The 114,970-nt window shown below is 70.5% G+C and carries 91 protein-coding genes and 2 pseudogenes (2 of these 93 only partly in view); 38 read left to right on the top strand and 55 right to left on the bottom strand.

Features of this window, described 5'->3' with window-relative positions:
* From ACFWV8_RS03110 to ACFWV8_RS03100, 3 genes are all read right to left on the bottom strand, one after another.
* Window positions 1–51 carry the beginning of a phage resistance protein gene (locus tag ACFWV8_RS03110; RefSeq protein ID WP_384197456.1) on the bottom strand. Its footprint begins 3,933 nt before the window's first position, so the window shows 51 of its 3,984 coding nt (coding positions 1–51); its start codon is at window positions 49–51; its stop codon lies beyond the left edge, outside the window.
* 296 nt (window positions 52–347) lie between these two features.
* A complete protein-coding gene (locus ACFWV8_RS03105) occupies window positions 348–551 on the bottom strand; it encodes a DUF397 domain-containing protein (protein WP_384197455.1) in 204 nt (67 codons plus the stop codon).
* Window positions 548–1,432: a helix-turn-helix domain-containing protein gene (locus tag ACFWV8_RS03100; RefSeq protein WP_384197453.1), complete on the bottom strand. Its 885-nt coding sequence runs from the start codon at window positions 1,430–1,432 to the stop codon at window positions 548–550. Before ACFWV8_RS03100 ends, ACFWV8_RS03105 begins: the two co-directional genes overlap by 4 nt.
* 190 nt (window positions 1,433–1,622) lie before the next feature.
* Between ACFWV8_RS03100 and ACFWV8_RS03095 the strand changes: the two genes are divergently transcribed.
* Window positions 1,623–2,078, top strand: a complete 456-nt coding sequence (locus ACFWV8_RS03095; protein WP_384197451.1) for an ATP-binding protein — start codon at window positions 1,623–1,625, stop codon at window positions 2,076–2,078.
* 246 nt (window positions 2,079–2,324) lie between these two features.
* On the opposite strand, the gene pglX (ACFWV8_RS03090) is transcribed toward ACFWV8_RS03095, so the two are convergent.
* Window positions 2,325–5,990 (bottom strand): BREX-2 system adenine-specific DNA-methyltransferase PglX, encoded by a 3,666-nt coding sequence (gene pglX / locus ACFWV8_RS03090; protein WP_384197450.1) that lies wholly within the window; start codon window positions 5,988–5,990, stop codon window positions 2,325–2,327.
* A gap of 120 nt (window positions 5,991–6,110) precedes the next feature.
* On the bottom strand, window positions 6,111–10,814 hold the full coding sequence (pglW, locus tag ACFWV8_RS03085; RefSeq protein WP_384197448.1) for a BREX system serine/threonine kinase PglW: 4,704 nt from the start codon (window positions 10,812–10,814) through the stop codon (window positions 6,111–6,113).
* A 265-nt stretch (window positions 10,815–11,079) separates the two neighbouring features.
* On the opposite strand from pglW, the gene ACFWV8_RS03080 reads away from it, so the two are divergent.
* Window positions 11,080–12,138: a hypothetical protein gene (locus ACFWV8_RS03080; protein WP_384197447.1), complete on the top strand. Its 1,059-nt coding sequence runs from the start codon at window positions 11,080–11,082 to the stop codon at window positions 12,136–12,138.
* 12 nt (window positions 12,139–12,150) lie between these two features.
* On the opposite strand, the gene ACFWV8_RS03075 is transcribed toward ACFWV8_RS03080, so the two are convergent.
* A complete protein-coding gene (locus tag ACFWV8_RS03075; RefSeq protein ID WP_384197445.1) occupies window positions 12,151–12,786 on the bottom strand; it encodes a hypothetical protein in 636 nt (211 codons plus the stop codon).
* Window positions 12,783–14,198, bottom strand: a complete 1,416-nt coding sequence (locus tag ACFWV8_RS03070; RefSeq protein ID WP_384197443.1) for an AAA family ATPase — start codon at window positions 14,196–14,198, stop codon at window positions 12,783–12,785. The genes ACFWV8_RS03075 and ACFWV8_RS03070 overlap by 4 nt, the downstream gene beginning before the upstream one ends.
* A 295-nt stretch (window positions 14,199–14,493) precedes the next feature.
* Here ACFWV8_RS03070 and pglX (ACFWV8_RS03065) point away from each other — a divergent pair, with 295 nt between their 5' ends.
* Complete coding sequence (gene pglX, locus ACFWV8_RS03065; protein ID WP_384197442.1) at window positions 14,494–18,048, top strand: BREX-2 system adenine-specific DNA-methyltransferase PglX; 3,555 nt, start codon at window positions 14,494–14,496, stop codon at window positions 18,046–18,048.
* Between the two features lie 173 nt (window positions 18,049–18,221).
* On the opposite strand, the gene ACFWV8_RS03060 is transcribed toward pglX (ACFWV8_RS03065), so the two are convergent.
* The 7 genes from ACFWV8_RS03060 to ACFWV8_RS03030 all read right to left on the bottom strand — a co-directional run bounded on the left by ACFWV8_RS03060 (window position 18,222) and on the right by ACFWV8_RS03030 (window position 23,995).
* Window positions 18,222–20,162, bottom strand: coding sequence for a DNA/RNA helicase domain-containing protein (locus ACFWV8_RS03060; protein WP_384197440.1), 1,941 nt, complete (start codon window positions 20,160–20,162; stop codon window positions 18,222–18,224).
* A 466-nt stretch (window positions 20,163–20,628) separates the two neighbouring features.
* Window positions 20,629–21,000, bottom strand: coding sequence for a Fic/DOC family protein (locus ACFWV8_RS03055; RefSeq protein ID WP_384197438.1), 372 nt, complete (start codon window positions 20,998–21,000; stop codon window positions 20,629–20,631).
* On the bottom strand, window positions 20,997–21,137 hold the full coding sequence (locus ACFWV8_RS03050) for a hypothetical protein (protein WP_384197509.1): 141 nt from the start codon (window positions 21,135–21,137) through the stop codon (window positions 20,997–20,999). The genes ACFWV8_RS03055 and ACFWV8_RS03050 overlap by 4 nt, the downstream gene beginning before the upstream one ends.
* Before the next feature lie 250 nt (window positions 21,138–21,387).
* The gene (locus ACFWV8_RS03045; protein ID WP_384197436.1) at window positions 21,388–21,585 is read right to left on the bottom strand and encodes a hypothetical protein; all 198 of its coding nucleotides are present in this window, start codon (window positions 21,583–21,585) and stop codon (window positions 21,388–21,390) included.
* A 91-nt stretch (window positions 21,586–21,676) separates the two neighbouring features.
* On the bottom strand, window positions 21,677–22,027 hold the full coding sequence (locus ACFWV8_RS03040; protein ID WP_329388450.1) for a hypothetical protein: 351 nt from the start codon (window positions 22,025–22,027) through the stop codon (window positions 21,677–21,679).
* A 220-nt stretch (window positions 22,028–22,247) separates the two neighbouring features.
* The gene (locus tag ACFWV8_RS03035) at window positions 22,248–23,147 is read right to left on the bottom strand and encodes a PhzF family phenazine biosynthesis protein (RefSeq protein ID WP_384197434.1); all 900 of its coding nucleotides are present in this window, start codon (window positions 23,145–23,147) and stop codon (window positions 22,248–22,250) included.
* Window positions 23,148–23,224: 77 nt separating this feature from the next.
* The gene (locus ACFWV8_RS03030; RefSeq protein WP_384197432.1) at window positions 23,225–23,995 is read right to left on the bottom strand and encodes an SDR family oxidoreductase; all 771 of its coding nucleotides are present in this window, start codon (window positions 23,993–23,995) and stop codon (window positions 23,225–23,227) included.
* A 202-nt stretch (window positions 23,996–24,197) separates the two neighbouring features.
* On the opposite strand from ACFWV8_RS03030, the gene ACFWV8_RS03025 reads away from it, so the two are divergent.
* Window positions 24,198–25,859 carry an alkaline phosphatase D family protein gene (locus ACFWV8_RS03025; protein ID WP_384197430.1) on the top strand — a complete coding sequence of 554 codons (1,662 nt, stop codon included), beginning with the start codon at window positions 24,198–24,200 and terminating at the stop codon, window positions 25,857–25,859.
* A 57-nt stretch (window positions 25,860–25,916) separates the two neighbouring features.
* Here ACFWV8_RS03025 and ACFWV8_RS03020 read toward each other — a convergent pair whose 3' ends face one another.
* Both ACFWV8_RS03020 and ACFWV8_RS03015 read right to left on the bottom strand, forming a co-directional pair.
* On the bottom strand, window positions 25,917–28,061 hold the full coding sequence (locus tag ACFWV8_RS03020; protein WP_384197428.1) for a SpoIIE family protein phosphatase: 2,145 nt from the start codon (window positions 28,059–28,061) through the stop codon (window positions 25,917–25,919).
* A gap of 244 nt (window positions 28,062–28,305) precedes the next feature.
* Window positions 28,306–29,337 carry a Gfo/Idh/MocA family protein gene (locus tag ACFWV8_RS03015; RefSeq protein ID WP_384197426.1) on the bottom strand — a complete coding sequence of 344 codons (1,032 nt, stop codon included), beginning with the start codon at window positions 29,335–29,337 and terminating at the stop codon, window positions 28,306–28,308.
* A gap of 83 nt (window positions 29,338–29,420) precedes the next feature.
* Here ACFWV8_RS03015 and ACFWV8_RS03010 point away from each other — a divergent pair, with 83 nt between their 5' ends.
* Entirely contained in the window at window positions 29,421–30,719 is a 1,299-nt protein-coding gene (locus tag ACFWV8_RS03010) for a multidrug effflux MFS transporter (protein ID WP_384197424.1), read from the top strand.
* Here ACFWV8_RS03010 and ACFWV8_RS03005 read toward each other — a convergent pair.
* On the bottom strand, window positions 30,695–32,011 hold the full coding sequence (locus ACFWV8_RS03005) for a hypothetical protein (RefSeq protein ID WP_384197422.1): 1,317 nt from the start codon (window positions 32,009–32,011) through the stop codon (window positions 30,695–30,697). The two genes, ACFWV8_RS03010 and ACFWV8_RS03005, sit on opposite strands and share 25 nt — an antisense overlap.
* 214 nt (window positions 32,012–32,225) lie before the next feature.
* Here ACFWV8_RS03005 and ACFWV8_RS03000 point away from each other — a divergent pair, with 214 nt between their 5' ends.
* Complete coding sequence (locus ACFWV8_RS03000) at window positions 32,226–33,302, top strand: small ribosomal subunit Rsm22 family protein (RefSeq protein WP_384197421.1); 1,077 nt, start codon at window positions 32,226–32,228, stop codon at window positions 33,300–33,302.
* Window positions 33,303–33,519: 217 nt separating this feature from the next.
* On the opposite strand, the gene ddaH is transcribed toward ACFWV8_RS03000, so the two are convergent.
* On the bottom strand, window positions 33,520–34,350 hold the full coding sequence (gene ddaH, locus ACFWV8_RS02995) for a dimethylargininase (RefSeq protein ID WP_384197419.1): 831 nt from the start codon (window positions 34,348–34,350) through the stop codon (window positions 33,520–33,522).
* Window positions 34,351–34,493: 143 nt separating this feature from the next.
* Here ddaH and ACFWV8_RS02990 point away from each other — a divergent pair, with 143 nt between their 5' ends.
* Together ACFWV8_RS02990 and ACFWV8_RS02985 are read left to right on the top strand one after the other, a co-directional pair.
* Complete coding sequence (locus tag ACFWV8_RS02990; RefSeq protein WP_384197417.1) at window positions 34,494–35,126, top strand: TetR/AcrR family transcriptional regulator; 633 nt, start codon at window positions 34,494–34,496, stop codon at window positions 35,124–35,126.
* A 326-nt stretch (window positions 35,127–35,452) separates the two neighbouring features.
* Complete coding sequence (locus tag ACFWV8_RS02985; protein WP_384197415.1) at window positions 35,453–36,199, top strand: bifunctional DNA primase/polymerase; 747 nt, start codon at window positions 35,453–35,455, stop codon at window positions 36,197–36,199.
* Window positions 36,200–36,301: 102 nt separating this feature from the next.
* Here ACFWV8_RS02985 and ACFWV8_RS02980 read toward each other — a convergent pair whose 3' ends face one another.
* From ACFWV8_RS02980 to ACFWV8_RS02965, 4 genes are read right to left on the bottom strand one after another with little or no spacing between them, the layout of a single operon-like run.
* On the bottom strand, window positions 36,302–37,282 hold the full coding sequence (locus tag ACFWV8_RS02980) for a hypothetical protein (protein ID WP_384197413.1): 981 nt from the start codon (window positions 37,280–37,282) through the stop codon (window positions 36,302–36,304).
* A complete protein-coding gene (locus ACFWV8_RS02975; protein ID WP_384197412.1) occupies window positions 37,279–38,217 on the bottom strand; it encodes a heme ABC transporter ATP-binding protein in 939 nt (312 codons plus the stop codon). Before ACFWV8_RS02975 ends, ACFWV8_RS02980 begins: the two co-directional genes overlap by 4 nt.
* Window positions 38,214–39,320, bottom strand: a complete 1,107-nt coding sequence (locus ACFWV8_RS02970) for a FecCD family ABC transporter permease (RefSeq protein ID WP_384197411.1) — start codon at window positions 39,318–39,320, stop codon at window positions 38,214–38,216. The genes ACFWV8_RS02975 and ACFWV8_RS02970 overlap by 4 nt, the downstream gene beginning before the upstream one ends.
* A gap of 1 nt (window position 39,321) precedes the next feature.
* Window positions 39,322–40,335: a hemin ABC transporter substrate-binding protein gene (locus ACFWV8_RS02965; RefSeq protein WP_384197409.1), complete on the bottom strand. Its 1,014-nt coding sequence runs from the start codon at window positions 40,333–40,335 to the stop codon at window positions 39,322–39,324.
* Between the two features lie 180 nt (window positions 40,336–40,515).
* On the opposite strand from ACFWV8_RS02965, the gene ACFWV8_RS02960 reads away from it, so the two are divergent.
* The 3 genes from ACFWV8_RS02960 (at window position 40,516) to ACFWV8_RS02950 (ending at window position 44,527) form a co-directional block, all read left to right on the top strand.
* On the top strand, window positions 40,516–42,057 hold the full coding sequence (locus ACFWV8_RS02960; RefSeq protein ID WP_384197407.1) for an HtaA domain-containing protein: 1,542 nt from the start codon (window positions 40,516–40,518) through the stop codon (window positions 42,055–42,057).
* Between the two features lie 65 nt (window positions 42,058–42,122).
* A complete protein-coding gene (locus tag ACFWV8_RS02955) occupies window positions 42,123–43,712 on the top strand; it encodes an HtaA domain-containing protein (protein WP_384197406.1) in 1,590 nt (529 codons plus the stop codon).
* Between the two features lie 146 nt (window positions 43,713–43,858).
* Window positions 43,859–44,527 carry a PhzF family phenazine biosynthesis protein gene (locus tag ACFWV8_RS02950; protein ID WP_384197404.1) on the top strand — a complete coding sequence of 223 codons (669 nt, stop codon included), beginning with the start codon at window positions 43,859–43,861 and terminating at the stop codon, window positions 44,525–44,527.
* Window positions 44,528–44,551: 24 nt separating this feature from the next.
* Here the strand turns inward: ACFWV8_RS02950 and ACFWV8_RS02945 are convergent, their stop codons facing one another.
* Together ACFWV8_RS02945 and map are read right to left on the bottom strand one after the other, a co-directional pair.
* On the bottom strand, window positions 44,552–45,220 hold the full coding sequence (locus ACFWV8_RS02945; RefSeq protein ID WP_384197402.1) for a heme oxygenase (biliverdin-producing): 669 nt from the start codon (window positions 45,218–45,220) through the stop codon (window positions 44,552–44,554).
* Window positions 45,221–45,435: 215 nt separating this feature from the next.
* On the bottom strand, window positions 45,436–46,293 hold the full coding sequence (map, locus tag ACFWV8_RS02940; protein ID WP_384197400.1) for a type I methionyl aminopeptidase: 858 nt from the start codon (window positions 46,291–46,293) through the stop codon (window positions 45,436–45,438).
* Between the two features lie 80 nt (window positions 46,294–46,373).
* Here map and ACFWV8_RS02935 point away from each other — a divergent pair, with 80 nt between their 5' ends.
* Window positions 46,374–46,601, top strand: a complete 228-nt coding sequence (locus ACFWV8_RS02935) for a hypothetical protein (protein ID WP_329388495.1) — start codon at window positions 46,374–46,376, stop codon at window positions 46,599–46,601.
* A gap of 28 nt (window positions 46,602–46,629) precedes the next feature.
* Here ACFWV8_RS02935 and ACFWV8_RS02930 read toward each other — a convergent pair whose 3' ends face one another.
* Entirely contained in the window at window positions 46,630–47,946 is a 1,317-nt protein-coding gene (locus ACFWV8_RS02930; protein WP_384197399.1) for an MFS transporter, read from the bottom strand.
* A gap of 102 nt (window positions 47,947–48,048) precedes the next feature.
* Entirely contained in the window at window positions 48,049–48,678 is a 630-nt protein-coding gene (locus tag ACFWV8_RS02925; RefSeq protein ID WP_384197397.1) for a hypothetical protein, read from the bottom strand.
* A gap of 148 nt (window positions 48,679–48,826) precedes the next feature.
* Between ACFWV8_RS02925 and npdG the strand changes: the two genes are divergently transcribed.
* The 3 genes from npdG to ACFWV8_RS02910 all read left to right on the top strand — a co-directional run bounded on the left by npdG (window position 48,827) and on the right by ACFWV8_RS02910 (window position 53,304).
* Window positions 48,827–49,537 carry an NADPH-dependent F420 reductase gene (npdG, locus tag ACFWV8_RS02920; protein WP_384197395.1) on the top strand — a complete coding sequence of 237 codons (711 nt, stop codon included), beginning with the start codon at window positions 48,827–48,829 and terminating at the stop codon, window positions 49,535–49,537.
* A 73-nt stretch (window positions 49,538–49,610) separates the two neighbouring features.
* A complete protein-coding gene (locus tag ACFWV8_RS02915; RefSeq protein WP_384197393.1) occupies window positions 49,611–49,787 on the top strand; it encodes a hypothetical protein in 177 nt (58 codons plus the stop codon).
* A gap of 133 nt (window positions 49,788–49,920) precedes the next feature.
* Window positions 49,921–53,304 (top strand): BTAD domain-containing putative transcriptional regulator, encoded by a 3,384-nt coding sequence (locus ACFWV8_RS02910; RefSeq protein WP_384197507.1) that lies wholly within the window; start codon window positions 49,921–49,923, stop codon window positions 53,302–53,304.
* A 33-nt stretch (window positions 53,305–53,337) separates the two neighbouring features.
* On the opposite strand, the gene ACFWV8_RS02905 is transcribed toward ACFWV8_RS02910, so the two are convergent.
* The 3 genes from ACFWV8_RS02905 to panB all read right to left on the bottom strand — a co-directional run bounded on the left by ACFWV8_RS02905 (window position 53,338) and on the right by panB (window position 56,277).
* The gene (locus ACFWV8_RS02905; protein WP_384197391.1) at window positions 53,338–54,198 is read right to left on the bottom strand and encodes an ABC transporter permease; all 861 of its coding nucleotides are present in this window, start codon (window positions 54,196–54,198) and stop codon (window positions 53,338–53,340) included.
* A complete protein-coding gene (locus ACFWV8_RS02900) occupies window positions 54,195–55,217 on the bottom strand; it encodes an ATP-binding cassette domain-containing protein (protein ID WP_384197389.1) in 1,023 nt (340 codons plus the stop codon). Before ACFWV8_RS02900 ends, ACFWV8_RS02905 begins: the two co-directional genes overlap by 4 nt.
* A 199-nt stretch (window positions 55,218–55,416) precedes the next feature.
* Complete coding sequence (panB, locus tag ACFWV8_RS02895) at window positions 55,417–56,277, bottom strand: 3-methyl-2-oxobutanoate hydroxymethyltransferase (RefSeq protein ID WP_384197387.1); 861 nt, start codon at window positions 56,275–56,277, stop codon at window positions 55,417–55,419.
* Window positions 56,278–56,452: 175 nt separating this feature from the next.
* On the opposite strand from panB, the gene ACFWV8_RS02890 reads away from it, so the two are divergent.
* From ACFWV8_RS02890 to ACFWV8_RS02880, 3 genes are all read left to right on the top strand, one after another.
* The gene (locus ACFWV8_RS02890) at window positions 56,453–58,129 is read left to right on the top strand and encodes a DHA2 family efflux MFS transporter permease subunit (RefSeq protein WP_384197385.1); all 1,677 of its coding nucleotides are present in this window, start codon (window positions 56,453–56,455) and stop codon (window positions 58,127–58,129) included.
* Between the two features lie 117 nt (window positions 58,130–58,246).
* Window positions 58,247–58,894: a TetR/AcrR family transcriptional regulator gene (locus tag ACFWV8_RS02885; protein ID WP_384197383.1), complete on the top strand. Its 648-nt coding sequence runs from the start codon at window positions 58,247–58,249 to the stop codon at window positions 58,892–58,894.
* A 196-nt stretch (window positions 58,895–59,090) separates the two neighbouring features.
* Window positions 59,091–60,116 (top strand): endonuclease/exonuclease/phosphatase family protein, encoded by a 1,026-nt coding sequence (locus ACFWV8_RS02880; protein WP_384197381.1) that lies wholly within the window; start codon window positions 59,091–59,093, stop codon window positions 60,114–60,116.
* Between the two features lie 48 nt (window positions 60,117–60,164).
* Here ACFWV8_RS02880 and ACFWV8_RS02875 read toward each other — a convergent pair whose 3' ends face one another.
* From ACFWV8_RS02875 to ACFWV8_RS02855, 5 genes are all read right to left on the bottom strand, one after another.
* Entirely contained in the window at window positions 60,165–61,925 is a 1,761-nt protein-coding gene (locus ACFWV8_RS02875; protein ID WP_384197379.1) for an NAD+ synthase, read from the bottom strand.
* Between the two features lie 136 nt (window positions 61,926–62,061).
* Window positions 62,062–62,481, bottom strand: coding sequence for a CBS domain-containing protein (locus ACFWV8_RS02870; RefSeq protein ID WP_329388518.1), 420 nt, complete (start codon window positions 62,479–62,481; stop codon window positions 62,062–62,064).
* 213 nt (window positions 62,482–62,694) lie between these two features.
* On the bottom strand, window positions 62,695–63,378 hold the full coding sequence (locus ACFWV8_RS02865; protein ID WP_329388520.1) for a DUF305 domain-containing protein: 684 nt from the start codon (window positions 63,376–63,378) through the stop codon (window positions 62,695–62,697).
* Window positions 63,375–64,028, bottom strand: a complete 654-nt coding sequence (locus ACFWV8_RS02860; RefSeq protein WP_384197377.1) for a DUF3105 domain-containing protein — start codon at window positions 64,026–64,028, stop codon at window positions 63,375–63,377. The genes ACFWV8_RS02865 and ACFWV8_RS02860 overlap by 4 nt, the downstream gene beginning before the upstream one ends.
* Window positions 64,029–64,107: 79 nt before the next feature.
* Complete coding sequence (locus ACFWV8_RS02855; RefSeq protein WP_384197375.1) at window positions 64,108–64,563, bottom strand: hypothetical protein; 456 nt, start codon at window positions 64,561–64,563, stop codon at window positions 64,108–64,110.
* Window positions 64,564–64,699: 136 nt separating this feature from the next.
* Between ACFWV8_RS02855 and ACFWV8_RS02850 the strand changes: the two genes are divergently transcribed.
* Complete coding sequence (locus ACFWV8_RS02850) at window positions 64,700–65,227, top strand: MarR family winged helix-turn-helix transcriptional regulator (RefSeq protein WP_384197373.1); 528 nt, start codon at window positions 64,700–64,702, stop codon at window positions 65,225–65,227.
* Window positions 65,228–65,403: 176 nt separating this feature from the next.
* Window positions 65,404–66,765 carry a type I glutamate--ammonia ligase gene (glnA, locus tag ACFWV8_RS02845; protein ID WP_384197371.1) on the top strand — a complete coding sequence of 454 codons (1,362 nt, stop codon included), beginning with the start codon at window positions 65,404–65,406 and terminating at the stop codon, window positions 66,763–66,765.
* A gap of 7 nt (window positions 66,766–66,772) precedes the next feature.
* Here the strand turns inward: glnA and ACFWV8_RS02840 are convergent, their stop codons facing one another.
* Window positions 66,773–67,411 (bottom strand): NADPH-dependent F420 reductase, encoded by a 639-nt coding sequence (locus ACFWV8_RS02840; RefSeq protein ID WP_384197370.1) that lies wholly within the window; start codon window positions 67,409–67,411, stop codon window positions 66,773–66,775.
* Window positions 67,412–67,526: 115 nt separating this feature from the next.
* Here ACFWV8_RS02840 and ACFWV8_RS02835 point away from each other — a divergent pair, with 115 nt between their 5' ends.
* Entirely contained in the window at window positions 67,527–67,937 is a 411-nt protein-coding gene (locus tag ACFWV8_RS02835; RefSeq protein ID WP_384197369.1) for a winged helix-turn-helix transcriptional regulator, read from the top strand.
* Here ACFWV8_RS02835 and ACFWV8_RS02830 read toward each other — a convergent pair.
* Together ACFWV8_RS02830 and ACFWV8_RS02825 are read right to left on the bottom strand one after the other, a co-directional pair.
* Window positions 67,919–68,677 (bottom strand): sulfite exporter TauE/SafE family protein, encoded by a 759-nt coding sequence (locus ACFWV8_RS02830; protein ID WP_384197367.1) that lies wholly within the window; start codon window positions 68,675–68,677, stop codon window positions 67,919–67,921. The two genes, ACFWV8_RS02835 and ACFWV8_RS02830, sit on opposite strands and share 19 nt — an antisense overlap.
* A gap of 105 nt (window positions 68,678–68,782) precedes the next feature.
* Window positions 68,783–69,295 carry a pyridoxamine 5'-phosphate oxidase family protein gene (locus tag ACFWV8_RS02825; protein WP_384197505.1) on the bottom strand — a complete coding sequence of 171 codons (513 nt, stop codon included), beginning with the start codon at window positions 69,293–69,295 and terminating at the stop codon, window positions 68,783–68,785.
* Between the two features lie 180 nt (window positions 69,296–69,475).
* On the opposite strand from ACFWV8_RS02825, the gene ACFWV8_RS02820 reads away from it, so the two are divergent.
* Window positions 69,476–72,541, top strand: a complete 3,066-nt coding sequence (locus ACFWV8_RS02820) for a bifunctional [glutamine synthetase] adenylyltransferase/[glutamine synthetase]-adenylyl-L-tyrosine phosphorylase (protein ID WP_384197365.1) — start codon at window positions 69,476–69,478, stop codon at window positions 72,539–72,541.
* Here ACFWV8_RS02820 and ACFWV8_RS02815 read toward each other — a convergent pair.
* Together ACFWV8_RS02815 and ACFWV8_RS02810 are read right to left on the bottom strand one after the other, a co-directional pair.
* Window positions 72,526–73,629 (bottom strand): phosphatase PAP2 family protein, encoded by a 1,104-nt coding sequence (locus tag ACFWV8_RS02815; protein WP_384197363.1) that lies wholly within the window; start codon window positions 73,627–73,629, stop codon window positions 72,526–72,528. The genes ACFWV8_RS02820 and ACFWV8_RS02815 overlap by 16 nt on opposite strands.
* Window positions 73,630–73,751: 122 nt before the next feature.
* Complete coding sequence (locus tag ACFWV8_RS02810) at window positions 73,752–74,783, bottom strand: LacI family DNA-binding transcriptional regulator (RefSeq protein WP_329388537.1); 1,032 nt, start codon at window positions 74,781–74,783, stop codon at window positions 73,752–73,754.
* Window positions 74,784–75,167: 384 nt separating this feature from the next.
* Here ACFWV8_RS02810 and ACFWV8_RS02805 point away from each other — a divergent pair, with 384 nt between their 5' ends.
* From ACFWV8_RS02805 to ACFWV8_RS02770, 8 genes and pseudogenes are all read left to right on the top strand, one after another.
* Window positions 75,168–76,442 carry an extracellular solute-binding protein gene (locus tag ACFWV8_RS02805; RefSeq protein ID WP_384197361.1) on the top strand — a complete coding sequence of 425 codons (1,275 nt, stop codon included), beginning with the start codon at window positions 75,168–75,170 and terminating at the stop codon, window positions 76,440–76,442.
* A 33-nt stretch (window positions 76,443–76,475) separates the two neighbouring features.
* Window positions 76,476–77,489 (top strand): carbohydrate ABC transporter permease, encoded by a 1,014-nt coding sequence (locus ACFWV8_RS02800; RefSeq protein WP_384197358.1) that lies wholly within the window; start codon window positions 76,476–76,478, stop codon window positions 77,487–77,489.
* Window positions 77,486–78,382, top strand: coding sequence for a sugar ABC transporter permease (locus ACFWV8_RS02795; RefSeq protein ID WP_384197356.1), 897 nt, complete (start codon window positions 77,486–77,488; stop codon window positions 78,380–78,382). Before ACFWV8_RS02800 ends, ACFWV8_RS02795 begins: the two co-directional genes overlap by 4 nt.
* 46 nt (window positions 78,383–78,428) lie before the next feature.
* On the top strand, window positions 78,429–80,129 hold the full coding sequence (locus tag ACFWV8_RS02790; protein ID WP_384197355.1) for a glycoside hydrolase family 13 protein: 1,701 nt from the start codon (window positions 78,429–78,431) through the stop codon (window positions 80,127–80,129).
* On the top strand, window positions 80,114–81,175 hold the full coding sequence (locus ACFWV8_RS02785; protein ID WP_384197353.1) for a LacI family DNA-binding transcriptional regulator: 1,062 nt from the start codon (window positions 80,114–80,116) through the stop codon (window positions 81,173–81,175). Before ACFWV8_RS02790 ends, ACFWV8_RS02785 begins: the two co-directional genes overlap by 16 nt.
* Before the next feature lie 280 nt (window positions 81,176–81,455).
* Window positions 81,456–82,838: pseudogene (locus ACFWV8_RS02780) on the top strand (alpha-amylase family protein); the annotation flags it as partial.
* Window positions 82,839–83,164: 326 nt separating this feature from the next.
* A pseudogene (pulA, locus tag ACFWV8_RS02775) lies at window positions 83,165–85,744 on the top strand (pullulanase-type alpha-1,6-glucosidase); the annotation flags it as partial.
* Window positions 85,745–85,780: 36 nt separating this feature from the next.
* Window positions 85,781–86,488, top strand: coding sequence for a DUF4230 domain-containing protein (locus ACFWV8_RS02770; RefSeq protein WP_384197351.1), 708 nt, complete (start codon window positions 85,781–85,783; stop codon window positions 86,486–86,488).
* Window positions 86,489–86,494: 6 nt separating this feature from the next.
* On the opposite strand, the gene ACFWV8_RS02765 is transcribed toward ACFWV8_RS02770, so the two are convergent.
* A complete protein-coding gene (locus ACFWV8_RS02765) occupies window positions 86,495–87,256 on the bottom strand; it encodes a TetR/AcrR family transcriptional regulator (RefSeq protein ID WP_384197349.1) in 762 nt (253 codons plus the stop codon).
* A 52-nt stretch (window positions 87,257–87,308) separates the two neighbouring features.
* On the opposite strand from ACFWV8_RS02765, the gene ACFWV8_RS02760 reads away from it, so the two are divergent.
* Complete coding sequence (locus ACFWV8_RS02760) at window positions 87,309–87,764, top strand: hypothetical protein (RefSeq protein WP_384197348.1); 456 nt, start codon at window positions 87,309–87,311, stop codon at window positions 87,762–87,764.
* A 16-nt stretch (window positions 87,765–87,780) separates the two neighbouring features.
* Here the strand turns inward: ACFWV8_RS02760 and ACFWV8_RS02755 are convergent, their stop codons facing one another.
* Together ACFWV8_RS02755 and ACFWV8_RS02750 are read right to left on the bottom strand one after the other, a co-directional pair.
* Window positions 87,781–89,745 carry a hypothetical protein gene (locus tag ACFWV8_RS02755; RefSeq protein ID WP_384197346.1) on the bottom strand — a complete coding sequence of 655 codons (1,965 nt, stop codon included), beginning with the start codon at window positions 89,743–89,745 and terminating at the stop codon, window positions 87,781–87,783.
* A gap of 110 nt (window positions 89,746–89,855) precedes the next feature.
* Window positions 89,856–92,999: an alpha-N-acetylglucosaminidase TIM-barrel domain-containing protein gene (locus tag ACFWV8_RS02750; RefSeq protein WP_384197345.1), complete on the bottom strand. Its 3,144-nt coding sequence runs from the start codon at window positions 92,997–92,999 to the stop codon at window positions 89,856–89,858.
* A 168-nt stretch (window positions 93,000–93,167) separates the two neighbouring features.
* On the opposite strand from ACFWV8_RS02750, the gene ACFWV8_RS02745 reads away from it, so the two are divergent.
* The gene (locus ACFWV8_RS02745) at window positions 93,168–93,674 is read left to right on the top strand and encodes a hypothetical protein (RefSeq protein WP_384197343.1); all 507 of its coding nucleotides are present in this window, start codon (window positions 93,168–93,170) and stop codon (window positions 93,672–93,674) included.
* Window positions 93,675–93,742: 68 nt separating this feature from the next.
* On the opposite strand, the gene ACFWV8_RS02740 is transcribed toward ACFWV8_RS02745, so the two are convergent.
* From ACFWV8_RS02740 to ACFWV8_RS02725, 4 genes are all read right to left on the bottom strand, one after another.
* Window positions 93,743–95,260 carry a DUF1996 domain-containing protein gene (locus tag ACFWV8_RS02740; RefSeq protein WP_384197341.1) on the bottom strand — a complete coding sequence of 506 codons (1,518 nt, stop codon included), beginning with the start codon at window positions 95,258–95,260 and terminating at the stop codon, window positions 93,743–93,745.
* Between the two features lie 197 nt (window positions 95,261–95,457).
* On the bottom strand, window positions 95,458–96,111 hold the full coding sequence (locus ACFWV8_RS02735) for a response regulator transcription factor (protein WP_329388560.1): 654 nt from the start codon (window positions 96,109–96,111) through the stop codon (window positions 95,458–95,460).
* Entirely contained in the window at window positions 96,096–97,361 is a 1,266-nt protein-coding gene (locus ACFWV8_RS02730) for a sensor histidine kinase (protein ID WP_384197339.1), read from the bottom strand. The genes ACFWV8_RS02735 and ACFWV8_RS02730 overlap by 16 nt, the downstream gene beginning before the upstream one ends.
* 199 nt (window positions 97,362–97,560) lie before the next feature.
* Window positions 97,561–98,580 carry an SDR family oxidoreductase gene (locus ACFWV8_RS02725; RefSeq protein ID WP_384197338.1) on the bottom strand — a complete coding sequence of 340 codons (1,020 nt, stop codon included), beginning with the start codon at window positions 98,578–98,580 and terminating at the stop codon, window positions 97,561–97,563.
* Between the two features lie 119 nt (window positions 98,581–98,699).
* On the opposite strand from ACFWV8_RS02725, the gene ACFWV8_RS02720 reads away from it, so the two are divergent.
* Together ACFWV8_RS02720 and ACFWV8_RS02715 are read left to right on the top strand one after the other, a co-directional pair.
* Window positions 98,700–99,389, top strand: a complete 690-nt coding sequence (locus ACFWV8_RS02720) for a hypothetical protein (protein WP_384197337.1) — start codon at window positions 98,700–98,702, stop codon at window positions 99,387–99,389.
* Window positions 99,390–99,445: 56 nt separating this feature from the next.
* Window positions 99,446–100,978: a PepSY-associated TM helix domain-containing protein gene (locus ACFWV8_RS02715; RefSeq protein WP_384197335.1), complete on the top strand. Its 1,533-nt coding sequence runs from the start codon at window positions 99,446–99,448 to the stop codon at window positions 100,976–100,978.
* Between the two features lie 63 nt (window positions 100,979–101,041).
* Here the strand turns inward: ACFWV8_RS02715 and ACFWV8_RS02710 are convergent, their stop codons facing one another.
* The 5 genes from ACFWV8_RS02710 to ACFWV8_RS02690 all read right to left on the bottom strand — a co-directional run bounded on the left by ACFWV8_RS02710 (window position 101,042) and on the right by ACFWV8_RS02690 (window position 106,769).
* A complete protein-coding gene (locus ACFWV8_RS02710) occupies window positions 101,042–101,602 on the bottom strand; it encodes a winged helix-turn-helix domain-containing protein (RefSeq protein ID WP_384197334.1) in 561 nt (186 codons plus the stop codon).
* Between the two features lie 954 nt (window positions 101,603–102,556).
* A complete protein-coding gene (locus tag ACFWV8_RS02705; RefSeq protein ID WP_384197333.1) occupies window positions 102,557–103,468 on the bottom strand; it encodes a DUF6891 domain-containing protein in 912 nt (303 codons plus the stop codon).
* A gap of 46 nt (window positions 103,469–103,514) precedes the next feature.
* The gene (locus tag ACFWV8_RS02700) at window positions 103,515–104,075 is read right to left on the bottom strand and encodes an AAA family ATPase (protein WP_384197331.1); all 561 of its coding nucleotides are present in this window, start codon (window positions 104,073–104,075) and stop codon (window positions 103,515–103,517) included.
* Window positions 104,076–104,112: 37 nt separating this feature from the next.
* Entirely contained in the window at window positions 104,113–105,261 is a 1,149-nt protein-coding gene (locus tag ACFWV8_RS02695) for a hypothetical protein (RefSeq protein ID WP_384197329.1), read from the bottom strand.
* Window positions 105,258–106,769: a hypothetical protein gene (locus ACFWV8_RS02690; RefSeq protein ID WP_384197327.1), complete on the bottom strand. Its 1,512-nt coding sequence runs from the start codon at window positions 106,767–106,769 to the stop codon at window positions 105,258–105,260. The genes ACFWV8_RS02695 and ACFWV8_RS02690 overlap by 4 nt, the downstream gene beginning before the upstream one ends.
* A gap of 237 nt (window positions 106,770–107,006) precedes the next feature.
* Between ACFWV8_RS02690 and ACFWV8_RS02685 the strand changes: the two genes are divergently transcribed.
* Window positions 107,007–107,951 carry a Gfo/Idh/MocA family protein gene (locus tag ACFWV8_RS02685; protein WP_384197326.1) on the top strand — a complete coding sequence of 315 codons (945 nt, stop codon included), beginning with the start codon at window positions 107,007–107,009 and terminating at the stop codon, window positions 107,949–107,951.
* 27 nt (window positions 107,952–107,978) lie between these two features.
* On the opposite strand, the gene ACFWV8_RS02680 is transcribed toward ACFWV8_RS02685, so the two are convergent.
* Window positions 107,979–108,635: a hypothetical protein gene (locus ACFWV8_RS02680; protein ID WP_384197324.1), complete on the bottom strand. Its 657-nt coding sequence runs from the start codon at window positions 108,633–108,635 to the stop codon at window positions 107,979–107,981.
* Window positions 108,636–108,809: 174 nt separating this feature from the next.
* Window positions 108,810–109,964, bottom strand: a complete 1,155-nt coding sequence (locus tag ACFWV8_RS02675) for an epoxide hydrolase family protein (RefSeq protein WP_384197322.1) — start codon at window positions 109,962–109,964, stop codon at window positions 108,810–108,812.
* A 296-nt stretch (window positions 109,965–110,260) separates the two neighbouring features.
* On the opposite strand from ACFWV8_RS02675, the gene ACFWV8_RS02670 reads away from it, so the two are divergent.
* Window positions 110,261–110,548: a hypothetical protein gene (locus ACFWV8_RS02670; protein ID WP_384197321.1), complete on the top strand. Its 288-nt coding sequence runs from the start codon at window positions 110,261–110,263 to the stop codon at window positions 110,546–110,548.
* 354 nt (window positions 110,549–110,902) lie between these two features.
* Here the strand turns inward: ACFWV8_RS02670 and ACFWV8_RS02665 are convergent, their stop codons facing one another.
* Together ACFWV8_RS02665 and ACFWV8_RS02660 are read right to left on the bottom strand one after the other, a co-directional pair.
* The gene (locus tag ACFWV8_RS02665) at window positions 110,903–111,493 is read right to left on the bottom strand and encodes a GNAT family N-acetyltransferase (RefSeq protein ID WP_384197319.1); all 591 of its coding nucleotides are present in this window, start codon (window positions 111,491–111,493) and stop codon (window positions 110,903–110,905) included.
* Window positions 111,490–113,406: an SMI1/KNR4 family protein gene (locus ACFWV8_RS02660; protein ID WP_384197317.1), complete on the bottom strand. Its 1,917-nt coding sequence runs from the start codon at window positions 113,404–113,406 to the stop codon at window positions 111,490–111,492. Before ACFWV8_RS02660 ends, ACFWV8_RS02665 begins: the two co-directional genes overlap by 4 nt.
* Before the next feature lie 131 nt (window positions 113,407–113,537).
* On the opposite strand from ACFWV8_RS02660, the gene ACFWV8_RS02655 reads away from it, so the two are divergent.
* Together ACFWV8_RS02655 and ACFWV8_RS02650 are read left to right on the top strand one after the other, a co-directional pair.
* Complete coding sequence (locus ACFWV8_RS02655) at window positions 113,538–114,371, top strand: hypothetical protein (protein ID WP_384197315.1); 834 nt, start codon at window positions 113,538–113,540, stop codon at window positions 114,369–114,371.
* 304 nt (window positions 114,372–114,675) lie between these two features.
* On the top strand, window positions 114,676–114,970 hold the 5' end (the start) of the coding sequence (locus ACFWV8_RS02650) for a ThuA domain-containing protein (protein ID WP_384197313.1). Its footprint extends 1,475 nt past the window's final position; the window shows 295 of its 1,770 coding nt (coding positions 1–295); it begins with the start codon at window positions 114,676–114,678; its stop codon lies off the right edge, out of view.

Here is a 114,970-nt window from a genome sequence, read left to right as displayed (position 1 = left end):
GATGTCGATGACGTCACGGAGGAGGGGGGCGGTGGCGGCGGTCGGGGCCATGTCTGTCTCGCGTCTCCTGGGGCCGGTTTTGATGTGTTGTGGCACATCTGGGGTCGCTCTGGGGCGGGCGCCTTGGGGCGGGGGCGGGTTTGTTGCTGAGTCCCAGGTCCAAAGGGCCGTATCAGATCGTAACCGGCAGGTATGACAGGGCGGAGGTGCGTGGGGTGGGGAGGGGCGGTTTTCGGGTGGCTGGGTGGCTGGGTGGCGAAGGGGCGGGCTGGGGTACCTGGCCCTTCGCCGGGCAGTTCTTCCTGAGGCCCTGTGACCGACCGTGGCCGGTGGTCACGAGGGAGGGGTCAGCCGAGCTGGGTGACGAAGGTCTGCCAGGCGTCGTGACCGAACACTATGACGGGGCCGGCGGGGCGCTTACTGTCGCGGACGGGGAGAAGGTGGGGGATGTTGTCGGCGATCTCGACGCACTCCCCTTGGCCGCCGCTGTAACTGCTGACTCGCCAGGCCGCTATGGCAAGGTCCGACGGGGCGACGCGAATGCTCTTCATGGTCTGTGCTCCTTGGCGATGCGGCGGATCAGCCCGAGCGATTCCGTGGGCGGCAAGGCCGACACGCGAGCGTCGTCGAAGAGTCTCCGGTAGTGAGCGACTTCGGACGCCTGCTCCATCCAGATGTTGCCGGTTGGATTCTCTGTCAGCACGAGATCCAGTGCCGACACCCGAGGAAAGCTCAGCAGCAAGTATGGGCCGACCATACTGGAGTGCGCACCGCGTGCGAACGGCAGTACCTGGACAGTGACGTTGGGTAGCTCCGCGATGGTCGCCAGATGTTCCAACTGGTCGTGCATCACGGCAGAGCCGCCGACCTTTTGCCGTAGCACTCCCTCGGCCAATACTGCCCAGAGTTCCAGAGGGTTGTCGTCAGTGAGCCGCTCCTGGCGGGCAACACGCACCTGAACGAACTGCTCGATCTGTTCTGCCGATTCCCAAGAGCGTGAGGCGACGGTGACGGCGCGGCTGTACTCAGGTGTCTGGAGAAGCCCCGGGATCAACAGAGCTTGGAACGTCTTGACGCTGTCGCAGATGCTCTCCATCTCGATGTAGTCGCGGTACGTGTCTTCGAGCACTGACCTGTACTGAAGCCACCACCCTTCCCTGCGGCGCCGGTTGGCCTTGCGGGCCAGGGTTGTCAGCCGCTCGCGCAGGGCCGGCTCCTCCGTCCCGTATGCCTGCAACATCGCGGTGAGATCCGGGAGCCGAACCGCCACACGGCCGTTCTCGATCCGGCTGATCTTCCCCTTGGTGCAGTCGAGTGCGTCGGCGGCTTGAGTGGTGGTGAGGCTCGCCGCCTCCCGCAACTTACGGAGTTCGTCGCCGAGTTGGCGTCCCAGGACCGTTGATGGACTCGGCGGCACGTTGTTCGCAGGCATGCCACCACTTTGCAGCAGGTCAGACGTCGATGACGTGTCGTTAACTCGAAAGAGCGAAGATTGGCACCAATCGATTCGGCAACGTTGCAGATTCAGATGGTGGGCATCCAGTCTGGCGCATGGCGTGAGGCCGAACATCCCGGAGAGGGCACAGGGATCGGCCCATTGGCAGCGAGCGCAAGGGAGCGTCATGGCAGACCGCGACAGCTCGAACGAAGTGCACTTCCGGATCTCCCGCCACCCGCGGGGCGTGGGCCAGTCGCGGTCGATACTCCGGGACGCACTCGCGTGCTGGGGCATGGAGCAGGGCGTCACGGAGGCAGCGGAACTCGTGCTCTCCGAGTTGGTGACCAACGCGCTGCGGGTCCCGGTGCCGAGGGACCGGCAGGTTGGCGTGGGTTTCGTCTACGACGTCGAGGTCGGACTGCTGCACCTGGAGGTGAGCGACGCGGGGGCGGGGTCCCCGGAGTTGGGGTCGCCGGGGGAGGACGAGACGTGCGGGCGGGGCCTGCTGTTGGTGGACGCGCTGGCCGACTGGTGGGGTGTGCATGATCGGGAGGGTGGCATCGGAAAGACGGTGTGGGCGCAGTTCAAGGCGCCGCAGGCGGCGATTGCGCCGGTGGGTGGTGCAGTGCCAGCAGGGTGAGGGTGTGCCTGGGGCTTCGAAGTTGCTTGGTGGCGCGGGGAATTGGCGGCTGGGCCAGGGAGAACCTCGGTGGCGGTTGGTTACGAACGGTGGGTTCGGCCCAGATGCACCAGTCTCCATTGCGGCGGGCACCGGCGACCGCGCCACAGCGCCCGAGTGTGCTGCTCGGCCTCGGCCGTCTCAGGCGAACGCCCTGTCGAGGTCCAGCGGTTGATGCGCTGGTCCCCGACAGGGCATGGGCGGACTTCAGTTCTTTGCGGTGGTGCCACCAGCCCGGCCGCGCTTGGCGGGTGCGGGGCGCCAGGCGCGCAGGTCATCGTCGGTGAGACCGTGCTCGCCCTGGTGGACGGAACGGTGCCCGGCGAAGAAGGCGGCGGGGGAGCCGCTGTACATGGCGTCGAACTCGTTGTGCCACTGATCGAGCCAGGGCTGGAGTTCGAGCAGGCCGGCGAGGAGCGGGGTGATCTCCTCCGTGGTCAGCCCGTGCACGGTGAAGTACGTGGCGAGAGCTTGGGCCTGCTCCCGGTGGTCCCAGCCAGCCCACCCGAACAGCTCGGGGGTGCCGGAGACTGGCCCGGTCGCGTAGGAGATGAACCGCTCCTTGGGTACGTCCAGCTTGCCGCGCGCTCGCCAGTAGGACGGCTTGAGGAAGTCGGCGGAGGTGTACTTGGGCGGTACGGGAATGGAGTCCCGGATCTTCCGCTTCTCGGCCTCGCCCTCGGCAGAGTCCTCCTTGCGCTGAAGCTCCCAGACGTGCTCCCAATCCTGGCGCTTCTTCAGAGCGGCGGTCTTGTAGCGGAGGGCGGCGAGATAGGGGACGTGTTCGTCGGCGAGGAGCCCAAATACGACGGTGGCCAGCTCGGTGTGGGGCGCGTACAGCTCGGCGACGGATACGAAGTCCTCGTCGCGGGACAGGATGTCGGTGAGTTGGGACCGGGTGCGGATGGTGGGCTGCCCGTCCTCGTCGAACCAGTGCTCACGCTTCTCGATCCGGTCCAGCAGCCAGGACTGCAGGGCCTTCTTCTGAAGGGCATCCCACCCCTCGGTCGCCCAACGTCGCTTGTACTCGGGCCGCTCGATCATGCCGATGGCCCGGCTGGTCTCGATGACGTCGATGCGCTTCTGCACGACGGCCTTGTAGGCGTCGGACCACTGGGCGGGCAGCTCCGTGATGGGTGTGGAACCATGCCGCTTGAACCATTCCCCGGACGCCTCCCCCTTCTCCACCCGCCGAGCGAGCACAATCTCGAAGGCTCGCTCACCGAGGGCAAGTTCGGGAACCTCGGTTTCGGGGGCGCGCAGGTCTTCGACGTGAAGGCTGTAGAGGGAGTAGACCTGCCAGTCCAGCTCTTCCTGGAGGGCGATCATTTGGGCTCGGGCGGAGAGCCACTTGGCTTGGGCTGTGCGAAGAATAAGTGCGGTAGGGGTAGATGATTCTGCCGTAACTAGGGAATGTGGCGTTACGGCTGTGAGAGATTGCGCAAGAGAGTCCAATCCGCTACCGAGGGAGGTCGGATACCGGCTTGGGAGGGGGAGGCGCGCGAGATTGGCTCCTTTGTACTGGAAGCGGTTCTCCCAGGCCTCATCTTGAAATCCGCGCCCTAGCCCACTGCCGCCCTTGTTGTGACAGGACGCCTTCATCCAGTAACACACAGTGGAACTATTGAGAGCCCCGAGAAGTTCCAGGTGTCGCTCTTCGCTAGCATCCTTCTCGAGCTTGATAACTGGGGCGGTGTCCTTGAAAACTTTCTCACCGCGATCGAACGCGAAATGGTTGTGGGTCGCGATTTCGGGAACGCTGATAGAAAATGGGATCTCGTAGCGCGCCTTAAAAAACATGGAGTATTCAAACCATGCAAGGCCGCGCTCGAGCTGAGTTTTTCCGAAGGCTAGGCGGTTGCGGAGCAAGGACTTATAAGGCCAGAGTCCATGCTCGACTGGTTTGGCTGCCTTGGCTTTGAGGCTGCTGTTGGAATAAGGCCAAAATGAGATGGTTGGGTCTCCGGTCGAATAATCGCGGACTTCCATACCCTCCACGAGAGGTCTTTGTTGGTCTGATGGGACGTTCTTGCGGCGAAGATAACCGGCGCCGACCATGTAGGCGTCGTCCTCGCGTGTTACGGCGCCAGCCCCGATATCTGACGCCACTTTTCCCAACGTTGTTGGCGAAGCAGATGTGATTTCCTGCACAAGCTCAAGCGCGCCTGCTGTGAGGATCCATGGGTGCTTCTCGAAGTACCTGCTTCTTTCGAGGTCGTCAACTGATACCCACTGGCTGGCTGATCCGATTTTATCAATCTGGCTCTTGATTGCATTCCATACCAGTCCGTCCTCCCCGCGTGGCGGTTCGGATGGCTCGCCTTGGATGCTTCTTACTGTTCGGATCGTCTCTCCTCGCGCACCGCCAGCTCGCCTTCGCCCTACCAAGATCACCGTTGGTGTGCCGTGCCCCGGAATGTATGCGCCCGAAGTGTCGATTACTTCGGTAAGCTCCACTTTATGTGCGAAGTATTCTTGGATAAGGCTTTTCCCGAACTCTCGCTTCATGAACGAGTTCGCTGTAATCTGTCCGACCATCCCGTAGCCGCGACCGCCAGGTTCCCCTGTCTTTGCCAACTGAAAGAAGCGCTCTGCGAAAGGGACGGACAGTGCGTAGGCGCCGGAGCAGGACTTGTAAAGTTCTCGATATAGATCGTTGAGTTTCTTGTCCTGGACAGCAATATAAGGCGGATTCCCCACTACCACGTCATACCGCCCAACCTCAAGAATCCCCTTGAACTGCTCCTCGTGCACATCCTCGGTAGCGTAAGAAAACTCTGCCAGCTCGTCCTTCTGCTCCGCGCTGAACTCCAGCTCCCCCTGCCCCTCAACCCCCCGCACGCCGAATTCTAGCTGTCGAGCCTTGATCAGCGAGTCGCCCACCGCAAGGTGCACAGGCCAGTCATAACGCCCAGCCTCCGCCAGCGTCCGCACGTTCGCCGCCGCCATCGCGGCCATAAGCAACCGGAACCGCGCGATAGCCACCGCGAACGGATTCAGGTCGACCCCGTGAACAGAGTCAAGTGCGGCCCGCACCAGCTCATGCGGGTCCTTGCCCGGCACCTTGTCCGTCCACAGCTTCACCATCCGCTTGAACGCGCCCAGCACGAAGTGGCCGGACCCGCACGTCGGGTCGATCATCTTCAACTCGCCAAAACGGGAGCCCAGTTCACGCACCACCGGATTCATCGTTCGGTCCAGGATGAACTTCTCCACGAACTCCGGCGTCTGAAGCAGCGCATACGTCTTACGGGCCGCCCCCGACAGATCCTGGTACAGGTCACCCAGGAACCGCGTGTCCCACCCCTCCGTACCGTCAGCGTTCAGCGGGTCGGTGAAGTCGTGGATCAGCCGACCGTCCTCGTGCCTCTCCCTCCAGAACTCCACCAGTGAGCGAGCCCCAGAGTGCGACAGCGGAATCTGGTACAGCGGATTGTGGCGGCCGTCGAAGAGCAGCTTCCCGGCCTGCCCCGCGCCCAGTTCCGAGAACGCACGCTCCAGCCACCCCCGGAAGGTGGGGTCGGCGCCCTCGGAGTCGTCGGCCACGTACTGCGCGTACCGCGCCTCCGCCAGGTCCTGGCGCTCTTGCTCCGCACCCGCGAGATACGGCTCGGGAATCAGGCGGTTGTCCTCGCAGAACCGGACGAACACTGTGCCCAGCACCCACGCCACACCAACCTGGGTGACCCGCTCCTTGAGCCACTCGTTCCAGGTCGCCGCCGTACGCTCCAGCTCCCGCGCCCGGTCGTACTCGGCCCGCAGACGCGCGCCCACCTCGGGCACGGCCTTGACCTGCTCGGTGAGGTCCACCTCGACCGCCTTGACCCGCTTGATCAGGTCGGCCAACAACGCCTTCGACTTGCGGTCGATCACTTCGTCACGTCTCCACTCGTCGCTCGTACACCCGCCGACCGAGCCACGCCCACCGCGCCACCCGTTCCAGAAGCCATGCCAGTCACGGCACTCCCCCCACCGGTCACACCGGCCCCACCACTACTCCGCCACCTGCCCCGACGCCGCCCTATGCCGATTCCCCACCCACGAGTCCGGCAGCACGATCCACTCACCCAGCCCCGCCTGATACGGCACCGCGGTCGTCCCCAGCCGAGGCGGACGCGTCGGGTCGCTCTGCGGACACAGCAGCCACAGCCCCCGCCCGCCGCGCCGGGACCGCTCGGCCAGCCGGTCGAGGACGCCCATCGCGTCGTACCGGCCCAGCACTCCCGCGTCGGACAGCAGCAGCGGCCCGCCACCACTCACCGAGCCTCCCGCGCCCCCGCCCAGCAGCAGGTCACCCAACCGCGGCTCCACCACACCCCAGGCCGTCCGCGTGTACTCCGCGAACTTCATGGCTCCCCGAGACCCGGGCTCCGCCACGTCCGCGCGCACCAGCGTCTCCCAGGTCGGCTTGGGCCGCTGGTCGACCAGTTCATGCAGGGCCCCCAGGAACAGCTCGGTCACCGAGACGACTCCGGCCTCGAAGCGGTCGCCATCCAACTCCTCTACCGCCGCGCCCGCCAGAGCCGTACGTACCGTCAGCACCCGGAACCCGTCCCGCCGGGATGACGACGTCAGACGTTCCTCCGCCGCGACCGCCCCGGCCAGCTCCGTGTCGTCGGCGTACCGGTGTGCCGCGATGGTGCCGGTGGCCACGCGGCGGGCGCCGGAGGACAGGAAGCTCGACGCGTCCGCCAGTTTGCGCGGTAGGTAGCGCGATGTCCGGGTGCCGGAACGGGTCGACAGTTCCAGGTCGAAGCCCGCCTCCCGCAGAGCCGTCGTCAGACGGCCGCCCTTCGGGAGTTCGTGGCTTCCGCGATGGTCCAGCAGTTCCGGGAACCGTGCCCGTACGCGCTCGTGGACCTCGTCCACCGTCAGGCCGGGCTGACGGGCGCGTTCCAGGTCGGGGATGACGCGGACCAGGCCCGCCTGGGTGAGCCGCAGCGCCCGTACGAGGGGCAGGTCACGCGGGTAGATCTCCAGGCGCGGGGTCGCGGCGGCGTTGCGGGAGGCCGCCGCCGCCAACTCCGCCGTGCGGCGCTCGTCCCAGTCGACGACCGCGCTCGGCGGTGGGACGGCGCCCAGCTCGGACAGGACCGTCGCGGCGGTCGGCAGCGTCGGCTGCTTCGCCAGACGGTCGGCGACCCTGCCCAGGCGCTGGGCGTAGTCGAGAAGGCCGGGCGCCGACGGCGTCTCGGGTGCGTCGTCCTCGCCGACCTCCAGGGCCAGCAGGCCGGCGCCCATGGCCTCGTCGGACGCCTCGCGGTTGGGAGCGTGCCGGAACTCGCTCTCGTCCGGTTTGAGTTGCTCCACCTCGACCACGGCGCGTACCGCCGCCAGGGCCAGGGCCCGCCGCTGTTCCCGCTCTTCCAGCTGCGTGCCCCGGCGTACCACGAGTGCGTCGGCGATCTCGGCGGCCGAGGCGACCCGGCCCAGGTCACGCAGTAGTTCCAGGACTTCGGCGCGCAGGGCCTGAACCGCCGGGTCCTTCTTCCACCGTCCGCGCTGGGTCTTCAGCATCTGCGGGATACGGCCCGCCGAGAGGCCGAGGGCCGTCGCCACGTCCTTCTGCTTCGGCCACACCCCGATGTCGGGCAGCTCGCCGCGCTCGTCGGGCAGGCGCAGCAGCAGTCGTACCATCTCGCACTCGTTGCGGTTCACCTCGTCCTTCTTCAGCTCGGGGACGAAGACCGTGGCCAGCGCGTCCAGACTGACCGTGCGCAGGGCGGCTGCGGGAAGGGAGCCGGCGCCCCCGCTCGCCACCAGGGCGTGTGCGACATCGGCCTCGGCCTGCGTCAGCTCCTCCTTCGCGGCCTTCCGGCCCTCGGGAGTCAGCGGCGCGGTGGGGCGCTCCGCGAGCTGTCGGCGCCACTGCTTGATCCGGCCCAATACTTCCTTGCGGGTCTTGGCGCCCAAGCCGGGGGCGTTGACGAGCTGGCGCTGGCTGTAGTCGAGCAGCCCGCCGACCGTGTTCACGGGAAGGCCGTACACGAACGACTCGGCGGCCGGGCTCAGACCCGAGGCCGAGACCGGCGTGTCACGGTCCGCGTGACCGGCCAGCCGTTCGCGCTGCTGCTCGGCGGTCTCCTCCTCGGCGGCGTCGATCACCGGCTCCGCGCGCGCTGCCACACCGTCCGAAGCGGTGGCTTCCGTGGCCGCAGCCGCCCTGCCCGGGGTGGTGGGCACCGCACGCAGGCGCCGGGACGAGGGCTTCGCCTCGTCCATCGCCAGGAAGACCCGCTTCCAGGCGTCCCGCATCGGCTTGAGATCCCTGAATCGCCGCATCGCGTCGCGGTGCAGCGCCTGCTGGAAGAACGTCTCCAGCCCGTCGCGTACCGCCGGGTCGAAGGCGTCGACGGCGATCGCCGGATGCGGCTCCTTCTCCGGATCGGTCTGCCGGGCCGACACCCGGCCCCCGCCCCATAGCGGCAGCTCGCCCGAGGCCATCTCGTGCAGGGTGACGGCGACCGCGTACCGCTCGGCCTGGGCGTCGTACACGGAGCGGTCGGTGAGGTCCCCGATGAACGGGTCCAGATAGCCGTCCGTGCCCGCCCCCGTCTCCTTCACCGGGTAGCCGGCCAGCGAGAAGTCGATCAGCACCAGCTCACGGGTACGGTTCGGGCGGACCCGGATGGCGATGTTGTCCGGCTTGATGTCCCGGTGCCATACGCCCTCCCCCTCCAGGAAGTCGACGGCGCCGAAGAGATAGTCGCCGTACGCCTCCAGCTGGTCCACGGTCAGCCGGCCGGACTCGCGCAGCTGACGGGCGACGGTCTCCTCACGCCGCCTGGTGCGGGAGGCGCCGGGAGCGGACACGTCGGCCTCGCGCTCGTCACCGACGTACTCAAGGACGAGGACTGTGCGGTCCGCGATGCGCTGCGGCTCGGGCTTGATGAGGCGGATGATGCGGGAGTCGGGGCGTAGCCGCCCCATGACCTCGGCCTCGCGCTCCAGCACCTCACCGCAGCGGTCCGACACCGCGACCTTCAGGACCGCGAGGGACTTGGAGAGCCGTACCTCGGGTCCGGCCGTCAGGTCCCGCACCAGGAACGCGCGGCTCGTCGAGCCCGTCCCGAGCCGGCGTCTGACCTCCCAGCGGCCCGTCAGTACGTCGCCGGCGACCGCCTCAAGGGGGTCCTTCTCGGGTTCAGGTTCCGGCTCAGGCTCAGGTTCGGCCGGAACCGGAACCGGCGGTGCCGTCGGGCGGGCGGGCTCGGTCAGGGTCTCTTCGACGACCTCCAGCATGTCCAGGAAGTCGTCCACCGAGGTCAGCCGGTCGTTGAGGCTGTAGGCCGTGGCCAGCTGAACCAGCTCGTCGATGTCGTCCGACAGTCCGTCGACCACGGCACTGGGCCGCAGTCCCTCGCCCGCTTCGAAACGGGCCACCAGCTCGGCCTGGCTGGCCGCCGGAGCCCTGCCGGTGGCCAGCAGGTAGGCGAGGACGCCGAGGCCGTAGACGTCGAGCGTGACGGGGTCGGCCTTCGGCGCGGTCAGTTCCGGTGCGAGATACGGGTCCGCGCCGTCCGCGAGGTGCGCGCCCGCCCGGGAGAACGTGGTCGGCGCGAACCGCTCACCGCCGCCCGAACCGGCGTCGCGCTGCACAGCGACCTGCCAGTCCGAGATCTGTACGTAAGGGTTGAGCCAGCCCCCCTCCTCGCCGTCCGCTCCCGCGACGCGGCCACGGGGCCGGGGCATCACATGGATCGCTCGTGCGGCCAGCGTGCGGTGGTAGATCCGCCGGCCGTGCGCCGAACGCACCGTTTCCGCCAGCTGCCGTACCAGCGCCATCCTGGTCAGCACGTCGAGCTTGTCGCCGTACTGCGCGAGGTACTCGTCCAGCCGCAGGGTCCGTGGGTCGTAGTCGAAGATCAGCGCGGGGCCCGCCGGATGCCCGGACGGGTCGTACTGCTTCAGCTGTACGACACCCGGGTGCCGGAAACGCCGCAGCACCGCCGCCTCGCGCCGAGCCGCCCGCTCCACCGAGGCGCGCTGCTCGGTGTCCGAGCCCCGCTCGCGCAGATAGACCCGGACCCGGGCAGCCTCGGGCAGTTCGCTGTGCCGCGCCAGATAGTCCGCCCAGGTCGGTCCCGAGTCGAACGACTTCCGGTCGAGCTGGTAGGGCCCCACTCGGTACTCGGCGTCACTGGGCGCGATGCCGATCCGCCGCAGGGCGTTCGCGAGGGCGCGTGACTTCGGGGCGTCGATCCGGCGGCGTTCCTCGAGGGGCGGGCGCTCCAGCATCTCGGCGAGCTGCCGCACCGTGAACAGACCGTGCTGGTCATGCGCGGGCAGGCGGTTGCGCAGCGAGGAGTCGGTGAAGCACACGGCCTCCGACACCCACACCGACACACCCTCACGGCGCAGCAGGGAGGCCAGCTCCTTGGCCTTCCGGTTCGCCAGGTGCAGGGGATTGCCGTGGGAGACCTGCCGGCCGCTCGGCTGGGTCTGCAGCCAGGACCCGTTGCGGGACTCGACCGAACCGTGCCAGTCCTTCAGCTCGATCAGGTGCACCCCGCCCGGGGCGATGACAAGAAGGTCAACCTCACGGACGTGGCCGGTGCCTGCGGTGAAGGTGAAGTTGGACCAGGCATGCCAAGGGTCGTTGTTCCTGTCCCGGAGCTTCTCGCGGATGGCCGTCAGACCGCGCCGCTCATGCTCGAACTGGGATTCCGTGACCGTGACCCACCGGCCGTCCCGCATACGTGATCCCCGCTTACCTTGCCCAGCCGCCCCGACCTATGGTGCCCGGACGGCGAAAATCGCCCCTCGCATGCTACTGGGCGTGTACGGCCGGTGCGGCTGCCCTGCGCACATACGGCCCCTGGACAACGCCAGAAGCTGCCTGGTCCCAGGGGCCTTGGCCTGCGCATTCCGGCCCTGTGACCGGAATTGCGCCCTTTCGGTACGCATCACCCCAGCTCACCCTGGTCCCAGACTGCCGCGGGGCAATGTGGAGGGGGCCACCATGTCCGGACCGCTGTACGTTCCCGTCCTGCCCATACGTACGCACGCTGTGGCTGCGGTCAAGGATCTCTCCTCGCCGATCCGTGACCGGGCGGCGCCCCTGTGGACGTTGCCGGTCATGACCGCCGAGGACACCGACGAACTACGGCTGTCGGTGGACAAGGAACTCCGGCGGGTCGCGGCCGTACAGAAATACACCCCGGCTTGGCTGGACGCCCCGCACGCGGACCTCAGCGAGCCCGCATACGCGGATCTGCTCCCTTCGTACTGGTCCCACACAGCGCTCCGGCCGGTCACCGACCCGGACTTCCCCGCAGCCCACCAGGCGGCGGCCACGGCCAGTGCCCGCGACGGCGGCAACGGACTCGGCATACGCGTACGGCTGCCCGGCACCTGGAACGACGAACTCGCCGACCGCACCGCGGTCCTGCTCGCCCGGACGGGTCCCGAGGTACGGGTGGACCTCCTTCTCGACCTTCAGACGGTGCTCCCCAGCCGTCCCGACGCGGGAAAGGAAGCGCTGCGGGCACTCGACGCGCTGGTGCCCTTGGCCTCCTGGCGCACTGTTGCCACGCTCGCCGGTGGCTTCCCGGACGACGTCGATGGGCTGCTCGACCGAGAGCGGGGCGAGGCCGACCGCGCCGACTGGGACACGTGGCACGAGATACGCGCAAGTGGGCGGTTGTACGCGGAGTTCGTTCGGTACGGCGACTACGGCACGCAGCCCGCCCGCAACCTCGGCAGGGCGGCGGACGACAGCGACCGGTCGAGGTTCGGGCTGCTTCGGTACACGACGGAACGCTCTTTCCCGCTAGCCCGGTTCTGGGCCGAGAAACGGGGCGAAACCGGTGTCACCCGGGAGGCGGCCCGCTGGATCACCGAACTGGCGGACTTCCGAGGCGAGGGGGCGAGCAAAGGCGACCTCTGGTATCAGCAGTGCGCCCGGACAACTGGTTCCAAGGGCACGGGCAACGCCGGGACATGGAACCAGGTCGGCAACGTCCAGCACATGACGTACGTTGTCCGCTGCCTGGCAGCCGGGGACGCTGTTCGTCCTTGAGGGCGGCAGTGGTCAACAACTGCCCAGTGCCTTGCGCAGATCGTCCGTGAACGACCTCCAGGACGCGAGCTGCCTGACCGGCCCTTCGCGATCCAGCATCTGCAGGAGCCGCGCGCGGTTCGCCGAGAAGCGGGCCTGGAGCTTCTGCAGTCCGCGCCCCTTTTCCCCGCTCGCCGTGGCGATCGCCTGTTTGAGCAGGGCCTTGGGGTCCCTCGCCGATTCCGCCTTTGCCGGTTTCGGGAGGTCGAGTGCCATCCTGCCGTTGGGGTTGCCTGCCACTTCGCGGATCGCTGACTGGTCGAGCAGCAGCCATGCCTCCAGCATCCGAACGGGGATCGCCGGGACATGCGCCAGGCCGGGGCTCACCGCAGCCACCGCTTCCGCGATTTCGCTGCGGCGGTGGTCCGGGGGTTCGCGATCCGAGTCACGGTGGATGACGACGAGGTCGTATGCGTGCCCGCTGTCGCTGAGCTGCTGGGCGGCTCGCAGTTTGCCTTCGACACCGGGACCAGGTTTGTTCGGCAGGCGGTTCAGGTCGGGGACCGTCACCAGGATCTGCCTGCCCAGGTCCCCTGCGATCCCCTCGATGTGGAAGCGCAGGCCCGTGTCACTGGATCCCTCACACAGGTAGAGGGCACGAATGGTCACGACGCGCTCTCCTCCAGAGTCAGGCGGGCCTCGGGCGGCACTGTGAGATACGCGAGGATGTCGGCCTTGGTGCCGTAGCCCTTTCCTGTGCCACCGGCGCGCCAGGTATCGGCCAGGGGACGCAGCCGTAGACCGCGCGCGGCCTTGCCATCGACCCCCGGGACGGTGGTGGTGTCGGCGATCAGCAGGTCAGCCGGATCGACGAGCTGTACGACGCCCGGTGAGTGCGTGTTGATCAGAACCTGCCGGAAGGGGTTGTCCTGGTCCACAGGCAGGGAGGGATCCACGGCCAGATCGCGTACCAGGTCCACCATCGCGGAGAGGTTGGCCGGATGGATACCGTTCTCCGGCTCTTCCATGCAGAGCAGACCGTGCACCTGCGGGTCCTCCAGCAGGACGCACAGGGCGAGGAAACGCAGCGTCCCCTCCGACAGGCTGCGGGCCGGCAACACCATGCCGTCGATCTCGTGGAGCTTGATCGTCAGTAGCTCACGGGTGTCGTCGGCCTCCACGTGCAGTGTCCTGACGTGCAGTCCCGAGAGGTCCGACAGACGCCCCGCGACTCGCGAGTAGATCCGCGCGGGATCGTCCGGCGACTTCCTTCGCGCGATCCGGTCCAGGCTCCGTGGCAGATGCAGGCCGTCGGGCTGCATCTCGCTGGGGTCCGTATAGCGGTCAGAGGTGCGCAGTGCGGAGGGTTCGAGGGCAAGCCGTCGCCAGGACTGCATTTCCCGCCTGGCGGTCAAGATGGTCGGGTCGTCGTTGCGGTTGACCGTGGAGAGCATGGTCTGCGGCGCACGGCTCGCGGGTGCGGGACGGGGCTGGCCTCGGCGGCTGCCGTCGGCATGAATGCTGACGACGGCGTCGCCCGTTTCAAGGGACGTGGAGATGTAGGGGGAGTTCGAGCGGCGACCGCGGACCACGGCGTTGCGGAAGTCCGCGGCGCGGTGCGGGAAACGCAGATGTGACAGAGCCTCACTTGGTCTGATCCGGCTGAGATCCTCGTACCGCAGTGTCAGCCTGCCGCCACGCTCACCGCCCTGCGGTGGTTGGTATCCGAGGTGGACCTCATAACGGAGGAACGTGGACGTCGGCTCGGCCAGCCTGCCGAAGTCGTCCTCGGCTTCGCCTGGGACGATCATCTCCGCGGCGAACTTCATCAGGTACTCGCCGTCCGCATAGCCGTTCCAGAACAGGTCGCGCGCGTCACCGTGCAGCGTGCCATGGGTCCCGCGGACGGCTTGGGCGGCCTCGATCATGGAGTGGTCGGTGAGCAGGCTCAGGAACTGGATCGCGTCGAAGACATTCGACTTTCCCGTGCCGTTCTCTCCCGCAATACAGGTGAAGGGGCCGAACTCGACCCTGAGATCCAGAAGGTTCTTGAATCCACTGACTTCGAGACGTGTCAGCATGTGCCCCCCGTCGGTCCAACCCTGGCGCGCCCGTGCAATGCGTGGTAACCGGCTGCGTCCAGGGCCGCCGGTGCGCACAGGAATGATAGAGCGTCAGACCTAGACGGGCCGCGCGCGTCCGGCTGTGAACCGCGACGGAACCGGGGTGTCGGCCGGAGAGCTGGCAGGATGTATCCGACGAGACAGTGGATCGTGGACGTCAACGACGTACGGAGGAGAGGTTGCCGCTGTGCCTCCGACTGACGGAGCTGATTCGGAGACGTCCTCGCTGGACAGGGCCGCGCTTGTCGTGGGCATGCGCAAGCAGGTTCGGGCGCTGGAGATGGACCTCCGCGAGCGCAGCGACGACATCGACCGGTATCGAGACCGCCTCCGGGGCATGTACGAGGATGCGCGGGCAACGGGTCGTACGGCTGCCACGTACGGTGCCTGGCGGGACGAGCGCATCACCCAGACGGCGGTGGCATGGGCCCTTGGCACGGTGTTTGTGCGCTTCTGCGAGGACAACGGACTCATCGACCGGGTCTTCATCGCAGGGCCGGGACAGCGGCTGGTGGAGGCTCAGGAACAGCAGGACGCCTACTTGGCTGGGCACCCTGGAACCAACGACCAGGACTGGCTGGCGGAGGCGTTCACCTATCTGGCGCGGGCGCACGTGGCGATGGCCCGCATCTTTGACAGGGCGCACAATCCCGTGTGGGATCTGGCACCCTCTCCGCAGGCCGCGGCCGAACTGATTGAGTTCTGGAGGTGGCGGCGAGGCAATGACGGCTCCCTTCGATACGATCTCACTCACACGGAACTCGACACCGAATTCCTTGGCGACCTGTATCAGGAAATCAGCGAGACGTCACGAAAAGCCTATGCGCTGGTCCGAACACCGAATTTCATCGTGGACTTCGTCCTGAACCTGACCGTCGATCCGGCCATCGCGGAATTCGGACCCCGGGGATTTCGCGGGATCGACCCGGCCTGTGGATCGGGGACGTTTGCGCTTGGGCTCTTCGAGCGGCTTCTGGATGCCTGGCGAGCGGCGGAACCCGCAACCCCCGATCATGAACTCATCCACCGGACCCTGGACTCCGTCCATGGCTGCGACGTCAACCCGTTTGCCGTGACCATCACCCGGTTCAGGCTGCTGATGGCTGCTGCGCGAGCGAGCGGCTGCAGGGTGCTGAGTGAGCTGCCGGAGCACGTGATCAATGTGGCGGTGGGCGACGCACTGCTGGACGGGCGGGGTGCTTCGGGAAGATCGTCGCTGTTGCTCCACGGGGGGAGCGGGAGTGCGAGGACAGTGGAAGACGTCGATGAATTTTCCGAGTCGTGTGATCTTCTGGGTCGGAATTCTTATCATGCCGTTATTTCGGAACCTCCCTTCATTTCTGCGCGCGACAAGGCGAAAAGCGTGGCATACCGGGAGGCCTATGAAATGGGTTCCGGGATGTCCCCGCTCTCGGTCCTCTTCGCCGAGCGCATGTTCCAGTTGGCAGTCGGGAAATCTGGCGGAACCTCCGCTGGTTACGTCGGTCAGTACACGTCCAGTTCCTTCGCCACGCGTGAATTCGGCGAGAAGCTGATCGAGGAGTTCCTTCCACGCGTCGCACTGACTCACGTCATCGACACCTCTGGCGCTTACGTACCGGGCCACGGGACCCCGACGCTGATCCTGGTCGGCCGGAACGACCCGACCATGCGCGATACCCGGGTGCGGTCGGTCCTCGGTGTGCGTGGTGAGCCGGCGATGCCGACAGATCCTGCAGAGGGGATCGTGTGGAAGGCGATTCTCAACCAGATCGACCAGCCCACCAGCACCTCGCAATGGGTGAGCGTCCAGGATGAACCACGAGAGCGCTTCTCCCGCTTCCCATGGACGTTGGCGGGCGGTGGAGCCGCGGACGTCATGGACGTACTCGCGCGGGCACCCCGACGGTTGGCAGACGCGCTCGCAGACTCGGTTCGATTTGCTGCGGATCCAGGTCAGCGAGAGGTCTTTGCCCTTGGTCGGCCCTGGTTCGCCCGGCATCCCGACTCTGCCGGACTCGGCCTCGGCATGGTCACCGGGGAGACCGTACGAGACTGGCGTGCGCAAGTGTCGACGGTAATGTTGGCTCCCTACCACCAGGACGACTCACCGCGCCTTATCGACCTTCGCGCCTCATGGGGGCGCCACCTCTGGACGATGCGAGCCGTCCTCCGGGTGGCTCCCGGAGCGCGGGAACCACTCCGCACCGGGCCGTGGTGGACCTGGAGACGCTGGTCTCCGGGATCCAACCAGGGACTGGTGATCACGTTCGCGGCGATGGCCACGCACAATCACTTCGCCGTCGCATCCGACACCAGGGCGTACAACAGGACCGCACCCGTGCTGCGGCTGTCCCCGGACGCAGGCGAGCACGAGAGCATCGCTCTGCTGGGAGTACTCAACTCGTCGACGGTCTGTTTCTGGCTCAAGCAGACCGGTTCCACCACTGGGTTCGACGGACTGGGCACATCCTCGCCAGGTGAGGAATGGGCACGGACCCACCGTTTCGCTGCGAAGTCTCTCCTGCGGCTTCCGCTGCCGACGGGAACTCCACTCGTCCGAGCGCGGAAACTGCACACCCTGGCCGAGCGCCTTGACGCCCAAGAGCCGAGCACTGTCTGTTCACAGGAACATCCGCCCACCCGAAAGGCTCTGGATGCGGTCAGGGCAACCCGCGAAGAATCACACCATCAGATGGTCGCTCTTCAGGAGGAACTGGACTGGGAGGTCTACGGCGCCTACGGCCTGCTCTCCAGCGATGAGCAGGCACGCTTGATCACCACCCTCAATGCGCCGCCGCCCTCGCTTTTGCTGGGCGAGCGAGCCTTCGAAATCGTGCTGGCACGCAGGGTCGCCGCAGGTGAGGCTTCGGACTCGTGGTTCGTGAGACATCGGGCAACACCGATCACCGAAATCCCGCAGCACTGGCCGGCTGCCTACAAGAAGGTTGTGCAGGCCAGAATCGACGCCATCGAGTCCCAAGGCGCCATCGCCGTCATCGAGCGCCCGGAATACAAGCGGCGATGGTTGCTGGAGCCATGGGATCGACGCGAGAGACAAGCGCTGCGTACCTGGTTGCTCGACCGCTGCGAGGACGCACGACTCTGGTTCGAGCAAAGGAACGGAGCCAAGTACCCTCGTCCTCGGACGATTGACCAACTCGCACGGGATCTGGGCAGCGACGCCGCATTCCGTTCCGTGGCCGCGCTCTATGCGACCGACCACCTCGGGAAGCGGGACGCGCCCCTTCATGACGTGGTGGCGGCGGTCGTGGCCGACGAACACGTGCCCTACGCATCCGCGCTGACGTACAGGGAATCGGGACTGCGTAAGCGAGCTCAGTGGGAGCAGGTGTGGCAACTACAGCGCAACGAGGACTTGATGGGTGAGGCACTGGGCATCCCCGTCCCGCCGAAGTTCACGGCCGTCGACTTCCAGCGCACCTCGTACTGGTCGCTTCGGGGCAGCCTGGACATTCCACGGGAACGCTTTGTCTCCTATCCTGGCGCCGATCCTGAGGAAGACAGTCTGCTGATCGGCTGGTCCGGCTGGAGCGATGCGGACCGTGTTCTCGTGCTACTGGATCTGGTCGGCGCACTACGGCAGCAGCCTCACCTGGGCGTCCACCGGATCGCTCCCCTGCTTGCCGAAATTCAGGAACTGATCCCCTGGGTACGCCAGTGGAGGGACTCGACAGGGTTGGGGGCGGACCTCGATCGCGCCGAGACCTACCAACGCGAACTCGACGACCTGCGCGCCGCTCTTGGGCTCAGCGCTCATGACCTCGCCTCTTGGCGGCCGCGGAAGGCCGCTCCAAGAGGGAAGTGATCGGCGATGCGCGAAGCCTCAGGGACGGGGGAAACCCATGAGCACCTTCGCGGAGACGAACCTCAAGACGCCGGTCGACGCCCGTTCCTGCGGGCGCGGGCTCGGATACGAGGACCGTGGGCTGTGAGCGGGACAGTGCCACGGCTGCTCATACATCGCCCCTACGCAGGGCACTACACGAGCACGGGCGCCTCAACCTCGGACGTCGGCTGCGTGAGCTCCCGAAGTTTCTCCCGGGTCTCCGGGTCCGTCGAGTAGACGATCGCGCCAATCATGCCCCGGGTCAGCAGCACCTTGTAGGTGTTGCGGATGAGGCGGCCGATGTCCGCGTCCGAGGTCGCCTTCGTGAAGGACGGGTCCTTCGAGGCGGACCGGTCCGCGAACCAGTGGTCCGTTCGCCACACCAGATCGGGGCCGATGATCACGCCGGCCCAGTCGTACTCGAAGCCCTGAGCGGTGTAGACGCAGCCGATCTGGCCGAAGCCTGCCGGGTCGGTGGCCCAGAGGGGAGCAGGCGGTGCCCCCAGCCGGGACCGGTCGCCGTACACGTTCCATGGGCGGGCCCACTCGCCGATGACGACGTCGGTGGGCAGTGTCGCCATCTCCGGAGTGACCTTGGTGGTCCACTTCCAGCAGTAGCCGGCGGACATCCGGGCACCATAGCCCTCTTCGCGGCGTGCGACGAGGAAGTCCTCCAGCTCCTTGGGACTTTCGGCGGTCAGCAGCTCGAACTTGCCGTCCGGCTCCCACTGGCCGGGCGTGGCGCCTTCCAGGCCGAGGAGGTCGACGACCCACTTCTCGTACGCGTCACTGCCGCCGCACCGAAACTGGCTGTCCAGCTCCACCACTGTGCAGTCGAGGCCCTGTTCGGTGGCAGCCCGCTTGATCTCGTCCTTGGTTCCCATCTCGCCGGGGCGAACCACCTGGTGCTGGTCAAGGAGAAACACAGGCACTCGAGCCGCGTCGATCAGTTCCGCCACCTGGGGGCGGCCGGTGCGGAATTCGGCCTTGGTGTAGCGGTTGGCGGAGGTCTTCCGGAGGCGGTGGGCCTCGTCGCAGATCAGTACGTCGAGGTCGTTTGGCTCCGCGTCCATGAAACTGTTGAAGTACTTGAACAACTGCTGCACTTCACGCTTCTTGGCCCCCGCCACCCTGCGCATCGTCTTGGTGAACGACTGCGACCCGGTCGCGTGCAGCGCGGACACCCCGCGCCGGTACAGCTCCCCGAGCAGCGACATCGCGATCACGCTCTTGCCGGAGCCGGGACCACCGGTCACCACGACCACCTGCTTGTGGTTCGACTGCTTGGCCTTGCGTACGGCGGACATCACCTGCTCGTAGGCGGCCCGCTGCTCGGCGATGAGCACGAACTGCTCGCGGTCGCGGATCTCGGCCGCTGCGACGGACATCAGCTGCTTGGAGGGCCGAACCTTGGCATCGAGCAATACGTCCGCGGCTTGCGCCCCAGGCTTCGCGGCGAGTCGTGAGCGCAGAAAGTTCAGGAATGCGCCGCGCTGTTCGCCGGTGTACATCCGGCCTCGCAAGTCCTCAGCGACGGCCCGCAGACCGGCGGCCCCGAACTCGGTGGCGTTGTGCAGGTATGCCACACCGGCCAGTGACCTGGGCATCAGCTCCAGCGCGCCGTTGAAGGACAGCAGGTACTCGCAGTAGCCTCGTACCTGCTCGATCGGGTTGAGCACGGGCTGCGCGTAAGCGTCGATCCGGCACAGCAGTGGCTCGTCCTCCTCCGGATAGGCCGCGCTCCACTGCTTAAGCTCCACGACGACGTACGAGGGCTCGCCCGTGACAGGGTGCACGCCGGCGAGTACGGCGTCCGCACGCTTGCTGGTGAGGGGGAGGCTGTACTCGATAAGGACCTCGACCTCGTCGAGCCCTGCCTCGATGAGTGCGTTGACCAGTGCCGGGAGGCTGCGTTCCCAGGACCGTATCTCTGCCCCTGCGGGCCTCCGGCCGTGCTGGTGGCGGAAGTTCTCGGTCAGATGCAGCGCCAGCGACCCTTCGAGGATGCGAGCGGCCACGGATGCCGCGGACTCACGGAACAGCAAGAAAAAGCCCCCATGCAGCACGAAGAAGACTCGTGCGGGTGGGGGCATGTCCTCCGATTGTCCGCGCAAAAGGCGGATCAGGAAGCCCGTCGGGCCGCTGAGATGGTTCTCGTCATCCTAGGTCAGTGCCTGGAGCACAAGGAGCGGATCGCAAAGAGGGGACGGAGCAGACGGAGGCCGTCTGGGGCAAGAGAAGGCTCGCCCGTTAACCCTGCTGGCCGCGGGCGGCGGCCCGGCGTGGTCAGGTGGCCGTCACGCCTCCATGTGGCCTGACACGCGCCAGGCGTCGTACATGTCGGCCTGACGATGCCGCGTCACCCCGTGGAGGCGACGAGTCCGTCCAGGATCTGCTCCAACAGGCTGTTGTCGCCGAGGAAGCTCTTTGCCGAGGCGTCCTCGTCGTGCCGGGGGTCTAGGGGAGACCAGTTGAGGTCGTATCCGGCGTCGGCGCTGAGTTGGGCCAGAAACGCCCGCTGGGCGCGGCCGTTGCCCTCGCGGAACGGGTGGAAGACGTTCAGGTGGCCGTACAGTCGGCCAGTCGGATGACGAATTCCTGCCGCGGGAGATCCCGCAGATGGGCGGCGGAGGCGAAGCGGCCGAAGATCTCTCCGGCGTAGGGCACCAGGTTGTTTGCAGGGCAGGACGGTGTGCGTTTGGCGATGTTCACGGTGCGTAACTCGCCTGCCCATGCATAGATGTCACCGAAGATCGTGGCATGGAACGCTTGGAGATGGCCGAGGTCGTACGCGCCGGGCAGAGGGCGTTCGGCGAGCATGACGAGGCGCGCCCTGGTGATGTCCGCTTCCGCTGCCGCGAGCAGCTGGTGGTCGGTGATGCCGAGATTGTTGCGCAGCACGCCGTTGGGCATGGTGTACGGATCGTTCACCCTGCTCGCCGCTCCGAAGTCTGTTGGTGGCGGGCGATCGCGCGGGCGACAAGGGTGTCCGCGTCGAGGTCGCCCTGCACGTATGCCTCGGTGTCGCGGTCTGAGGCATGGGACGCCTGGAGCCCCTCGGCCTCGATGGAGCCGGTGGCAGAGGCGACGGCCGCACGTCGTGCCGCTCGGCCGCTAAGCGCCTCGAACGCCTCGACGGACAGGAGGACGCCTTGGGGCTTGCGGTGGGCGCCGATCAGGACCGGGTCGGCATCCGCGCCGGACTCCGACAGGTCAGTCAGGATCCGCGATAGTCGCGCGCGCGTCGCTGACGGTCACGACCTTATGAATCTCCACGCTGTCACCGTACCCATATAGAGGCTTTATTCTGTACAAATTCTAGTACGGATTCTGGTGAGTGTCCCGACTCTGGCGGCCCTGGAAGTATCCCCAGCCCGTCCCGGAGGCTGCCACCGGCCGTGACTGCGAGGTCCTCGCCGATGTCGGCGGGTCGAACCGGACTACCGGTACATCGCCCTGGCTGATTTCGTTGATCACCATGTCGGCGCTGATGCCGTCCGCCTCGGTGGTGGCCACCGGAACCGGCTTCTCCGAGAACGACGAAAGCCCCCTGTCCGGACCGCTTCGGCGTCGTCGTCATCACGGGTCGGGGACGCGCAGTTGGCGGTCACAGCTCCTCGGCGCGCAGCGCCAGGTCCTGGAGGATGTCTGCCGACGAGACCTCGGGGCCGCCCGCGTCGTGGACCCGGGCCAGTGTTACGAAGGCGAGGGTGAACGCTCCCACGAGTTGTTCCACCGCGCCGCCGACCTCGCGGCCGAGCAGGGCGCTGAGTTCTTCGGGGGTCGCGTCCGCCGGGACCTCGACGCGGGGCATCGTCTCGTTGAGCAGTTCGGTCACGACGCCCATCTCGGCGTCCATGTCCTGCTCCTGACCGGTGTCCTCCTCAAGTCGACGCTGCCAGTCACCGGCCTGCGTCAGGATGGCGATCACGCGCTTCAGGACCTCGCTCTGCTCCATGCCGTGAGCATAGGCGGGCGGGATGGGGCGCGTGGGTAGCAGCGCGAGCCGGTGGAGTGAGACGTACGCGCGTCGCACGCCCCGCGCCGGCGCCGATCCGGGCCCGGAAGCCGTCGAGCGCGCTCCGGACCGGAGCCGTACGGCGGCGGTCCGATCTCTGGCTGAGCGCCTCCCAACCGGGGGAGAACGCCCAGCTGTTGGCACCCGCCGGTCCGCCCTACTACACCGACTCCGCCGGGATCGGCGTCCCCGTCCCCGACACCCGTACGCGCGCGTCGCCCGCTCGCAGTTCCACCGTCAGGACACCCGGCCGGCCCATGTCCACGCCCTGGTGGAGGGTGAGCGTCGACGCCTCGGGGACGAGGCCGAGTTCGCGCGCGTACGCCCCGAACGCCGCCGCCGCCGCGCCCGTCGCCGGGTCCTCCACCACGCCGCCCACCGGGAACGGGTCCCGTACGTGGAAGACGTCCGCCGACTCGCGCCACACCAGCTGCACCGTGGTCAGGTCCAGTCGGCGCATCAGGGCTTCGAGGCGGGCGAAGTCGTAGGCCAGGTCGGCCAGTCGGGCCCGGGTCGCCGCGCCGACGACGAGGTGGCGGGCACCGCCGTACGCGATGCGCGGCGGCAGCTCCGGGTCGAGGTCGCCGGCCGGCCAGTCGAGGGCGGCCAGCGCCTCGGCGAGGTCGGCGTCCGTGACCTCCTCGACGTGCGGCTCGACGCTGGTGAGCGTCGCCCGCAGCGGACCGCCGTCCCCCGTGGCGGCGACCGTCACCGGCACCGTCCCGGCGCGCGTCTCGAAGACCAGGTCACCCGGGCCGATCCGCTCGGCCAGCGCGATCGCGGTGGCCACGGTGGCGTGCCCGCAGAACGGGACCTCGGCCTTCGGGCTGAAGTACCTGATGGTGAACGCCCGACCGGGCGACCCGGCACCGTCCGGCGCGGGCGCGGGTGCCGTCAGGAACGCCGACTCGCTGTAACCGAGGTCGGCGGCGACGGCGAGCATCGCGTCGTCCGTGAGCCCGGACGCGTCAAGTACGACGCCGGCGGGATTGCCGCCGGCGGGGTCGGCCGAGAAGGCGGTGTAGCGCAGGACTTCGCCGGTCAGTGTCGGTTCACTCATGCGCGTGCCAACGACGGGCGGCGGGGTGTCATTCCCGCCGGGCGGGAACCCGTGCGCCGCCCGCCGTGAACAGACCCTCAGCCGCGCCCGATGAACGGCATCGCCGTCGCCAGCACCGTCGCGAACTGGATGTTCGCCTCCAGCGGCAGTTCCGCCATGTGCAGCACCGTCGTCGCCACGTCCGCCGCGTCCATCACCGGCTCCACGGCCAGTTCGCCGTTGGCCTGCGGCACGCCGAGGGTCATCCGCTGCGTCATGTCCGTCGCCGCGTTGCCGATGTCGATCTGGCCGCACGCGATGTTGTACGGACGGCCGTCCAGGGAGAGCGACTTGGTGAGACCCGTGAGGGCGTGCTTCGTCGCCGTGTACGCCACCGAGTGCGGACGCGGCGTGTGCGCGGAGATCGAGCCGTTGTTGATGATCCGCCCGCCCTGCGGGTCCTGGTCCTTCATCAGCCGGAACGCCGCCTGCGCGCACAGGAACGAGCCCGTCAGGTTGGTGTCGACGACCTTGCGCCACGCCGAGTAGGGCAGCTCCTCCAGCGGTACGCCGCCGGGTCCGAACGTGCCCGCGTTGTTGAAGAGGAAGTCGATCCGGCCGTGCCGCCGCCGCACCGTTTCGAAGAGCGCGTCCACGTCCTCCGGCCGCGCCACGTCCGTCGGCACGCACACCGTGCCGGCTGTCCCTGTCGCCGATTCCGCCGCCAACGCGGCCGTCTCCTCCAGGCGTTCGGCCTTCCGTCCCGCGAGCACGACCGACCAGCCCGCGCCCGCCAGGGCGACCGAGACGCCCCGTCCGATGCCCGAACCCGCTCCCGTCACCACAGCGATCTTCCGCACAGCATCCATGGGGCCGCAGCGTACGGGAGGGGGCGCGACGGGAGTACGGGACCTGGCGAGCCGTGGCCGGGGCGCGCCGGGCGGTGGCATATAACGGGCGCACGGGGAACTCATCGGGCGGACACCCGGATGTTGTGTACCCGACAACGATCCGACGTCGCGCCCGGCTGCACTTCCTCTGACAGCAGCCGTCAGGGGAGGGGCACATCAGATGACACCCGCACGCACCGGTACCTCCGGCAACGCCAACGCCGCCGCGCACTCGCCCGAGATGAGGGCCGCCGCGGCCCACCTCGGCCGCCGGCGTTTCCTCACCGTCACCGGCGCCGCCGCGGCACTCGCCTTCGCCGTCAACCTGCCGACGGCGGGCACCGCGAGCGCCGCCGAGCTGGACGCCTCGAAGATCAAGAGCGACCCCTTCACCCTCGGCGTCGGCTCGGGCGACCCGCAGCCCGCCTCCGTACTGCTCTGGACCCGCCTCGCGCCCAGCCCGTACGAGCCCGACAGCGGCCTGCCCCGGGCCAGGGTCTCGGTGCGCTGGGAGGTCTCGCACGACGAGCGGTTCACCCGCGTCGTCAGACGCGGAACCACCACCGCCCACCCCGAGTTCGACCACAGCGTCCATGTCGAGGTCCCCGGTCTGGACGCCGACCGCTTCTACTTCTACCGCTTCCGCGCGGGCACCTGGATCAGCCCGGTCGGCCGTACCCGTACCGCCCCCGCGCGCTCCGCGAACATCGGGGAGCTCAAGCTCGCCGCCGTCTCCTGCCAGGCGTACCACGACGGTTACTTCACCGCGTACAAGCACCTGGCCGCCGAGGACCTCGACGTCGTCATCCACCTCGGCGACTACCTCTACGAGTACGCCGTCTCGGCCGTCGGCGGCGCCCGCGACTACACCGACCGGCGGCTGCCCGCGCACTACAACCGCGAGACCATCACGCTGGAGGACTACCGGCTGCGCTACGGCCTCTACAAGTCCGACCCGGACCTGATGGCCGCGCACGCCGCGCACCCCTTCGTCGTCACGTGGGACGACCACGAGACGGAGAACAACTACGCGGACGAGACGCCCGAGAACGACGTACCGCCGGAGGAGTTCCTGCTCCGCAGGGCCGCCGCCTACCGCGCGTACTGGGAGAACCAGCCGCTCCGCGCCCCGCAGCAGCCCGAAGGACCGGACATGCGGCTCTACCGCCGGCTGCACTTCGGGCGCCTCGCCCAGTTCGACATCCTCGACACCCGCCAGTACCGCTCCAACCAGGCGTACGGGGACGGCTGGCAGGTTCCGGGCCCGGAGTCCGAGGACCCGACGCGCACGATGACCGGCGAGACGCAGGAGCGGTGGCTGCTGAACGGCTGGAAGAGCTCGAACGCGACCTGGAACCTGCTGCCGCAGCAGGTCACCTTCGCCCAGCGCCGCGATGTGCCCGGGGCCAACTTCAAGCTGTCGATGGACGGTTGGGACGGCTACCCGGCCTCCCGCAAGCGTGTCCTGGACGGCGCGGACGCGGCCGGCCTCGACAACCTGATGGTGCTCACGGGTGACGTACACGTCGGATACGGCTTCGATCTCAAGGCCGACTTCAACGACCCCGCGTCCCGCACCGTCGGCACCGAGGTCGTCGCCACCTCCATCGCCAGCGGGAAGGACGGCGCGGACAAGCCCGCCAACTGGGACAACCTCACCGCCGCCAACCCGCACATGAAGTTCTACAACGGGCGTCGCGGCTATGTGACCGTCACGCTCGGCACGCGGCAGGCACGGGCCGACTTCAAGACGGTGTCCGCCGTCACGACGCCCGGCGCGCCCCTCTCGACGGCCGCGTCCTTCGTGACCGAGGCGGGCGACCCGGGCCTCAAGCCCGTCTGACACTCGCGCCTCATCGGCAACGGCACACCGGCCCTGCCCGCCGTCCGGCGGGCAGGGTCACGTGCCTGCTTCCCGGCGGAGCAGCAGGAGAGCGATGTCGTCCAGCCGGGGGGCGGACTGTTCGGCATGGCGGATGAGAGCGTCGGCGAGCTGGTCGAGGTCCGGGCTCTGATCCCGGCCAAGGCGCAGTGCCAGGTCGTCGGTGATGTCGTCGATGTCCGTGCCCGGGACCTCCACGAGGCCGTCGGTGTAGAGGGCGAGTACCGAGCCGGGCGGGAGAGCGATCTCGGTGGTGGGGTACTCACCGTCGGGTTCGACGCCGAGCAGCAGTCCGGGTGGCACCCGGAGAACCTCGGTGGCTCCGCCGGGATGACGGAGCAGGGCCGGCGGGTGTCCGGCGCTGGCGAGATGGACGCGGTGGTGGGCGAGGTCGAGGCGGATGATCAGACAGCTGGTGAACAGCCCGGGGTCGAGGTCCGCGAGAAGCACATTGGTGCGGCCGAGGAGCTCCCCCGGAGGCGTATCGGCGTTCGCGTGGGCGTGGACGGCGGTTCGGACCTGCCCCATGAGGGCTGCCGCCGCGGTGTTGTGGCCCTGGACGTCGCCGATCGCCGCCGTGACGGTGGTCCTGCCGCGGACGAGGTCGTAGAAGTCGCCGCCGATGTCCGTGCCCCGGTCAGCCGGAAGATAGCGGGCGGCGACCTCCAGGCCGGCGACCTGGGGCAGTGTGCGAGGCAGCAGGGAGGTCTGCAGGGCGCGGGCGAGGGCGTGTTTGGCGTCGTAGAGACGGGCGCGGTCCAGGGCTTGCGCGATGAGCCCGGCCAGTGAGGTGAGGATGGCGCGTTCGGCCGGGGGAAAGGAGCGTGGCTGGTCGTAGGAGAGGGTGAGGGAACCGATGGGGCGGCCGGAGGCGGTCAGCGGCAGGAACGCCCAGGCACTTCTGTTCTGGTAGCGGGGCGCGTCGGGGTAGTCGCGCAGGAAGTCGTCGAAGGTGGGGAAGAAGCTGGGGGCGTCGGTCGCGAGGGCACGCGTGGCCGGGCTGTGGAAGGTGAGAGGCGCACCGTCGATGCGGTCGATGAACTCGGTGCTGTAGCCGCGCTGACCGATGGCGTGCAGCCGGCCTTCCTCGACGATCAGGATGATCAGGCCCTGCGGGCCGAAGCCGGGCACGATCTGGTCGCCCGCGAGATCGACCACGTCCTGGACACCCACGGCCTCGGCGAGCACGGCCGACATGTGCGTCAGATGGTAGAGCCCCATCGCACCGATCGCTTCGCCCTCCGCCGCGGCCTTCTGGGAGGTCACGCGCTCCAGGCTGGTCTCGTGCCCGCCCGGTGGCCCGCCCGCCTGACCGCCGTCGGCGGTGATGTGCACGCTGATCCCGCTGCCGCCGGGGTACAGCTCGAAGAGAAGCTGTGTGTCCGGTGGCCGTACGGCGATGAACGAGGTGGACCGGCGGGTGATCACCGCGTACCGGTAGTGGTCCTCGCACACCGGACCGTTCAGCCAGTGCAGCACTTCCCAGGGGTAGTTGCCCATGAGGTCGGGAGGAGCTACGCCGACGAGGTCGGCCCCGGCGGGATTGACGAAGGTGACCTTGCCGTCGAGGTCGAGTTCGCAGCAGCCGACAGGAAGGCGCTCGGTGAAGCGGAGCGCGGCCGTGGCGCGGGCGGGATCCGTCCGGCCCGGCGCCACGGGCAGCGGCAACGGTTCCGGCGGGGGCAGCAGCGGTTGGCCCCGGTCGTGGGCGCGCTCCAGCGCTTCCGCGGCCTTCCGGCAGAAGACGGACATCGCCTCGTTGTCACGCGGACGGAGCCGGGGCGGGTGCCGGACGGGCCACAGCAGTGCGATCCCGCCCCATACACGCCCTCCACTGGCCACCGGCCATGCGGCGAGCATGAAGTCGTACGGCACCACGATGCCCAACTGCGGGTAGCGGCTGGACATGTCGCCCTGACTGCCCAGCCACACCGGATTCCGTTGCTGAACGGCGTCCACGATGGGACTGGAGAGGCCCAGCGGGGCGCGGGCCCACGGCGCGGCGACCCGCGGTGACGCACCGGACACCAGCGTCAGCCACAACACCTCGTCCCCGGGCGGGAACAGATACAGCAGGCCGATCGACGCGCCGGTGTCGCGCATCACCTCTGTCATCAGTGCATCCAGGCCGCCGAGATCGGAGCCGGGGCCGCTGCGGATCACGGCTTCCTCCTGCCGATGGCGGCGGGCACGCCACGCCGCGTGCCGGTGCGACGGCCGACGGAACCGGCGGCCGAGCGCCGGAGAGAGCGGAGCTCCCCACCAGTCGCAGCGAACAAGGTAACCCATAAGTGGACAATAGGTCCGGATTGCTCCGTCGTCGCCCTCTCCGTGCCCTACCCCGGAGCACCGGCCGCCCGGGTCCCCGCCGCCCGCGCCCGCGCCCGCTCGTCCGCCCGCGTTCCCCTCAGGCCGCCTCGTCCACCGGGTACCGCACCCCGACCCGCTCCCGTGCCGCGTCCAGCGTCCGCATCACCGCCAGACTGCCCTCCAGCGGCACCAGCGGCGACTCCGTCTCCCCGGCCCGCAGGCACCGCATCACCTCGGCCGCCTCGTGCTGCATCCCCGTCAACCCGCTCTCCACGGAGTGCTGTTCGGGCTCGCGCCCGTCCCGGTGGAGTACGAAGGTCTCCGGCGCGAAGAACCCGCTCGGCAGCTCGATCCGGCCCGCCGTGCCGGTGACCGTCGCGGTCGTCCCCGTCGCGGCCGTCACCGAGCAGCTCAGCAGAGCCGTCGCCCCGGACTCCCAGCCCAGAAGCATCCCCGTGTTCAGATCCACCCCCTCGGGCGAGAGAAGCGCGTCGGCCTGTACGCGGTCGGGCTCGCCCAGAATCAGCTGCGCGAACGACACCGGGTAGACCCCGAGGTCCAGCAGCGCGCCGCCGCCGAGCGCGGGATCGCGCAGCCTGTGGTCAGGACCGAAGGGACCCTGGAGCCCGAAGTCGGCCCGCACCGTGCGGACTTCACCGATCGCGCCGTCCGCGATCAGCTCCGTCATCCGCCGGATCACCGGGCTGCAGTACATCCACATGGCCTCCATCAGGAAGAGACCCCGCTCACCCGCGAGCGCCACCAGCTCCCGTGCCTCGCGCGAGTTGAGCGTGAACGCCTTCTCGCACAGCACCGGCTTTCCCGCTTCGAGGGCGAGCCCCGCCGCGGCACGGTGCGCGGAGTGCGGCGTCGCGACGTACACCACGTCCACGTCCGGATCGGCGACGAGCCCGGCCCAGTCACCGTACGCCCGGGGGATGTCGAAGCGGTCGGCGAACGCCTTCGCCGACGCCTCGCTCCGCGAGGCCACCGCGACGACCTCGGCGCCCGCCATGCGCCGTACGTCCGCGGTGAACCTCCCGGCTATGCCGCCCGTGGCGAGAACGCCCCACCGGATCGCGCCGTCACCGGCGGCGACCACGCCATTTCTGTCTTGTTCCGCCGTCATATATGCCCCTTACACAAAAAAGGTCCCGACCACTCGGCCAGAGCTGAGAGCATAGGGAGGGTTTCAACTACATGGAGATATGAATGCCGGACGGCGGCCAGAGCACACGCGCACGTGAAGGACACATACCCAGCTCTCCGGCCGCGACGGGGAGCGACACCGGCGTCGACATCCCCGCCGCACGACGCGCCGGCCTCATCGTCACCCTCGTCCTCGGCGGACTCACCGCACTCCCGCCGCTGTCGATGGACATGTACCTCCCGGCGCTGCCCGCCGTCACCCGCGTCCTCGACTCGTCGGCGGCCACCGCGCAGCTCACCCTCACCGCCTGTCTGACGGGCATGGCCCTCGGCCAGCTCGTCGTGGGGCCGATGAGCGACAAGTGGGGACGGCGGAAGCCCCTGCTGCTCGGCATGGTCGTGTACGTCTTCGCCACCGCGATCTGCGCCCTGGCACCCACCGTCGAACTGCTCATCGGCTTCCGGCTTCTCCAGGGACTGGCGGGCGCGGCGGGCATCGTGATCGCCCGCGCTGTCGTGCGTGACCTCTACGACGGCGTCGAGATGGCCCGCTTCTTCTCCACCCTGATGCTGATCTCCGGCGTCGCGCCGGTCATCGCCCCGGTGATCGGCGGCCAGGTGCTCAAGGTCACCGACTGGCGCGGCGTCTTCGTCGTCCTCACCGTCGTCGGCATCGCGCTGACCCTCGTCGTCGTGAAGTGGCTCCACGAGACGCTGCCGCCCGAGAAGCGCCACAGCGGCGGTATCGGCGAAGCGCTCAGCACGATGCGGGGGCTGCTCGCCGACCGCGTCTTCACCGGCTACATGCTGGCGGGCGGGCTCGCCTTCGCGGCCCTGTTCGCCTACGTCGCGGCCTCGCCGTTCGTGGTGCAGGAGATCTACGGCGCTTCGCCGCAGACGTACAGCCTGCTCTTCGGCGTCAACTCCATCGGTCTGATCACCGTCGGACAGATCAACGGCCGGCTGCTGGTCGGCCGGGTCAGCATGGAGAAGGTGCTGGGCCTCGGCCTTGTCGTCATCACGCTCGCCGGGGCCGCGCTGCTGGTGATGACGAGCGGGGTGTTCGGCGAGCCCGGCCTCGTCCCCGTAGCGGCCGGGCTGTTCGTGCTGATGTCGGCCATGGGACTGGCGATGCCCAACACGAACGCACTCGCGCTGATGCGGACCCCGCACGCCGCCGGGTCGGCCTCGGCACTCATCGGTACGGCGTCGTTCCTGATCGGCGCCATCGCCTCACCGCTCGTCGGGATCGCGGGCGAGGAGACGGCGGTGCCGATGGCCGTCGTACAGGTGGTGTGCGGCGCAGGAGCGCTGGTCTGCTTCCTGACGCTGTGCTCTCAGTCCTCGTCCCGCCGCAAGTAGGCGATCAGATGCGGACGGTCGCCGGGGTCCGTCCAGCGGAACAGCCCCACCCCGTTCGCGTCCCCGCTCGGCAGCCGCACATTGAGCGGCAGAGGCTCGGGCTCACCGGTGGTGAGACTCACCTGTACGGGATTGCCGCCGCCGGACAGGGCGTCCGTCACCGTACGGGCGCTGGTCGCCCCGTACGCCACGCCCGTGTCCGTCACCGACGTCAGCGTCAGCGGCCTCGTGCCGTCCGACTCCTCGAAACAGAACGCCTTCTTCTCGTCCAGGTCGAAGGCGAGCCTGCCCGCGATGAGATAGCGGCCGTCGGGGGAGGAGACGAGCTGCGGATCGGTGCTCGGATTGATCGCGGGCTTACGGCACCGCACCTCCGCCACCATCTTGCCCGTGTCCAGGGCGTGCACCGCCCACATCTCGTGCGTGGCCGCGTCCTTCGCGCCCTTCTTCTTCTGCCACTTGGCCAGCACATGTCCGGCCGACACGGACGCGGGCACTCCGGACTTCGGCTCGGTGCCCTTCGGCGCGACCTTCCGGCTGAACCAGCCGCCCCGTACCCAGAACTCCTTCGCGCCGCTCACCAGCAGGCCGTTCGCGGTCACGCCGCGTACCTCGGTGAGCTTCTTGCAGTCCGGGCAGTCCTTCGGGAAGCCGAGCGAGCCCGGCGCCGTCCTGGACACCTCGCCGGTCGACGGGTCGACGACCGCGCTGACGGCCTTGCCGTCGCTGATCAGAATGCCGGGGCCGGTGCCCGTGACGGTCGGCGCGTCCGTCCAGGGCACCTCGACGCGCCGCTGTTCACCGGTGGCCGCGTCGTACACGTCGAGGGAGACGAGCGAGTCGGCCGAGGCCAGCGCGTACTCGCCGAGGCGCCCGTACGACCAGGTCACGAAGTACTGCTTGTCGCCCTTGGTCACCGAGAGCAGCCTGGGGTAGCGGTCCACCGGCGCCAGGGGCCGCCACGCCTGGCCCGACCAGCCGGCCTTCCCCGTCTCGGTGTACTGGGTGCGCAGCTGGTACCGGCCGTCGTCGGCCCGCGCCAGATACGCGACGAGACCGTTGGCGGAGGCGACCGCGTACTGCGGTGACACGTCCTCGATCTCCCAGCCGCGCCGGGTGTTGTAGGCGTCGGGCACGTTCAGCTGTGTCTCGGGACCCGAACTCGGCACCGGCTTGCGGGGCTTGGCGTCGTCGTCCTTGGTGCCTCCGCAGCTGGCGAGGACGAGCAGCATCACCAGGATCAGCACCCCGGCGATGAGAGTGACGCGCACGATCTTCTGCCGCTTGGTCATCAAGGACATCGGCGTCAGACCGTGGGCACGGTAAAACGGCAATTGGTCCCCCCGCGAGCACGGTGTGGCGATGGAGCGGCAACGGCGGTCAGCGTAGCAACTGGGTCGGTACCCGCCGCAGTTCGGTGCGGTCGCGATTCCGTGCCCGTTGCATGGCGGCCGACTGTCGGACAGGCGGATTCCGGCCACACCCGGGGCGCCTACAATTTCGGCGGTGAACGCCTCCCTCCGCACCGCCGACGTCCTCCGCGCCGCCCTCGCGGGACTGCTCGACGGACTGCCGCCCAGCAAGGCCGCCCAGGCCGTCGAGCGGCTGATCGCCAACTACCGGGGAGCCACCCCGACCGGCACACCGCTCCTGCGTGACCGCTCCGACGTCGCCGCCTACGCCGCCTACCGGATGCCGGCCACGTTCGAGGCCGTACGGTCCGCACTCGACGCGCTCGCCGACGCCGCGCCCGGGTGGGCGCCGGGCAGCCACGTGGACGTCGGCGGGGGCACGGGGGCGGCGGTGTGGGCGACCGAGGCGACCTGGCCGGACGGTGAGGGGGACGGCGGCGCCGGGCGTACGACGAGCGTGCTGGACTGGGCCGAACCCGCGCTCGCCCTCGGCCGCGAGCTGGCCGCCGGGTCGCCGGTGCCCGCGCTGCGGGACGCCGAGTGGCGCAGGACCAGGATCAGTACGGGCCTGAAACTCCCCGAGTGCGACCTCGTCACCGTCTCGTACGTCCTGGGGGAACTGACCGGCGCCGACCGCGGCGCCCTGGTCGCCGAGGCCGCGCGTGCCGGACAGGCCGTGGTGATCGTGGAGCCGGGGACGCCCGACGGGTACGCACGCGTCATCGAGGCCCGCGATCTGCTCATCGCGGCGGGCCTGCGCGTCGCGGCCCCCTGCCCGCACAGCGGCGCTTGCCCCATCGAACCCGGCACGGACTGGTGCCACTTCGCCGCCCGCGTCAGCCGGTCGTCGCTGCACCGGCAGGTGAAGGGGGGCTCGCTGGCGTACGAGGACGAGAAGTTCAGCTACGTGGCGGCGGTGCGCTTCGACGCGGAGCCGGTACGGGCGCGGGTGACCCGCAAGCCGCAGACCCGCAAGGGGCAGATGCTGCTCGACCTCTGTACGGAGACGGACGGGCTGCGGCGCGAGACGGTGAGCAAGCGGCACGGGCCGCTGTACCGGGCCGCGCGCGACGCGTCGTGGGGCGACGCCTGGCCGCCCCACGACGCGCCGGAGAGCGCGCCGGACAACGCTCCGGATCTCGGGCCGGATCACGCGCCCGAATCAGGCTGAAAGCAGCAACTCCCGTCGTACATCCAGCTCTTGTACCTAAGGGCCTGCCTTTCGGATCTTGCCGGGCTCGCGAGCCCTGGCACGCACGCTCGCCGCGTTGTCCTCGGTCGCCAACTCCCCCGTAGCCCCCAAGGGGGCACGGGAGGTGCCCCCTCCGCGTTGTCTCCCTCCTCCGCCTTGCGATCGCACGCACCAGACCCCGCTCTCTGATCCGGCCTTATCCGAAAGGCAGGCCCTGACGCAGCTCCTGCGTGCAGCACTTCACGCTGCCGCCGCCCTTGAGCAGCTCGCCCAGGTCCATGGCGATCGGCTCGTAGCCCCGGCGTCTGAGCGGTGCGAAGAGCCCGGCCGCCGCCTGCGGCAGCAGCACATGGCGGCCGTCGCTCACGGCGTTGAGCCCGAGGGCCGCCGCGTCGCTCTCCTCCGCGATGAGCGCGTCCGGGAAGAGCCGGGCGAGGACGGCCCGGCTGCCGGGCGAGAACGCGCCGGGGTAGTACATGACGTCGTCGGCCGCGTCGTCCAGGACACAGAGCGCGGTGTCCAGGTGGTAGTAGCGCGGATCGACCAGATCGAGACCGATCACCGGCCGGCCGAAGAACTCCTGTGCCTCGTCGTGCGAGAGCGGACTGGACCGGAAGCCGCGTCCGGCCAGGATGTACGAGCCGGTGACGGCGAAGTCGCCCTCGCCCTCGTTGATGTGCGCCGGCTCATGGATTTCGGTGAAGCCGCGCGCGCGGAACCAGGCCAGATGCGCCTCCGCCTCCCGCGTGCGCTCGGGATGCGCGAACCGCGCGCCGAGCACACGGCCGTCGATGACGGTGGCGCCGTTGGCCGCGTACACCATGTCGGGCAGGTCGGGCCGCGGTTCGAGCAGGGAGACGGTGTGACCGAGAGCGCGGTAGCGGTCGCGGAGCACCTCCCACTGCGCGAGGGCCAGCGGAATGTCCACCGGTTTCGACGGATCCATCCACGGGTTGATCGAGTACGTCACTCTGAAATGCGCCGGTGGGCACATCAGATAGCGCCGGGGCGAGGCGTCACGAGGCAACGAGGGCTCCTCACGGACGATGGGATCGCACGGGGTGTGTGCGTCGCCCCATATTCCGCCCGGAAAGGGCGTTCGCACAGTGATCCGTTCGGGTGGTTCATCGGGCGAGACGGCGCGTCTCGCCTTCCTGGTAGGCTGACGGAATGGCTGAGAGCAAGGCACCGGACTCCACCCGCCGCAGCGAGAAGTCACGCCGCGCGATCTACGCCGCCGCCCTGTCCCTGGTGGGCGAGGCCGGCTACGCGAAGACGACGATCGAGGGCATCGCGGCCCGCGCGGGCGTCGGCAAACAGACGATCTACCGCTGGTGGCCGTCGAAGGCAGCCGTACTCCTCGAAGCCTTCCTCGACCTGGGCGAACAGGCCGCCGAGGCGGCCGGCGGCGGCGCCGGGGCATACGAGATCCCGGACACCGGCGATCTCGCGGCGGACCTCAAGCCGGTGCTGCGCGCCACGGTCGACGAGCTGAACGATCCGGCGTTCGAGGCGCCCACCCGCGCGCTCGCCGCCGAGGGCATCGTGGACGCGACGATCGGCGCCCAGTACGTCGAGAAGCTCCTGGAGCCGCAGGCCGCCCTCTACGTACGGAGGCTGCGGGCCGCGCAGGAGGCGGGGACCGTACGCGACGACATCGACCCGCGCACCGCCATGGAGCTGCTGACCGGCCCGATCCTGCACCGCTGGCTGCTGCGGACGCTGCCGCTCACTCACGAGTACGCGGACTCGCTGGTCGACTACGCGCTCGGCGGGCTGGCGCCCAGGTCATCGGATCAGTAGCCCGACCGGTCCATCGGCCCCGCAGGTTCTCTGGGCCTCATCAGCTCCGTCGGCCCCGGTGGGGCGTCTCGCGGCACTCAGTGCCGTATCGGCCCGTACCGGATTTTCGACCTGTACGGGACGAGTTCCCTGCCAGGCCGAATGTGTCGAACACCACCGGCACCCATCGCCCGCATCGGTGGCTGATTTCCCGAAATAGCCTGGGATGGCGCCCGGTGATGGGCATGCGCCCGCCCACCCCGGTTGAGGAGTGCGGCCCCCCGAGGCGCAGGATGGTGCGAACATGGAAGAGTCCGAGAGGGCCGATGCATGAGGTGAGGGGATAGATGGGCGACGATTTCGGCCGCTACCGCGGCACTGAGGGCAGGGTTTCCCAGTGGCTGCGCCGACTCGCCAGAAAGAGCGACGGCGGTCCGGCGTCCCCCCAGGACCCCGACGCCCGCCTGGCACTGCTCCTCGCGGTGGCCGCCGCCGGTATGCCCGTCTCGCCCGCCGCGCACCCCATCGGCTACCGATGTTCGTGCGAACGCATCGGCTGTCCCACCCCCGCCAGACATCCCATCTCCTTCGCCTGGCAGACCCAGTCCACGACCGACGAGGCCCAGATCGAACGCTGGGCCAGGAACCAGCCCGAGGCCAACTTCATCACCGCGACCGGTCTGGTCCACGACGTGCTCGACGTCCCGCTGGAGGCGGGCCGCATGGCCCTGGAGCGGCTGCTCGGCGAGGGCATCGACGTCGGTCCTGTGGCCGATTCGGGCGGCGACCGGATGCTCTTCTTCACCGCCACCCGGGGCACGCCCGAGGACGAGGACGAGTGGTGGCCCTGTGAACTGGACTGCCACCCCGAGACGATGGACGAGCATCCCGGCTTCCGCTGGCACTGCCGGGGCAGTTACGTCCTCGTACCGCCGGCGAGGCTGCCCGGCGAGCTGTCGATGACCTGGCTGCGCGGCCCCGAGCAGCCGCTGCCGGACCCGCTGACGCTGCTGGAGTCGCTGACCGACGCGTGCGCGCGGTACGCGGGCGAGAACCAGGAGCTGGACCCGGTGGCCTGGCCGCTCGGCCGCTGACCGCCCGAGCCGGACCGGACCGCCCGGACCGAGCCGGACCGCCGTCGGACGACGGCCCGCGCTCGCCCGCCTGTGTTCTTCGGCGTCCCCCTGCAAGGGGTGTCAGGAGCCTTCGGCCCCTATCACCCCTTGCAGCCTGCTCACCACATCTATCTGGTCCGCCTCGGCCCCGCCCGGCTTCACCAGTGCCGCCTGGCTCGACACCCACTCCTTGGTGAGGGTGTCCTTCACCTCACCGGTCATCAACGCCTTCACGTCCGCGCTCACGGTCGGGGTGAAGCCCTCGGCGGCCGTCTGCCGGTCGAAGTACTTGATCGCGAAGAAGACGAGCGCGCCGCCGTCCTTCGTGGTGAGGGCGAGAGGCGCGAAGTCCCCGGTGTCCAGGCGCTGATCGCTGTACTGGATGGTGAGACCGGGCAGCTTGGCGTTCTTCGCGCGGATGTCCCGCCACTCGTCGGTGTGCGGTCCCGGCGCGAAGTGCTCGGGCTCGCCGTCCTTCAGGTACGAGATGTACTCGGCGCCCACGTCCCCGGGGGCGACCGCCGGTGACTCGCTGTCGGCGGGGGCCGGTTCGACGAAACCGTCCTTGTCGGTCTTGAACTCCGGGAACTCGTCCGGCGTGAGGATCGCGAGATAGGCGACCTCCCAGAGCTGGTCGGCGCCGTTGCGTACGAAGACCAGGACCCAGCGGTTGTCGCCGGGGCCGTCGTCCTTGTCGCGGTTGCTGTCGGTGTCGGCGACGAACCAGCGCGGCCAGCCCGCCTTCTTGGGGATGAGGAACTTGGCGTCGGTCAGCTCCAGCGGCTGGTGCCGGTCGTTGCCGTCGGGGTCGGTGATGCTTCTGGCCTTGAGCCCGGCCTGGTTGATCGCGCCCAGCGCACCGGTGACCCGGCCGGCGTCCAGGCCGGGGTCGTACGCCTTGTCCGCCTTGTTGTACGCCTCGGTGAAATCCGCGAGGGCCTGGGCGGCCTCGGACTTCTTCGCACCTGGCAGTACCGCCAGTTCACCGTGGACCGTCATACACCCACTCGCGAGCAGCGACATCGCCATCGCGAGCCCCGCTGCCCGAATCGGCCTTCTCATCGGTCGCCTTCTGCTCCGTGACCCCCACTGACCGTCCGAACCCTACCGGTCCGCACCGGCACCACGAGCGGGGTCCCGGTGCGCGGGTGCGGGAAGACCTCGACGGGCTGTCGGTAGACACGGCTGAGGAGTTGACCGCCGAACACGTCCGCCGGCGGGCCGTCCGCCGCGATCCGTCCCTCGTACAGGACGGCTGCCCGGTCGGCGTGCGCGGCGGCCAGCCCGAGGTCGTGCAGGACGACGACGACGGCGTCACCGGCCGCCGCTCGGGCCCGGCAGACGCGCAGCACCAACTCCTGGTGGCGCAGGTCGAGTGCGGCGGTCGGCTCGTCGAGCAGGAGCAGCGGGGCGCGCTGGGCGAGCACCCGGGCGAGGGCGACGCGGGCGCGTTCGCCGCCGGAGAGGGCGGAGAAGGGGCGCCGGGCGAACTCGCCCACCTCCGTGGCCGCCATCGCCTCGGCCACGGCCGTGTCGTCGTCCTCCTCCGACGCCGTGCCCGCCCAGGGGGCGCGGCCCATCCGGACGACGTCCTCCACGGGGAAGGGGAAGGAGAGCGTGGCGGCCTGCGGCAACACGGCCCGTCGCAGGGCGAGTTCGGGCGCGGACCAGTCATGGGCGGCGCGACCCGCGATCCGTACGCCGCCGCCGTTGGCGGGGCCGGGAGGCAGATCGGCCGCGAGGGCGGCGAGGAGCGTCGACTTGCCGGCCCCGTTCGGCCCGACGAGAGCGAGCACCTCACCGGCGCGTACGACGAGGTCGACCCCGCCGTCGGTACCGCCGAGCACGTCGCGGCCCCCGAGCCGTATCCGCAGGTCCCGTGCCTCGGCGACGACGTCCCCGGGGGCGAAGGGCGCGGGCGATTCCCGGCCCCGTACAGGGAACAGATTCCGCACCACACGGTGCGCCGCGGCCTTCACGGCGGTGCCGGCTCTCATGCCCAACCCCCTTGCCTGCGGCGGGTCCTGCGCAGCAGCAGGAAGAAGAACGGACTGCCGAAGAGAGCCGTCAGAACACCCAGCGGCAGTTCGGCAGGGGCCGCCACCGTCCGGGCCGCCAGGTCGCCCGCCACCAGGACCAGCGCGCCTCCGAGCGCGCTGCCCGGCACCAGGAAGCGGTGGCCGGGGCCGTTCACCATCCGCAGCAGATGCGGGACCAGCAGGCCGACGAAGGTGATGATCCCGGCGACCGCCACGGCGGCGGCCGTGAGGAGCGCCACGACCAGGACCAGGACGATCCGGAGCCGTTCGACATCCACACCCAGATGCCTGGCCGGCCGCTCGCCCAGCGCGAGGAGGTCCAACTTCCGTGCGTAGAAAGGCGCGACGGCCAGACCGAGGAGCGCGCACGGCAGTACGGCGAGCACCTTGGGCCAGGTCGCCTGGGCCAGCGAGCCGAGCTGCCAGAAGGTGATCTGGCTGATCTGCGCGTTGTCGGCGAAGAAGACGGACAGTCCGATGAGCGCGCCCGCGAAGGCGTTCACCGCGATGCCGGTGAGGATGAGCGTGACCACCTCCGTACGGCCGCCGGAGCGGGACATCGCGTACACGAGGAGCACCGTCACCAGCCCGGAGACGAACGCGCAGACGGTGACCGTCCAGTTGCCGAAGAAGCTCAGGCCGAGCGCGATCGACGCGACGGCGCCGACCGCGGCGCCGGCGGAGATGCCGATGACCCCGGGCTCGGCGAGCGGATTGCCGAACACGCCCTGCATCAGGGCGCCCGCGCAGCCCAGCGAGGCGCCGACGAGCAGCGCGAGGACGACGCGCGGCAGCCGGACGTTCCACAGGACGCTCTCGGGGACCCGTTCGAGCGCCCTGCCGCCGAGACCGGTCCGGTGCAGGACGGAGGAGAGGACGTCGCCGAGCGGGATGTCGTACGCACCGAGCCCGGCGGAGAGCAGACTGAGCACGAGCAGCGCACCGAGCAGTCCGGCCGTCAACAGCCAGGTTCTCCCGCGCCGCCCGGGCCGCTCCGTCGAAGTGGCCCCGGACGGGGCGGTGTCCGGCGGCACGGCGGTCGCCGTGGGCGTGGGCGTCATGTCACTCGCCGTCCGGGTAGAGCTGCTCGACCAGGGACGCGAGCACCTGGTCCGTACGGGGCCCGTAGTTGAGCAGTACGCCGTCGTCGACGGAGACGAACCGGCGGTCGAGCCCGGCGGGTGTCTCGGCGACGCCCGGGATCTTCACCAGACCGTCGGGACCGCCCACCGACTCAAGTCCCTTGGTCATCAGGAGGATCGCGTCGGGCGCGGCCTTCGCCAGCGCCTCGCTGGTGATCGCGGTGAAGTCCTTGTCCAGGCCGGACTCCTTGCCCGCGTCGACGGCGCCGGCCGCCTCCAGCAGCGAACTCGCCCCGGAATCACGGCCGCCCAGCAGATAGACGGAGGCCGAGCCGCGCAGATAGAGGAAGGCGACGCGTGGCTTCGCGCCGTCGGCGGGTGCCGGGATCCGCTTCTGTACGGCGGCGATCCGTTCGGCCGTACGCGCGCTCAACTCCTCGCCCGCCGCGTCCACGCCCAGCGCGTGCGCCACCGTCGTGATGCGCCTGCCGACGTCGTCCAGGCCCTTCGCGGGCGCCACGACGAGCAGGGGGATCCCGGCGTCCCGTATCTGGTCGACGGCCTCGGCCGGTCCCGTGGTGGTCTCGGCGATGACGAGTGTCGGCCTGAGGGAGAGGACGCTCTCGGCCGAGACGTCGTGCGCGCGGGTCACCACGGGCAGTTCACCGGCCTGTTCGAAGGTGGCGGTGATGTCGCGGGCCACGACGTGCTCGCCGAGCCCGAGGGTGAAGACGATCTCGTTGAGCGAACCGGTGAGGGGGACGAGCCGGTCGGCGGAGGTGACGGTGACCTTCGTGCCGTCGGCGGAGTCCACGGTGACCGGCAGCCGGGGCTCGGGGACGGTGGCCAGCGGCTCGACCCGGTCGGCGGTGGCGGTCGCCCCGGCGCCCTTCGCGGCCCCGCCGCCGCTGCCACCGCTTCCGCCGCAGCCGGCGGCGAGCAGGGCGAGGGTGAGCACCGAGATGACCGCACCGGCCAGGCGTTGAGTGCGCACGGAGTGCACCGTCCCGTCGTTGTCAGGAGTCCTGTTGAGGCGCCCGGGGCGGAAGGGTTTCGAACCGGGCAGGAGATACCTTAGGTTAGCCTTACCTTGCTTACCAGGTCCGGGGTGCCTCAACCGGGCTTTTTCGGTGTGCCCATGGCCGCCGTCGTCTCCTACGGAGGAGTGATCTCCATGCTGTCGTCCAGACCGGTGCGCCTTCTCGCCGTCGCGCTGCTCGCCGCGCTCGTCGGGGCTCTGCTCCCGGCGGCCACGGCTCACGCGGCGGACCGCACCGTGCGCGGCGGCAGGCTCGACTGGGGCATCAGGTCCTCCTTCCAGAGCTATGTCACCGGGCCCATCGCGGGCGGCAGTTGGAGCCTGACCGGGGGCGCGGCGACCGTGGGCGGCAGTCAGTTCCGCTTCCACTCCGCCTCGGGGACGTACGACCCCGACAGCGGCGCGCTGAGCGCCGGATTCAGCGGCGGCGTCCGGTTCGTCGGTCACACCAAGCCCGACGGAACGCATGAGCTGGACCTCACCATCAGCAGGCCCACGGTCCGTATCTCCGGCGGCCGGGGCACCCTGCACGCCGACATGACCAGCAAGGCCAAGGGAAGCGGCAAGGTCACCACGTCGTCGCAGGTCCCGCTCGCCACACTCGATCTCGGCGGGATCGACATGAGGGGCGGCGGCAGCCCGGTCGCCCTCGGCAACGTCCCCTCGACGCTCACCGCACAGGGCGCCACCGCCTTCGCCGGTTACTACACGGCGGGCACGCCGCTCGATCCGGTCAGCCTGTCCGTGGACGTGGCCGCCGCGAAGGACCCGGCGCGGAAACCCGCGCCGAAGCCGGGCGAGACGGACAAGGGCACAGACACGGACCCGGACAAGGACGGGGCCGAGGATGAGCGGGCGAAGGGCGCTCTGGAGGACGCGGCAGTCGACTGGGGCGTACGCCGTACTTTCCGTGAGTACGTCACCGGCCCCATCGCCAACGGCCGCTGGACGCTCGACGGCGGGGCGCAGGACGGCGGCGCGCTCTTCCGCTTCCCGAAGGGGAAGGGGACGTACGACGCGAAGAAGCGGACGCTCGACGCCGACTTCGCGGGCAGCGTCTCCTTCACCGGAGACCAGCTGGACCTGACGCTGAGCGGTATCAGCGTCCAGGTGAAGGGCGGGAAGGGCACCCTGGCCGCCGACGTCGCGAGCGAGGGCGAGGCGCCGGCCAAGGCCGTCCCACTGGTCACCTTCGCCGCCGCCGACCTCACACCGAAGAACGGCCTCGCCGCGCTCACCGAGGCGCCCGCCACGCTCACCGAGCCCGGGGCCAAGGCCTTCGGCTCCCTCTACAAGGCGGGGACCGCGATGGACCCCGTCTCACTCGCCGTCGCCGTCGACAAGAAGGCGAAGCTGCCCGCGCTCCCCGATCTGGGCAGCGACACCGAGGCATCCGCCGAGCCCAAGTCCGGTACGGCGACCGGCGATTCCACCAAGCCGGCGGAGGCGGACGATGCCGCGTCCGCCTCCGCCTCCACGTCCTCCCAGGCCCTCACCTACGGGGGGATCGGCGCGGGCGTGCTGCTCGCCGCCGCCCTGGCGGTGTACGTCGGCGTACGGCGCCGCGGCGCGAGGGCGGGCGGCACCGGTGCCGATGCCGACTCCGCGGGCGCCCCGGACACCGGCTCGGGCTCGGGCTCGGGCTCGGGCTCGGGCTCCGGCTCCGGCGGAACCTGACTTCCACCGGCCCCCCACCCCCCACTCCTTCAGCGCGTTCCCACTCATCGAGGAGACCCCCGAACATGCCAGCCACCCGTCGTCCCATAGCCCTTGCCGCGGCAGTCGCCACCGTCGTGGCCATCGGCGCCACCGCGCTCGCCGTCCCGGCGTTCGCGTCGGGCAGCGCCCCGGCCGCACCCGCGGCGCCCGGTGCCCCCGCCGCGCCGCAGCTCGACCTGAAGGACGGCACCCTGGAGTGGGGCTTCAAGGAGTCCTTCCGTAAGTACCTCCTCTCGCCCATCGCCAATGGGAAGATCACGGCCGCCGACGGCGCCGCCCAGGCCGCCGGCAACGGGGTGTTCACCTTCACCGACGGCAAGGGCACCTACGACACCGGCACACACGCCACCGCCACCGCCTTCAAGGGAAGCGTGCACTTCGAGGGTCACCATGGCGTCCTCGACATCAAGTTGAGCGATGTGAAGGTCAACACCGGCCGCGAGACCGGGGAGATCACCGCCGACGTCACCAGCGTGACCGAGGGCGAGTCCGCGACGCGGGAGGACGTGCCGATCGCCGATCTGGACCTGACGGCGGTCCAGCCGGGCCAGGGCGAGAACGGCGCGATGGTCTTCAAGGACATCCCCGCCAAGCTCACGGCCGAAGGCTCGGAGGCGTTCGCGGGCTTCTACGCCGCCGGCGTGCAACTGGACCCGGCGACCCTCTCCGTGACGGCGGCCAAGCCTCCTACGGATGACCCCACGGACGAGCCCACGGACGAACCGACCGATGAGCCGACGGACGAGCCGACCGACGAGCCCACGGACGAACCGACCGACCAGCCCACCGACGAGCCGACGGACCCGGCGGTCGTGGACGGCGCGATCGTCGACGGCAACCTCGACTGGGGCGTCAAGAAGAGCTTCCGTACGTATGTGACGGGCCCCATCGCCAAGGGCAAGGTCGAACTCGCGGCCGGCGCGACCCAGCCGGGCGAGGCCTACCGCTTCCCCAAGGCCACGGGCTCGTTCGACGCCGACGCGCAGACCCTCTTGGCGAAGTTCGAAGGATCCGTCCGCTTCCTGGGCCACGAGGAGGCGGGCTCGTACATCCTCGACCTCAAGCTCAGCGGTCTGGAGGCCGAGGTCGAGAACGGCAAGGGCACGCTCGTCGCGGACGTCAGCACCAAGGACCGGGAGACGCACGAGGTCTCCACCTTCGAGGACCTGACCATCGCCACGCTCGACCTGCCCGCCGGTGACCTGGCGGCCGAGGACGGCGTGGTCACGCTGGACGCCGTACCCGCCTCGCTCACCGCGGACGGCACGAAGGCGTTCGGCGGCATGTACCAGGCGGGCGATGCGCTGGACGCCGTCACCGCGGCCGTCTCCCTCACGGACGACGCCCAGCTCCCGGGCGGTTCGGGTGGCTCGGGCAGTACGGGCGGCAGCGCGGGCGGTACGACCGGCGGCGTCGGCACCACGGGCGGTACCGGTGGCACGGCGGGCGGCGGCACCGTCGGTGGCTCCGCGGGCGGCGTGGGGAATCTCGCGAGCACCGGCTCCGAGGTTCCCACAGGCGCGCTGACCGGCGCGGCGGGCGCGCTCGCCCTCGCGGGCGCCGCCGCCGTCTACGTCGCCCGGCGCCGTAACACCGCCATCGACGAGGTCTGACGGGCCAGTTGAGCCGTTGGACCACGTGCGAGGGACCTTCAAGGGACCTCAAGGGGCAGGGCCGTACCGCGGGAGTCGCGGTACGGCCCTGCCCCGTCGGGCACACCTCGCACGTGATGTTCAACGGCTGATGCTTCAATGCCTGCGTGAATGACATCGCCGACGGCGGCATCGAAGTACTGAGCGTCTTCTGCGGGGGCGACGGGCGGCACGGCAACCCGCTCGGAGTCGTACGGCACGGCCGCGACTACCCCGACGAGGCGTCCCGGCAGGCGCTCGCCGCCGAACTCGGCTTCAGCGAGACCGTGTTCGTGGACGACCCCGAGCGCGGCCATGTGGACATCTACACCCCGGGCGTGCGGCTGCCGTTCGCCGGACACCCGCTCGTGGGCGCCGCGTGGCTGCTCGACCTGGAGCTGGTCAACCCGCCCGTCGGCGAGGTGTGGGTGCGCCAGGACGGCGAGTTCACCTGGATCACGGCGCGCCCCGAATGGGCCCCGCCGCGCACCCTGTGCCGCTACGGGTCGGCCGCCGAGGTCGACGCCCTGCCCGCGCCGCCGCCGGGTGAGGGCTGGCTCTACGCGTGGGCGTGGGAGGACGAGTCGGCAGGCCGGGTCAGGGCGCGGGCCTTCCCGCGCCGCGACGACGGCATCGTGGAGGACGAGGCGACGGGGGCGGCTGCCCTGCTGCTCACCGCCGAGCTGGGACGGGCCCTGAACATCACGCAGGGCCGGGGGTCGCAGATCCTCACTGCCCCCGGCCCTGACGGCTCGATCGAGGTCGGCGGACGCGTCCGCCTGCTCGCGCCGCGCTGAACGCGGTCGCTCGCGTCACCCTCCTCAGGCGCTGAGGGGGAACTCGCCCTCCAGCTCGTGGAACACGGCACCGTTGAAGTCGAACGCCCGCTTGCACTCCTCGATGACGCGCTGCTTCTCCAGGTCGTCCACCGGGACCGCGTCGAGCAGTTCGCGGTAAGTGCGCTTGAACGCCGCCGGGTTGGAGATCTCGTCGAAGACGTAGAAGCGGACGCCGTCGCCCCTGCGGGCGAAGCCCCAGGTCTTCTCCGCCATGTCGCGGACGACCTGGCCGCCGGAGAGATCCCCGAGGTAGCGGGTGTAGTGGTGGGCCACATAGCCGCCGGGCCAGGTGCGGGCGCACTCGGTGATCCTCGCCGCGTACGCCGCGGTGGCGGGCAGCGGCTCCAGGCCCTCGCGCCAGCCGGCGCCCCGCAGATGCGTCAGGTCGCGCTCCAGGGCGTCGGCGCGCATCAGCTCGGGCCGCAGGAAGGGGCCGGCGACCGGGTCACCTTCGAGAGCCCCGGCGGCGTCCTCCAGCGCGCGGTACACGAACCAGAGCTGTTCGGTGTAGCGCGTGTACGCCTCCACCCCGAACCGCCGGCCCAGCAGGTCGCTCATGAAGGTCGAGGTGTTCACCTCCGTGTGCTTCTCGTGCGAGGCGACACGGATCATCGTCGAGAAGGGGGTCGGGGCGGTGGCGGTGGCGTCCAAAGCGGGCCTCCGGGGGCCGAGAGAAACGGAAGAACCAGACCGGGGTCCGGCGGGGCAGCATGGGCGCTTGCCTTCGCCGATCCTCCTACTTAGGCTTACCTAAGTCAACTGGTTCCCGACGTCCTGTCGGTAAAAGTGTCACCCGCCGAGCGCGCGGGGGCCACCCGTCCTCGGTGTGTCCCTCGCGCGGCGCGCAGCAGGTCAGGGCGTCCGCGTCACGGCAGGGTCAGGATGTCCGCGCCGGTTTCCGTCACCACGAGCGTGTGCTCGAACTGGGCGGTCCGCCTGCGGTCCTTCGTCACCACGGTCCAGCCGTCGTCCCACATCTCGTACTCGTGGGTGCCCAGCGTGAGCATCGGCTCGATGGTGAAGGTCATGCCGGGCCGCATGACGGTCGTCGCGTGCGGGCTGTCGTAGTGCGGGATGATCAGCCCGGAGTGGAACGACGAGTTGATGCCGTGCCCGGTGAAGTCGCGGACCACGCCGTAACCGAAGCGCTTGGCGTACGACTCGATGACGCGGCCGATGACATTGATCTGCCGGCCGGGCCTGACGGCCTTGATGGCCCGGTTCAGTGACTCACGGGTCCGCTCGACCAGCAGCCTGGACTCCTCGTCGACGGCACCGCAGAAGTACGTGGCGTTGTTGTCGCCGTGCACGCCGTTGATGTAGGCGGTGACGTCGAGATTCACGATGTCGCCGTCGCGCAGCACGGTGGAGTCGGGGATGCCGTGGCAGATGACCTCGTTGACCGAGGTGCAGAGCGACTTCGGGAACTCGCGGTAGCCGAGGGTCGAGGGGTACGCCCCGTGGTCGACCATGAAGTCGTGCGCGACCCGGTCGAGCTCGTCGGTGGTGACGCCGGGCGCGATGTGCTTCGCGGCCTCCTCCATCGCCTGGGCGGCGATCCGTCCGGCGATCCGCATCAGCTCGACGGTCTCGTCGCTCTGCACCTCCGACCCGGTGTACGGGGCCGGCTGAGGTTTGCCGACGTACTCCGGGCGCCGGATTTTCGCGGGAACGGTACGGGCGGGAGAGAGCTCCCCGGGCACGAGGAGTGACTGGCCAGACATACCAGCGAGTCTAACCAGCGTTCAAAAGCCGTCGGTGGGGCAGCATGGCGTTCAGAGGGTTCAGAGGAAGGAGCCGATCGATGGCCCTGTTCAAGAAGCGCACGGTGGGTAAGCCGGGCGAGTGGTTCTACTGCCTGGAACACAAACGGGTCGAGGAGGGCCCCGACTGTCCGGCCAAGGACCGCTTCGGCCCGTACGCCTCCAGACAGGAGGCGGAGCGCGCCATGGAAACGGCGGCCGAACGCAACCTCGACTGGGAGACGGACCCCCGCTGGCACGACAAGCAGCAGGACCCGCCGCCGTCCTGACACCGCTTCCCCGCCGGCCCGTCCGGCGTCAGGCGACCGCGCCTGGCGCCGGGACCTCGGCGGCGACCGCGTTCTCCGCCGCCTCCTGGTGGGCCTTGCGGCGCAGCGCGTCCTCGTCCGTCGCCGAGTCGTACGTCATCAGCTTGGGCAGCACCGCCGCCAGCAGCCCCACGGCCACCACGCACGCCACCCCGCCGCTCCAGACCGCCGGGCGGGTGCCTGTCCAGCCGGCCACCGTGCCCGCGCGGACCTGTCCGAGCTGCGGACCCACGCTGTACGACAGCAGCTCCAGGCCCGCCAGCCTGCCCCGCAGTTCCTCGGGGATCGTCTGGTTCCAGATCGTCGAACGGCCGAGGCCGCTGAGCATGTCGCCGGCGCCCGCCAGCATCAGGAAGAGCAGGACCAGCCAGATGTTCGGCATCCAGCCCGCGAGGGTCATCGCCAGGCCCCAGCCGCCCGCGCCGAGCACCACCATCAGGCCGTGCCGCCGGATCCCCGACGCCCAGCCGCTGGTCAGGCTGACCAGTACGGAACCGAGCGGGATGGCCCCGTACATCAGCCCCAGCGCCCACTCGGCCTCCAGGTCCTCCGCGAGGAACGGGAAGATCGCGAGCGGGTAGGCGAAGAGCATCGCGCTCAGGTCGACCGCGTACGTGCCCAGCAGCACCGGCTTGCTCCACGCGTACCGCGCGCCCTCGGCGATCCCGCGCAGCGACGGTTTGCCCGCCTCCTTGGAAGGCGGCGCGGGCCGCAGCCGCAGACACATCAGTACGGAGGCGACGAACCCGGTCACGGTCAGCGCGTACGCCGTCGCCGTCCCCGAGAACGCCACCACGACACCGGCCACCGCGGGCCCCGCGACCGCCGCGGTCTGCCAGCGCAGCGCGTTGAGCGCGGCGGCGGCCGTCGTCTGGGCGTGCGGCACGATCCGCGCGATCAGCGAGTCCAGCGCGGGCCGCTGGATACCCGCCAGCGCGGAGACACCGGCGGCCACGACGTACAGCGGCCAGAGGGCCGGCCGGGGCAGCAGCGCGTTGATCAGCAGGATGACCGCGAGCAGTCCGAGGCCCGTCTCGGAGAGCAGGATCAGCCTGCGGCGGTCGACCGCGTCGGCGAGCGCACCCCCGTACAGCCCGAAGACGATCAGCGGGACCAGCTCGACGGCGCCCATCGCGCCCACCGCGAGGGGCGAGTTGGTGAGGTCCTTGATCTGGAGCGGCAGCGCGATCATGGCCATGGAGCTGCCGAAATATGTCACCAGGCCCTGGATCCACAGGAGTCGGAACTCGCGCAGCGTGCGCAGGGGGGTGAGGTCCGGCAGGATCGCGGACAGCTTTCGAGTCACGAGAGGCCATGCTCTGTCGAGACGGTCACGACGGGCAACTTCTTTAGCCGGCCCTCGACTCCGCATCCGACTCCGCATCCGACTCCGCCCCCGGCGCGGGCGTCACCAGCGGGCGGGCGGCGGTGACGTCAGCTGGTCGACGAGCCGTGACAGCCGGTCCCGGAAGCGGCGCCTGCCGTGCGCCGCCGGCAGGCTGTTCTCGCCGGCCGCCGCGCTCACCAGGTGCTGCACCATGTCGAGGTCGATGCCCGGCCCGCCATCCTCGGAAGTCTCCGGAGCCGGCGGGGCGATCGTGAGCGCGTCGTGCGCGAGCCCCACCACCTCGGAGTCCCCGCTCCCCAGCGACAGCACCGTCGCCCCCGCCCGCCGCGCGTCGTGCACCCGCTCCAGCAGCCCGCCGTCCGGCCGCTCCGGTGCCACCATCAGCAGCGTCTCACCCCGTCCCGCCGCCTGGAGCCTCCCGAGCCCGACGGCCAGATGGGGTGGGTCGCCGGGCCGTACCCCGTGCCGTACGAGCAGCGGCGCCAGCTCCGGACGGCCGGACCAGGCCGCCTCGTCCACGAGATGCGCGGCCATGTGCCACGGCTCGTACGCCCGCGTCCCGACCAGCAGCAGTCCGCCCCCGTGTGGCACGACGGAGGACCGCAGGGACGCGGCGAACCGCCTGGTCGCGGCCGGCCACTCCGTACCGGCCAGGACTTCACGGAGCAGGGCGACGCGTACGGCATCCATGGGCCGGGATCCTGCCGCAGCTGCGGGCCCCGCACCGGAGGTCGGCACGGCGTCACCCGAACGTGCCATTCCGGCTGTGCGGGGGCGCGAGAGGGGGCCGTGAGGGTCGCGCCGAGTGGGTTCCACGGCGACAAGTACTGTCAAGGTCATGACTTCTACCGACAGCGGCAGCACGCCGAAGCCCCCTGCCAAGGACCCCTGGGAGCTTCCCGACGTCGCGGATCTGACCGTGGGTGTTCTCGGCGGCACCGGTGACCAGGGGCGCGGCCTCGCCTACCGGCTGGCACGGGCCGGGCAGAAAGTGATCATCGGTTCCCGCGCGGCCGAGCGCGCCGAGACGGCCGCGGCCGAACTCGGCCTGGGCATCGAGGGTGCGGACAACGCCGAGTGCGCGCGCCGCAGCGACATCGTCATTGTCGCTGTGCCGTGGGACGGCCACGCCAAGACGCTGGAATCGCTCAGGGAAGAACTCACGGGCAAGCTCGTCGTCGACTGCGTCAACCCCCTCGGCTTCGACAAGAAGGGCGCCTACGCGCTGACGCCGGAGGAGGGCAGCGCCGCCGAACAGGCCGCTGCCCTGCTGCCCGGCTCACGCGTGACCGGCGCCTTCCACCATCTGTCCGCCGTACTGCTCCTGGACGCCTCGGTCGGGCGGATCGACACCGATGTGATGGTGCTGGGCGAGACGCGGGCCGACACCGACATCGTGCAGGCGCTCGCGGCGCGTATCCCCGGGATGCGGGGGGTGTTCGCGGGGCGGCTGCGCAACGCGCACCAGGTGGAGTCGCTCGTGGCGAACCTGATCTCCGTCAACCGCCGTTACAAGGCGCACGCGGGTCTGCGGGTCACCGACGTCTGAGGGCGACGGGGCATGGGGGACACTGGACTTGCGCCGTACGCGCGTCCTCACGCCCCCGACAGGAGCCGACCTCATGCCCCGCCTCGCCCTCTACGCCCTCGTCGTCTGCCTCCTGGCCGTCACGGCGGCCGTGGTGTCCTTCGTCCAGGGGAGCACCTGGCTCGGCGTCGTCTGGGTGCTGCTGGCCGGGCTGTCCTCGAACATGGCCTGGTACTACCTCCGCAGGGCGAGGACAGCTGCCTCGCGCTAGCGCGTGCCCGGCGCCCTGTCGGCGACACGCCGAAAACGTCTCGCCTGCGGGGGTGGGTTCCGGCGAGGGTGGGTGTACGGCGGGGGAGGCGCACATGGGGGGCAGGAACGTGGGGGAGCTGTCGGCCGACCGGATGGTCGTACCGGACAATGGTGGAGTGCGTTACCGGCTTCTCGGCCCCACCCGGGCACTGCGCCCCGACGGCATCCCGTACGCCGTCGGCGGACCGAGGCTGCGCGCGCTGCTGACGGTGCTGGCGCTGCGGCCCGGCCGGACCGTCCCGGCGGCCACCCTTGTCGAGGAGGTTTGGGACGGCGAAGCGCCCGCGGACGCCGCCGGCGCGCTCCAGGCCCTGGTCAGCAGGCTCCGCCGGGTGCTCGGTGCCGGGGCGGTCGTCTCTGACACCGGTGGGTACCGGCTCCGCGCGGCCCCGGAGGACGTGGACCTGTACCGCTTCGAACGGCTCACGGCCGAGGGCACCAAGGCGCTGGACGCCGGCAGCCCCGAACGGGCCGCCGAACTCCTGGACGAGGCGCTGGCGCTCTGGCACGGCCCCGCGCTGTCCGACCTGCCCGACCGCAGGGCGGAGTCGGCGCGCTGGGAGGCCCGCCGGCTGGGCGCCCGCAGGGCACGGCTCACGGCGGCGCTCGCCATCGGCCGGGCGGAGGAGGCGCTGCCGGAGCTGGCGGAGCTCTGCGACGACCACCCCATCGACGAACTGCTCCAGGCCCTGCGCATCCGCGCGCTGCGCGCCGTGGGGCGTACGGCCGAGGCGCTGTCGGCGTACGACGACGTACGCCGCGACCTCGCGACCCGGCTCGGCACCGACCCGGGGCCCGAACTGCGCTCGCTGCACAAGGAGTTGCTGAGCCCGGACGAGCACGGGACGCGCCAGAACGCGAACGGCCACCGCGCGAACGGCGAGCACGGCAACGGCGACCGCCCGCGCCGTACGCCCCGGACCGAGCCCGCGCCCGCGGTCAACGGCGCCGCGCCCCCTTCGGCCTCCGGCAACCTCCGCGTCCCCCTCACCAGCTTCGTCGGCCGCGACACCGACCTGGACGCCCTGCGGGGAGACCTCCGCGACGCGCGGCTCGTCACCCTGCTCGGGGCCGGCGGCGCCGGGAAGACGCGTCTGTCGCAGGAGGCCGCCGCCGCGGCCGACCCCGCTGGCTGGCCCGACGGGGTGTGGCTCGCCGAACTCGCCCCCGTGGACGACCCCGCGACTGTGCCGGAGGCCGTACTCCTCGCGCTCGGGGCGCGCGAGACCGTGCTGCGCGGCGCCGGGGCCGAGGGGCTGCGCGCTGCCGACCCGGGCTCCAACGACCCCCTCGTACGGCTCGTGGAGCACTGTTCGCGCCGGCGCATGCTGATCCTGCTCGACAACTGCGAGCACGTCGTGGACGCCGCCGCCCGGCTCGCCGAGGAACTGCTGGCCCGCTGCCCCGGCGTGACCGTCCTCGCCACCAGCCGCGAACCGCTCGGCGTGCCCGGCGAGGTCGTACGCCCCGTCGGCCCGCTGCCCGAGCCGATGGCGCTGCGGCTGCTCGCCGACCGCGGCGCCGCCGCCCGCCCCGGCTTCCGTACGGACGAGGACCCGGCCGCCGCCGACGAGATCTGCCGCAGGCTCGACGGGCTGCCGCTCGCGATCGAACTGGCCGCCGCGCGGCTGCGGATGCTCACCCCCCGGCAGATCGCCGACCGCCTCGACGACCGCTTCCGCCTGCTGACCGGCGGCAGCCGCACCGTACTGCCCAGACAGCAGACGCTGCGCGCCGTGGTCGACTGGTCGTGGGACCTGCTCGACTCCGCCGAGCGGACCGCGCTGGGAGCCCTGTCCGTCTTCGCGGGCGGCTGCGACCTGGCCGCCGCCGAGGCCGTGTGCGGGCCCGACGCGCTGGAAGTGCTCGGCTCGCTGGTCGACAAGTCGCTCGTGGTCGCCACCCCCGCCCCGGACGGGGCGATGCGCTTCCGGCTGCTGGAGACCGTCCTGGAGTACGCGGGTGAGCGGCTGGACGAGTCCGACGGCCGCGCCGCCGCCGAGCGCCGCCATCTCGTGCACTTCCGGGAGCTGGCCCGGTGCGCCGACCCGAAGCTGCGCGGTGCGGAGCAACTCCCGTGGATCGAGCGGCTCTCGGTCGAGTACGAGAACCTGCGCACCGCGCTGCGGCACGCCGTCGCGGCCGGGGACGAGCACGAGGCGCTCTGTCTGGTGCACTCCCTCGCCTGGTACTGGCACATCCGCGACATGCGCACCGACGCCCGGCACTGGTCGGGCGCCGCCGCCGAACTGGGCCCCGACCCCTTCGATCCACCGGTCTCCCCGGCCCCGCCGATCCACGAACGGTGTACGGACGCGCCGCCGCCGATGGCGCCCGAGCTGCTGCTGGAGGCGCGGCGCGGGGCCCGGCTGATCCATCTGGCCAACATGGACCACGACTTCGACGTGTGGACCTCGCCCGACGCGCTGGAGTGGCTGCGCCGCGTCCGTGAGGTGTACCGGCCCGGTCTGCCGCAGACCTGCCGTACACCCGGCTCGCTCTGGTTCTTCTCCATCCTGCTGACGGGGGAGTCCGACCGGCTCCGTGAGGTGACGGACGGGACCGTCGACGCGTGCCGGGACCTCGGCTACGAGTGGGAGCTCGCGTCGGCCCTCCAGGTGCGCGCCAACATCCTCGCCAACCGCACCGAGTGGGTCGGCGACGCGGGCCGGGACGCCGAGGAGAGCCTGGAGATCTTCACCAGGATCGGCGACGCGTGGGGCGCCGCGGAGGCCCTGTCGGCCCGTGCCGAGGCCTTTGAGCGCAGCGGTGAGTTCGAGCGCTCCGCGACCGACTTCCGCGCCGCCATCGACAACGCCCGGCTGCTCGGCGCCGAGTCGCAGATCTCGCTCCTGCGCACGCGCCTGGCGGGCGTGATGATGGAGACGGGCGACGGGGACGAGGCCGAGGCGATGCTGCGCGAGATCCTCGCCAGGACCGAACGGCGGGGCTACGAGGCCGAGCCGGCCGCCCGCCTCTATCTGGCGATGTGGCTCGGCCGCACCGGACGCGCCACCGAGGGCCGCCGTGAACTCGACCTGTTGCTCGATGACTTCAACCGTTCCAACCTCGCCCTCTTCGAAGGGTTCGTGTTCGGGCTGCTCTCCTGGCTGGAGAATCTCGACGGGCGGTACGCCGAGGCGCTCGACCGGTCACGGCAGGCCCTGGACCGTACGCGCGACCCGATGTCGCGGATGGTCGCCCCGCAGATGCCGGCGGTCCATCTGCTCACCGCGGGCTGGGCGATGGCCGGACTCGGCGGCCCGGAGCGGGTACGCGACGGCGCGCGCCTCGTGGGCGCGTACGAGGCGCACCTGCCGCGGGGCCACTACTCCCACTCGCAGGAGCGCGAGTGCCGGGAGGGGGCCGATGCCACGATCCACGCGGGCGGGCTCGCGGGCGCCGACTACGAGAAGGCGCTCGCCGAGGGCCGCACGCTCTCCCTCGACGAGGCCTTCGAACTCGCCGGCGCCTGAGGCGCCCGTCTCCGTCCCACCGGAGGCCCGGTCTCAGGTCTTCTTGCGGAACTTGGCCACCGCGATCGGCGCCGTCACCACCGTGATCACCGCCGACCACGCCAGCGTCAGCCACAGGTCGTGCGCGACCGGCCCGCCGATGAACAGCCCGCGCGCCGCGTCGGCCAGATTCGACAGCGGGTTGTAGTCCGTGAAGTTCTGCAGCCAGCCCGGCATCGTGGACGGCGGGGTGAAGATCGAGGAGCCGAACTGGAGCGGCATCAGCACCAGGAAGCCGACCCCCTGCACCGCCTGCGCCGTCTTCACCGTGAGACCGATCAGGATGAAGATCCACATCAGCGACGCGCCGAACAGCAGCGAGAGCCCGATCGCGCCCAGCACATGGAGCGGTGAGGTCTCGACCTCCATACCGAGGACGAAGCCCACGGTCAGCAGGATCGCGAAGGCGACCATCATGCGGCCGACCTCGACCACGATCTTCGCGACCAGGACCGACGACCGCGCGATGGGCATCGTCCGGAACCGGTCCATGACCCCCTTCTGGAAGTCCTCGTTTATCCCGCTGCCCACCGCCATCGAGACGTTGAGCCCCATCATCGCCATCAGACCGGGGACCAGATAGCTCACGTACTCGGACTGGTTGCCCTTGCCCGCGACGGCCCCGCCGAAGACGAAGACGAAGAGCAGCGTGAAGACGATCGGCATCAGCAGGACGTCGAACATCGACTCCGGGTCCTGCTTGATCTGGAGGGCGTTACGGCGAGCGAGGGCGCCGATGTGCCGCAGATTGGCCCGCAGACCGATCCGGCCCTCGTCGGCGGTGGTCCGGACTCGCTGTTCGGTCCGGGGGGACGGCGCGGGCTCCGTCACCTTCGTCGTAGTCGCCGTACTCATGCCGCGGCTCCCTTCAACTGCGCGTCGGTCTCTGTGCCGTCGGACTGCTCGCTCGACTTCTCGCCCGTGATCGCCAGGAACACCTCGTCCAGACTGGGCAGATGGGTGCCGATGTGCGCGATGTCGAAACCGCGCCCGCCCAGCAGCCCGATGACGGCGGTCAGTTGCTCGTCGGCGAGGATCGGCACGAAGAGCATGCCGTCGTGGATCTGCGATCCCGCGATGCCGTCCAGCCCCGTCTCGTTCAGCGCCCTGGCCATCTCCGGCAGCCGGGCGGGGTCGCTCGGGCGGATCTCCAGGGTCCGGCCGCCGACCTTCGCCTTCAGCTCGTCGACCTTGCCGCCCGCGACGACCCGGCCGCGGTCGATGACCGTCAGCTCGCTCGCGAGCTGCTCCGCCTCTTCCATGTACTGCGTGGTGAGCAGGACGGTCACGCCGTCGGACACCATCCGCTGGACCTCTGCCCACACCTCGTTACGGGTGCGGGGGTCGAGACCCGTGGTCGGCTCGTCCAGATAGAGCACCGCGGGCTTGCCGATCATCGACGCCGCGAGGTCCAGGCGCCTGCGCATACCGCCGGAGTACTGAAGCACCGGCTTCTTCGCCGCCTCGGTGAGCGAGAACCGCTCCAGCAGCTCGTCGGCGCGCTTACGGGCGGCGGGCCGGGGCAGATCGAGCAGCCGCCCGATCATGTACAGGTTCTCCCAGCCGGCGAGCTTCTCGTCCACCGAGGCGTACTGCCCGGTGAGGCCGATGGTGCGGCGGAGCTGTCGCGGCTGCTTGACGACGTCGTAGCCGGCGACGACGGCCGTGCCCGCGTCGGGCAGGATCAGGGTGGACAAGCAGCGTACGAGGGTGGTCTTACCGGCGCCGTTCGGGCCGAGGACACCGAGGACCGTGCCTTCACGCACGTCCAGGTCCACCCCGTCCAGCGCCTTGGTCGCACCGTAGTGCTTGACCAGGCCCCGCACTGTGACGGCCGTGGTGCCGTCGGCAGGGATTGTGTCGATTCGCGTCATGCCGACGATCCTGGCATCCGCCACTGACAACGGACCGACAGGCGGCCGACAGCCCGCCGACACGCACAAGTAGGACCTGTCCCGGGAGGACGCGCGACGGATGCGCCGCGACCCCCGGGAACGCCGACAGCCCGCCGATGGGGGATGTCGGCGGGCTGTCTTCTGTTGCGGCAGTGGCTGCTGTGGTGGGGCTGTGGGGCTAGTGGAAGGTGTGCTCTTCCTGCGGGAACGTACCGCCAACGACCTCGTCCGCGAACGCCTTCGCGGCGTCGCCGAGCGTCTGCCGGAGGTTCGCGTACTGCTTGGTGAAGCGTGGCACCTTGCCACCCGTGAGACCCACCATGTCGGTGTACACGAGCACCTGCGCGTCGGTGTCAGGACCGGCGCCGATGCCTATGGTCGGGATGGACAGCGACCGCGTGACCTCGGCGGCGACCTCGGCGGGCACCAGCTCCAGGACCACCGCGAACGCGCCGGCCGCCTGCGCCGACTTGGCGTCTTGCAGCAGCCGGTGAGCGGCCTCGTCGCCCCGGCCCTGCACCCGGTAGCCGAGGGTGTTCACCGACTGCGGCGTCAGGCCGAGGTGCGACATGACCGGGATACCGGCCTGGACCAGCAGCTCCGTCTGGGGCAGCGAGCGCGCCCCGCCCTCCAGCTTGACCGCGCCGACCCCGGCGTCCTTGACCAGCCGGGTGGCGCTGCGCAGGGCCTGGACGGGGCCTTCCTGGTACGAGCCGAAGGGGAGGTCGCCGACGACGAGGGCGCGCTTGGTGCCCCGTACGACCGCCGCGGAGAGCATCGTCATCTCATCGAGCGTGACCGGTACCGTGGTCTCGTAGCCGAGATGGACATTGCCCATCGAGTCGCCGACGAGCATGACCGGAATGCCGGCCTCGTCGAAGACGGAAGCGGTCATCGCGTCGTAGGCGGTGAGCATGGGCCACTTCTCGCCGCGTCGCTTGGCGGCGGCGATGTCGTGGACGGTGACGCGGCGGGTGCTGGTGCCGCCGTAGAGCGACTTGGTGTCGCCGGAGGGGTTCTGCGCAGCCTCGGACTTCATGGCGTACGGCTCCTTCGTCATCTCGAGGCGCCCTGACGGCGTCCCCGGACCGAGTCCATGGTGGCATCTCCGGACCACCGACGGGAAGTGGGGTTGCTCCGGCCGGGCCGGTTCGTTGGGTAAAGAATTTACAATACGAGACGGTCTCGTATTGAAATAGGCATACGCTCGGGCCATGTCCACATCGTCACCCTCGTCCACACCGCCGCCGTCCTCACCGGTATCCGGGCCGGCCGGCGGCCACGGCTCGGCACCCCGGGTCCCCGAAGCCATTCACCGCCGCCGCTGGGCCATCCTCGGCGTCCTGATGTTCAGCCTGCTCATCGTGGTGCTGGACAACTCGATCCTGAACGTCGCGGTCAAGACGATCGCGAGCCCCGAGCCCGTCGGACTCGGCGCCACCCAGAGCGAGCTCGAATGGGCGATCAACTCCTACACCCTCGTCTTCGCCGGCCTCCTCTTCACCTCCGGTCTGCTCGGCGACCGCGTCGGCCGAAAGAAGGTGCTGCTCTTCGGCATCGCGGTCTTCGGCGTCGGCTCGGCCCTCGCCGCGATGTCCGGATCGCCCGGTGAACTCGTCGCGTACCGCGCTCTGATGGGCTTCGGCGCCGCCTTTGTGATGCCGGCCACCCTCGCCGTCCTGATGAACGTCTTCGAGCGTGACGAGCAGCCCAAGGCCATCGGCATATGGGCCGGCAGTGTCGGACTCGGCATAGCCGTCGGGCCCATCACCGGCGGCGTCCTGCTCGAACACTTCTGGTGGGGCTCGATCTTCCTGATCAACGTCCCCGTGGTGGTCGTCGCCCTGATAGCCATGGTGGTGCTGGTCCCGGACTCCAGGGACCCCAACCCCGGCCGGGTCGACCCGGTTGGCGTACTGCTCTCGATCGTCGGCCTCGTACTGCTGGTGTACGGGATCATCCGCGCGGGCGAACTCGCCGACTTCACCGACGCCGGGGTGCTGGCCTCGACCATCGGCGGTCTGGCCGTCCTGGCCGCGTTCGTCGTGCACCAGAAGCGCAGCGACCATCCGTCGATCGACATGTCCTACTTCAAGAAGCCCGCGTTCTCGGCCGCTGTCGCCGCCATCGCGCTGGTCTTCTTCGCCCTGATGGGCGTGACCTTCTTCTCGGCCTTCTACCTCCAGAGCGTGCGCGGCTACAGCGCGCTCGACTCGGGTCTGCTGATCCTGCCGCTCGCCGTGGCACAGATGGTGTTCGCGCCGCGTGCCCGGCTGGTCGTCGAACGGTTCGGCGCCCGCGCGGTCTGCACCGCCGGCATGCTGCTCGTCGCCGCCGGCCTCGCCGCGTTCGCCCTGTTCGACGCCACCACACCCGTCTGGGTGCTGTGCGTCGTGTTCTTCGTCCAGGGCACCGGAATGGCCCACATCATGCCGCCGGTGACCGTCGCCGTCATGCAGGCCCTGCCGCGCGAGAAGGCCGGCTCGGGCTCGGCCGTCAACAACACCTTCCGCCAGGTCGGCGGCGCGCTCGGGATCGCCGTACTCGGCTCGCTGCTCTCCACCACCTACCGCGGCGAGATCGAGGGACACCTCGGCGCCGTACCGGCCGCCGCGCGCGACACGGCGGGGGAGTCGATCGAGGCGACCATGGCCGTCGCCGGGAAACTCGGCCCCGCCGGCGGCCAGTTGATCTCCTCCGCGAACGACGCCTTCCTGACCGCCATGCACGTCACGGCCCTCGGTTCGGCCGCCGTCGCGCTGGTCGGCACCGTCGTGGTGGCGCTCTTCATGCCGGGCCGTACGGCTCCGAAGGGACCCGCCCCGAAGAAGCAGGCGTCCGGTCCGCAGGCGGAGCCGCCGGCCGAGCCCGCGCCGGCCCTGCGGGACTGACGGGCGGTCGACCGCGCCCGACCGGTCGGGGACGGTCGACCGTGTCCGCCGGCGTCGGCGAGAATCGACCGCGTCGCGCGGCGTACGGCGTGGTGGAGCAGGGCGAAAGGTGAGGCGTTGCGAGGGCGAGAACAGGGTGAGGAACGGGAGCCCAGGCGAGGCCGGCCGCGCAGCGAGGCGGCCGAACGCGCCATCATCGAGGCCGTGGTGCGGCTTCTTGAGGAGGGTGAGCCGCTGGCCGGGCTCTCCATCGAGCGCATCGCGCGGACGGCGGGCGTCGGCAAGGCGACCATCTACCGGCGCTGGCGCGACAAGGAAGAGCTCTTCGTCGACGTCCTGCGCGACATCGAGCCGCCCGACCCGGCCCTGTCCGGCACCTCGGGCCTCGCCGACATCCTCATCATTCTGGAGACCCTGCGCCGCCGGGGTCTCGCCCAGCGCGACTCGACCCTGCTCCACAGCGTCCTCTCGCAGATGAAGAGCCACCCGAAGCTGTGGAACGCCTACCACGCCACCGTCATCGAGCCGCGCCGGGTCGCGATGCGGGCGGCGGTCCGCCGCGCCGTCGCCGCGGGTGAACTCCGCGACGACATCGACGTGGAGCTGATGACCGAACTGATCACCAGCCCCATGCTCGTACGCACCATCCACCGCAGGGACGCGCCGCTGGAGGACGACCTCTCCGAGCGGATCGTCCGGACGCTGCTCGAAGGCCTGCGCCCCAGGGAAACCGCCACGGACGCCGTCGGCGGGACGGAGAGCTGAGCGCCTGCCGTGCGTCCGCGCCGAACGTGCGTGTTCCGTCACAGCCGCCCGCCGTTCACCCTCGCCCGGAACCCGCCGCCCCTCACCACTCGTCCTTGTGCCCGTACGGCCGTCGTGGGGGGACGGCAGGGATAGCGCCCGTCATCGCCTAGGGTCGACGGCGGGCGTGCACGGCAAGGCAGCGAGGGCAGGCGGAATGACGCAGGAGTACACGGCTGAGTCCCAGGTGGACGGCGCCGAGGACAACGACCCTCCCACGAGCCGGTTCCGGGCCTTCGCCGACCGCGTACGCGGCGACCGCGGGATCTGGCGGAGGGGTCTCGTCCTCGCGGTGCTGGCCGTCCTGACGGCGCTGCTGATGATCCTGCACGCCCAGGTCCCCAACCGCATCGGCAACTTGGGCAGTCTCATGGAGACCTTCCTGCCGTGGCTGGGGCTGTTCGTCCCCGTGATTCTCGTGGGCGCGCTGGTACGGCGCTCCGCCACCGCGCTGATCGCGCTCCTGCTGCCCGCAGTCGTCTGGGTCAATCTCTTCGGCGGGCTGCTCCTCGACAAGTCGGGCGGCGGCGGCGATCTGACGGTCGCCACGCACAACGTCAACGCGGAGAACACCGACCCGGAGGGAACCGCGCGCGAGATCGCCGCGTCGGGTGCGGACGTCGTCGCGCTGGAGGAACTGAAGGCATCGGCGGTTCCGACGTACGAGAAGGGGCTGGCCGGGACGTACAAGTACCACTCGGTGCAGGGCACGGTGGGCCTCTGGAGCAAGTACCCGGTGACCGGCAGCAGCCCCGTCGACATCGGGATGGGCTGGACCCGCGCGATGCGCGCCACGGTGACGACGCCGAAGGGCGAGGTCGCCGTCTACGTGGCGCACCTGCCGTCCGTACGCGTCAAGCTGCACGCCGGATTCACCGCCAACCAGCGCGACAACAGCGCCGACGCGCTCGGTGAGGCGATCGCGGACGAGGAGATCCGGCGGGTGGTGCTGCTCGGCGACCTCAACGGCACGATGAACGACCGCTCCCTGAACGCCGTGACGTCGCAGATGCGTTCCACCCAGGGCGCCGCCGGTGACGGCTACGGCTTCAGCTGGCCCGCGGCGTTCCCGATGGCGCGGATCGACCAGATCATGGTCAAGGGCGTCGAGCCGCTGTCGTCGTGGACGCTGCCCCGGACGGGCAGCGACCATCTGCCGATCGCCGCCCGTATCGAACTCTGAGCTCCGCCGGGCCTGTTCAGCGCTTCGGTCGTCCGGTCGTCCGGCTGCTCACGGGCTCGGCGATTCCCGCCAGCGGTTGGTGATCGGCAGCCGCCGGTCCTTGCCGAAGCCCTTCGCGGAGATCTTGGTGCCCGGCGGGTACTGCCGCCGCTTGTACTCCGCCGTGTCCACCATGCGCAGCGTCTTCGCCACCACCGCCGGGTCGAAGCCCGCCGCGACGATCGCGTCCTTGCCCTGGTCGCGGTCGACGTACAGCGCCAGCAGCCGGTCCAGCACGTCGTAGTCCGGCAGCGAGTCCGTGTCGACCTGGCCGGGGCGCAGTTCGGCGCTCGGCGGCTTGGTGATGGAGTTCTCCGGGATGGGCGGGGTCTGGCCGCGCTCATCGGCGGCGCGGTTGCGCCAGCGGGCGAGCCGGAAGACCGTCGTCTTGTAGACGTCCTTGATCGGGCCGTACGCGCCGACGGAGTCGCCGTACAGCGTCGAATACCCCACCGCCAGCTCGGACTTGTTCCCCGGCGCGAGGACGATCTGGCCCTCCTGGTTGGACAGCGCCATCAGCATCGTGCCGCGCAGCCGCGACTGGAGGTTCTCCTCGGCGAGTCCGGTCAGGCCGAGCGAGTCCATGTACGCGTCGAACATCGGCTCGATGGGAACGGTGCGGAAGTTGAGCCCCGTACGGCGCGCCAGTTCGGCCGCGTCGCCGCGCGAGTGGTCCGAGGAGTACTTCGACGGCATGGAGACCCCGTAGACGTTCTCCGCGCCGAGCGCGTCGCAGGCGATCGCGGCGACGAGGGCCGAGTCGATGCCGCCGGAGAGGCCGATCAGGACGGACCTGAAGCCGTTCTTCGCCGCGTACGCGCGCAGGCCCACCACCAGGGCGGAGTAGACCTCTTCGTCGTCGTCCAGCCGGTCCGCGTAACCGCCGGCCAGCTCCGGCTCGTAGGCGGCGACGGGCTCCTCGGAGAGGACGACATGGTCGACGCGGAGCCCGTCGTCCAGGATGCCGGCCGGCGGTTCGGCGGCGGCCGCCGGCAGATCGAGGTCGAGCACCACGCAGCCCTCGGAGAACTGCGGTGCGCGCGCGACGACTTCGCCGTCCTTGTCGACGACGATCGAGTCACCGTCGAAGACCAGCTCGTCCTGGCCGCCGATCATCGCCAGATACGCGGTGGTGCACCCGGCCTCCTGGGCGCGCTTGCGTACGAGTTCGAGCCGGGTGTCGTCCTTGGCCTGCTCGTACGGCGAGGCGTTGATCGAGAGCAGCAGACCGGCCCCGGCGGACCTGGTGGCCGGGACCCGGCCGCCGTCCTGCCAGAGGTCCTCGCAGATCGCGAGGGCGACGTCGATGCCGCGCACCCGTACGACGGGCATGGTGTCGCCGGGCACGAAGTAGCGGTACTCGTCGAAGACGCCGTAGTTCGGCAGATGGTGCTTGGCGAACGACAGCGCCACCCCGCCCCGGTGCAGCACGGCGGCGGCGTTCTGCGGCGAGCCCGCCGGCCGGCCGATCCGCGGCCGGTCCCGCTCGGACCGGTCGAGATAGCCCAGTATGACAGGCAGCTCGCCGAAGCCCTCGTCGGCGAGCCGGGCGGCGAGCGCGCGCAGCGCGTCGCGGGACGCCTCGACGAAGGACGACCGCAGAGCCAGGTCCTCGACGGGATAGCCGGTGAGCACCATCTCGGGGAACGCGACGAGATGCGCGCCCTGCTCGGCGGAGTGCCGGGTCCAGTGCACGATCGCCTCGGCGTTTCCGGCGAGATCGCCGACCGTCGAGTCGATCTGATTCAGAGCGAGACGTAGTTGAGGCACGCGTCCACTGTAATCGTCTCTCTGACGCGATGGGGTGGCGGGGCAGGATCCGGCCGGCAGAACCCACGCACGGGCCGTGTGCGGGCCGCGCCACGGGGCGGCGGCCCGCACACGCGCCCGGTGCCTGTGAGGCTGCTCAGCCGGCCGCGTAGACCTGCTCGGCCCACGTGGCGATCTGCTCCTCGCTCAGGTGCTGCGCCAGATCCGCCTCGCTGATCATGCCGACGAGGCGCTTGTTCTCGATCACGGGCAGCCGGCGGATCTGGTGCTCCTGCATCTCTTCGAGCACGTCGTCCACCTCCGCGTCCGCGTCGATCCAGCGCGGTGTGCCGTTCGCCATCTCGGCCGCGGTGGTCTTCGCCGGGTCGTGGCCCTGCGCCACACAGCCCACGACGATGTCGCGGTCGGTCAGGATGCCCGTCAGCCGCTCGTCGACATCGGCGATGGGCAGCGCGCCCACGTCCAGGTCCCGCATGAGCTGCGCGGCCCGGTCCAGGGTCTCGTGCGAGGGGATCCAGTCGGCGCCGGGATGCATGATGTCTCTGGCGTTGGTCATGGGGTTCGTCCCTCCTGAATGCCGTCCTTCCCGAGCGCACCCATCGTCATGGGGCCGTACGGGTGTACGCGACCGCAGTCACCCGAACGGGTGAATCGTGGGTCCGGCGGGGCCGAGCGCGCACCGCCTGAACGGCGCCGCCCCCGCCCATGGAGATGATCTCCACGGACGGGGGCGGCGGTGCGCCTCGTACCTCGCGCGTCACGTCCTGCGTCAGGTGCGCGGCTTCGCGCCCCGGGCCTCCAAGAGGTCGGCCATCAGGCCCAGTTCGGACTGCTGGGCCGCCACCATGCCCTTGGCCAGAGCCTTCTCCGTGTCGACCGTGCACAGATCGGCGCAGCCCTGGGCCATCGTGACGCCGCCCTTGTGGTGGTCGGTCATCAACTGGAGGTACAGGATCTCGGCCTGCTCGCCCTTGGCGGTCCGGAGCGTCTCCAGCTCCGTCTTCGTCGCCATGCCGGGCATCAGGGAGCCGTCACGGACCTCGTGGCCGCCGTGGTCCATGCCCTCCATGCCGGCCATGTCGTCCGTGCCCGCGTGCTCGCCCCGCTCCATCCAGGCCATCGGCTTCTGGTCCGTGGCGACCTTCGGCAGCTTCCACATGTCGAGCCAGCCCAGCAGCATGCCGCGCTGGTTCGCCTGGGTGTTGGCGATGTCGTACGCGAGGCGGCGCACCTCCTCGTCGTCCGTGCTGTCCCGCACCAGGAACGACATCTCCACCGCCTGCTGGTGGTGGACCGCCATGTCACGCGCGAAGCCCGCCTCCGCCGATTCCGCCGTGGGCGTGGCAGCCGCGCGGGGCGAGTCGTCGCTGCCCGCCGAGGCGACCGTGGCCGCCCCCGCGAACAGCAGGGCGAGGACGACCGCGGTGATGGCGGCCCAGCTCGTGCGCGTCACTGGGCACCCATTCCACCGGTGCACGCGGCGCCCGGCTCAGGCGTCTGCGGGCCCTGCACGTACTTCGCGAAGAACTGGTCGACCCGCGGGTCCTTCGCGCTGTCGACGGTGACCTGCTTGCCCCACGCGGTCAGCATGATCGCGCCGGCCTGCTCCTTGACGGGGCTCATCAGCGAGTACTGCGTCTTGCCCACGAGGTCGCCGAGCGCCTTCACGTCGCCCTCGGGCGCCTTGTCGTTGTACGTCACCCAGACCGCGCCGTGCTCCAGCGAGTGCACCGCGTTGACGTCCGGCACCGGCTCCTTGTAGACGTCGCCGGCGCAGTTCATCCAGACCTGGTTGTGGTTGCCGCCGACGGGCGGCGTCTGCGGGTACTTGACCGCCTCGGCGACATGGTCGCGGCCCAGCTTCTCGGCGTCCCAGGACTTCTCGCCCGTCACGGGCTCGGCCGCGGCCTGCTCCTGCTTCTTCTGGTCCTCGGACTCTTTGTTCAGCACGAACGCGCCGAAGCCGACGAGCGCCGCGACGACGACCGCGCTCGCGGTGATCGTGATGATGCGGTTGCGGCGCTCTCGGATGCGCTCCGCGCGGCGCATCTGCTCTATTCGGGCCTTGCGCTCGGTGCTCTGGGTCTTGGACTTGGAAGCCATGGTGTCTGTTCGTCCTTCTCGGAAACCTGCGGAACGGGGGTGGGGGAGTTACGGGCACCCGGTGGGGGCGCGGGCCCGGCTACGTCCGCAGTACCTGAAGGACGTGGAGGTCCGGCGCGCGGGGAAGCGCTCCGGACCGGGACACCTGGCCGGTGCTTGGCGGGAGTGCGGGACGCGCGGGGCTCACGTCACCGGTGCCGAGCGGGTCGGCGGGGTGCGGCGCGGTGAGCACGGCCGGACTCAGGTGCGGGAGGAAGCGGCAGCCGCTGGGGTCGTACGGGCAGGTGTACTCGGGGGGCGCGGCGGGCCGGACGGCCGTGCCCTCCACCTCCGTACGGAGGGTGATGCCGGTGCGGGCGATCCCCGCGGCTGTTTCCGTGGCCGTGTCCGCCGCCGCTTCCGCCGTCGGTGAGGAGGAGGCCGAGTGGTGCGTGTCGAGGGGGGTCAGACAGAAGTAGAGCGCGGCGAGCAGCGTCGCCACGGCGCTGAGCAAGGCCGTGGGACGCGCGTGACGTATGCGCTGTCGTCCCCCCATGGGCGCAGATCGTAGTCCGTACAGGTGGCCGAGCAGGAGTGCGCAGGGGGTACCGAGTCCGGAACGTGCCGTGGGGCGGCGTCCCCCGGTCGTACGGGAGGGGTCCGCTGGAGCTCCGGCGCGGTACAAAGAGGTTATGGCCGACCCTCCGGAACCTTCGCCGAGCGAGCCCGACGTCGATGCCGTGACCCGGGCGGTCCTGATCGCCTCACGGCTGCTCGTCGCGGTGTCCGTCCGTTCCCTGACCGCTGTCGAGGGCCGGGTCACCCTGCCGCAGTTCCGGCTGCTGAAGGTGCTCTCCGCGTACGGGGCCGCGAATCTGGTGTCGCTCGCCGACCGGCTCGGGGTGAACCCCTCCACCGCGATGCGGATGGTCGACCGGCTCATCGCCGCCGGGCTCGCCGAGCGCGGGATCAACCCCGGCAACCGGCGCGAGACGGTGCTGCGGCTCACGGACGAGGGCCGGACGCTCGTTTCGGACGTCTCCGCGGCCCGCAGGCGGGAGATCACGGCGATCGTCGAGCGGCTGGCCCCGGAGCAGCGTACGGCCCTCGTGGAGGCCCTCACGGCCTTCACCGAGGCGGGCGGGGAGCGGCCCATGCCGGGCGACGACGGGGAGCCGTACCCGCTGGGCTGGTCGGACACGGCGGCTCCGCTGCACTGAGGCGGGTCACTACCCGGCCCCGGGCGCGCGAGCTACGGGGCGCGTGTCTGACAATGCTCTAGTACGCCGGTGTGCAACCTTCCGGAAATCCTGTGGTGTCATGCTCGGGTGCCCCGGTGTACTCGGCAGCGTGGGAGCAGGCGGCCTGACCGGCAAGGATGGGTAGGACAGCAGACATGGACAAGCAGCAGGAATTCGTCCTCCGGACCCTTGAGGAACGGGACATCCGGTTCGTACGCCTGTGGTTCACCGACGTGCTCGGCTTCCTCAAGTCGGTCGCCGTCGCCCCCGCCGAGCTGGAACAGGCCTTTGACGAAGGCATCGGCTTCGACGGCTCGGCGATCGAGGGCTTCGCGCGGGTGTACGAGTCGGACATGATCGCCAAGCCCGATCCCGGCACCTTCCAGATCCTGCCGTGGCGCGCGGAGGCGCCGGGCACCGCGCGGATGTTCTGCGACATCCTGATGCCCGACGGCTCACCGTCGTTCGCGGATCCCCGCTACGTCCTGAAGAGGATCCTCGCCAAGACCTCGGACCTCGGCTTCACCTTCTACACCCACCCCGAGATCGAGTTCTTCCTCCTGAAGGACAAGCCGGTCGACGGCACCCGCCCGACCCCCGCCGACAGCTCCGGCTACTTCGACCACACCCCGCAGAACGTGGGCATGGACTTCCGCCGCCAGGCGATCACCATGCTCGAATCCATGGGCATCTCCGTGGAGTTCAGCCACCACGAGGGCGCTCCCGGCCAGCAGGAGATCGACCTGCGGTACGCCGACGCGCTCTCCACCGCCGACAACATCATGACCTTCCGTCTGGTCATGAAGCAGGTCGCGCTGGAGCAGGGCGTCCAGGCGTCCTTCATGCCGAAGCCGTTCAGCGAGTACCCGGGCTCCGGCATGCACACCCACCTCTCCCTCTTCGAGGGAGACCGCAACGCGTTCTACGAGTCCGGCGCGGAGTACCAGCTCTCCAAGGTCGGCCGGTCCTTCATCGCCGGACTGCTCAAGCACGCCGCCGAGATCTCGGCCGTCACCAACCAGTGGGTCAACTCCTACAAGCGCATCTGGGGCGGCTCCACCCGCACGGCGGGCTCGGGTGGCGAGGCCCCCTCCTACATCTGCTGGGGCCACAACAACCGCTCCGCACTGATCCGCGTCCCGATGTACAAGCCCGGCAAGACCGGCTCCGCGCGCGTGGAGGTCCGCTCCATCGACTCCGGCGCGAACCCCTACCTGACCTACGCGGTCCTCCTCGCCGCCGGCCTCAAGGGCATCGAGGAGGGCTACGAACTCCCGGCGGGCGCGGACGACGACGTATGGGCGCTGTCCGACTCGGAGCGCCGCGCGATGGGCATCGAGCCGCTGCCGCAGAACCTGGGCGAGGCGATCTCGCTGATGGAGCGGAGCGAACTGGTCGCGGAGACCCTGGGCGAGCACGTCTTCGACTTCTTCCTGCGCAACAAGAAGCGCGAGTGGGAGGAGTACCGCTCCGAGGTCACCGCCTTCGAGCTGAAGAACCTGCTGCCGGTGCTCTAGCCGTCCCTCAGCGGGCGACCGACATCGCGAACGGCACCGGGCCCCACGCGCGGACCAGACTCCCCACCAGGAGCGGGAACGCCTCCGGGGCCCGTGCCGTGCGCAGGTCGCCGAGGTCGACGATCCACTCCGGGGGCCAGCCCAGGTCGGTCAGCAGCGCGCCGACCGTCCTCCTGGCGCCGGGGTCGTCGCCGGACAGGAACGCCGACGGTGGGGTCGTAAGGGTGCACGGGGCGGCCATCAGCGAGACGTGCACCGTGTTGAGGGTCTTCACCACGTGTACGGCGGGCACCGCCCGCTGGATCTCCTCGGCGAGACTCCCGCCGGGGTACAGGGTGGCCGACGCGAAGCCCTGTGCGTCCGTCTCGACCGCGTTCGCGACGTCGACGAGGACCTTGCCCGCGAGGTGGGGCGCGAGGGCCGTGAGGACGTCCAAGGAGGCCGTGCCGGGCAGGGCGTTGACCACGAGGTCGGCCGCCCGTGCCGCGTCCGGCAGACCGGTGACGTGTACGCCCGGCAGGGGCCGCTCGGCGGCGGTCCGCCCGGGGTCGCGGGAGCCCACGACGATCGTGTGGCCGGCGTCGCTCCAGGGATCCGCGAGGGCCCGTGCGACGCTGCCTGAGCCGAGGACCGCGATGGTGGTCATGGTGGATCCGCTCCCTGATCGGTGGTGATCGTGCCGCTCACGACCGAAATTAGGCGGCGCTACCGTGGGGCGGGAGTACGCACTTCAAAGTGCCCAGCGCACGCGGAGGAGAGCCATGACGACCCGTACCGCCGCCGAGCGGCGGGCCGACGCCCGGACCTCGCATCTGACCCGGGTCGCCGACTGTCCGACCAACCGGCTGCTGGAGCGCATCGGTGAGAAGTGGGTCTCGCTGGTTCTCAGGGAACTGGCCGGCGGACCGCGCCGCTATGGCGACCTCGCCCGTACGATCGCGAGCGCCAGCCCCAAGATGCTGACGCAGACGCTGCGCAGACTCGAACGCGACGGTCTGCTCTCGCGCACCGTCACCCCGGCCGTGCCGGTCCGGGTGGAGTACGCGCTCACGCCGCTGGGGCAGAGCCTGATGCCGGTGCTGTACGCCCTGTCGGGCTGGGCCGAGCGGAACATCGAACAGGTCGAGGCCGCACGGGAGTCGTACGACGTGGCTCAGCGCAGCAGCAGTTGAAGGCCGCCCAGCACCGTCGCGCCGATCACCAGCCGTTCGAAGACCCGTTGGTCGATACGGTCCACGCACAGCTTCCCGACGAGGGCGCCGGGCAGGACGAAGAACACCAGCAGCGCGTCCAGCACCAGCGAGTCGCGGTCGATCAGGCCGAGGCCCGCGCTGAAGGGCACCTTGGTGGTGTTGACGATCAGGAAGAACCACGCGGACGTCCCCAGGAAGCCGAGCTTCCGGAAGCCCGCCGACAGCAGGTACAGCGACATGACGGGCCCGCCCGCGTTGGCGACCATCGTCGTGAACCCGCCGAGCACCCCGTACGAGCGCGCCTTGACGCGCCCCTTGAGCGACGCCGAGTCCTGCGGGGTGTCCTCCTCCGGCGCGTAACGGCGCCGCCACATGGTGACGCCCGCCATCAGCAGGAGGATCGAGCCGATGGACACGCGTACGGCTCCGTCGTCGGCCCACAGCATGAAGACGGTCCCGACCACCACACCGGCGGCGACGGCCGGGAAGAGCCGCCACAGCGTCGGCCAGTGCGCGTGCCTGCGGTAGGTGAGCACCGCGATTATGTCGCCCACGATGAGGATCGGCAGGAGCACCCCGGTCGAATCACGGGCCGGGAGTACGGCGGCGAACACGGCGAGACTGACCGTGTTGGCGCCGCTGACCGCCGTCTTGGAGAAGCCGACGAGCGCGGCGGCGGCGGCGAGGGCGGCGAATTCCCAGATGCTGATCGTGTCCATGGCGATAACCCATGCTACGACCACGTGTCCAGGCCACCTCGGGCGAGCCGGGCCCCGCACCGCCGCCGCCGGGCGGGCACGATTCCCGCGCGCGCCCGCCGGCCGTCAGGTGAACTGCCAGCGGGTCTGGCTGTAGGGGGACTTGGCGAAGCCGAAGGCGGTGCGGGGGGTGACCCCGAACACCAGGGCCGGGCCGCCCGCGCCCACGAACGCGCCGTCCTTCACGTCGAAGTGCCAGACCGAGCCGTACTTCCGCTCCCACAGCGCCGCCAGTTCGCGCAGCCGCGCGTCGTCCGTCTCCGGGACCGCCTCGCCCTCGACCACCAGATCGTGGCCCTCGTTGAGCGTGTTCGTGCCGGTGGTGAGGACGACCTCGCGGTTGTGCTGGAGGTTCAGGACCTTCCGCTCCCGGTCTCCCGAGCTGAAGTACAGCGCGTCCCGTGACCAGACCGTCAGCAGCGGGGTGACATGCGGGCGGCCGTCGGGGCGTACGGTCGAGAGCCAGAAGATCTCGGCCTCCGCCAGCCGGGCCACGGCGTCGGCCCAGTCCTCCACGACGGCCGTCGGGTGGCTGTAGCGGTGGTCCAGGTGTGTGCTGGCCGGTTCCTTGTGCGCCATGGCGCGGTCCCTTCGGGTGAGGTCCTCTACGGCGGCGAGCGGGAGTACGCTCACGAGCCTTCCGTAAGTGATGACCGGCCGCGACACCAGAACTCATCGCCAGGCTGCCACCCCGGCCCCCTGCGAGTGACTCAGTACTAGGCTCGGGCCCGGACCCCGGGTGGACAGACGAAAGGCCGGATGACGGTGCAGGGACGCAGGAGCAGTACGTTCACCCGCCTGCTCCGGCACGGCTTCACCGACCCGTCCGCCGCCGAGGACCTGCTCGCCGTGCCCGAGATGGCCGCCGTACGCGGCGACTCCGTCCTCCTCGACGCGCTCGGCTCCACCGCCGACCCCGATCTCGCGCTGCGCGGCCTCGTCCGGCTGGCCGAGGCGCACGACAGCGACGACCGGCAGGTCCTGCTGGACACCCTGCTCGCCGCGAAACCGCTGCGGGACAGGCTGCTGGGCGTCCTCGGGGCGTCCGAGGCGCTCGGTGACCATCTGGCCAGGCACCCCGCCGACTGGCGGGTCCTCGTCACGTACGAGTCGACCGATCTGCACCCCGGCGTCGCCGAGTTCGAGACCGGGCTGGCCGACGCCCACGACGTCGACTCGCTGCGCGTCGCCTACCGCCGCTGTCTGCTCGCCCTCGCCGCCCGCGACGTCTGCGGCACGACCGACGTCGCGCAGACCGCCGCCGAACTCGCCGACCTCGCGACCGCCACACTCCGCGCCGCGCTCGCCATCGCCCGCACCTCCGCCCCCGAGGACGCGGCCCAGTGCCGTCTCGCGGTCGTGGCGCTCGGCAAGTGCGGCGGCCAGGAGCTGAACTATGTCTCCGACGTCGACGTCATCTTCGTCGGCGAGCCCGCCCACACCCTGGTGGCCGACCATCAGGCCGGCGAGACCGGCGACACGTCGAAGACCGAGGCCAAGGCTCTCCAGGCGGCCACCCGGCTCGCCGCCCACATGATGCGGATCTGCTCCGAGACGACCGCCGAGGGCACCATCTGGCCCGTCGACGCGAATCTGCGCCCCGAGGGCCGCAACGGCCCGCTCGTACGCACCCTCTCCAGCCATCTCGCCTACTACCAGCGCTGGGCCAAGACCTGGGAGTTCCAGGCCCTGCTCAAGGCCCGCGCCGTGGCCGGGGATCTCGCCCTCGGCAGGGACTACGTGGACGCCGTCTCGCCCATGGTCTGGCAGGCCGCCGACCGCGAGAACTTCGTGCCCGACGTACAGAAGATGCGCCGCCGGGTCGTCGACAACATCCCCGTGGGCCAGGTCGACCGGGAGCTGAAGCTCGGCCCCGGCGGGCTGCGGGACGTCGAATTCGCCGTCCAGCTCCTTCAGTTGGTGCACGGCCGCAGCGACGCCTCGCTGCGCAGCGGCAGCACGCTCGTCGCCCTGCGGGCCCTCGCCGCCGGCGGCTACGTCGGCAGGACCGACGCGGCGCAGCTCGACGAGGCGTACCGCTTCCTGCGCTCCATGGAGCACCACATCCAGCTGTTCCGGCTGCGCCGTACACATCTGGTGCCCGACGACGAGGCCGATCTGCGCCGGCTGGGCCGCACCCTCGGGCTGCGCACCGAACCGGTCGGCGAGCTCAACAGGGCCTGGAAACGGCACGCTTCGATGGTGCGGCGGCTGCACGAGAAGCTCTTCTACCGGCCGCTGCTCGACGCCGTGGCCCAGCTCGCCCCCGGCGAGACCAGGCTCAGTACGAAGGCGGCCGGCCAGCGCCTCGGAGCCCTCGGCTACGCGGACCCGGTGTCCGCGCTGCGGCATCTGGAGGCGCTGTCGTCCGGCGTGAGCCGTAAGGCCGCCATCCAACGGACCCTGCTGCCCGTGCTGCTGGGCTGGTTCGCGGACTCCGCCGACCCGGACGCCGGACTGCTCGGCTTCCGCAAGGTCTCCGACGCGCTCGGCAAGACCCCCTGGTATCTGCGGCTCCTGCGCGACGAGGGAGCCGCCGCCGAGAACCTCGCCCGGGTGCTGTCCGCCGGACGCCTCGCCCCCGACCTGCTGCTGCGTGCCCCGGAGGCGGTCGCCATCCTCGGCGATCCGAACGGACTCAGGCCGCGCGGCCGGGACCATCTGGAGCAGGAGATCCTGGCCGCCGTCGGCCGCGCCGAGACCGCAGAGATCGCCGTGGCCGTCACCCGAGGGGTCCGCCGCCGAGAGCTGTTCCGGACCGCCGCCGCCGACATCATCGGCTCCTACGGCACCGAGGAGAGCCCCGCGGAGGAGGATCCCGGCGCGCTCGTCGACCGGGTCGGCAACGCCGTCACCGACCTCAACTCCGCCACCCTGTCGGGGGCGTTGCGCGCCGCCGTGCGCCAGACCTGGGGCGACACCCTGCCCGCCAGGTTCGCGGTCATCGGCATGGGCCGCTTCGGCGGCCACGAGCAGGGCTACGGCTCCGACGCCGACGTCCTGTTCGTGTACGAGCCGCGCGAGGGCGTCAGCCACCACGAGGCGTCACGTGCCGCCGGCACCGTCATCTCCGAGATGCGCAGACTTCTCCAGCTCCCCACGTCCGACCCGCCGTTGATGATCGACGCCGATCTGCGCCCGGAGGGCAAGAGCGGCCCGCTGGCGCGCACCCTCGCCTCCTACGCCGCCTACTACCGCCGCTGGTCGCTGGGCTGGGAGAGCCAGGCCCTGCTGCGCGCCGAACCGATGGCGGGGGACGCGGAACTTGGCCGCGAGTTCATCGAACTCATCGACCCGCTGCGCTATCCCGCCAACGGTCTGAGCGAGGCCGCCGTACGCGAGATCCGCCGGCTCAAGGCGCGGATGGAGTCGGAGCGGCTGCCACGCGGCGCCGACCCCAACCTGCACACCAAGCTGGGCCGGGGCGGTCTTTCGGACGTCGAGTGGACGGTGCAGCTGATCCAGATGCGGCACGCCCGGGAGGTGCCCGGCCTGCGTACGACCCGTACGCGCGAGGCGCTGGCCGCCGCACGGAGCGCGGGTCTGATCTCCGAGGAGCACGCCCATGTCCTCGACGAGGCCTGGGTGCTGGCGACCCGGGTGCGCAACGGTGTGATGCTCGTACGGGGCAGGGCGGGCGACACCTTCCCGTCGGACGGCCGTGAACTGGCCGCCATGGGGCGGTACTTGGGCTACGGCCCCGGGTCGATGGCGCCCGGCCCCTCCCCGTACAACGGGCACACCGGCGACATGATCGACGATTATCTGCGGACCACCCGCCGGGCTCGCGCGGTGATGGACGAGCTGTTCTACGGAGCGGTCTGAGTGGTCTGTGTGGTCGGTGCGGAGGGCCCGCCCTGGGGCGGAGGGCCGTGCGGGCTGGACGGCGCTTGTCGCGGGGACGGCGGGGTCCTGGCGGCCTGTCCGGTCCTGGGGATCTGGGCGGGCGGGGCGGGCTGAGCCGTGGTGGCCGCCTGCCCGGCGGGCTCCTGCGCGGATCCCGTGCCCGGCTGAGCCTGTGGGCCGGTACCCGGTCGCCGGAGCCACCGCCGCCGTCCCGGCCGTCCGTCGTCCTCGATCAGCAGAGGCAGCTGGTGAGGGAGCGCCCGGTACCAGACGTAACTGACGCCGAAGCCGAACGCCAGGCAGATTATGCCGCCCACCGCGTCCAGCCAGAAGTGGTTCGCGGTGGCGACGATCACGATCAGCGTCGCCGACGGGTAGAGCAGTCCGAGGATCTTCACCCATGGCGTCCTGGCCAGGGCGAAAATGGTCAGCCCGCACCAGAGCGACCAGCCGATGTGCATCGACGGCATCGCCGCGAACTGGTTGGACACGTTCTTGAAGTTGCCCGATGCCATCGAGCCCCAGGTCTCGTGGACCTGCACCGTGTCGATGAAATTCTGCCCGTTCATCAACCGGGGCGGCGCGAGCGGATACAGATAGTAACCGACCAGTGCCGCGCCTGTAGTCGCGAAGAGGGCGAGCCGACTGGCCGCGTAACGGCCCGGATGACTGCGGTAGAGCCAGACCAGCACGGCGATCGTGACGATGAAATGGAGCGTCGCGTAGTAGTAGTTCATCGCGACGACAAGCCATGTCACCGAATTCACGGCATGGTTGACGCTCTCCTCGAAGGCGAGACCCATGGAACGCTCTACGTCCCAGATCCAGTCCGCGTTGTGCAGGGCCTGGGCCTTCTGCTCGGGCGCCGCGTTACGGACCAGTGAGTACGTCCAGTAACTCACCGCGATCAGCAGGATTTCGAACCAGAGGCGAGGGTGCCGGGGCGACCTCATCCGGCGCAGCCGGCCCGACCGGGACCCCGGGCCGGACGCGTCGGCCGTCGCACCCGCGGGGGGTGTCGGCGGGGCCGTCGTGCCTTCCGGAATCTTCACGGTCGTTTCACCCATGGAGAGAGAGTCTGCCAGATTTCCGCCTTCGACCGATCATCCCTCGGGTGGGTCCTGAACGCACGCGCTACGCCTTGGGGACGACTCCGAGACCCCTACTCAGGGCCGGTTTCCCTGGGGGATCACCCCACGGGGCCCGGCGCCGGACCGGAGGCGGTTGAACCGCGAACGACCAGTTCCGGCATGAAGACGAACTCGCTGTGCGGAGCCGGTGTCCCCCCGATCTCCTCCAGGAGCGTACGGACAGCGGCCTGGCCCATCGACGGCACCGGCTTGCGGATGGTGGTGAGCGGCGGGTCCGTGAACGCTATGAGCGGCGAATCGTCGAAACCGACGACGGACACCTCGCGCGGCACGTCCTTGCCGAGCTGTCTGGCGGCGCGGATCGCGCCCAGCGCCATCATGTCGCTCGCGCACACCACCGCCGTGCAGCCCCGCCCGATGAGCGCCGTCGTCGCCGCCTGGCCGCCCTCCAGTGTGTACAGGGAGTGCTCGATCAGCTCCTCCGTCTCCTCGGAGTCCAGCCCGAGCTGCTCACCCATGGTCGCGCGGAAGCCCTCGATCTTGCGCAGCACCGGCACGAACCGCTTCGGTCCGACGGCGAGACCGATCCGGCGGTGGCCCAGCGAGACGAGATGCGTCACCGCCAGCCGCATCGCCGCCCGGTCGTCCGGCGAGATGAACGGCGCGCGCACCTGGGGCGAGAAACCGTCGACGAGGACGAACGGCACACCCTGGGCGCGCAGTTGCTCGTAGCGCCGCATGTCCGCCGAGGTGTCGGCGTGCAGCCCGGAGACGAAGATGATGCCGGAGACGCCCCGGTCGACCAGCATCTCCGTCAGCTCGTCCTCGGTGGAGCCGCCGGGGGTCTGCGTCGCGAGGACGGGCGTATAGCCCTGGCGCGTCAGTGCCTGGCCGATGACCTGGGCGAGCGCGGGGAAGATCGGGTTCTCCAGCTCGGGCGTGATCAGTCCGACGAGGCCGGCGCTGCGCCTGCGCAGCCGCACGGGGCGCTCGTAGCCGAGGACGTCGAGTGCGGCGAGTACGGATTCGCGGGTGGCCGTGGCAACACCCGGCTTGCCGTTCAGTACGCGGCTGACCGTCGCTTCGCTGACCCCCGCCTGGGCTGCGATGTCGGCTAGCCGTGCGGTCATGGGAGTGGACTGTACCGGGCGTCTGCCGGGATTGCCCACCATGCGCCTGAATCAGCCATGGGCACCGACCGGACGGTCGGCGCCGAAGGACTTGCAGTGCCTTGCGGGACCATCATCGGCAAGATCTTGCAATGCCTTGCGAGACGGCTCCGCCGGAGCGCGGCACGCGTACGCCTGGCCGATATCGGCTTACGGGGAGCGCACTTGCCAGCCGGCGCACTCCCCGTCAAGAACCCTTGTGGCAACTGTGAGGACACGCGAATGTAACGATCAAGGATGCTTGCAAGAATCTTCCGCAAGCTCTTTCGGCCTTCTTTCATCCTTGTTACCTTCACGTCGACCCGGCGCCGCGACGGAGCGGTACGGCAGTTGAAGGAGTTTCAGATGCGACGTGGCATAACGGCCACCGCCCTGGTCGCGACCCTGGCGCTCGCGGCGACCGCCTGCGGCGGCGACGACGAGGAGTCCGCGGGCAAGTCGGGCTCGGGCGAGCTCACGGGAACGGTCACCTGGTGGGACACCTCAACGGTGGGCAGTGAGGACAAGGTCTTCAAGAAGCTCGCCGAGGACTTCGAGGCCAAGCACAAGGGTGTTGACGTCAAGTACGTCAACGTGCCGTTCGGCGAGGCGCAGAACAAGTTCAAGAACGCCGCGCAGTCCGGCTCCGGCGCGCCCGACGTCATCCGCTCCGAGGTCGCCTGGACGCCCGAGTTCGCCGATCTCGGCTACCTCGCGCCGCTGGACGGCACGCCCGCGCTGAAGGACGAGAAGGACTTCGTACCGCAGGCCGCCGCCTCCACCAGGTACGACGACAAGACGTACGCCGTCCCGCAGGTCATCGACTCCCTCGGCATCTTCTACAACAAGAAGCTCTTCAAGGAGGCCGGGGTCGAAGTCCCCAAGACCATCGCCGAGTTGAAGACGGTCTCGAAGACCATCAAGGACAAGACAGGCAAGACCGGGATGTATCTGCGCGGCGACGACGCGTACTGGTTCCTGTCGTTCCTCTACGGCGAGGGCGGCGACCTGGTCAACGCCAAGGACAAGACGGTCACCGTCGACAGCCCGGCCGGCGTCAAGGCCATGGAGGTCGTGAAGGACCTCGTCGACTCCGGCGCCGCCAAGACGGACGCCACCGACGGCTGGGAGAACATGCAGGCCGCCTTCAAGGACGGCGACGTGGCCATGATGATCAACGGCCCGTGGGCGATCGCCGACACCTACGCCGGACCGCAGTTCAAGGACAAGACCAACCTGGGCGTCGCCCCCGTGCCCGCCGGCTCGGCCGGCCAGGGCGCCCCGCAGGGCGGCCACAACCTCGCCGTCTACGCGGGCTCCAAGAACCTGGACGCCTCGTACGCGTTCATCGAGTACATGTCCTCCGCCGAGTCCCAGGCTCGGATCACCACCGAGCTCAACCTGCTGCCGACCCGTACCTCGGTCTACTCGCGGCCCGAGGTCGCGGAGAACGAGATCGTCGGCTTCTTCAAGCCCGTTGTCGACAAGGCCATCGAGCGCCCCTGGATCCCGGAGACCGGCAGCCTGTTCGCCCCGCTGGTGACGGAGTACACGAAGGTCCTCACCGGCCAGACCACCCCCGAGAAGGGTGTCAAGGCGACCGGCGACTCCTACCGCGAGCTGCTCAAGGGCTGGAAGTAAGACGGAGCGAGAGGAAGGAAGGCAGGCCGGCTGATGGCTGTCCACACCGGCCAGTCGGTGGCGAAGGCCGCGGGTGACTCGGAAGTCGCCCGCGGCCGGAGCCGCGGCACTGGCAAACCCCCCGGCGGGCTGCGGCGTTCGCTCGCGACGCACTGGTACGCCTGGGCCATGGTCGCCCCCGTGGTGGCCGTGATCGGCGTGATCGTCGGATACCCGCTGGTCCGCGGCGTCTATCTGTCGCTGACCGACGCGAACGAACGCAACGTCGAGCGGAACATCGGCGTCAACCACCTGCCCGCCACCTACGAGTTCGTCGGGCTCGACAACTACGCCGACGCCCTGACGGGCGGTCAGTTCCTCTCCACGCTCGGCTGGACGCTGGTGTGGACCGTCTCCTGCGTCGGTCTCACCTTCGTCCTCGGCCTCACCCTGGCCAATATTCTCAACCGCCGGATCGCGGGCCGCTCCGTCTACCGGATGATGCTCATCCTGCCGTGGGCGGTCCCTGGCTTCGTCTCCGTCTTCGCCTGGCGCTTCCTCTACAACGAGGACCGCGGCTTCCTCAACAAGCTGCTCGCCGGCGGCGGCATCGACGCCGTGCCGTGGCTCAACGACCCGACCTGGGCCAAGTTCTCGGTCATCGCCGTGAACATCTGGCTCGGCGTGCCCTTCATGCTGGTGGCCCTGCTCGGCGGACTCCAGTCCATCCCGGGGGAGATGTACGAGGCCGCCGAGATGGACGGCGCCGGCCCCTGGCAGCGCTTCCGGCACATCACCATGCCCGGCCTCAGGTCCGTCAGCGCGACCGTGATCCTGCTCAGCACCATCTGGACGTTCAACATGTTCCCGGTGATCTTCCTGCTGACCAGGGGCGGACCCGGCGAGGCCACCCAGATCCTGGTGACCCAGGCGTACAAGTTCTCCTTCGAGATCAGCCCACGCGACTTCGCCCAGTCGTCCACCTGGGGCGTACTGATCCTCGTCCTTCTGATGATCTTCGCCGTGGTCTACCAACGAGCCCTCCGCAAGCAGGGAGATACCTGGTGACCGCCGTGACACATACGCAGCCGGAGACACCGGCCGCCCCCGCGCGGCCGACCGTGAAGGTACGGCGCCGCGGCGACCGGTCCAGGGCCGCGTCCGCCGGCCTGCACGCCACCCTCGTCGTGGCGTCCGTCATCGCCGTCTTCCCCGTGCTGTGGGTCCTGCTGACATCGCTGAAGCCCGCCGCGTACGCGACGACGACGGACTTCTTCAAAGAGACGACGTTCGAGAACTACACCAAGCTGCTGGACGACACCCCGTTCCTCACCTGGTTCGGCAACTCGCTGCTGATCGCCGGATTCACCACCGTGCTGGGCGTGTTCATCGCCGCCACCACGGGCTACGCCGTCAGCCGCTTCCGCTTCCCCGGCAAACGCGGCCTCATGTGGACCCTGCTGGTCACGCAGATGTTCCCGATGGCGGTCCTCATCGTGCCGCTCTACAACATCATGTCGGACCTGGGACTGCTCAACCAGGCCGCCGGACTGGTGATCACGTACCTCACGATCGCCGTGCCGTTCTGCGCCTGGATGATGAAGGGGTTCTTCGACACCATCCCGCGCGAGATCGACGAGTCGGGCATGGTCGACGGGCTGACCCCGTTCGGTACCTTCTGGCGGCTGATCCTGCCGCTCGCCAAGCCCGGTCTGGCGGTCACCGCGTTCTACTCCTTCGTCACCGCCTGGGGCGAAGTGGCGTACGCCTCCGCCTTCATGGTCGGCGACGAGAACCTCACCCTCGCCGGCGGGCTGCAGAAGTTCGTCAACCAGTACGGCGCCCAGTGGGGTCCGATGACGGCGGCGTCCGTGCTCATCGCGATACCCGCGGCGATCGTCTTCCTCTTCGCGCAGCGCCATCTGGTGACCGGTGTCTCCGCCGGGGCCGTCAAGGGCTGACGACGCCTTCCCCCGCCCCTTTCCACCCAGAACCCCCAGGGACGACATGACCCAGCACCTCGCTGCCCCCTCCACCGGCACGTCCGACGACGCCCCGGCCCACCGCTCAGGCTGGTGGCAGGACGCGGTGATCTACCAGGTCTATCCACGCAGCTTCGCCGACTCCAACGGCGACGGCATGGGCGATCTCGAAGGCGTACGGAGCCGGCTGCCGTACCTGCGCGCGCTGGGTGTCGACGCCGTCTGGCTCAGCCCGTTCTACGCCTCACCGCAGGCCGACGCGGGCTACGACGTCTCCGACTACCGCGCCATCGACCCCATGTTCGGCTCCCTCCTCGACGCGGACGCGCTCATCCGCGACGCCCACGAGCTGGGCCTGCGTGTCATCGTCGACGTGGTGCCCAACCACTCCTCCGACCAGTACGAGTGGTTCCGCCGCGCCCTCCAGGACGGCCCGGGATCGGCGCTGCGCGAGCGCTACCACTTCCGTCCGGGCAAGGGCGCCACCGGCGAACTCCCGCCCAACGACTGGGAGTCCATCTTCGGCGGCCCCGCCTGGACCAGGACCACCGACCCGGACGGCACCCCCGGCGAGTGGTATCTGCACCTCTTCGCCCCCGAGCAGCCCGACTTCAACTGGGAACACCCCGCCGTCGCCGACGAGTTCCGCTCCATCCTGCGCTTCTGGCTCGACATGGGCGTCGACGGCTTCCGCGTCGACGTCGCCCACGGACTGGTGAAGGCCCCGGGGCTTCCCGACATCGGCAGCGACGGCCAGGTCAAGCTGCTCGGCAACGAGATCATGCCGTTCTTCGACCAGGACGGTGTGCACGAGATCTACCGCAGCTGGCGCACCATCCTCGACGAGTACCCCGGCGACCGGATCGCCGTCGCCGAGGCCTGGACGCCCACCGTCGAGCGCACCGCGAACTACGTGCGCCCCGACGAGATGCACCAGGCCTTCAACTTCCAGTATCTGAGCACCTTCTGGGACGCCGCCGCGCTCCGCGACGTCATCGACACCTCGCTCGCCGCGATGCGCCCCGTCGGCGCCCCCACCACCTGGGTGCTCTCCAACCACGACGTCACCCGGCACACCACGCGCTTCGCCCACCCCGTCTCCCTCGGCACCCAGCTCCGGGACGCGGGCGACCGCGGACTCGGACTGCGCCGGGCCCGCGCGGCGACGCTGCTGATGCTCGCCCTGCCCGGCTCCGCCTACCTCTACCAGGGCGAGGAGCTGGGGCTGCCCGACGTCACCGACCTCCCCGACGAGGCCAGGCAGGATCCCTCGTACTTCCGCGCCGCCGGCCAGGACGGCTTCCGCGACGGCTGCCGGGTGCCGATCCCATGGACCCGGGAGGGCAGCTCGTACGGCTTCGGCGCCGGCGGCAGCTGGCTGCCGCAGCCCGCGGGCTGGGGCGCGCTGAGCGTCGAGGCACAGACGGGCGTGGCGGGCTCCAGCCTGGAGCTGTACCGAGCGGCCATCGCCGCGCGCCGCGCGCACCCCGGGCTCGGCGCCGGGGCGTCGGTCGACTGGCAGGACTCGCCGCAAGGGGTGCTCGTCTTCGCCCGCCCCGGCTTCCTCTGCACGGTCAACACCACCGGCGCGCCGGTCCGGATCCCGGTGCGCGGGCGCCTGCTGCTGGCCAGCGGTCCCGGCACCGTCACCTTCGACGCCGGTCCCGGCGCCATGGAGACCGAGGCCGAGCTGCCCGCCGACACGACGGTGTGGTGGACGGTGTGACGCTGTCCCTCCCCAGGCCGGGAGCCGGTACGCCACGGCTCTCCGACATCGCGGGACAGGCAGCGGTCAGCGAGGCGACGGTCAGCCGGGTGCTCAACGGCAAGCCGGGCGTCGCCGACACCACACGCCAACGGGTGCTCGCCGCGCTCGACATCCTCGGGTACGAGCGTCCCGTACGGCTGCGGCAGCGCAGCGCGGGGCTGATCGGTCTGGTGACCCCGGAGCTGATCAACCCGATCTTCCCGGCGTTCGCCCAGGCCGTCGAACAGGTCCTGGCCGGACACGGCTACACCCCGGTCCTCTGCACCCAACTGCCGGGCGGGGCAACGGAGGACGAACTGGTCGAGCAGCTCGTGGAGCGCGGCGTCGGCGGCATCGTCTTCCTGTCGGGGCTGCACGCGGACACCTCGGCCGACCCGGCACGCTACGCCGAACTCATCCACCGCGGCGTGCCGTTCGTCATGATCAACGGCTGCAACGACCGGGTCAGCGCGCCGTTCGTGTCCCTGGACGACCGGGCGGCGATGCGGATGGCCGTCGGGCATCTGGCCGATCTGGGGCACCGGCGGATCGGTCTGGCGACGGGCCCGCTGCGCTATGTGCCCTCCGCGCGCAAGCGTGATGGCTTCGTGGACGCGCTGGCCCGCACGCTGGGGCTGGCGCGCGAGGAGGCCGAAGGCTGGGTGTGCTGCACGCTGTTCAGCGTGGAGGGCGGCCAGGTGGCGGCCGGCGCCCTGCTCGACCGGGGCTGCACGGGCATTGTCTGCGGCAGCGACATGATGGCGCTGGGCGTGGTGCGGGCCGCCCGCGAGCGGGGGCTGCGCGTCCCGTACGACGTGTCGGTGGTGGGCTTCGACGACTCGCAGCTGATCGCCTTCACCGACCCGCCGCTCACGACGGTCCGCCAGCCGGTACAGGCGATGGCGGGTGCGGCGGTGAGCGCCCTGCTGGAGGAGATCGGCGGAAGTCCCGTGCAGCGTACGGAGTATGTGTTCCAGCCGGAGCTGGTCGTACGGGGGTCGACGGCGGGGGCGCGAAACGCCTGAGGGGTGAGCGGTGTGTGCGGTGTGCCGTACGGGGGCGGCGCGCCGCAAAGTCTTGCGGAAGGCTTTGCGGGTTGTTCCGCACGTCAACGGTGCCGGTATTTCACCGGTGTTACCCCGTGGTGTCCAGAGGGTTGACCGGGCGGGGCGGGCCTCGTACGGTCTGCTCGCGACAAGCTTTTGCTTTCTTGCAGCAAGAACCTTCAAGAGCCTTGAGGGCGGGGCCCGTTGCCCTGCGAGGTCTCTGCCCGATCCCCGCACCTCCCCCCACGCAGGAGGAAACATGGCCCGCAGAGCTCCCTCCCTCGCCCTCGCCCTGGTGGCGGGCGCGGCGGCCCTCGTCGCCCCCGGAAGTACCGCCCAGGCGGCGCCTCCCGGCGAGAAGGACGTCACCGCCGTCCTCTTCGAGTGGCGCTTCGACTCCGTCGCCCGTGCCTGCACCGACAGCCTCGGCCCGGACGGGTACGGCTACGTCCAGGTCTCCCCGCCCCAGGAGCACATCCAGGGCGGCCAGTGGTGGACCTCGTACCAGCCCGTCAGCTACAAGATCGCCGGCCGCCTCGGCGACCGGGCCGCGTTCCAGAACATGGTCAGCGCCTGCCACGCCGCCGGGGTCAAGGTCGTCGCCGACACCGTCATCAACCACATGTCGGCCGGCTCGGGCACCGGCACCGGAGGCACCTCGTACGCCAAGTACGAGTACCCCGGCATCTATTCGGGCGCCGACATGGACGACTGCCGCTCACAGATCAACAACTACGGCGACCGGGGCAACGTCCAGAACTGCGAACTCGTCGGGCTCGCCGACCTCGACACCGGCGAGGACTACGTACGCGGCCGGATCGCCGCCTACCTGAACGACCTGCGCTCGCTCGGCGTGGACGGCTTCCGGATCGACGCCGCCAAGCACATGCCGGCCGCGGACCTCGCCAACATCAAGTCACGGCTGAGCGATCCGAACGTGTACTGGAAGCAGGAGGCCATCTACGGCGGCGGCGAGGCCGTGTCGCCCGCCGAGTACCTGGGCACCGGAGACGTACAGGAATTCCGCTACGGCCGCAGCCTGAAGCAGGTCTTCCTCAACGAGAACCTGGCCTATCTGAAGAACTTCGGCGAGGGCTGGGGCTTCATGGAGAGCGGCAAGTCCGCCGTCTTCGTGGACAACCACGACACCGAGCGCGGCGGCGACACCCTCAACTACAAGAACGGCGCCACCTACACGCTGGCCAACGTCTTCATGCTGGCCTACCCGTACGGCTCGCCCGACGTGCACTCCGGCTACGAGTTCAGCGACCACGACGCCGGACCTCCCAACGGCGGCACCGTGAACGCCTGTTACTCCGACGGCTGGAAGTGCCAGCACGACTGGCGCGAGATCTCCTCCATGGTCGGCTTCCGCAACGCGGCGCGCGGCCAGGCGGTTACCGACTGGTGGGACGACGGCGGCGACCGGATCGCCTTCGGGCGCGGTTCCAAGGCGTACGTGGCCATCAACTACACCGGCTCCTCGCTCAGCCGGACCTTCCAGACGTCGCTGCCGGCCGGTGGTTACTGCGACGTGCAGAGCGGCAACGGCGTCACCGTGAACGGCTCGGGCCAGTTCACGGCGACCCTCGGCGCCAACACGGCGATCGCCCTGCACGCCGGTGCCCGCACCTGCGGCGGCTGACGCCCGTACGACACCCGGCGGACAGGACCTACCCACCCCCTAGGGGGTGTCTTGTCGATCTTGCCGGGCTCGCGGGGTCTGGTGCCGCGCCTCGCCGCGTTGTCGTCAGTCGCCGACGCTCCGCGTCGGCTCCTTCCTCCTTCTTGCGATCCACGACACCAGACCCCGCTCCCTGATCCGGCCTGACCGACAAGACACCCCCTAGGAGATCCCGCGTGATACGCCCGTCCCTGCCCGCCTTCCCGCGCAGAGCGGCCGTGGCCGTCCTGGCCGCGGCCCTCTGCGCGGCCCTGGTGCCCGCGCTGCCGGCCGCCGCCGCCGTACCCGCGCCCGATCTCGGCAAAGCCGATGCACAGTGGATCGACCGCTCCACCGTCGTCTGGAAGGTGAAGGCCACCGAGGCCACCAGCCAGCAGCTCGTGTACGCGCCGGACGGCGGCATCACCGTCGAGAAGGGCGCGCTGTCCGAGGAAGGGCAGCGGCTGCGGCTCGCCCCGGGAGAGCTGACCGACGCGCAGAAGGCCACGTACCCCCATCTGAAGGACTATCCGGCCTTCACCGTCGACCCGCGCGACCGGGACAGGGTGAGGGAATCGCTGCGCGGCCAGCTCATCGCCACCCAACGGGCCGCCAACGGTGCGCTGTTGGCGGCGACCGGCGTACAGATCCCCGGTGTGCTCGACGACCTGTACGCAGCCTCCGCGACGCGCGCCTCGCTCGGCCCCGTCTTCCGGGAGGGCCGCCCCACTCTGTCGGTGTGGGCACCCACGGCGAAGCGCGTCGCGCTCGAACTCGACGGGAAACGCGTGGCGATGCGGCGCGACGACCGCAGCGGCGTGTGGTCCGCCGACGGCCACCGGAGCTGGGCGGGCAAGCCCTACCGCTATGTGGTCGACGTCTGGGCGCCGAGCGTACGGAAGATGGTCACCAACAAGGTCACCGACCCGTACTCGACCGCCCTGACCACCGACTCGGCCCGCAGCCTCGCCGTCGACCTCACCGACCCGAAGCTCGCGCCCAAGGGCTGGTCGAGCCTGAAGAAGCCCGCGGCCGTCCCGATGCGCGACGCGCGGATCCAGGAGCTGCACATCCGCGACTTCTCGATCGCGGACCGCACCTCGGACCACCCCGGCCGCTATCTCGCCTTCACCGACACCCGGTCGAAGGGCATGAAGCAGCTCGCCCAACTGGCCGACGCGGGTACCTCCTACGTCCATCTGCTGCCCGCCTTCGACATCGGCACGATCCCGGAGAAGCCGTCCGACCAGCAGCAGCCGGGCTGTGACCTGTCCGTGTACGCCCCCGACTCCGACGAGCAGCAGGCGTGCGTCGCGAAGGCGGCGGCGAAGGACGGCTTCAACTGGGGCTACGACCCGCTGCATTACACGGTGCCCGAGGGCTCGTACGCCAGTGACCCCGAAGGCACGAAGCGAACGGTGGAGTTCCGGCGGATGGTGCGGGGCATCAACGGCACCGGGCTGCGCACCGTGATGGACGTCGTCTACAACCACACCGTGGCGAGCGGTCAGGACCCCAAGTCCGTACTCGACCGGATCGTGCCCGGCTACTACCAGCGGCTGCTCGACGACGGCACCGTGGCCACGTCCACCTGCTGCGCCAACACCGCGCCCGAGAACGCCATGATGGGCAAGATCGTGGTGGACTCGATCGTCACCTGGGCGAAGGAGTACAAGGTCGACGGCTTCCGCTTCGACCTGATGGGCCATCACCCCAAGGCCAACATCCTCGCCGTACGCGAGGCGTTGGACGCCCTGACCCTCGCCAACGACGGGGTCGACGGGAAGTCCGTCGTCCTCTACGGCGAGGGCTGGGACTTCGGCGAGATCGCCGGCGACGCGCGCTTCGTCCAGGCCACGCAGAAGAACATGGCGGGCACCGGCATCGCGACCTTCTCCGACCGGGCGCGCGACGCCGTACGCGGCGGTGGCCCCTTCGACGAGGACCCCGGGGTCCAGGGCTTCGCATCCGGACTCTTCACCGACCCCAACTCCTCGTCGGCGAACGGCACTCCGGCCGAGCAGCGGGCCAGGCTGCTGCACTACCAGGACCTGATCAAGGTCGGACTCACCGGCAATCTCGCCGGCTACTCCTTCACCGACAGCGCGGGCCGCACCGTCAAGGGCTCCGAGGTCGACTACAACGGCGCGCCCGCAGGTTACGCCGCGGCGCCCGGCGATGCCCTCGCCTACGCCGACGCGCACGACAACGAAAGCCTCTACGACGCCCTGGCCTTCAAGCTCCCGCGCACCACACCGGCCGCCGACCGGGCCAGGGCGCAGGTGCTCGCCATGGCGACCGCGGCGCTCACCCAGGGCCCCTCGCTCTCGCAGGCGGGGACTGACCTGCTCCGTTCCAAGTCGCTGGACCGCAATTCGTACGACAGCGGCGACTGGTTCAACGCGATCAACTGGGACTGCCGGGACGGCAACGGCTTCGGGCGCGGTCTGCCGCCCGCCGCCGACAACGAGGACAAGTGGCCCTACGCCAAGCCCCTGTTGGGGACGCACGGTATCGCTCCCGGCTGTGCGGAGATCTCGGGCGCCTCGGCCGCGTACCGGGACTTGCTGAGGATCCGCACCACGGAGGCGGCCTTCCGGCTCTCCTCCACCGGCGCGGTCCAGTCCGCGCTCTCCTTCCCGCTCTCCGGGCCCGACGAGACGCCGGGCGTCATCACGATGCGCCTCGGAGAGCTGGTGGTGGTCTTCAACGCCAGGCCGGACACGACGCGCCAGCGGGTCGAAGGGCTCGCAGGCCGGGCGTACGGGCTGCACCCGGTACAGGCGGGCGGTGCGGACGCCACGGTCAAGAAGGCGGCGTACGAGGCGAGTTCGGGCACCTTCGAGGTCCCGGGACGGACGGTGGCGGTCTTCCGGGGCCGGTGAGGGTGTGAACCCCGGCGGACGGGTAATCCGGTAGGCATGACGTCCACCGACGTGAAACCAGATCCTGAGCAGAGTCAGGGCAGGACCCGCGGGTCCCGCGGGGCGGGAATGCCCTGGTGGCTCAAGCTGCCCGCCGGGCTCGTGGTGCTTGTCCTGCTGCTCGGGATCGGCAGCAGGCTCGATCTCGTCCCCGGATTCGACGACGTGTTCGGCGAGAAGACGGAGGACCGCACCGGGCCGACCCTTCTCAAGTCCATCCAGGACCTCAGCCAGTACCAGGCAGCGTCCGGGAACTTCCAGGTGGTGGTGGATCTGGAGAAGGACGCCAAGTTCCTCCCCGACACCATCAAGGGGAGCCGCACGCTCTATGTGGGCGCCGGCAGCGTGGGGTCGTACGTGGACCTCGGCGCGGTCGGCGACGAGAACGTCAAGGTCAACGAGGAGCGGACCACCGCGACACTGCGGCTGCCGCACGCCCGGCTCGGCAAGGCGACACTGGACGCCGACCGCTCGTACGCCGTCTCCAAACAGCGGGGGCTGCTCGACCGGCTCGGTGACTTCTTCTCCGACAACCCGGCCGACGAGCGCGCCGTAAACAAGCTCGCCGCCCAGCACATCCAGGAGGCCGCCAAGGACAGCGGACTGACGGAGCGGGCCGAGAAGAACACCACCAGCATGCTGGAAGGTCTGCTCACCTCCCTCGGCTTCAAGGAAGTGACGGTGGTGTACGGGTCGCCGGGCTGACCCGCACTACGCCATGCGCGCGGCGGGCAGCGGCGACGCCGCCGCCTGTGCCGCTTCCGTTGTCCGGGCCGCCGGCAGCATGGAGGCCAGCCCCGTCAGACGGGTCACCAGATCGCCGAACGGGCCGCCCGGCGGCTCGTCGGCGAGGACCGGCAGCAGAATGCGCGCCATCTCGTCGTCGTACGCCGCGCTCACCGCGGCCAGCGCGGCGAAGTCGTGCACGAGCTGCAACTCCAGTTCGCCGCGCGGGATCCGGCGGCCGTCCAGCCACAGCAGGGCCGTGGACTCGGCGAGCGAGACCCAGGAGCGTACGACCAGTTCCAGCCGGGGCGGCGGGGACTGGACGGCGAGGTGGGAGAGGATCTGCTCGTACGCCGCCTGCCGCACCTCGTCGATCATGGCGTTGGCGGTGGACGACCCCACGGCGGGGCCGCCGCGCATCAGCGCGAAGAACCCGGGGCCGTGCTCGTCCACGAAGTCGAAGAAGCGCGTCATGACGCGCAGCAGCCGGGCGCCGAGCGGCCCTTCGTGCGGCTCGGCGAAGCGCTCGGCCAGATCGTCGGCGGCCCGCCGCAACGCGGCCTCGTACAGAGACTGCTTGCCCGGGAAGTAGTGGTAGACGAGCGGCCGGGAGATGCCGGCGGCCGCCGCGATCTCGTCGATGGAGACATGATCGGGCGAGCGGTGGCTGAACAGTTCCAGCGCGACACCGATCAGTTGCTGGCGTCGCTCTTCGACGCCCATTCTGCGTCGGACCCCGGTCGTCATATGAACAGCCTAACCGTCGGTGGCTGAAGCCTGTCGGTTACGCTCGCCGACCATGAGCACATCTGACCAGGAGAAGGTCACCGAAACGCCGGAATCGGAGCCGGAGTCCGGGACCAAGGGGGAGCCGGTCGAAGCCGATGCGGAGGAGGACGACCACGAAGCCGGCGACGAGGACGAGGACGACCACGAAGACGGGGACCACGACGAGAATGACGAGGACGACCACGACGAGGATGACGAGGATGATGACGGCGCCCTCACCCCGCGCCAGGCCCGCCGTCTCCGCGTCGCCGTCGCCTCGGTCCTGCTGGTCGCCATGGCCGCGCTGTTGGGCGTACGGCTCTCCAACCGCGGCTCCGTCCTCGTCGTCGGCCTCTACGGATTGGCCATGATCGTCTGCGGCGTCGTCATCGAACTCAGCAGGCACGGCCGCACCCGTCTGGCCACCTGGCTGCTCGGCGCCGGCCTCGTCGCCACACTCGCCATCGACTGGCTGCTCCTGCCCTGAGCCGCGCCCCCGGCCCTCACCGCAGCGCGCCCACCCGCCTGCCGTCGGCCAGCAGGCCGTCCAGCTCCGCCCGGTCGCCCGGCCTCGCCGGTACCGCGAGCACCCGGCCCCGCGCGTCACCCGTGACACCGCCCGTCGCACGGACGGACCGGAACTGCTCGCTGCCGGCGGCCAGTACGTACCACCGGCCGCCACGCGACTTCCACAGCACCCCCGCGAGCACGGAGGGCTCACGCGCGCCGCACGCCGACGAGCCCGACGACCGCGCGGCGACCGCCCCCGGCCGCGGCGTCCCGGCCTTCGCCGTCGGCGGCTGGAACTGCGCCAGCACTCTGTTCTCCGTCCCCCGCCATGTCTCCGCGCGGGTGCACACCCACGTCGCGCCGCCGTTGGACTCGGGCAGGCTCTGGCTCGCGTACTGCCAGGAGTTCACCGTCCGCACGCCGTGCGAGCGCACCGCGGGCAGCAGACACGCCGTTCGCGCCCAGGCGGCCCGCGCCGCGCTCCCCGACACGTCGACCGGCGCCGACGGGGGGCCCGACGTCAGCCGCGCGGGCGTGAGTTCGCCGAGGTCGGACAGCAGCCGTACGGCGCTCGCGTCCTTCCCGGTCACCTCCAGCACGTCCCACGCCCCGCACTCCGTCCTCTCGCCGGGTGCCGGCAGAGGATCGGTCACCCCGTCCGCGCCTCGCCGCAGCGGCCGGGCGTCACCGGCCGGATCGAGCAGATCCCGCACGGACGTCCCCCGCACCCAGGGGGCGGTCAGATAGCGCACGTTGCCGTCCGTGCGCGCGGCGACCAGGGCGTACGTGGCGGGTGCCGCGCCCGGCGCGGTGTCGGCCGCCGCCCCGTCGACCCGGGCGAAGTCCAGCGCCACGGGGCCGGTGCCGGTGCGGGGTTCCGCGTACCGGGCGATCCGCAGCCCGTCGTACAGCAGCACCACCCGTGCCTGGTCGACCTCGCCCGCGTACAGCAACTGCGCCGGTCCCATCGGCGGCCCCACGGGCGTGGCCGGTGTGGAGGAGACCCGCACCGATGTACCCGGTCTGGCCCAGACCGCCAGCGCCCGGCGCAGCAGCGGCCGGTCGTCGGCGAGCGCGCCGCGCGTGGGCCACACGGAGAAGTCGGTCCGTGCGGAGGTACGCCACGCGTCCTGGGAGACGCGTCGTACCTTCGCCGGGTCGATCGCCGCCTCGGCGGCGGCATTGCGGGTGTACGGCGGGGCCGCGGCGCCGTTCGCGCCCCAGCCGTCGCCGGGCAGCCCGAGGAGCGTGCCGCAGACGGCCACGGCGGCGACCCCCGCGACCGCCGCCCGCGCGTGCTGGCGCCGGCGCAGCAGATCGGTGGGGCGGGCCTGGAGCGAACAGGGGTCGTACTCCGGGGACTCCAGCAGCGCGACGCCCTCCGTACCGATGCCGTCGGCCTCCGCGAGCGCCGCGTGCGGGTCGGCCACCCCACAGTCGGCGAGCAGCCGGCGCACGTCCGGGTCGGACAGCCCTTCCAGGCCCCTCAGTACGAAGGCGGCCCTGGCGCCGCCGGAGAGGGCCGACAGGCGCTGGTCGAGTGCGAGTTCGTCGGCGCCGCCGGAGCGCGGGAACAGCCGCAGTCCCCACACGTGCGGCAGCAGCGGCGGCAGCTGGGCGCGCCGGGGCCACGCGAGACGGCGCAACGGCCGCCCCGCGTCGAGCGCCTGCCGCAGCACCCGGGAACGTACGTAGGCGTATCCGCCGTCGGGCGTGGCCGGCGTGGCAGGCGTGCGGTTGTGCGGCAGGGAGCGCTGGACGACGGCGTGCGCGGTCAGCACGCGGCGGTTCCGCCCGAGGGCGGGAGGCAGCACGAGATAGGCGAGCCGCACCAGCCGCTGATAGTGCTCGACGAGGGCTGCCTCGGCCTGCTCCACGTCGATGGGCGCGGGAGCGGAGCCGGGGGGAGTGGGAGCTGCGGCGGTCGCGGAGGCCGTTGCGGCGTCGGGTGGAGGCACATTCAGCAGAACGAGCGATTCGTCGGATGGTCACCCCGAACGACCGCAACTCCCTTGCCGGGCCGGGGAATTCGGGGTGCCGGTCGTCGCCCCCTGCCGGGCTCCCGGCGCTACTTGCCCGCAGCGCTCCCGCCCGAGACCGCCCAGTCGCCGAACTCCACCGTGCCCCGCAGCCCGCTGCTCCCGTTCGTCGCGCTCATGAACAGGCCCACGTCCTGGACCCCCGCCGCGCCCGGCACCCGCACCGCGGCGACCGTGCGCCAGGTCGCCCCGGCATCCGTCGAGCACGCGCCCGTGAACCGGCCCCCGGACCGCGTCAGCCGCAGCAGCACCGGTGCGGTGACGCCGGTGACGCGCTGGTACGCGTCCAGCGTGCCGTCGCCGGTTGTGTCGTACGAGAGCACGACGCCGTTCGACGGCGTCACCGCCAGGTTGACGATGCCGGGTGAGCCGGCCGTCGCGAGGCTGTCGCGGACGATGATGCCCGCGCGGGCCCACGCCCCGGTGTTCTCCTGCGAGTCCACGCGCACCGTCACGCTCACCCCGTCCGCGAACGCGCCTCCTACGAAGGCCACGCCGAACTGCGTCGTCGCCCGCCACAGGTCCTGACCGCCGCCGTTGATCGCGTAGCGGTTGTCCAGCTGCCCGAAGACCGCGCCGTTGTTGCTGTACGTGTGCCACCCGGCGGCGAGCGGCCCGGCGACGTACACCGCGCCCCGCTGGACGGTCCGCACGCGCTCCTCGCCGCTCGGCCCGAACCGCAGCGCCAGTTCGTACGGCAGCGGGCGCAGCGGCACCGTGAGCGGTTCGGCGGGTGCCGTCACCGACCAGGAGACGGACCCGGTGCCGGCCGGGCCGACGGCGGAGAGCCGGGTCGGACCGTCCGGCCGGGCGTCGGGTCCGGTCAGGGCGAATTCGACGGGGCCGGTGCCGCGCAGGCCGTTGGCGTTCTTGAAGTCCGCCTTCACCGTGCCCGTACTGCCCGGTGCGAAGGCGATCGGGTCGGCCGTGACGCTGACCGTGCCCTGGTACGGGGCGGTGGCCAGGGTGTCCCGTACGCGCAGCGCCGTCCGGTACGCGTCCCCCGTCGCCCGTACCGGATAGCTCCCGCGCCCCCGGGTCCACGCCTCCTCGTCCACGTACCAGTCGAACGTCTTCGGCTCCCGCCCGGCGGCCAGCGCGTCGGTCAACTCGTCCAAGTAGGTCTGCCACTGCGGCAGATGGACGTCGGCGAGCAGGCCCTGCCAGTCGCGGTTGGCGTAGTTGCTCAAGTGTCCGGCCGCCGACCGGTCCGCCCACGTGGTGATCAGCGTGCGCGCCGTCCACTCCAGCGTCGCTGCCTCCGCCGGGGCGGTCGCCAGCCGTTTGGCGTCCTCCAGCCACGGCCCCAGCAGGAACGAACGGTGGCACCCCGCCACCGTGTCGCTCAGCCGCATCAGCTTCAGCCACAGCGCGGCCAGCGCGCGGAACGTCGCGGCGTCGCCTCCTTGGAAGGCGCCGCGCAACTGCGGCAGCAGCAGCCGGGAACGGTTGGCGAGCGCCTGCCTGGCCAGCTCCGTCACATCGTGCCGGTACGCGTCCGAGCCGCGCAGCTCCTCCCGTACACCGAGCAGCGAACCGAAGGCCTTGTCGAACTCGGCGGTGTCGAAGGCTGTTCCCACGGAGGAGGTGAGGGAGGGCCGGCGCGAGAAGAGGGAGTCGACGGGGCGGCCGTCGGTGGTCGTCAGCCGGTACGCCGTCGCCGCGAGCACACCGAAGGCGTCCCGCGCGGCGCTGTCCTCGCCGCCGTACCGCAGATCGGCGTACGCCCGGAACCAGCCCGCGCGGTCGACCGCCTCCTCCCGCCACGCCAGTTCGCTGAACAGCTCGAAGGCGGCCGGGTCGCGCTCGGTGGCCTCCGGCATGTACGCCGTCCCGACGAGCGCGCTGCCCGGCTTGTCGCGCCAGGCCGTGAACCGCTCTGTCCAGCGGTCGGAGTTGGCGCCCAGCGTGGTGCGCCCGCCGAAGTTCGGGATGGTGCCGAAGGCGTACGGCGCGCCGCCCCAGTCCCGCTCGCGGTCGGTCACCGAGTCCAGGTCGGACAGGCCGTCCACGATCAGCACGCGGTCGGTGTCGATGGCGTCGAGCAGGGCCGGCACGGGGTTGGTCTGCCAGCCGAGGATCACCCACGTCGCGTCGGGGCGTGCCTTGTGGAGCGAGGTCTCGACCGCGCGGGCCGCGTCGGGCACCGGTACGTCACCGGCGTCGCCGCCCTCGTGCAGCAGGTCCATCTTGAAGTGGTCCACCTCGCCGAAGAGGTCGCTCTGGTGCCGGTAGAAGGCGGCGGCTACATCGGCGAAGACGGGCGTGCGCGGATCGAGCCAGTCGGGGCGCGGCAGCCCGTTCCACATGCCCTGGGGCACGGTCCGCGCGCCGGGGTTGCGGGCGGCGAAGCCGGCCGGGACGGTGCCGAAGTAGCCGGGGAGCACGGGGGCCATGCCCAGCTCGCGCATCCGGTCGGTGATCCGCCGGCCGAGCCCCGCGCGGCGCGCGACCAGCTCGGGGGAGAGCGGGCCGCCGTACGCGCTCATGTTCTGGAGCAGCCACCAGGGCTGGTGGGAGGGCGCGGGCAGCCAGGTGCGGGCCTCGGTGTCGGTGTAGCCGAAACCGGTCAGCAGCCGGTGGTAGACGGCCTCCTGACCGGTGGTGACCAGGACCTCGTTGCAGCCGTGCAGGGCGAGGACGTCGAGCAGGCGCTCCCAGTGCGGCCAGTCGGCGTACGGGGCGGTGTACCCGTCGTGGGTGTCGTTGAGGGCGAACCGGTGCCGTACGGTCGCCGAGCGCTCCAGCGGGCGGCGGGGCGCGGGAAGCGTGGCGGGCAGGTCGAGTTGGCCGCCCGACCAGCTGATGTGGGCGCCGCACGTGTACTTCAGATACCAGTGCACCCCGGTGAGCAGGACGCCGGCGTCGGTGCCCGACACCTCGATCCGTCCGGCGGACCCGGCGACGCGGAACCGCTCGGGGCCGCCCACCACTTGGAAGCGGAACTGGTTCGCGTGGCGGGGGAGCAGTCGGCCCACGGCGGCGCGGGCGGCGTTGGTGGCGGCCGTGGCGGCTGTCGCGGTGGCCGTCGTGGCGGCGCCGGAGGCGGAGGGGCGGGCCGCGGCTACGGAGGGCGCGGCCAGCGCCACGCCGACTCCTACCGCCCCGGCGCCGGCCAGCACCGCTCGTCTGGAGGGAGCGGCGGGAGGGACGGGACTCGGCAGCTCGGTCATCGGCGGTCCTCTTCCTCGGTTGCTGGTTTCCTCGGTCACTGGTGTGACGTCACAGGGTGTGACAAGAGGTGTGTGCGGAGCGCACGTTAATGAGGGGGAGGGGGGTGGGCAACGATGTGATGCGTCGTTCACCCGCGCGAGGGCTTGTAAAGAGGGCACGATGGCCGAATGCGTACCGAGCGACCCCGAGTGGCACTGGTGGTGCCGGCCCTGGCCCTGGCTCTGCTGAGCGGCTGCGGCGCGAATGACGACAAGGCCCCTGAGACGCCGAAGACGGCGACAGGGAGCCTTGAAGAGCTGGCCGAGCAGGCCGAGTGTGATCCGAACGTGCAGACCGACGCGGAGGAGTTGCGTCAGGCGAACTGCAAGACGGGTTACGGCAGATACATCCTCACCACGTTCGAGACCGACCGCGGTCTGCGGGAGTGGATCAACGAGGCCAACGACTACGGCGGTTCGTATCTCGTCGGCAGGAAGTGGGTCGCCAGCGGCGACGCGAAGACGGTCGAGTCGCTGCGCGGCCGGCTGGGCGGGGACGTCGAGACGGCCCCGGAGCACCACGAGGGGGGCGGGAACGGCGACGGCGGGGCCGACGGCGGATCCGGCAGCGGCGGTCACGGCGACAGCGCGGGCCACGACGGAGAGGGCCACTCGGGCCACCCCAAGAAGAGCTGACGACAGCAGGCACCGGAGGGGCTCGTAGGGCCCCTCCGGTGCCTGGGAATTACCTCAGACCGCTACTTCTAGTTGCATTCCTTGCCGGTGTTGATGCAGTCGACCATCTTGTTCATCACGTTCTCGTCGAAGACATTGATGAAGTCTCCGTGGTCGGTGACAGGCTTGTGCAACTGCTCCGGGAAGGAGTCCACCGCGAAACCGGGACCCGGCGGGAGGTCGTACACGATCCGCTGCTTCAGCTGCGGAATCGCCTGGAATCCCTCCTGGCACTGACCGTTCTCGTCGGCGAACGCGACATGTGTGCGGTGATTCGCGCTGTCGGTGTTCTGTCCGTCCCAGCAGCTCTGGAAGTCGAACGAACGCACCACCTGGCTGCCCGCGGGGCAGATCGGGTATTTGTCCTTCAGCTGGCGGTCCTCGAATCCGGTGCAGCTCCACGAGGCATTCGCGTTGGCATCGCCGTTGACGAACGCCTTCGCGTCACCGGTGATGATGCGGAGGAATCGGGGCATCGCCGTGACCTTGGACGTGGCATTTCCGGCGAATTGCAGCGTGACCTCGGACGGGGTCTGGATCTCGCCGACGTTGCCGTCCTTGCCGCCGCCGTCCTCGTTGGCGTCGTCCTCGTTCTGACCGTTCTGGAGGCGGATCACCGGCCAGTAGTAGGTCGACTTGTCGCCCTGCTCGTTGCAGGTCGTCTCACCGTTGGCCAGGTCGTCGTCGCTCGCGAAGGCGTTGTTGGCCTGGTTGCCCACGTAGTCGTGCTTGTGGTGGGCGCCGTTGCTCACACCGGGTGCGGCGATGACGTTGTCCGAGTTGAAGAGACCGTTCTCGTTGCGGCCGCAGTCGGTGGTGAAGGTGCCGGTCGACGCCTGCTCCTGCTCCTGCGGCTGCTGCACGTTGGGCTCGATGGACTCGATCTCCACGAAGTCGGAGGCATCGGGGCCGTTGCCGGGCGGCTGCTCGCCGCCACCCTGGCCACCGTCCTGACCGCCGTCCTGGCCCGCGTTCTGGCCCTGACCGCCGTCCTGCCCGGCGTTCTGCCCGCCGTCCTGGCCACCGTTCTGACCCTGGCCGCCGTTCTGGCCGCCACCCGGGTCACCCTCGTTCGGGGTGTCGTCGGGGCGCATGGTGCACGGCGCCAGCGAGTCCAGGTTCTTCTGCCAGTGCCCGGCCCGCTTGAGCGCGGAGCGGATGCGCTTGAGGCTGGCCAGCCGCTGCTTCTGCAGCGGCTTCAGGATCTTCTTCTCGGTAAGTCTCGGATCGCTCTCCAACTTCGTTTTGTTGTCCGCGAACCGCTTGTACGCGACAGTTATCTGCGTGTCCATCCGGGCAAGTTCCCGGTCGACCTGGGCACGGGCCCGCCTCGGCACCTTGGTGAGCTCATTGACGACTTCTGGACAGTCGATGGTGGACATCTGGCGCCCGGCATTCTGGATCCGCTGATCCTGACCGGAGCGGCCTTCTCCCGCGGATGCGTAGACATTTACCGCTACCAGCCCACCCCCGCCCAGAATCAAGGCAGCCGCGGCCGCGATGGCCCGGTTCGCCAGTGTCGAGCGTTTTCTTGACGTGCGTCCCATGGAACTCCTCAAGCTTCAGTGCCGGTTCAGGGGGATCTCCGGCGGGGGGAGGAAGCGCTCCCTTCCATACGCACGTCAAACGCGGCCTGTTCAGCGGCCGGTGGAATTCATAGAAATCTCCATCAACAAACCGGGCGGATGCCCTCAACACGCCCCGCCCGGTGGCCCCTTCGGCGAGCGCCGGGGTGCTCAGCCCCTCACTGCTGTCCCCGGTCCAGATAGGCGATCACGGCGAGCACGCGCCGGTTGTCGTCGTCCGACACCGGCAGCCCGAGCTTCCCGAAGATGTTCGAGGTGTGCTTGGACACCGCCCGCTCGGTGACGACGAGCTGGGAGGCGATCGCGGCGTTCGACCTGCCCTGCGCCATCAGCTCCATGACCTCGCGCTCACGGGGCGTCAGCTGGCCGATCGGCTTGTCCTGGGCCCTGCGGGAGAGCAGTTGCTGAATGACCTGGGGGTCCATCGCCGTACCGCCGGCGGCGACCCGGCGCACCGCGTCGATGAACTGGTCGGCGTCGAAGACCCGGTCCTTCAGCAGATATCCGATGCCGCCGTTGCCGTCGGCCAGCAACTCCCGTGCGTACAACTGCTCCACATGCTGCGACAGGACGAGGACGGGCAGCCCGGGGCGGTCCCGGCGCGCGGCGAGCGCGCACTGAAGACCCTCGTCGGTGTGGGACGGCGGAAGCCGGACGTCGACCACGGCGACGTCCGGCTCCAGCTCTTTGAACGCTTTGGTCAGTTCGGGTCCTGTCTCCACGGCGGCCAGGACCTCGAAGTCGTACGCCTCCAGCATCCGGACCAGACCGTCTCGGAGCAGGAAGAGGTCTTCGGCTAGGACAACTCGCAAGGGATCTCCACGGTGACCATGGTGGGGCCGCCCTCCGGACTGCTGACGGCCAGGATGCCGTCGAATGTACCGAGTCGGCGCTCCAGTCCGCTCAGCCCGGTGCCCGAACCGATCTTCGCGCCGCCTTCACCGTTGTCACCGATCGCGACACGCAGCATGGAGTCCGAGTGGACCATGTCGATCCAGATCCGGTCCGCGTTCGAGTGCTTGATCGCGTTGGTGAGGATCTCACTCACCGCGAAGTACGCGGCCGACTCCACCGGCGCGTCGGCCCGGCCCCGCAGATCCACCTGTACGTCGGTCTCCACCGGCAGCCGCAGCGCCAGCGCCTTCACCGCGTCGCCGAGACCGCGCTCGGCGAGCACCGGCGGGTGGATGCCCCTGACCAGGTCGCGCAGCTCGGTCAGCGCCTCGGCGGAGGACTGGCGGGCGTTGGCGATGAGCTCCTTGGCCTTGGCCGGGTTCTTCTCGATGAGCGCCTCGATCGTCCCCAGGTCCATGCCCATGGCGACCAGCCGGGCCTGGGCGCCGTCGTGCAGATCCCGCTCGATCCGGCGCAGTTCGGCGGCGGAGGTGTCCACGGCGTCGTGCCGCGTCTCGGTGAGATGGGCGACCCGCTGGGCCAGCTCCTGGTCCTGGGTGGGGGCGAGCAGCGACTTGGCCAGCAGGAAGTGGCCGCGCTGGATGTCGCCGCCGTAGCGGAGACCGAAGGCCGCGATGGCCGCGCCCAGCGCCGCCGCGAGCAGGCCGGTCAGCTGGCTGTCGACGGGGACGAAGCCGTACCAGAACGCCTTGTCCTCGAAGACCTGCCACAGACCGGCCGCCAGCACGAGACCGTCCAGCGGATAGATGAACAGGCCGACGGTGAACAGCGCGATCGTCGCCCCCGCCGTCATGTCCACCAGCAGCCACGTCAGGTCACGCCAGGTCGCGGGGTCCTTCAGCATGAGCGTGGTCCGCTCCACGTGGCCGGTGACACCGGTGCGCAGATCGGCGGGCATCGGGCGGTACGGCACCGGGATCCTGACGTCCGACCAGGTGGCCGCGAGCAGCCGGCGCCGGTTGGCGTGCGCCCGCACCGCCGTCAGTACATAGGGGGTGGAGAAGAAGCCGATGCCGAGCAGGACGAAGGTGATCGAGAGCACCGAGAGGACGAACAGTGTGATGGAGCCGGCCAGTGCGATCACCGACAGTGCCAGCCCCCGGCCCGTTGTCCTTGCCGCCTCGGCGAGCATCTTCTTCCCGTTCATCGTGCGTCCTCTCTTCGTCGCCCGTGCCCCGACGGCGACCGGTGCCGCGCCCTCTGACGGGCACGACCATCAGTCTGCCGTGCGGCGCCCGTCGTACGTGAGCGGTTTCCGCCCCCAATCGGTGGTGTACCTAGCACCACTCGTACGCTCCCCTGGCATCCCCCCTGACCAGGATCCGCGACGGGTCCGTCACCGGGAGTCAGCCGTTCAGCAGGTCCGCCTCCACGTCCGGCGCGAGCCCGAGCCTCGGGCGGTCCGGGCGCTGCGGGGCCTCGCCGCCGATCGACCGGAGCCATGCCCAGGTGTCGGCGACCGTCTCCCGCGCCGGCCGGCACCGCAGCCCCGCCGCGAGCGCCTTGGAGACGTCACCGCGGTGCATCATGTCGTGCACCTCACCGGGCGGCAGCCAGATCGGCAGCTGGGTCCACGGTTCGACACCGGCGGCGATGATCGTCTCCGGGGCGGTCCAGCGCAGCTCGGCGTCCGAACCGGTGACCTCGGCGCACGCCTCCAGCAGTCCGCCCATCGTGACGTGGCCGGACGGACTCACCAGGTTGTACGCGCCCCCGAGGCCGCGCGCCGCCGCGTCGAGGGTCCACTCGGCGAGGTCGCGTACGTCGATGTACTGCAACGGGTTGTCGCGCGGACCGGGCGCGAGCACCGGTCCGCCGCGTGCGATCCGGCCCAGCCACCAGGGCAGCCGTCCCACGTTCTCCCACGGGCCGAGGATCAGGCCCGCGCGCACCAGCAGGGCGCGGTCGCCGAAGGCCGCGGCGGCGGCCAGCTCGCCGCCGCGCTTGTCCCGCGCGTAGTCGCTCTCGTCGGCGTCGGCCGAGGCGCCCTCCACCAGCGGGCCGTTCTCATCGAGCCCGGCGGGGGTCGGATACGCGTACACCGAACGGCTGGAGACGTACGCGTAGCGGCCCGCCCGGCCGGCCAGCAGCCGGGCCGCGTCGCGGACGACGGACGGTGCGCCCGACCAGGTGTCGACGACCACGTCCCATTCGAGGGCGTTGTCGGTGTTGTTGGTGCTGTCTACGCTGCCGGTGAGGGCGGCGAGGCCGTCCGGTGCGGTGCGGTCGCCGTGCAGGACGCGGACCCCCGCCGGTGGCTCGTGACGGCCCCGGTGGAAGACGGTCACCTGCCACTCCCGCGCCAGCGCGGCGTCGGCCACGGCGCGGCCCACGAACTCGGTGCCACCCAGAATCAGAAGTCTCATTCGTCAACTCTGGCACGGGGCTGTCCGATTACCGGAGGGGTTCTGCTGCGGGCATAGCAGGTCGGCGCCGTTCGCACCATCTGCCGCATGCGCCACGGGAATGGCAGCATGAGCGCACCATGACAGATGTCCGGTCGCCGATACGCGCCTTGCGGGCCGCGATCCTCGCGGCGGTGTGCGTGACACTGGCGGCTGTGGGGCATTCGTCCATGTCTCCGCATCGAATTCCGTTCGGTGTCCTTACGGCGGCATTCGCCGTGACCGCGGGCCTGTCGTGGCTCGCGGCCGGCCGGCGCCGCGGCATCGGCTTCATCGGACCCGCCGTCCTCGGCGCGCAGGCCGCGCTGCACGTGACGTTCACCGCCGTCGGATCGGACGGCGGGGTGCTGTCGACGGACCACGCCCACGCGGCGGCGGGCATGGACATGGGAGAGGGCGCGAGGGCGGAGGGGATCGGCGGCACGGTGACCGCCGTCCTGGCCGCCGTCGGCGACACCTCGCCCGGCATGCTCGCCGCCCACCTGCTCGCCGGCGCCGTCTGCGCCCTCTGGCTGGCCCGCGGCGAGGCCGCGTTCTTCCGGCTCGCCGGGACCGTCGCCGCCTTCGCGTTCACCCCGCTGAGACTGCTGCTCGCCGCGCCCCGGCCCCTCGCCGTACCGCCGCCCGTACGGCCCCGGCACCGCTCCCGCGCACCGCACCGGCCGCGCGGCGCCGTACCGGCCCATGCCGTGTCCCGGCGGGGCCCACCGCCCGAGGGCGCGTCTCCGATCCGTACGACGGCCCCCGGGGCCGCCGCCGCTCTGGTCTGACCTGGGCGGGGCCCGGGGGTCGATGTCCCCGTGCCACGCCAACTCCTAGGACAGTCATGGCCATTGACGACCCCGTACAGGGCGCCGACACCCCGGGCGCCGGTCCCGCGACAAAGAAGACAAGCAGCAAGGCAGGCAGCAAGGAAGCCAGCAAAACAGGCGCGAAGAAGCCCGACACGAAGGCCGAGAAGAAGCCGGGCGCCGCCCCGGCCACCACCTGGGGCGCGGTGCGCCCGCTCGTCCTGCGGCTCCACTTCTACGCGGGCCTGCTCATCGCCCCGCTCCTGCTGATCGCCGCCACCACGGGGCTGCTCTACTCGCTCTCGTACCAGGCCGAGAAGATCGTCTACCGCCAGGAGCTCCGTTCCCCGGACAGCGACCGTACGGCCATGCTCTCCCAGCAGGTGGAGGCGGCACGCGCCGAGCACCCCGACGGCAAGGTCACCGCCGTCTGGCCCTCGTCGGACGACGAGGAGTCCACCCGGGTCCTGATGACGATGCCGGACAGCGAGGAGAGCAAGTCGCTGGCCGTGTTCGTCGATCCGCACACCGCACAGATACGCGGCGAGCTGGAGAGTTACGGCTCCTCCGGAGCCCTCCCGCTGCGTGCCTGGATCTCCGAACTCCACCGTCATCTGCACCTCGGCGAACCCGGCCGTATCTACAGCGAGACCGCCGCCAGCTGGCTGTGGGTGGTCGCGCTCGGCGGACTGCTGCTCTGGATCGGCCGCAGAAGGACCTCCAAGCGCGCCCTGCTCCGGCCCGAACGCGGGGCCACCGGCCGCCGCAGAACGCTCTCCCGGCACGGCGCGCTCGGCATGTGGGCAGCCACCGGATTCCTGCTGCTCTCCGCGACGGGTCTGACCTGGTCGACGTACGCGGGCGCCAACATCGGGGCCGTACAGGACCAGTTGGGCGGCGCCACCCCCGTCGTCTCGGCCGAGCTGAAGAGCGGCGCGGGGGCGGGCGCCGGCTCCGGAGAGCACGAGGGGCACGGGGGCGGCGACAGCGGGCCCGGCGGTGACCACGAGGGCATGGACATCGGCATCGACAACGCGCTGACCGCCGCGCGGCAGGCCGGGCTCGACGGCCCCGTCAGCGTGAAACCGCCGGCCGAGGGGACGGCGTACGTCGTCGCCGAGCGGGACAGCCAGTTCCCGGTCCGGCTGGACTCCGTCTCGGTCGACCCCGGCACCGGCCTGATCCTCGACGAACTGCGGTTCGCCGACTACCCGTTGCTCGCCAAGCTCACGCGGTTCGGTATCGACGCCCACATGGGGCTCACGCTGGGTCTCGTCAACCAGCTGCTGCTCGCCGCCCTCGCCCTCTCGCTGATCCTGATCATCGTGTGGGGCTACCGCATGTGGTGGCAGCGCAGGCCCACCCAGGACCGGAAGCTGGGTGTGGGCAAGCCGATGGCGCGGGGGGCGTGGCGGAAGGTGCCGCTGTCGGTGCTGCTGCCGCTGATCGCGGTGGCGGCGCTGGTCGGCTGGTTCGTACCGCTCCTCGGCATCACGCTGGTGGGGTTCCTGGTCCTGGACGTGGTGCTGGGCGCGGTGGCGCGGGCGCGTGCGAGGGCGGCTGCGTAGTGCTCAGGTGTGGGGCCCCCGCCGGACCGCCCGGCGGGGGCCCCACACGTATGTCCGAGCCGGCTACGGGACGTACTTGTAACCGACCCGCCGGATCGTCCGGATCGTCTGCCGGTGCTCGGCACCGAGCTTGCGGCGCAGCCGGGCCACATGCACGTCCACGGTCCGGCCGTCGCCCACGTGTCCGTAACCCCAGACGGTGGTCACCAACTGGTCGCGGGTGTGCACCCGGTGCGGGTGTGCCACGAGATGGGCGAGCAGCTCGAACTCCAGATAGGTCAGCTCCAGGAACCGGCCGTCCACCTCGGCGGTCCGCTCACCGGGGTCGATCCGCACCGGCCCCGCTTCGGTGATCCCGACGGCGGCGGGGGCGGGTGCCGGGGGGTGCTGATCGGCAGGTACGAGGACGAGGTAACCGACCATCGGCGGCCTGCCCGGCAGCGTCGGCAGGGTGTGCGCGGGGGCGGGCAGCCAGGTGGACCCGGGAGGCAGCAGGTCCACGAGCGGACCGGGTACGTCGGGGGCCGCCAGCGGCACGACCTCGTCCCGGTCGACGGCTCGCAGCCGGGTCCGGCCGGAGGGGTGCGGGGTGGCGGCGGGGGAGAAGGGGCGGGAATTCGCCATGAGGGGTCAGCTCTTTCGCGCGAAGGATGTCGTCGAGTCGACAGGACGGGACGTACGTCATTCGCGACGGCCGAAGACCTGGAAGCAGGCTTTAGAGGGCCGACGCGTTCCTCGCGCGGCAACACACCCGGTCGAAGTCATGGTGCTGCCGGGACGGCCAGAACGGCTCAAGGTCGAAGTGACCCGACGCGTCGTGCTGAAGGCTGGCCATGCCCTCATTGAAGCAGACCCAGCCCCACAACAGGAGGCCCTCTCAAGCCTCGATACGGGGGCCGACGGGCCGCGCCGGGACAGGAGGGTGGCGACCTGGCGACGGGGCGTGGTCGGCCGTGCCCACCGTTGGCGTGCGTCCGGGCAGCCGAACGGCCGGGAACGGCGGGCCGCCTGTCGTCCCCGGCCGGTCGTGGTCAGTCCTGCCCACCGTTGGCGTGCGTCCGGAGATCCGAAGGGCCGGGACGACAGCGAATCGCCTGTCTGCCGCCGCCCGCCCGATATCGGGGAGCCTGGTCAGCCCCGTGCTCTTGTGGCGGGCGTCCTGGGCGCTCGTCTGCCGGCGACGTCTGGCCGCCCGACCCGGGAGCCTGGTCGGCCCGCCAGCCTGGCGGCGGGCATTCAGGCAGCCGCCCGACCCGGACGGCGAGTCGCTTGCCCGATGCGGTGTGTCGACTGCCGGGTTCTGGTGAGCTCGGCCCGCCGTTGGCGGGCATCGTCCGAGGAGCCGGTTGACCGGACGACGGCCGCCCGACCCGGGGCCGGTGACTCGGCTGACCGGTCCCGGTCAGCCCTGTCCACCCTGGAGGGGCGTTCGAGGAGCCGACCGGCCGGGGCGGTGGGCCGCTCGGCTGTCGGCCGCCCGACACCGGGGCCGGGGAGCCTGGCCGGTGCCGTGCCTTTGGTGGGCGTTCAGCCGGTTGGGCAGCGCTCAGCCGGGCCGGCGGGCCGGCCCAACCCCGTTCAACCCAACCGCTTGCGCCAGTCCAGGTTTGTCACGTCTATCGCCGATCCCGGCGAACCGTCCCACTTCACCGACAGGCCCGCAGCCTTCAGCGCCGTTGTGACCTCGTCCCCGACCGCCGTCGTCGTATCCTCCGAGCCGTCGAAGCCTCCGTAGTAGAGCGAGAGCCCGCCCCCGGCCGCCACCGACTCCGTGCCCTGCATGTGGAAGAAGACGAAGCCGCGCACCGTCTGCGGGTCCTCGGCCTCCGCGCCGATCTCCGCGAGGCCGCAGCCGCGGCAGCAGGTGAAGTTCTCGCGGGCCACGATGCCGGCCGCGTCCAGCCCCGCGAACACCGACGTGATCCGTTCCGGATCGGTCTCGCCCTCCCACCCGGCCTGTTCCTCCACGCGCTCCAGCCACAGCCGGTCCACGATCTGCTGGGCCTGCGCGGCGGAGACGGGGCGATCGTCGCCGTCGACCAGCCATTCCTCGGCGTCCTCGGCGAGCTGCTCGCGTCCGTCGTAGCCGCGGCGTATCAGTCCGCGTACGTACTCCTCGACCTCGCGCCGCGTCTCCTCGTCCAGCTCGGGCCCCGGTTCGGCGGGCGGCAGCTCCACCCGGTCCCAGACCACACCCGCGTCCCAGCCGGCCTCCTGGCGGGCCCACGCGACCATGATCCGGGTCACCGACTCCGCGTCCGCCAGTTCGGTGCCGAACATCGGGCCGGCCTGCCCGTCCCGGTACTCCAGCGAGTAGCACTCCGCACCCCGCGCCACCTGGATGAAGACGCACGGCAGATCGGGAATTCGGTCCACGACCAGAAACGAGTCGTCGGCATCCCCGATCCGCTCGACCAACACACCGAGCTGACCCGCTGAAATCCGCTCGTACTCCCGCGAGTTCTCTGTTCGCACCCTGATCGCCAGCATGGCCAGCACTCTGGCACAGCCCACTGACAACCCCGAAAACACAGCCTTACGGCCCGGCGCTCCCCGGTGCCGCCCCGGCGTCGAGTACCTGGGCGACCTGCTCCGCGACGGCCCGGGAATCGACGGGCCTGCCGGTGTCGACGGTCAGCAGCGGACCACCCAGGCCGAGCGGGCCCGGGTAACGCGCGCGGACGGCGGCCACGCGTTCGGCGACCTCCTCGGGGGAGAGGTCCGGGTCGAGGTGGCCGGGGTGGCGGGTCCGAGCCAGGAAACGTTCGGCGGCGAGTGCGGCGTCGCAGTCGCAGTGGACCTCGATCAGGAGACCGCCGAGACTCCGGAGCCGGCCGGGGGCACTGTCGTGGTGCCACCAGTTGTCGAGCACCGCCCGGCCGGCGTCCGCCGCGATGGCGTATACGATCTCGTCGCTCGCCCTGCTCAGCCGGCCGCGCCACGCGTGGTCGCCCATCCCGAGCGAGTCGTAGAGGGACTCCAGGATCACGTCCTTGTCGATCACGGGCAGGGCGAGATGCCTGGCCAGGCCCCGGGCCAGGGTGCTCTTTCCGCTGGCCGGCAGGCCCGAGAGGATCACGAACGCGCGGCTGCCCACGACGCCCAGTATCCCGCCCCGCGCGCGTCGTACCCCGTCACCGCAACAGCCTCGCGAAGCCCGCCACGTGGATGCGGCGCACGATTTCCTCCGGTGTCGTGCCCAACTGCTCCGCCGTTCGCCCCAGATGCCAGTCGTTGCCGGCCAGGCTGTTCAGCAGATGCCCCCGTCTGATCTGCGCCGGAGAGAGCCGGAACGTCTTCAGGTACGCCGTCCGGCCCTTGCGGTCCGTGATCAGTTCGCCGATGTGCTGCCCGTCGGAGCCGGTGCGGAACGGCGGCAGGAAGCGGTACATGTCGAAGGCCCCCATCCGGTAGACCCGCTCGAACGCGTACGACTCGTCCAGCAGTTCACGCGCCATGACCGTGTCGTGCGAGTCGCTCCACGCGCGCTCCCGCTCCCGCGCCGCCGCCCGCAGCTCGGCGAGCGTCGTGATGTACCGCCCGTCGCCGAGCCGCGCCTCGAAGTCCGGTACGGGGCCGCCGAAGTAGCCGTACTGGTAGATCAACTCCCCGTACATGTCCTGGAGCAGCGTCGGATGCAGGGCTCGGTAGTCGTCCGGGTGCGGCACCACGAACGCCGCGGCGAGCGCGTCCGCGACGTACACCATCACCCCGCACTGCCCCGGGTGGATCTCGAAGACCCGCAGCGCGTCGGCCAGTCCGGGCACACCGAGCCCCAGACAGGAGAGCTCGGAACGAGGCGAGAGGCCCTGCCGCACCGCCTCCTGCGACCACTCCTCCCAGGCGATCGTCGGCCCGCCGAAATGCAGCGTCAGATACCCCTCCATCGCCAGGTGCAGCGGCAGGAACCGGCAGCGCGCGACGGCGCCGGCCGCCCCGTCCTTCTTCTTCGACGGGCGCCGTTTGATCATGCGAAGGTGCTGGTCGACGGCCATCGTCGTGGGCCGCGTGGTGTCCAACTGCGTACCGTAAGCGGCCGACTGCCCGCCGCCCGTCCCGTTCGCCGCCGAACCCGTGCCGGACCAGTCGGCGACGAGGCCGTGCGGAATGTACGACACATAGCGCCTGCCCGGCGACAGGAGGACCTCACCGAACCGGTGGTACACCTCGCGGTGCAGCCGGAGCCCCGGCATCGGCTCCTCGCGCACCAGCGGCACCAGCCGGACGCCGCCCCACACCTGCGCCGGACGTGCGGTCAGCCCGGTGAAGTCGAGCCCGGTCATGTCGCCTTTCCTCCCTCGTACTCGTACAGAAAGCTCTCGATCCGCCGGTCCAGATACGCCTGGAGCTCGGCCAGTCCCGTACGCCCCTCCGCGAACTGCGCGATCTCCACCAGCGCCGGCAGATCCTCCGCGTCCCGGATCCCCGCCGTCGGCACACCCGCCGCCAGCCGGCGCACGTCGAAGCCGTCCGCGTCGTACACGGGGTTGAGATGGACCACCGTCGTACGCCGCTCCCGGTCCAGCCTTGTACGCCACACCCGCAGCACCTCGCCCGCCAGCCCCGGCGGCGCGTTGTCCCAGCCGTCCGAGACGATGACGAGCCGCTCGGGGGCGTACTCCAGCGCGTCGATGACCCGCGTCCCCAGCGGCGTCGGACCGTAGGGGCGTACGAGAAGCGGGTCCGTGCGCCCCGATGTCCACCAGGCGCCGTACGACCCCGGCGCCGCCAGCGCCTCCAGCAGGAAGTGCCCGCCGAGGGCGACGGCGAGCGGACGGCGGCGCTTCTCGCCGGAGCCGGACGCCGAGTAGCTGTCGTCCAGTACGGCGGCGACCCGCCCCCACGTCCCGGCGTACGGCCCCGCGGCCCGGCGCGCCGCCGTGCGCAGCGCGTCGGTCAGCTCCGCGCGCCGGCGCACCCGCTCGTCGATCGTCAGCGACAGGGCGTACAGCGCGAGCCTGGTCAGCGGCATGGCGGAGAGATCCGTCCGCACGGGGGCGCCCCGGGCGTCCGCGCCCGCCTCGCGCTGCGTGCGCAGCCGCTCCAGCCGGGTCATCCGGGGCGTGATCCGCTCCACGAACGCCGAACGGCCGAGGCCGTGCTTCGCCGCGAATCCCTCCGCGACGGTGAACGGCAGTTCGTAGATCGCGCCCTGCTCGTAGTGGGCCCGGCGGTACGCGTCGAGCAACCGGTGCTCGTAGCGCGGGCGTACGCCCGGCTTGAAGAGGAAGTCGCCCAACTCACCAGCCGCCGGGGCGGAATCGGTCGCGGTCGACAGCGGGTGATGGAAGTGCCGAGCCGCGGTCTTCAGGCCGGCGCGGTACTTCACCGCGTCGTGCCCCAGGTCAGGCCGGGCCGCCAGCCAGTCGCGCAGGATCGCGCGCGTACGGCGGTTGCCGACCTTCGCGGCGCGCAGCGCGCGGAAGAGGCGGTAGACGCGCTGCGGCGGCAGCTGTGCCAGGCGGGCGGCGATCAGCCGGCCCTCCGTCCGCTTCTGGTCCGCATCCGCATCGCCGGGGGTGCGCAGCAACTGCTCGACGACGCGGGCTGCGTTGTGGTCGTTGATGTCGAGCGCGAGCGAAGCGGCGTACACGGTGCGGTAGTTGACCCGTACGTATTCGTGGAGGAAGTCGAGCGAGAGCCGCTGCTCATACGCCTCGGAGCGGAACTCGCGCTGTCCCGTCGACGTGACAGCTGCGTTGACGAAGAGCAGCACGTCCTCGGCCGCGATCAGGTCGGAGTAGGTGTCGGTCCCCGTCCCGGTCCCCGTCTCCGTCCGCGTGGTCGTCATGGTCTCCCCCGTGCTCCCCGTTCGTGCTCCCCGTTGTCCACGTCCTTCAGACATGCTGAAGCCGGCCGGGGCATGGGGGCGCGAACAGCGAAATTATTGCTTCAGAGGCAAGTCCCGGAAGTCGCACCGGAGGCCCGCGGCCGGCCGTCGTAACGTAGCACCGGAGGTCCCGTACCGCGCCACCCAATTCCCGGCCCGCTCTGGGCGGCAGGGGGCGCGGGCGGCACACTGATCCATATGAGTCAGCTACGCATAGCACTCCTCGGCACCGGACCCTGGGCCGAGCGCACGCACGCCCCCGCCATCGCTGCCCACCCGGACGTCGAGTTCAGCGGCGTGTGGGGGAGGCGGCCCGAGGCCGCCGCCGCCCTCGCCGCCGCTCATGACACCAAGGCGTACGCGGGCGGCGGTGACGTGGACGGCGGCGGTTCGGGTGCGGGCGGCCTGGACGGGCTCGACGCGTTGCTCGCCGCGAGCGACGCGGTCGCCTTCGCCCTGCCGCCGGACGTGCAGGCGCCGCTTGCCGCACGCGCGGCGGCGGCCGGCTGCCATCTCCTCATGGACAAGCCGGTCGCGACGACCGTGCCCGGCGCCCGCGCCGTGGCGGACGCCGCCGAACGCGCCGGCGTCGCCTCGCTGGTCTTCTGCACGCTGCGGTTCGCCGCCGGGACCGCGGCGTGGGTCGAGGAACAGGCGGCGCTGGGCGGCTGGTTCACGGCGCGCGCCCACTGGCTCGGCGCGCTGTACGGGGCGGGCCACGAGAGCAGTCCGTACGCGGACTCGCCCTGGCGCCGCGAGAAGGGCGGCCTGTGGGACGTCGGCCCCCACGCGCTCTCCGCGCTCCTGCCGGTGCTGGGCGATGTGACGGCCGTGACGGCGGTACGGACCGAGCCCGACCTCACCCACCTGGTGCTCACGCACGCGTCGGGCGTGAGCAGTTCGGCGCTGCTGAGCCTGAGCGCCCCCGCGAAGGGCGCGGGCGCGGGGCTCGAACTGCGGGGCGAGCACGGCACGGCGGTGCTTCCCCAGGGATGGGGCGACCCGGCGGACATCTTCGGCACCGCGATCGGCGCCCTGCTCACGGCGGCGCGCACGGGCGAACCGCACGCCTGCGACGTGCGGTTCGGCCTGCGGCTGACGGAGATCCTCGCGGAGGCGGAGGAGCAGCTGGCCGGGCCTTGAGCGGGGCCCGACCAGAGCCGGCCGGGATCAGCCCACGCGCTCGATCCGCGCGTTGCGGATCAGGAACTTGCCCGCTTCACGGACCTGTTCGAACGCCGCGTCGTTGAGCAGCGCACAGCTGCCCGACGGCGCGGTGACCTGCACGGTGGTGGACTTGTTGTTGTCAAGGTTGGTCACCTTGAGCGTCGTGCCGACGGGGAACTCGTTGCTCGACGCCGCCGGGGCACCCGCCTCGCCGGACAGTGTGACGGTCGATCCGGCGCAGACGACCTCACCGACCTGACCGCCCTGGTCCGCGCCGGCGCCGGCGTCTTCACCGGCGCCCGCACCCGCGTCTTCGCCCGCGCCCGCACCCTCGTCACCGGCCGGCGGCGCCGCCTCGGCCGGAGGTGCCGCCCCCGTGTCGCTCGCGCCCACCTCGCACCCGGACGCCGCCTGCTTCCGCTTGATCTCCTCGATCACGTCCTGCCGGTTGGCGATCCGCGCCTCGGAGAGGGCGTCCGGGGCGGCCCGCTGACCGTCGATGAAACGCTGGTTGTTGCCGAGGGCGGTGTTCAGCCCGTCGCACTCCACCGAGGCCTGGCTGGTGCCGGTCATGGCCACCGCCGTACCTCCCACCAGCGCGGCCGCGCCGACGAGCAGGGCGATCTTCTTCTTCGGGCTGAACGACTTCTTGCGCGACACGTGGGGGCTCCTGTCCCCGGCCGCGGGGGCGGCCGGATGGGTTCCGTGTGCCGTTACGTACGCGCTCCGGGCCCGTACCGCTCAACCGCCCCGGCACCAACTTCCGTAACCCTGGCCACAGTTCCGCTTCCGGCCGCCATTCGGCGACCGCTTCGCGCCCGCCTCGGCCCTACGTCAGGCCGTAGACCTCAACGGCCGGAAGAACGCGCGCAGTTCGCCCGCCACCTGCTCCGGCTCCTCGTGGGCCATGAAGTGCCCGCCGCGCTCCGGCGTGCTCCAGTGCCGCAGGTCGACGCAGAGCCGTTCGCTGATGCTGCGCGGCAGCCCCTTGAACGCGGGCTCATTGCTCAGGGTGACGGCCGCCGGCACCTGGATCGTCGGGACCGGCTTGTTGAGCGGGTAGTCGTAGTACTGCCGGAAGGACGATCCGATGCTGCCGGTCACCCAGTACAGCGTGGCGACCGTCAGCAGCGTGTCCTTGTCCCAGCGGCTCTCCAGATCGCCGGCGCAGTCGCTCCAGTCGCGGTACTTGTCGATGATCCAGGCAAGCAGCCCCGCGGGGGAGTCCGCGAGCGCCGCCGCGATCGTGTCGGGACGGGTGCACATGATCTCGCTGTAGCCCTGGTCGCCGATGTCGTAGGCGCTGAGATGGTCGAGGTACGCCTGTTCCTCCGGCGTCGCGGGGTGTTCCTCGAAGTCCGCCCCGATCACGGCGGACGTGATGTGGATTCCGGCGACCTGGTCGGGGTACAGGGCGCCGAGCCACTGCGTGACCCCGCCCCCGATGTCGCCGCCGAAGGCGCCGTACCGCTCGTACCCGAGGGTCCCGGTCATCAGCTCGTGCCAGATCTCGGCCACGCGCCTGCGGGTGAACGGCCCGTCGGGCAGCGCCGAGTAGAGGAAACCGGGCAGCGACGGGACGATCACGTCGAACGCGTCGGCCGGGTCCCCGCCGTACGCCGCCGGATCGGCCAGCCGCTCCGCCGCCTTCAGCATCTCCACGAAGCTGCTGGGCCAGCCGTGCGTCATGATCAGGGGCAACGGCGCGGGCGCTCCCTCGGCCCGCCTGCCCGGAACATGGACGAAGTGCACCTGTCGGCCCGCGACTTCGGCGACGCGGTGGTCGTAGGTGTTGAGGGCGGTCTCGGCCCGCCGCCAGTCGAACCCGTCCGCCCAGTGGGTGACGAGTTCGCGCAGATGGCCGGGGTCGGTTCCCGCCCGCCAGAAGGTGCTGTCGGACGCCGTGGTGAAGAGCGTGCGCCTCAACCGGTCACGCAGGTCTTCGAGTGCCTGGTCGGATACGGAGATCCGGAACTGCTCGGTGGCCATGTCTTCCTTCGCTCAGAGAATCTGTCCGTGGGTACGGACGTCTCCTGGCGCGCGGGTCAGACGGACGCGACGGCCAGGAGGGCCCGGAAAGTTCGGTCGCGGCACATCGGGCTCCACCTCCTCGCGATACGTAGTGCGCCGGACTGTACAGGAGCGGTCGGACCCTGTCCCCGGGATATCTGGGCGGAGGGCTCCCGCTTCCCCCAAACCCCGTCTGGCCAGGGGCGATTGTCAGTGGGGGGCGGTAGAATTGTAAGTGTTCGTGAGGGTTCCACCACTGTGCCGGGAGGTCGCTGATGGCCGTTGCCACTATCACGACGAAGCTCTTCGACATCACACAGCCAGCCGCCGAGTCCGTGCAGCGCAAGCCACTGCCCGCGGGACAGCCCCGTGAGTGGTACGAGACCCACAACCGCCGTCTGAAGGCCATGCGCCTCGCCATCGCCCTGCTCGACTCGGGCGTGTATCACCCGTCGAACGCGAACAACCGGAGGATCCGTTCGACGGCGGCGCTGATAGGCATCCACCCGCCGTCGGACACGACGTGCCGCATGGTGCGCGCCCTGATCCGCTACGGTCGCTGACGGCCGGGAAGCCCGAGAAGCCCGAGTACAGCCACACCGCAGGGCGCCCGCCCCCGCCGATCAGACGGCAGGGGCGGGCGCCGTGCCGTCTCTGGCGCGCTCGACGCCAACACCGCCGACGGCTCAGGCGGCGGGGGCCTTTGCCGCTTGACCGGTCCAGGCGCCACCCGGGCGGCGCGGACGCCTCGCGGTTGGCGGTGCCGGCCATCCAGAGCAGGCAGAACAGATCCTCGCCGGTGAAGCCGGGGTGGAGGGAGCCTTCCTGGTGGGCCTGGCCGACCAGGTCGTGACCGAGGAAACTGGAGACCGCGCAGGTCTCGACCAGGGCGGTCGCCTCGGGGAAGCGCCACGTGATCACCGGCTTGGCGTTGTCCGTTGTGCCGATGTTTCCCGAGGCCGGAGGAGGCCGCGCAGCCATCTCACCTCGCCGTCGTGCCACTCGTCGGTGGGCTCCAGACCGGCGTTGCGGGCGACGGCGTTCGATGCCGTGTGGTCGGGGTGGACGTAGGCCGCGATCTCGCGCACCGCCGTGCGCCGTTCGAGCCAGCCGACCAGCCCGCGTGCCGCCTCGGTGGCGATGCCCCGGCCCTGCGTGGCGGTCCCCACCACCCAGGCGATGTCCGCGACGAGCCATGGCTCGGTCCCGGGACCGGCCGGGCTGATCGTCGCCTGGACCGTGCCCGTCAACTTGCCCTGGCCACAGCCCTCTTCGCCCTCCCGGAGCCGGACGACCCAGTTGCACCAGGAGACAGCGGGATCGGAGGGCCCGGCGGTCATGCGCGCGTAGCGCGAGGCCAACTCCTCGGCGGTCGCCGGCTCGCCCCCGATGAAGCGGTGCAGCGCCGGGTCGGACAGCACCACGGCCATCTCCCGTGCGTGCTCGACCTGTTGCGGCACCAGCAGCAGCCGCTCGGTGCCGATGACTTCGGCCTTGATACGCGTCACTGTTCGCTCCGGGGCGCCGGAGTACGGTGCCGTACGAATACCAGCCGGTGCTCGCCCGGACCTGGCGGCCTGATCCACGGCTCGGTCATGACCGCGTGCAACCGCCCGTGCTGGACCGCGAAGCGCGGCAGCGAGAGCCCGAAGGTGTCCGCGACAGCGGTGAGTATGCGCCGCTCACCCGCCCGCTTGTCCGCGCCCTCCTTGCCCTCGGGGAAGAAGAGGCGCGGATCGAGCTCCTCCGGAACGTCCCCCCTCCGGTCCGTCACCCCGCCGCGCGCGGTGAAGCCGTAGCGCTCCTGGCCGTCCTCGCAGTAGGAGAGGTGGAAGGTGTCCGGGAACGCCTTGGACGTCTCGCCCTGAATCTCGCACCACACCAGCACCGACCGGCCGCCGCCCCGTGAAGCCTTCTCTCCCATCGGACTTACGCGCTTCGGCTGGAACGTCTCCGTGCCGTCCCTGAACGCGAAGCTCCAGCGGGCCCCGCTCCCCTCGCGACCCTCCGCCCCGCAGAAGCCGACCCGCTCCGGTACGCCCCGCGCCATGCCGTGCCAGGGGCGCGTCTCCGTCTGGTTGTGCGGGGGCAACAGCGAATCGCCGCCCAGCCGTTCGGCCAGCTCCCGCGGAGAGAGCCCCTCGGCGAGCACGAAACGGTACGAGTGCTGACGCCGCGTGGGATCGGCCAGCCAGGCGAGCCCGTCAGGCACTGTCTCTTCGAGAGGACCCACCGGCCCGGCGTGCGCCGCCCGCCCCGCGCCCCGTGGTGTCAAAAGGACCCGTCGCCCGCGCTCCGGTGTGATGACCGGCCCCAGGATCGGATCGGCGAGCAGCCCTATCGGGGCGAGGTGATCGTCCTCGTACGGCTCCCATTCGGCCAGCGCCGCCTCCACCGTGCGCCAGGCGCGGTCGGTGTCACCCCAGCGCGCCTGCTCACGCGCCGCGACGACCGCCTCGCCGAACGGGCCCGGCGACTCGTACTCCCAACCGCGCTCACGGATCCGCTCCAGCAGCTCCGCGCCCTCAGCCCGGTCGCCCTCTTCGAGCGTCCTCAGGAACCAGCCCCCGTCCTTCCCGCTCCGGAGGTCCTCCAGCGCGGCCAGCGGCACGAACTCCTTCCCGGCCAGCGGGTCTTCGAGCCTGCCCGCCGCTCCGTAGTACTCGCTGCGGCCGAGCATCGACATCAGCTGGACATACAGCTTCCGGGCGCGCGGTCTGCCGTGTCTCATCGCCTCGGCCAGCGTCTCCACCTGCCGGTCGACGTCCTCCCCGGACAGACAGGCGACGCGCGCCCGCTCCAAGGACGCGTCGAGTGCGCGAGTCGTGTCGTTGACGAAGCCGGGGTGCGCGCCGTTGTCGCCGTGGAACTCCACATACTTCTCCCGCATGAACGCGCCGAACGACTCGTACCTGTCCGGATACTCGCCCGAGTAGCCCCGGTAGATGTAGAGCGCCCATTCCCCCTCGTCGTTCACATCGCCGGGGTCGAGCAGGGCATCGGTCATGTCCGAGTCGACGGAGAGCTGAAGGGCCCTGCTCCACATCCCCGCCACCAGGACCTCCTGCGCCGAGGAGTGCTCGGCCAGCGATTTCTCGTAGCTCTCCTGGAAGCCGAAGTGATCCCTGTGCCAGTGGATCCCCTCGCTCGTCCCCAGCAGATAGATCCCACCGCCTGCCCGCCGCCAGCCGTCGGACACCGCCAGAAACGAGCGGTACGACGGCGGCAGCGTGACACCGAGCCGCCGCTCCAGCGCGGTGATCCGCCCCTCGTCCAACGGCGGAAATCCGAGCCCCGCCTCGACCATCTCTTCGAACCGGCCCTCTTCCCCGTCCTCCTCCGCCTCCTCCCTCGTACTCGGCGCGGCTGCCCACTCCGCGTTCCACCGCTCCAGGAAAGGTCCCCACCCCAAGATCTCCATGTCACTCATAGTGACACCGACCACTGACAATCGAAGGACCCTCAGCCGAGCCACCGACCCGCCTGTCACCACGGACCGACCACCGACCACCGACCACGGGGTTGTCAGTGGCAGGTGCCAGAATCTTCATCATGTCTCTCGCCGACCTGACTTTCGACCGCTGGCGCGCCCTGGACAGGGACACCGCGCACCACCACGCGCGAGAAGCCGCACAGCGGGTGGACGGGCGACTTGTCGACTTCGACGCCGGCCCGCACCTGGGCGGTTCTCTGTATCGCGCGGTGATCGAGCGCGAGGGACAGCGGTTCGCCCTGATACCCGGCGGCGAGGTGCGGGTGGGGTTCGACCTGGACGCCTGGCGGCCGTTGCCGGAACAGCTCGACTCGTACCGGACCGAGAGCCTGGCCGGCGGGTTCGGTTTCGACGACGACCTTGTCGACCATCTCGCGCGGTATCTCACGCCGAGGCGTTCGGTCACGGTGCCGACCGTACTGATGGCGGTGGAGCCGGAGGAACTGCCCCAGGAGAGCGGATCCGTCGCGGAATCCCTCGCGGAGCGTGGTCTGCGGCTGCCCGGTCCGGATGAGTGGGAACACGCCTGCGGGGCGGGCGCGGAGACACTGTTCCGCTGGGGGTCCGCCTGCCCGCTCGACCTGTACCCGTACGGCGAGGACAGCGCGGCCGAAGGTGACCACGACCGCCCGGCCGACCTCCGGCACCGGCCGAACGGCTTCGGGCTGCACATAGCCCGGGACGTCTACGAGTCGGAGGTGACGTCCGATCCGGGATCGGTCTACGGCGGTGACGGCGGCGAGGCGCTCTGCGGTGGCTACGGCGCCTTCGTCAGCTGGCTGCCCCTGGCGACCGCCAACCGCAACCCCGGTATGGCCGAATTCATCAACGGCCCCGAGGGCGAGGACATGAGCGACGAGTTCGGTGTCCGTCCCGTTCTCGACCTCCGCTGAACGGGGCGCATGTCCCGCCCAGGTCGGCCATGACCCTCCACCGTGCGAAGATCCGATCATTCGTGCTGGCCGATTCCCGTACCCCGCACCGCCGTTGAGGGCTGTCCTCGCCAGGGGAGAGGCCGAGGAGCGTTCAAGGGGGACATTTTGTCATGGAGGAAAACTAATCTTCGGATAGTTCAGCGCCGACCCTTGACCCCCCTAGACCTCCGATGTTCACTACGCCTGACGATGCCGCCGCCTCGTCGCCAATCACCGCTTCGCTCAGCCAGCGCCCTCGCGCGCCCCGAGAGAGGACCGGATAGTGCGCACTGTGTCCCGCGCCCTGATCGCGCTCGTCCTGGCGGCCATGTCGCTCGTCGCCGTACCGCAGGCCCCGCCCGCCGAGGCTGCGCCCGCCTCGGACGCCGGCCCGGCCGCGGCCAAGGCCAAGCCCCCCGCTCCCGCCGCCCCCCTCACCAAGGTCCTGGTCTTCTCCAAGACCGCCGGATTCCGGCACTCGTCCATTCCGGCCGGGATCGCCGCGGTTCAACGGCTCGGTACGGCCAACGGGTTCACCGTCACCGTCACGGAGGACGCCGGCGCGTTCACCGCCGCCA

The organism is Streptomyces sp. NPDC058665 (assembly GCF_042714995.1).
Taxonomy (GTDB): Bacteria; Actinomycetota; Actinomycetes; order Streptomycetales; family Streptomycetaceae; genus Streptomyces.
This window is presented reverse-complemented; position numbering and strand designations above follow the sequence as displayed.

Excerpts from the sequence above, each read along its gene's own strand:
- ACFWV8_RS03105 (WP_384197455.1), bottom strand. The coding sequence starts at position 551 with ATGAAGAGCATTCGCGTCGCCCCGTCGGACCTTGCCATAGCGGCCTGG.
- ACFWV8_RS03100 (WP_384197453.1), bottom strand. The coding sequence starts at position 1,432 with ATGCCTGCGAACAACGTGCCGCCGAGTCCATCAACGGTCCTGGGACGC.
- ACFWV8_RS03095 (WP_384197451.1), top strand. The coding sequence starts at position 1,623 with ATGGCAGACCGCGACAGCTCGAACGAAGTGCACTTCCGGATCTCCCGC.
- pglW (WP_384197448.1), bottom strand. The coding sequence starts at position 10,814 with ATGCGGGACGGCCGGTGGGTCACGGTCACGGAATCCCAGTTCGAGCAT.
- ACFWV8_RS03080 (WP_384197447.1), top strand. The coding sequence starts at position 11,080 with ATGTCCGGACCGCTGTACGTTCCCGTCCTGCCCATACGTACGCACGCT.
- ACFWV8_RS03070 (WP_384197443.1), bottom strand. The coding sequence starts at position 14,198 with ATGCTGACACGTCTCGAAGTCAGTGGATTCAAGAACCTTCTGGATCTC.
- pglX (WP_384197442.1), top strand. The coding sequence starts at position 14,494 with ATGCGCAAGCAGGTTCGGGCGCTGGAGATGGACCTCCGCGAGCGCAGC.
- ACFWV8_RS03060 (WP_384197440.1), bottom strand. The coding sequence starts at position 20,162 with ATGCCCCCACCCGCACGAGTCTTCTTCGTGCTGCATGGGGGCTTTTTC.
- ACFWV8_RS03040 (WP_329388450.1), bottom strand. The coding sequence starts at position 22,027 with ATGGAGCAGAGCGAGGTCCTGAAGCGCGTGATCGCCATCCTGACGCAG.
- ACFWV8_RS03035 (WP_384197434.1), bottom strand. The coding sequence starts at position 23,147 with ATGAGTGAACCGACACTGACCGGCGAAGTCCTGCGCTACACCGCCTTC.
- ACFWV8_RS03030 (WP_384197432.1), bottom strand. The coding sequence starts at position 23,995 with ATGGATGCTGTGCGGAAGATCGCTGTGGTGACGGGAGCGGGTTCGGGC.
- ACFWV8_RS03025 (WP_384197430.1), top strand. The coding sequence starts at position 24,198 with ATGACACCCGCACGCACCGGTACCTCCGGCAACGCCAACGCCGCCGCG.
- ACFWV8_RS03015 (WP_384197426.1), bottom strand. The coding sequence starts at position 29,337 with ATGACGGCGGAACAAGACAGAAATGGCGTGGTCGCCGCCGGTGACGGC.
- ACFWV8_RS03010 (WP_384197424.1), top strand. The coding sequence starts at position 29,421 with ATGCCGGACGGCGGCCAGAGCACACGCGCACGTGAAGGACACATACCC.
- ACFWV8_RS03005 (WP_384197422.1), bottom strand. The coding sequence starts at position 32,011 with ATGACCAAGCGGCAGAAGATCGTGCGCGTCACTCTCATCGCCGGGGTG.
- ACFWV8_RS02990 (WP_384197417.1), top strand. The coding sequence starts at position 34,494 with ATGGCTGAGAGCAAGGCACCGGACTCCACCCGCCGCAGCGAGAAGTCA.
- ACFWV8_RS02985 (WP_384197415.1), top strand. The coding sequence starts at position 35,453 with ATGGGCGACGATTTCGGCCGCTACCGCGGCACTGAGGGCAGGGTTTCC.
- ACFWV8_RS02980 (WP_384197413.1), bottom strand. The coding sequence starts at position 37,282 with ATGAGAAGGCCGATTCGGGCAGCGGGGCTCGCGATGGCGATGTCGCTG.
- ACFWV8_RS02975 (WP_384197412.1), bottom strand. The coding sequence starts at position 38,217 with ATGAGAGCCGGCACCGCCGTGAAGGCCGCGGCGCACCGTGTGGTGCGG.
- ACFWV8_RS02970 (WP_384197411.1), bottom strand. The coding sequence starts at position 39,320 with ATGACGCCCACGCCCACGGCGACCGCCGTGCCGCCGGACACCGCCCCG.
- ACFWV8_RS02960 (WP_384197407.1), top strand. The coding sequence starts at position 40,516 with ATGCTGTCGTCCAGACCGGTGCGCCTTCTCGCCGTCGCGCTGCTCGCC.
- ACFWV8_RS02955 (WP_384197406.1), top strand. The coding sequence starts at position 42,123 with ATGCCAGCCACCCGTCGTCCCATAGCCCTTGCCGCGGCAGTCGCCACC.
- map (WP_384197400.1), bottom strand. The coding sequence starts at position 46,293 with ATGTCTGGCCAGTCACTCCTCGTGCCCGGGGAGCTCTCTCCCGCCCGT.
- ACFWV8_RS02935 (WP_329388495.1), top strand. The coding sequence starts at position 46,374 with ATGGCCCTGTTCAAGAAGCGCACGGTGGGTAAGCCGGGCGAGTGGTTC.
- ACFWV8_RS02925 (WP_384197397.1), bottom strand. The coding sequence starts at position 48,678 with ATGGATGCCGTACGCGTCGCCCTGCTCCGTGAAGTCCTGGCCGGTACG.
- npdG (WP_384197395.1), top strand. The coding sequence starts at position 48,827 with ATGACTTCTACCGACAGCGGCAGCACGCCGAAGCCCCCTGCCAAGGAC.
- ACFWV8_RS02915 (WP_384197393.1), top strand. The coding sequence starts at position 49,611 with ATGCCCCGCCTCGCCCTCTACGCCCTCGTCGTCTGCCTCCTGGCCGTC.
- ACFWV8_RS02910 (WP_384197507.1), top strand. The coding sequence starts at position 49,921 with ATGGTCGTACCGGACAATGGTGGAGTGCGTTACCGGCTTCTCGGCCCC.
- ACFWV8_RS02905 (WP_384197391.1), bottom strand. The coding sequence starts at position 54,198 with ATGAGTACGGCGACTACGACGAAGGTGACGGAGCCCGCGCCGTCCCCC.
- ACFWV8_RS02900 (WP_384197389.1), bottom strand. The coding sequence starts at position 55,217 with ATGACGCGAATCGACACAATCCCTGCCGACGGCACCACGGCCGTCACA.
- panB (WP_384197387.1), bottom strand. The coding sequence starts at position 56,277 with ATGAAGTCCGAGGCTGCGCAGAACCCCTCCGGCGACACCAAGTCGCTC.
- ACFWV8_RS02890 (WP_384197385.1), top strand. The coding sequence starts at position 56,453 with ATGTCCACATCGTCACCCTCGTCCACACCGCCGCCGTCCTCACCGGTA.
- ACFWV8_RS02880 (WP_384197381.1), top strand. The coding sequence starts at position 59,091 with ATGACGCAGGAGTACACGGCTGAGTCCCAGGTGGACGGCGCCGAGGAC.
- ACFWV8_RS02870 (WP_329388518.1), bottom strand. The coding sequence starts at position 62,481 with ATGACCAACGCCAGAGACATCATGCATCCCGGCGCCGACTGGATCCCC.
- ACFWV8_RS02860 (WP_384197377.1), bottom strand. The coding sequence starts at position 64,028 with ATGGCTTCCAAGTCCAAGACCCAGAGCACCGAGCGCAAGGCCCGAATA.
- ACFWV8_RS02855 (WP_384197375.1), bottom strand. The coding sequence starts at position 64,563 with ATGGGGGGACGACAGCGCATACGTCACGCGCGTCCCACGGCCTTGCTC.
- ACFWV8_RS02850 (WP_384197373.1), top strand. The coding sequence starts at position 64,700 with ATGGCCGACCCTCCGGAACCTTCGCCGAGCGAGCCCGACGTCGATGCC.
- glnA (WP_384197371.1), top strand. The coding sequence starts at position 65,404 with ATGGACAAGCAGCAGGAATTCGTCCTCCGGACCCTTGAGGAACGGGAC.
- ACFWV8_RS02840 (WP_384197370.1), bottom strand. The coding sequence starts at position 67,411 with ATGACCACCATCGCGGTCCTCGGCTCAGGCAGCGTCGCACGGGCCCTC.
- ACFWV8_RS02835 (WP_384197369.1), top strand. The coding sequence starts at position 67,527 with ATGACGACCCGTACCGCCGCCGAGCGGCGGGCCGACGCCCGGACCTCG.
- ACFWV8_RS02830 (WP_384197367.1), bottom strand. The coding sequence starts at position 68,677 with ATGGACACGATCAGCATCTGGGAATTCGCCGCCCTCGCCGCCGCCGCC.
- ACFWV8_RS02825 (WP_384197505.1), bottom strand. The coding sequence starts at position 69,295 with ATGGCGCACAAGGAACCGGCCAGCACACACCTGGACCACCGCTACAGC.
- ACFWV8_RS02820 (WP_384197365.1), top strand. The coding sequence starts at position 69,476 with ATGACGGTGCAGGGACGCAGGAGCAGTACGTTCACCCGCCTGCTCCGG.
- ACFWV8_RS02815 (WP_384197363.1), bottom strand. The coding sequence starts at position 73,629 with ATGGGTGAAACGACCGTGAAGATTCCGGAAGGCACGACGGCCCCGCCG.
- ACFWV8_RS02810 (WP_329388537.1), bottom strand. The coding sequence starts at position 74,783 with ATGACCGCACGGCTAGCCGACATCGCAGCCCAGGCGGGGGTCAGCGAA.
- ACFWV8_RS02805 (WP_384197361.1), top strand. The coding sequence starts at position 75,168 with ATGCGACGTGGCATAACGGCCACCGCCCTGGTCGCGACCCTGGCGCTC.
- ACFWV8_RS02800 (WP_384197358.1), top strand. The coding sequence starts at position 76,476 with ATGGCTGTCCACACCGGCCAGTCGGTGGCGAAGGCCGCGGGTGACTCG.
- ACFWV8_RS02790 (WP_384197355.1), top strand. The coding sequence starts at position 78,429 with ATGACCCAGCACCTCGCTGCCCCCTCCACCGGCACGTCCGACGACGCC.
- ACFWV8_RS02770 (WP_384197351.1), top strand. The coding sequence starts at position 85,781 with ATGACGTCCACCGACGTGAAACCAGATCCTGAGCAGAGTCAGGGCAGG.
- ACFWV8_RS02765 (WP_384197349.1), bottom strand. The coding sequence starts at position 87,256 with ATGACGACCGGGGTCCGACGCAGAATGGGCGTCGAAGAGCGACGCCAG.
- ACFWV8_RS02760 (WP_384197348.1), top strand. The coding sequence starts at position 87,309 with ATGAGCACATCTGACCAGGAGAAGGTCACCGAAACGCCGGAATCGGAG.
- ACFWV8_RS02750 (WP_384197345.1), bottom strand. The coding sequence starts at position 92,999 with ATGACCGAGCTGCCGAGTCCCGTCCCTCCCGCCGCTCCCTCCAGACGA.
- ACFWV8_RS02745 (WP_384197343.1), top strand. The coding sequence starts at position 93,168 with ATGCGTACCGAGCGACCCCGAGTGGCACTGGTGGTGCCGGCCCTGGCC.
- ACFWV8_RS02740 (WP_384197341.1), bottom strand. The coding sequence starts at position 95,260 with ATGGGACGCACGTCAAGAAAACGCTCGACACTGGCGAACCGGGCCATC.
- ACFWV8_RS02730 (WP_384197339.1), bottom strand. The coding sequence starts at position 97,361 with ATGAACGGGAAGAAGATGCTCGCCGAGGCGGCAAGGACAACGGGCCGG.
- ACFWV8_RS02725 (WP_384197338.1), bottom strand. The coding sequence starts at position 98,580 with ATGAGACTTCTGATTCTGGGTGGCACCGAGTTCGTGGGCCGCGCCGTG.
- ACFWV8_RS02720 (WP_384197337.1), top strand. The coding sequence starts at position 98,700 with ATGACAGATGTCCGGTCGCCGATACGCGCCTTGCGGGCCGCGATCCTC.
- ACFWV8_RS02715 (WP_384197335.1), top strand. The coding sequence starts at position 99,446 with ATGGCCATTGACGACCCCGTACAGGGCGCCGACACCCCGGGCGCCGGT.
- ACFWV8_RS02710 (WP_384197334.1), bottom strand. The coding sequence starts at position 101,602 with ATGGCGAATTCCCGCCCCTTCTCCCCCGCCGCCACCCCGCACCCCTCC.
- ACFWV8_RS02705 (WP_384197333.1), bottom strand. The coding sequence starts at position 103,468 with ATGCTGGCGATCAGGGTGCGAACAGAGAACTCGCGGGAGTACGAGCGG.
- ACFWV8_RS02695 (WP_384197329.1), bottom strand. The coding sequence starts at position 105,261 with ATGACCGGGCTCGACTTCACCGGGCTGACCGCACGTCCGGCGCAGGTG.
- ACFWV8_RS02690 (WP_384197327.1), bottom strand. The coding sequence starts at position 106,769 with ATGACGACCACGCGGACGGAGACGGGGACCGGGACGGGGACCGACACC.
- ACFWV8_RS02685 (WP_384197326.1), top strand. The coding sequence starts at position 107,007 with ATGAGTCAGCTACGCATAGCACTCCTCGGCACCGGACCCTGGGCCGAG.
- ACFWV8_RS02675 (WP_384197322.1), bottom strand. The coding sequence starts at position 109,964 with ATGGCCACCGAGCAGTTCCGGATCTCCGTATCCGACCAGGCACTCGAA.
- ACFWV8_RS02670 (WP_384197321.1), top strand. The coding sequence starts at position 110,261 with ATGGCCGTTGCCACTATCACGACGAAGCTCTTCGACATCACACAGCCA.
- ACFWV8_RS02660 (WP_384197317.1), bottom strand. The coding sequence starts at position 113,406 with ATGGAGATCTTGGGGTGGGGACCTTTCCTGGAGCGGTGGAACGCGGAG.
- ACFWV8_RS02655 (WP_384197315.1), top strand. The coding sequence starts at position 113,538 with ATGTCTCTCGCCGACCTGACTTTCGACCGCTGGCGCGCCCTGGACAGG.